We start from the raw sequence: 110,649 nt of genomic DNA on the forward strand, positions 1-110,649 counted from the left end.
CCGCGCTCGGGAAGAGCTGATGAAGCCGCTGGGCTGGTTGCCGTGGACAACGCTCGCGGTGTCCGGGGCCGGAGCCGCGGTCGCGGCGTACCTGACCTACGAGCACTTCACCGCCGGTACGACGCTGGCCTGCCCGGAGACCGGCGTGGTCAACTGTGTCAAGGTCACCTCGAGTGCGTACTCCAGCTTTCTCGGTGTCCCGGTCGCCCTGCTCGGCCTCGGGTTCTTCGTCGCGATGGTCGTGCTGTCGCTGCCGCCGGCCTGGCGCACGGCGTCCCCGTGGCCAGGCCGGCTCCGGCTCGCCGCGGTGGCGGTCGGCGTCCTGTTCGTCTGCTACCTGATCTGGGCCGAGCTGTTCCGGATCGACGCCATCTGCTTGTGGTGCACCGTCGTGCACGCCCTGACCCTGGTGCTGTTCGGGCTCGTCGCCATCCGCCAGGCCCTCACCGGATCCACGGTGCCGAGCTACGAAGGCTGAAGCTCGCGGGTCGTCGGCAAGCCCTCCTCGTCGAGGCGTACGACGACGTGCTCGTTCCAGCGGTCGTCGGTGTGTGGATGGTCGGAGCGCCAGTGGCATCCGCGGCTGTCCTGGCGAGTGGTCGCGGCCACGACAACCGACCGGGCGACTGTCGCGAGCGGTCCGGTGCCGGCGGTGGCGAGTTCGTCGGCGGCGGCGTGCAGGCCGGCGGCGTCGCGGCGGAGGCCGGCGTACCGGCTCAGGATCGTGCGGATCCGTTCCGGTTCGCGGTCCTCGCCCAGCATGACCTCGTGCGAGCGCCCGTGGCCGGCCGGCGGGAGCTCGACGGTCAGGGCGGTGGCGACGCGGCGGCCGAAGACCAGTCCCTCCAGCAGGCTGTTCGAGGCGAGCCGGTTGGCGCCGTGCACGCCGGTCGCGGCGACCTCACCGACGGCGTACAGGCCGGGTGCGTCGGTGGCGCCGTTGCGGTCGGTCCGGACACCGCCGCACAGGAAGTGCTCGGCCGGCGCGACCGGGATCGGCTCGGAGACCAGGTCGACGCCGATGCGGGCACAGGAAGCCAGCACGGTCGGGAACCGCCGCCGAAGCAGGTCGGGCGCGACGCGCGTGGCGTCCAGCCAGACGTGCTCGGAGCCGTCCCGGCGCATCGTCGCCTCGATCGCCCGCGCAACCACGTCCCGCGGCGCCAGATCGGCGCGCGGGTGCAGTCCGTCCATGATCCTGCGGCCCTGGGCGTCGCGCAGTACGGCGCCTTCGCCGCGGACGGCCTCGGTGACCAGGGGCAGCTGACCACTCGTCTCGCCGGTGTGCAGCGCCGTCGGGTGGAACTGGACGAACTCCATGTCCACCAGCGACGCACCGGCGCGCAACGCCAGCGCGATGCCGTCACCGCGTACCGGTGACGGATTGGTGCTGGCCAGGTAGGCGTTGCCGATGCCGCCGGTCGCCAGGACGACGGCGCGTGCCTCGATCCGGGCGAGCCGGCCGCCTGTTTCGGCGAGTACGCCGACGACGCGTCCGGAGTCCGACCGGAGCAGGCCGACGGTCCGCCCGGTCATCGACTCGACGCCGGTTCGCCGTACGGCGGCCAGGAGCGCGCGATGCACCTCCGCACCGGTCGCGTCGCCGCCGGCGTGCACGATCCGGGGCCGGCTGTGGCCGCCCTCCAGCGTTCTCGACAGCGACCCGTCGGCGTTGCGGTCGAAGCGTGCTCCGTGCGCGATGAGCTCGGCGACCCGCTGCGGTCCTTCCTCGACCAGCACCCGGACGGTGCGGGGATCGCAGAATCCCGCGCCGGCGATGTCGGTGTCACGCCCGTGGTCGAGCGGATCGTCCTCGCCGTACGCCACCGAGACGCCGCCCTGCGCCCACGGCGTACTGCCGTCGCCCGCGCTGAGCACGAGGACGCTGCGCGTCGCGGCCAGACCGAGCGCCGTCGACAGGCCCGCCACGCCGGAGCCGATCACGACCACGTCGACGGTGCGCGTCATCGAGCACCCGCAGGCTTGCCGATGGCAACCATTCGCTCGACCGAACGCCGGGCCCGCTCGACCACCTCGGGCGGCAGCTGGATCTCGTCGCGGCCTTCGCGCAGGCACCGCACCAGCAGCTCCGGGGTGATCATCTTCATGAAGCGGCACGAGGCCTTGGGGTTCACCGGGACGAAGTTCGTCTGCTGGTTGACCTTGCGCAGCTGGTGCAGCATGCCGATCTCGGTCGCGATCAGGGCCGTCTTCGCGGTCAGGTCGCGCGCCGTGTCCAGCATGCCGGCGGTGGACAGGATGTGGGTCCGCTCGGCCGGCAGGTCACCCACGCCGGCCAGCCAGATCGCGGACGACGCGCAGCCGCACTCGGGGTGGACCAGGACCTCGGCCTCGGGATCGGCCGCCACCTGGGCGCGCAGGTCGGCCGCGCTGATCCCGGCGTGCACGTGGCACTCGCCCATCCACACCTCGATGTTGTCCCGGCCGGTCTGCCGCCGTACGTGCGCACCGAGGAACTGGTCGGGGAGGAACAGGATCGGCTGGTCCGCCGGGATGGAGTTCACCACCTCCACCGCGTTGGACGACGTGCAGCACACGTCGGCCTCGGCCTTCACCGCCGCGGTGGTGTTGACGTAGGCAACGACCGCGGCGCCGGGGTGCTCGGCCTTCCAGGCCCGGAGCTGGTCGGCGCTGATGGTGTCGGCCAGCGAGCACCCGGCCTGGGCGGTGGGGATGAGCACGGTCTTGTCCGGGCTGAGCAGCTTGGCGGTCTCGGCCATGAAGTGCACGCCGCAGAACACGATGGTGGAGGCGTCGGTCTCGGCAGCGATCCGCGACAGCGCGAGGGAGTCGCCGACGTGGTCCGCGACGTCCTGGATCGCCGGCTCCTGGTAGTTGTGGGCGAGAATCACCGCGTCACGCTCCGCGGCGAGGTGGCGGACCTCGTCCTGCCAAGTCATCTGACCGATGGTCACAACGGTTCCTTCTTCCTCAGTTGACGCCGTGGTCGCGGGCGACCAGCAGGCTGATGTCGAGTGCCGTGGGGGAGTGGGTCAGCGCGCCGACCGAGACGGCGTCCACACCGGTGGCGGCGACGGCCGCGACGGTGTCGAGCGTGACGGTGCCGGAGGCCTCGAGCCGCGCGGCGGACCCGGAGGTGTTGCGCCGCTCGACGATGCGGGCCATCTCCTCGGCCGGCATGTTGTCGAGCAGGATCCACTCGACCTGGCAGTCGAGCGCCTCCTGGGCTTCCGCCGCGGTGGTGACCTCGACCTCGATCGCCGGCGTCCGGCCTTCGGCGGCCATGCCGTCGCGAACCCGGCGTACGGCGGGGCGGACGCCGCCGGCCGCGGCGAGATGGTTCTCCTTGAGCAGGACCATCGCGGCCAGGTCGAGCCGGTGGTTCGTACCGCCGCCGCAGGCGACGGCGTACTTGTCCATGGCCCGGAGACCGGGTGCGGTCTTGCGGGTGTCGAGGAGCCGGACCGGGTGCGCCCCGATCGCGGCGACGAAGGCTGCCGTGAGGGTCGCGATGCCGGACATCCGCTGGACGAAGTTCAGCGCCACTCGTTCACCGGTGATGATCGAGCGGGCCGGGCCGCTGATCGACGCGAGCCGTTGTCCGGGCAGCACCGGATCGCCGTCGGTCACGGCCGGCCGCACGGTGACGGTGGGGTCGATCACGGCGAACACGCCCTGCAGGAGCGGCAGACCGGCCACCCGGCCCGCCTGCTTGGCGACCACCGTCGCCTCGACCTCGAGCTCGGCCGGGACGCTCCAGCGCGTCGTGACGTCGTCCACCGCCTGGTCCTCGGCCAAGGCGGCCGTCACCGCGGCCCGGACCGTCTCCGTCGTTGGCTGCACAGCGTGCTCCGATCGTCGAGGTGTTTTCGCCTCAGAGGCGATAACTAGCTGCACGCTACCATCGGCGACGTGCCCGCAGCCAAGAAAGGTGATCCGGTCAACATCGCCAGCTACCCGCACGAGGTGCTGTCGGTGGTCCTGTCGGTCCGGGACGGCCGGTTGTGCGTCCTGCTGTGGAAGCGCGCCCTGAACCCGTACGCCGGCCGCTGGGCGCTGCCCGGCGGCGGGGTCGAGCCCACCCAGCGGCTGCGGGACGCGATCACCGCGCACCTGGCGACCAAGGTCGACATCCGCGACGTCGCCCACCTCGAACAGCTGGCCACCCACAGCGCGATCGACCGCGATCCACGGGCCCGCGTCCTGGCGACGGCCTACCTCGGCCTGGTCCCGTCCGACGTGCAGCCGGTGCTTCCGTCCGACACGGTCTGGCACCCGGTCGACGACCTGCCGCAGACCGCGTTCGACCACCACTACTTCATCGAGGCCGCGGTCGGCCGGCTGCGCGCCAAGCTGTCCTACACCAACATCGGCTTCGCGCTGGCACCCGTGGAGTTCACGATCGCCGAACTGCGCGACCTGTTCGGCGCCGCCCTGGGCTACGAGCTCGGCGCCACCAACCTGACCCGCGTCCTCACCCGGCGCCACGTCATCGACCCGACCGAACGTCGAGCCTCGCCGGGGCAGAGCGGCGGCCGGCCGGCGACCGTCTACCGGTTCGTCGCGCGCGAGCTGACCGTCACCGATCCGTTCGCGGTACTCCGTCCGCCGCGCTGACGGGGCCCGTGGTCCCGGTTGCGCGGCGGACGGCGGTCAGGATGCCGGGGACGCTTTCCGGGTGGGCCATCCGCAGGGTGGCCAGGGCACTGGGGTGGAACCAGCCGAGTTCGTCGTGTTCCTCGGGAGCGGCGTTGGACGGGTCGCCGGTCCACTGGGTGACGAGGAAGGCGTGCATCTCGAGGTCGGGGTTGTCGACCGTCATCGGGAAGGGCACGGGGTGGTGGATCTGGACGCCGATCTCCTCGAGGCACTCGCGGGCGACGGCCTCGCCGGGGGACTCGCCCGGGTCCACGTGGCCGCCGACGAAGCTCCAGCGGTCGGCGTACGCGTGACGTTGGGGGTGGCGGTGGGCAAGCAGGATGAGGCCGTCGCGCACGAGGACGGCGGTCGCGATCTGGATCCGGGGAACCTCATTGGCAGCCACGGACGAACGGTAGCGATTGGCACCGACAGGATGGAGCGCTGGACCGCGGTGGTCAGGGCGTCAGGCGGAAGACTCGGGCGGAGGGTTCGGGGGTGGTGGTCGTGATGGTGAGGGAGTCGCCGGAGCTGGTGAAGGTCCAGGCGCCGGGGTCGGTGGGGAAGTGGGCGGTGATGCTGGAGTGGGCGATCGGCAGCGTCACCGTCGACGGCCCGGGGGAGCGGTGCCAGACGGTCAGGTAGGTGGTCGTCGGCCCGGTGAGGGCGAGGGCGATCCACTCGGCGTCCCAGGTGGGGAGGCCGAGGGGCCAGCTGGGGACGAGGGTGTCCAGGTCGGCGAGCAGGGTGCGGTGGGCGGCGAGCGCGGAGCGGATCAGGTCGAGCTCGGTGGGGGTCATCCGGTTCAGGTGGCCGGAGAGGTAGAGCCGGCCGGGGATGCCGTTGACGAGGGCGAGGACGAACTCCTCGGGGGTGCTGCCGCTGATCGGGTAGGCCCAGTGGCCGGCCTGTTCGGGGAGTACGGCGGCCGGCGCGGCCGCGGTGATCGGTGCGTAGAGCAACGGGTTTTCCTGGTCCGACGTCGACTGCAGGTGCAGCCGGGACAGCATCGCGTAGTCCATCCGCATCGCGCCGGAGGCGCAGTTCTCGATCAGCAGCGCGGGGTGGCGAGCCTGTACGCCGTCCAGCCAGTCGAGCAGCGCGCGGTTGTGCTCCAGCAGGCCGTGACCGAGCGAGGTGCCGCCCTTGTCGGTGCCCGGGCCGGTGGTCGTGTTGTTGTCGAACTTGAAGAAGCCGACACCGAAGTCGCTGATCAGCCGGTCGACCGTGTCGTCCAGGTGCCGCCGGGCGGCGGGGCTGCGCAGGTCGAGCAGGTAGCGGCCGGACTGCGTGACCCGCCTGCCGTGCCGGGTCAGGAACGCATCGTCGGGCAGCTCGCGCGCGATCGGCGAGCGGGTGCCGATCACCTCGGGTTCGAGCCAGAGGCCGGGGGTCATTCCGTGCGAGTGGATCCGTTCGATCACCTCGCCGAGGCCTTTCGGGAAGCGGGTCGTCGACGGCTGCCAGGCGCCGACGGTGTTCCACCAGTCGCCCTCGGCGTACCAGCCGGCGTCGATGCAGAAGTAGTCCGCGCCGACACCGGCGACCGCGTCGATCAGTGGCAGCAGCTTCTCGGTGGTCGGATCACCCAGCAGGGTGTTCATGTAGTCGTTGTAGATCACCGGCATCGGGTCGTCGATCGGGCGACGGCGACGGACGGCGCGGCGTTGCCGGGTCAGCGCCGCGAACGTGCTGTCCCGGTCCTGCCCGGCGACCAGCGACACGGGCACGCTGACGAAGGAGGTGTCAGCGGTGAGCGTGACGCTCCACTGGTGTTCCTGATCCGTCGGCCCGCTGAGCAGCAGGTAGCCACCCGCACGGCTCTCGCCGATCTCGTAGTGCCACGGCCCGTTGTGCTCGATCTGCCAGCCGAGCGCGGAGGACGCGGCCCGATCCACCAGTACGCCGACCGGCAGCCGCTCGCCGCTGGACCACGAGTCGACGCTGGTCACCGCATGCCGACTCCGAGCAACATGACGATGCCCTTCACTGGCGATGCCGGCCAGCGCGCCCACGCGGAGCCGATCAACCGACCAACGGCTCTCCGCCATCCAGCTCGTCGCCGCGGAGTACAGCTCGACGTCGACCGACTCCAGACCGATCACCAGCGACGACACGAAGGTGAGCTCGAGGTCCCGGCTGCACGAAACCTCCGACCACGCCTGGACGCCGGCACCCGCCGCGAACACGCTCACGACCCGCAGACCGGACTCGCCGTCCTCCTGCACGATCCGCAACGTCGTACCGGTGTCCTCGTGGCCGACGTACCGCAGCCGTCGGCCGAGCACCGTGTCGACGTGCCGTGCGGTGCTCAGCTCGTTGCCGTACCCAACGGCCGAGACCTCGACCAGCGCCTGGTGCGGTTCGGAGGCGCCGGCCGCCACCCGCACCGGGCCGTCGTCGAGGGTGAACGTCAAGGTCAGCTCGGGCGTGGTCCAGTGCAGGGTCGTCATGTCACTCCGTGATCGGTGGTCCGAGGAGGCTGTCCTCGACGGTGAACAGGTGGGTGGCCATCCGCGCGCGGGCGCGGTCCGGGTCGCGGGTGGTGAGCGCGGACAGGATCGACAGGTGCTCGCGGTGCGCGGTGTCGTCCGCGCCGGGCTGCGTGATCGACCGCCGCAGCCGGTCGCGCATCGTGCGCCCCCCGAGGGCGTCGATCAGGGCGGCCAGAACGGGGTTTCCACCGGCCTGCGCGATGATCCGGTGGAAGGCGATGTCGTTCTCGATCACCGTCTCGTGGTTCGGCTCGGCCCGGGTCAGCTCGGTCGCGTTGTGCTCCAGCAGCTCGGCCGCCGCCGCCAGCTCGTCGGCGCCGATCAGCCGGGCCGCCGACGCGGCCGCCTCGGTCTCCAGGATCCGCCGTACGGCGTGCAGGTGGTGGGTCCCGCTGCCGTCCTGCAGGTCGACGACGAACCCCATCGGGGCCAGCAGCATCGACGGGTCGAGGGTGGTGACGTAGGTCCCGTCGCCCTGCCGGGTCTCCAGCACGCCCATCATCGACAGCGCCCGGACCCCTTCCCGCAAAGGGTTCCGGGACACCCCGAGCGCGGCCGCGAGGTCCTTCTCGACCGGGAGCCGGTCGCCGGGCCGCAGTCGGCCGTCGATGATCATCTGCCGGACGCCCTGCACCACCACCTCGCTCTGCGAGACGCCGGAGGTGCGCGGCTGCTCACCGACCTTGGCCGGCGTCATGGGCGTGGATCCTGGTCCGCGAGGGACGACCAGTAGCCGCCGTCCGGGAACCGATAGGTCTCGAGTGACTGCCTGTGCATCTCGGCACTGTAACCGGGGGCGCTGGGCAGCACGTACGCACCGCTGCGCACCACGCAGGGGTCGACGAAGTGCTCGTGCAGGTGGTCGACGTACTCGGTGACCCGGCCCTCGAGGCTGCCGGACACGGCCACGAAGTCGAAGACCGCGAGGTGCTGCACGAGCTCGCACAGCCCGACCCCGCCGGCGTGCGGACAGACCGGTACGCCGAACGACGCCGCGAGCAGGTAGACCGCGAGGACCTCGTTGACACTGCCGAGCCGGGCGGCGTCGAGCTGGCAGTAGTCGACGGCGCCGGCCTGGAACATCTGCTTGAACAGCACCCGGTTCATCCCGTGCTCGCCGGTGGCGACGCCGATCGGCGCGACCGCCTTCCGGATCGCGGCGTGGCCGAGCACGTCGTCGGGGCTGGTCGGTTCCTCGATCCACAGCGGCTCGAACCGGGCCAGTGCCGTGACCCACTCGATCGCCTCCGGGACGTCCCACACCTGGTTCGCGTCGATCATCAGGTGCGCGTCCGGGCCGAGCACCTCCCGGGCGATTCCGCAGCGCCGTACGTCGTCGGCGAGGTCGGCGCCCACCTTGAGCTTGACGTGTTTGTAGCCGCTGGCAACGGCTTCCTCGCAGAGCCGGCGCAGCTTGGCGTCGGAGTAGCCGAGCCACCCGGCCGACGTGGTGTAGCACGGGTAGCCCGACGCCTCGATCTGCCGGATGCGCTCCTTGCGTCCCGGCTCGGCGGCAGCCAGCAGTTCGACAGCCTGCTCCGCTGTCAGCACGTCGCTCAGGTAGCGCAGATCGGCGGCCGCGACCAGCTCCTCGGGAGACATCTCGGCCAGCAGTCGCCACAGCGGTACGCCGGCCCGCCGCGCGGCCAGGTCCCAGACCGCGTTCATCACCGCGGCCAGCGCGAGGTGGACGACCCCCTTGTCCGGACCGAGCCAGCGCAACTGGGTGTCCGACTGCAGCTCCCGGTAGATCGCGCCCAGGTCCGAGCACAGCACGTCGACGTCCCGGCCGACCAGCGGCTCGCCGCGCTGCGCCGCCGCCGTGGCGCACAGGTCGTTGCCGCGCCCGATCGTGAAGGTGAAGCCATACCCGGTCAGCGCCGGGTCGTCGGTGTGCAGGACGACGTACGCCGCCGAGTAGTCGCCGTCCTTGTTCATCGCGTCCGAACCGTCCTGGGTCTGCGACGTCGGGAAGCGCACGTCGATCACCTCCACCGAACTGATGCGTGGCATGGGGTCCCCTCACGATTGCGGATAGATAGCATCTTTATCCCACCTGGATGTCGACCAAGTATGGACCAGGAGCGGTGACGGCGCTACGATCCCCGGAATTCATGGGATTAATGTCCAACTTCTCGGAAGGCCTCCGCTATGGGCAACCTGAAGAGTCCCGATCCCTCCGGCTGGCGACGGATGCTGTACGACCGGCCCGCCGGCGCCTGGTTGGAGGCGTTGCCGCTCGGCAACGGGCGGATCGGCGCGATGTGCTTCGGCGGGGTCGGCAGCGACCGGATCGGGCTGAACGACGAGACCCTCTGGTCGGGCGGCCCGGAAACCGCGCGCCTGCTGTCGAGCCCGCTCGGTGCCACCGGTGCCGACGCCGTCCAGGCTGTGCGCGATGCGCTGACCGAAGGCGACGTACGACGGGCGCACACGCTGGCCGGCGGATTCCACTCCGGCTACTGCCAGGCCTACTTGCCGCTCGGCGACCTCCTGCTCAGCACGCGGATCGACGGCCGGACGCCCGGCGCCGAGGAAGTCGAGAACTACCGGCGCGAGCTGGACCTGGACGGCGCGATCGCGACGACGCAGTACGAGTTCGGGGGAGTGCAGGTCCGTCAGGAGGTGTTCGTCAGTGCGCCGGACGGCGTACTGGTTCAGCGGCTGACCGCGTCGGAGCCGGTGCTGGACGTGGTCTGCCGGCTCACCTCGCAACTGCGGTCGACCCCGCACGCCGTGAGCGACGGGCTCGGCCTGTTCGTCCAGGCCCCCGCCGACGTCGCGCCGCCGCATCGCGACGTACCGGAACCCGTCCGGTACTCCGACGGCGCCGACCGCGGTATGGAGGGCGCGATCGCGTTCCGGGTCCGGACCGACGGCGAGGTCCGCGCGAGCGAGACCGAGCTCGCGGTCGAGCGGGCGACCGAGGTCGTGGTGGTGCTGTCGACCGCGACCGGGTACGACGGTCCGTTCGCCACGCCGTCGAGGACGGGACACGAGTGCTGGTCCGCCGCGGACGAGAAGGTCCGCGCGGCGTTGGACCGTGAGTACGGCGACCTGCTCGCCGACCATCAACGAGACCATCGCGCGCTGTTCCGCCGGACATCGCTCGAACTGGCCGGTCGGTCGGACCTGCCGACCGATCTGCGGATCGAGCAGGCGGCCGATGACGACGACCCCGCGCTGGCTGCGCTGGCCTTCAACTACGGGCGCTACCTGATGATCGCGAGCTCCCGGCCGGGTGGCCTTCCGACCAACCTGCAGGGCATCTGGAACGAGGTGCTCCGGCCGCCCTGGAGCTCGAACTTCACGGTGAACATCAACACCGAGATGAACTACTGGCCCGCCGAGACCACCAACCTGTCGGAGTGCCACGAACCGTTGCTCCGGTACGTCGGTGACCTGGCGCAGGCCGGCCGCGAGACCGCCCGTGAACGCTACGGGTGCGGCGGCTGGACCGCGCATCACAACGCCGACGCGTGGTGCTGGAGCTTCCCCGTCGAGGGCGATCCCCGCTGGTCGAACTGGCCGATGGCGGGCGCATGGCTGGCCCGCCACCTGTGGGACCACTACGAGTACACCGGCGACCTGCAGTTCCTCGGCGACGTCTGGCGGGTGCTGCGTGGCGCGGCCGAGTTCTGCCTGGACTGGCTGGTCGAGCTGCCGGACGACAGTCTCGGTACGGCGCCGTCGACGTCGCCCGAGAACGACTACCTCGCGGCCGACGGGCAGCCGGCTTCGGTCACCGTGTCGTCGACGATGGACCTCACGCTGATCGCCGACCTGTTCCTGCTGGTCGAGCAGGCCGCGGAGCTGCTGGATGTCGTCGACCCGCTGGTCGTGGAGTTGTCGACCGCCCGCAAGCGGTTGCCGGAACCACCGATCGGCGGCCGCGGACAGCTGCAGGAGTGGGCGACGGACTTCGCCGAGGAGGACCCGCACCACCGCCACATGTCGCACCTGATCGGTCTGCATCCCGGCGACGCGATCACACCGGACGGTACGCCGGAGCTCGCCGCCGCGGCGGCGCGGTCGCTCGACCTGCGCGGCGACGAGGCGACCGGGTGGTCGCTGGCGTGGAAGATCTGCCTGCGGGCCCGGCTGCGCGACGGGGTGGCGGCGTACCGGCTCGTGCGGACCTATCTCCGGCCGGCCGACGACAGCGCGACCGGGCGGCCGGGCAGCGGCGCCGGCGTGTACCCGAACCTGTTCTGCGCGCACCCGCCGTTCCAGATCGACGGGAACTTCGGAACCACCGCGGGCATCGCCGAGATGCTGCTGCAGAGCCACACCGGGGAGATCGAGCTGCTGCCCGCGCTGCCGGCCGAGTGGCCGAGCGGACGGGTGACCGGGCTCAGAGCCCGCGGAGCCGTGACAATCGACATCGCCTGGACGCCGCACGGCGTCGAGGCCGTGCTCACCGCGGACCGGGACCAGGAGCGCGTCGTCCGGTACGGCGGCGAGCGGCTCCGGGTGCGCCTCGGCGCCGGGACCGGCGTACGGGTGAGTGCTGCGGACGGGGAGGCCTGATGGCGACGCTGGCCACCGTCCGGCCACCGGCCGGCGAGCTCCCGAACCCGCCCAAGCGGCGCCGGCGTCGCGAACGCCCGGGGCTGAAGGGCTTCCGGCGGAGCCTCGGCCGGCACTGGACCCTGTACCTGCTGATGGTCGTGCCGATCCTCTGGTTCGTCGTCTTCAAGTACATCCCGATGTCGAACTCCGTGCTGGCGTTCAAGAACTACAACGTGATCAAGGGCATCTGGGCCAGCCCGTGGGTCGGCTGGCAGAACTTCGACACGTTCTTCCACAACCCGGTGTTCTGGACCCTGGTGAAGAACACCTTCGTGCTGTCGGTCTACACCGTCGCGGCCAGCTTCCCGCTGGCGATCGTGCTGGCCCTGGCGCTGAACGAGCTGCGGACAGGGCTGTTCAAGAAGACCGTCCAGCTGGTCACCTACGCGCCGTACTTCATCTCCACCGTCGTGGTCGTCTCGATGACGATTCTGGTGCTGTCGCCGCGGATCGGGCTGGTGAACGAGGGACTGGGCTTCTTCGGCGTCCCGGCGATCGACTTCCTCGGCAACCCCGACTACTTCCGGCACATCTACGTCTGGTCCGACGTCTGGCAGACCACCGGGTACTCCGCGGTGATCTACCTGGCGGCGCTGGCCGGGATCGACCCGGCGCTGCACGAGGCGGCCCGGGTCGACGGAGCGGGCCGGCTGCGCCGGATCCTGCACGTGGACCTGCCCGGCATCATGCCGACCGCGGTGATCATCCTGGTGCTTGCCGTCGGCAACATCATGGCGATCGGGTTCGAGAAGGCGTTCCTGTTCCAGAACCCGCTGAACCTGAGCCAGTCCGAGATCATCGCCACCTACGTGTACAAGACCGGTCTGCTGAACGCGGACTTCAGCCTGGCCACCGCGGTCGGGTTGTTCAACTCGGTGATCAACCTGGTCCTGCTGCTGATCGTGAACGCGGTCGCCAAGCGGATCACCGGGAACGGACTGTGGTCATGAGCACCGCGACGCGCACCGAGCGCCGGGCCGCCCGGGCCCGCCGGATCCGGGAGCCGCGCAGCGACCGGCTCTTCATGTTCTGCGTGTACCTGCTGCTGATCGTGTTCCTCGCGATCGTGCTGCTGCCGCTGCTCTACATCGTGGCCAGCTCGTTCAGCAGCCCGCAGGCGGTGTCCGCGGGCCGGGTGCACTTCTGGCCGGTGGACTTCTCCCTGCGCGGCTACCACGCGGTGTTCCAGAACCCGCAGGTCGTCCAGGGTTACGTGAACTCGCTGTTCTACACGGTGGTCGGCACGATCGTCAGTGTCACGCTGACCATCGCGATCGCCTACCCGATGTCGCGGCGCACGCTGGTCGGCCGCAACGTCGTGATGAGCCTGGTCCTGTTCACGATGCTGTTCACCGGCGGTCTGGTTCCGACGTACCTGGTGGTGCAGTCGGCCGGCCTGCTCGACACCCGGTGGGCGCTGATCGTCCCGCAGGCGATCGGCGTCTGGCAGGTGATCGTCGCGCGCACCTACTTCCGGACCGCGATCCCGGAGGAGCTGGTGGAGGCCGCGCAGCTGGACGGCTGCGGTGACCTGCGCTTCCTGTGGTCGGTGGTGATCCCGCTGGCCAAGCCGATGATCGCGGTGGTCGCGCTGATGTACGCGATCCTGCAGTGGAACTCGTACTTCGACGCGCTGATCTACCTCAAGAACCCGGACCTGTACCCGCTGCAGCTGGTGCTGCGCAACATCCTGATCCTGAACACCTCCGGCGGCGGCGCGGTGGACGCGTCGCTGGCCCTGCAACGCCAGGAACTGGCCGACCTGCTCAAGTACTCGCTGATCGTGGTGGCGAGCGTGCCGGTGCTGCTGATCTACCCGTTCGTGGCCCGCTACTTCACCAAGGGAATCCTGATCGGCGCCGTGAAGGGCTGATCCTCGGCAACACCTCGACCCTGTGAGGACCTTATGTTCGCACCGTTCACGAAGAAGCGGCAGACCGCTGTGGCCGGCCTGAGTCTGCTGGCGCTGGCCCTGGCGGCCTGCTCCGGTGGCAGCGGGACCGACGACGCGCAGGGCAAGCCGCTGCCCACGATCACCGGCAACCCGCCGGTCACCCTGGACGTCTTCGCTCCGCAGAGTGCCGACGTGAACCTGGCCACCAACGACTTCACCGCGCTGCTCAAGTCGAAGTTCGGCATCAGCATCAAGTGGCAGACGACCACGTTCGACGGCGGTCCGGCGCGCGAGAAGCGGCAGATCTCGCTGGCCAGCGGCGACTACCCGGACCTGTACATGCTGATCCCGTGGGTCGACCAGTTCACCCAGGCCGACCTGCTGAAGCTGTCCAACCAGGGTGTGGTCGTCCCGCTGAACCAGCTGATCGACCAGTACGCGCCGAACATCAAGAAGGCGCTGGAGCAGTCGCCGGGCTACAAGGAGATGGCCACCGCGCCGGACGGCAAGATCTACGGGATGCCGCAGTGGGTGGACTGCTTCCACTGCTCCTACCAGGACAAGCTGTGGATGAACTCGGCCTGGTTGAAGAAGCTCGGGCTGGAACAGCCGAAGACGACCGAGGACATGCGCAAGGTCCTGGAGGCGTTCAAGACGCAGGACCCGAACGGCAACGGCAAGGCCGACGAGATCCCGCTCAGCGCCGACGTCAAGGACGTGCTGATCCCGTACTTCATGAACGCCTTCATCTACGACCCGCAGGGGACCAGCGGCAACAACAACTCGACCCTGGTGCTGAACGGCGGCAAGGTCGACCTGCAGGCCGACAAGGACGGCTGGCGGGAGGGGCTGCGGTACCTGAACGGGCTCTACAAGGACGGCCTGATCGACCGCGGCGCCTTCACCCAGAACCCGGACGCGCTGCAGACGCAGGGCGACCACGCCGGCACGGTGATCCTCGGTTCCGCGACCGTGCTGCACCCGGGCATCTTCGTCACCACCGGCTCGCCCGACGGCCGCGACAAGCAGTACGACGCCGTCCCGCCGCTGACCGGCCCGAGCGGCGCGAACTTCACCGGCTACAACTTCCCGAGCGTGCCCGGCGCCACCTTCGTGCTGACCAGCAAGGCGACGCCGGAGGAGCAGATCCAGGCGATCAAGATGCTCGACTTCATCTTCACCGACGAGGGCCAGATCAACGGGCAGTTCGGTTCCGAGGGCAAGGCCTGGGTGAAGGCCAAGGCCGGCGACGTCGCGCTCGACAAGACCCTGAAGCCGACCTTCCGGCAGATCCCGCTCAAGGTCGGCTCCAAGCCGCTGAACTCGGGCTGGGGCGCGATCGCGCAGTACAACAACACCGAGGTCTTCCGGAACTCCGAGGTGATCGGCACCGACCTGTACTCCCAGGCCGGCTACGAGCGGCGCCTGTTCGAGGCCACCAAGCTGTACGCCGGCAAGGAGGACAAGGCCCAGATCTACCCGTTCTGGAAGGTGTGGATCGACCCGTCGCTGGCCGGTGAGGTGGCGACGCTGCAGACCAACATCGAGAACTACGTGCAGCAGAACGCGCTGCAGTTCATCACCGGTTCGAAGAACATCGACAGCGACTGGGACAGCTACGTGAAGGGTCTGCAGGGTCTGGGGCTGAAGCGCTACCTGGAGATCCAGCAGACCGCGTTCGACAAGGTCCCGGCCAAGTAGTTCCACCCACCCGCAGAAGGAGCAGTCCGTGCCGTTCGATGCCAGCTTCGAGTCCCTGTCCGGTTTCGAGTGTCCCGACTGGTTCCGGGACGCGAAGTTCGGCATCTGGTCGCACTGGGGCGCGCAGTCCGTGCCCCGGTACGGCGACTGGTACGCGCGCAACATGTACCGCGAAGGCAGTGACCAGTACCGCTACCACCTGCGGACCTACGGGCACCCGTCGGAGTTCGGCTACAAGGACCTCGTGAAGTTGTGGCGCGCGGAGCGGTTCGACCCGGCGGAGCTGATGGACCGGTTCGTCGCGGCGGGTGCCCGGTACTTCGTGGCGCAGGCGGTGCACCACGACCATTTCTTCAACTACGACTCGGCCGTGAACCGCTGGAACTCGGCGCGGGTGGGTCCCGGCAAGGACATCGTCGCGCTCTGGAAGGCGGCCGCGGACGAGCGCGGGCTGCCGTTCGGACTCACCGAGCACCTCGGCGCCACGCTCGGGTGGACCGCGGTCAACAAGGGTGCCGACCGGCTGGGTGCTTACGCCGCGGTGCCGTACGACGGCAACGATCCGGCGTACAAGGATCTGTACCTGGACAACAGCCGGCACCTGGTGCCGGACGTCGACGTACCGGACCCCTGGTACGTCGCGGATCCGGAGTGGCACCGCTACTGGTTGGCCGCGGTGACCGAGATGATCGACAAGTTTCAGCCGGACCTGCTCTACACCGACGGGCCGCTGCCCTTCGGCGAGGCCGACTACCGGCCGGGTCTGCAGGCCGTCGCGCACCTGTACAGCACCAGTGCGCGGGTGCACGGCGCCAACCGTGCCGTCTACCAGCAGAAGGACCGCCGGCCCGAGGTGAGCGCGGTCGGCGTGATGGACATCGAGCGCAGCCAGACGCAGGCGATCCACCCGGCGCCGTGGCAAACCGACACGTCGGTGGGGGACTGGTTCTACAACGTCCGTGACACGTACAAGACCGCCGGTCACGTGGTCGAGATGCTCGTCGACATCGTGGCCAAGAACGGCAACCTGCTGCTGAACGTCCCGCAACGGCCGGACGGCACGATCGACAGCGAGTGCACCCAGCTCCTCGAGGACGTCGGCGCCTGGATGCGGGTCTGCGGCGAGGGGATCTACGGGACGCGCCCGTTCCGCGTCTCCGGCGAGGGACCGTCGAGCGTCGTCGTCCGCGGCTTCACCGAGGACCGGGTGAGCTGGACCAGCGCCGACTTCCGCTTCACCCGCCGCGGCGACACCCTGTACGCCTTTCAGCTGGCGTGGCCGTCCGACGGGCGCGCGGTGATCCGCAGCCTGGTCGGCCACGAGACCGTCACCGGCGTACGGCTGCTCGGGCACGGTCCGGTGCGGTTCGAGCAGTCGTACGGCGTACTGACGGTGCTGCTGCCGGAGACCGCTCCGCTGGACGTCGCGAACTGCTTGGCGATCGACCTCGGGGGCGCGGAGTGAGGAAAGGCCCGGCCGGGTTCCTGACACAGGGAGGTAGATTTTCGATGTCCCACCGATCGACCTGAGAGGCACCCGATGACCATCCAGACACCGCCCGACCCGAGCGCGGCCGAGAAGGCCGAGCAGTTGCCGTCGGCGATCAAGAGGTTTCTGCGGGAGGCCGATCCGCAGCACAAGGCGAACGCGCACGACCTGCTGGCGGCTTTCGCGGCCGACGCGGTGGTGGTCGACGACGACGGTGAGACCTACACCGGGCACGACGAGATCCACCGGTGGCGGTCGGCGGAGTCCAGCGAGTACACGTACACGGTCGAGATCACCCATGTCGAGGAGCTCGGCGACAACCGGTACGTCGTCACGCAGCACCTCGACGGCGACTTCCCCGGTGGGGAGGTCGATGTGATCTACCGGTTCACGCTGGCCGGGGACGGGCTGATCCAGCACCTCGAGATCGCACCCTGACCGACCGCCGTGCGCGCGCCGGCCGGTGCCGGCGCGCGCGGCGAGCTACGGCCGGACCTGAACGACGGTCTTGCCCTTGGAGCGCTCGGTGGAGTTGAAGGCGGCGATCGCCTCGGTGAGTGTGGTCGTCGTACCGACGTTCGGCCGCAGGCTGCCGTCGCCGACCCGGCGGGCGATCTCCTCCAGCTCGGAGCGGCTGGCCTCGACGACGAAGTCGACCGCGCGACCGCCGGCCGGGGTGGCCTCGATCGAGCCGACGACCGAGACGAGCGTCCCGCCGGGCTTGATCATCGCGACCGAGCGCTTCTGGATGTCGCCGCCGATCACGTCGAACACCAGGTCGACCTGACCGGCGTCCTCCAGTACGTCGTGCGCGAGGTCGACGAACTCGTGCGCGCCGTACTCGATCGCCTTCTCGCGGTCGGCGGCCCGGCCGGTGCCGATGACGTGGGCGCCGGCGGCCCGGGCGAGCTGGGTCACCATCGTGCCGACCGCGCCCGCCGCGCCGTGCGCGAGGACGCGCTGGCCCGGCTCGAGCCGGCCGTGCTGGAACAGGCCCTGCCACGCGGTCAGGGCCGAGATCGGCAGGCTCGCGCCGACCGTGAAGTCGATCTCGTCCGGCAGCGGCGCCAGGTTGCGGGCCTCGATCGCGACGTACTCGGCGAGTGTGCCGTCGCGGTGCCAGTCGGCGAGGCCGAAGACGCGCTGCCCGACCGACAGCCCGGTCGTCCCGTAGCCGAGGGCCGTGACCACGCCGGCCAGTTCGTGGCCGGGGACGGACGGCGTACGGTCCCGGCCGGTGCGGTCGACCCAGGTCGAGGGCCACTCCAGCTCGGTCGAGATCCAGCCCGAGGCGTGGATCTCGACGACCACGTCGTTGATCGCCGGTGCCGGGTCGGGGTGCTCGGCCAGCCGCAGCCCGGCCAGGCCCGCGGACTCGTTGTCCGCCAGGATCGCTTTCATCGGGAACCTCCTTGTCGATTGCTCACACGAACGTGAACAGCTGCTCGGTGTCGAAGCGCGAGATCGGGTTGCTGTACTGCTTGGCCGGGTCGGGGTAGCCGAGGGCCATCAGCACGGTGGTGGCGTGCCCGGTCTCCCGGATCTTGAACGCCTTGTCCACCGACGCCGGGTCGAAGCCCTCGAGCGGCATCGCCTCGACGCCGAGCTCGGCCGCGGCCATCATCGTCATCCCGACCGCCATGTAGGTCTGCTTCTCCATCCAGTGGTTCATGTCCTTGTAGTGATAGTTGCGCAGATCGAGGAAGTCACGGGTCATCGACTCCCACCGATCCTGCTTGGCCGGGTCGGGGAAGCGGCCGTCGGCCCGTTCCTTGCTGAACACCGCGTCGATGTGGCTCTCCGGCAGGTCGGCCCGGGTGGTGAGGATGATGCTGTGCGAGGAGTTCAGGATCTTCTCGGCGTTGTCCTGGAAGCGCTCGCCGAGGTTGTCCGCGAGCTGCTGCTTACCCTCCGGGGTGCCGATCACATAGAAGTGGTTCGGCTGGACGTTGGTCGAGGTGGGCGTCGAGCGCAGGAACTTCAGCAGCTGCTCGAGGGTCTCCTCGGGGATCGTCCGGGTGGGGTCGAAGTACCGGGTCAGGTGCTTGCTCATCAGTCGGTCGAGATCCATGGTGGTCGCTTTCTACTGGCTGGAGGAGTTCTTGCTGCGGGCAATCAGTTCTGCGATCCGGCCGAAGTCGAGGCCGGTCGCCGCCGAGGCGAGGTCGCCCTTGACCAGGTCCTGCGTGGCCTGGTCGAGCGCGCCCATCGCGTGCACGTAGAGCCACGGGCCGAGGCTGATCCGCTTGACCCCGGCCCTCTGCAGCTCGGCGACGGTCAGCACCTGGTCGGCGGGGGAGACGAGGAGGTTCACCGGGGTCGGCGCGACCGCGGTGACGATCGCCTCGACGGCGGCGAGGTCGGGCGGGTACGGCGCGTAGAGCACGTCCGCGCCGGCCTCGGCGAACGCGGTCAGGCGCCGGATGGTGTCGTCGAGGTCGGGTCGCCCCTGGATGAAGTTGTCGGTCCGCCCGGTGACGACGATGCGTTTCCCGGCGGCCTCGACCGCACGGCGTACGCGCTCGACGGCGTCGTCGAAGTCGCGGATCGGGCGGTCCGGGTCGCCGGAGGTGTCCTCGATCCCGATCCCCGCGAGGCCCGCGTCGACGGCGGCCTCGACCGTCGCCGCGACGTCGTCGGGCGTCGCGCCGTACCCGTCCTCGAAGTCGCCGTTGACGGGCAGTCCGGTGACGCGGGTGAGCAGCCGGGCGTGGTCGAGGTGCTCCTCGCGGGTGACCTGGTGGCGGCCGTCGGGCCGGCCGAGGATCGCGGCGAGCGCCGCCGACGACGTCGCGATCGCCTCGAAGCCGGCGTCGGCGAGCATCAGCGCCGACAGGCCGTCCCAGGCGTTCGGCATCACGAACCCGCCGTCGCGGGTGTGCAGCTCCATGAACTGCTCGTACAGGCTTCGCATCGGTTCTACCTTCGGTCGAGGGGACGGGAGGTTAGTGCCGTGGGTGCGCCGGTTCTTACCGCGGTAAGGTCCGCGCCCTCCCGGCCACCAACTGGTGTCAGAAACGACCGAAGGAGTGGATCGGCATGGATGCGCTGGAACTGCGCGAGCTCGCGGCCGCCTGCACGGACGACCTGCCCGGCGCCGAGCTGGAGCACCGCTCGGACCCGGACTGGGACCTCTACAAGGTCGGCGGCAAGATCTTCCTGATGATGACCGACCTGCCCGGCCGGCCCGTTGTGGTGGTGAAGGCCGAGCCGGAGCACGCGGAGGCCCTGCGGGCGCAGTACGCCGACATCACGCCCGGCTACCACATGGACAAGAAGCACTGGATCACGCTGGAAGGCGGTGGCACGATCGGCGAGAAGCTGGTGCGCGAGCTCGTGACGGAGTCCTACCACCTCGTGGTGGCCGGGCTGCCGAAGCGACTGGTCCCCGTTCCCGAGGGCTGAGTGGACCCAGCGTTCCGGACCGGACCGGACTAGCCTCGCAGCGTGTCGTTGCCACAAGCATCCAAAGCGCTGTCCTTGAAGGCTGTCGTCCGGCGGGAGTGGGTGTGGTCGGCCGCGACGGTGCTCGCGCGCGTCGCGCTGGCCGCCGGGTTCCTCGCGGTCGCCGATCGGTTCGGCTGGTGGGGTCCGATCGGCACCGGGGCGGTCGGCTGGGGCGACTTCGCCGCGTACACCGCTTACGCGCACACGCTCTCGCCGTACGTGCCGGACGGGCTGCACGGCGCGGCGGCGGCCGCGCTGCTGCTGGTCATCGCGCCCGTCGACACGTTCGCCGTCAGCGTCGACAAGGTGGTCGCCAGTGGTCGTTCGTCCGGCCGGTTCCGTATCGTCGTTGGGCATGAGCGAGCAGTCGGTCCGGACGGCGGGGCTGGACCTGCACGTCGGGCAGATCGGGCCGAACGTGCGGGCTGGGCTGATGGACGCCTTTCGGGAGGCGATCCGGTCGGGACGGCTGGCGCCGGGGACGCGGCTGCCGTCGAGCCGGGTGCTGGCCGATGACCTCGGGCTGGGCCGCAACACCGTCGTACGGGCCTACTCGGAGCTGATCAACGAGGGGTGGCTGACCGGGCGGCACGGGTCCGGCACGGAGGTGGCGCAGCGGTCGGCGGAGCAACCCGCCGTACGGCGAGCGCCGCGACCGCCGGCCGCCCAGCAACCCCTCGTACACGACCTGCGGCCGGGCTGGCCGAACCTGTCGTCGTTCCCGCGAGACGAGTGGGTGCGGGCGGTGAAGCGGACGGTGACCACGGCACCGTTCGAAGCCTTCGGGTACGCCGATCCCCATGGCCGCGGCGAGCTGCGGGACGCGATCGCGCGGTACCTGGCGCGGGCGCGCGGGCTGCGGGCGCAGGCGGACAACGTGGTGGTGTGCAGCGGGGCCGCGGAGGGACTGCGGCTGGTGGCCGCGGTGCTGGCGGATGCGGGTGTGCGGACGGTGGCGGTCGAGGAGTTCGGGCTGCAGACGCAGCGGGAGACGTTGGAGAAAGCCGGGCTCGACACCGTCCCGCTCCCGGTGGACGCCGACGGCGCGCAGCTCTCCGCGCTGGACGACGAGCCGACCCCGGGCGCGGTTCTGCTGACGCCGTCGCACCAGTTCCCGCTGGGCGTGGCGCTGCAGTCCGACCGGCGGGCCGCGGTCGTGGACTGGGCGCGGCGGCGGGGCGCGCTGATCATCGAGGACGACTACGACGGCGAGTTCCGCTACGACCGGTCGCCGGTGGGCGCGTTGCAGGGGCTCGATCACGACCGGGTGATCTACCTGGGGACGGCGAGCAAATCGCTGGCGCCGGGGCTGCGCCTCGGCTGGCTCGTCGTACCGGATCAGCTGGTCGAGCCGATCGTCGCGCAGAAGGGCTGGGCGGAGGAGACCGCTGGGTTCGTCAACCAGCTGGCGATGACCGACTTCGTCGAGTCCGGGGCGTACGACCGGCATGTGCGCGCGATGCGTTCGGAGTACCGGCGCCGGCTCCGGCAGTTGGTGGACGTGATCGGCCGGCACGCGCCGACCGCGCAGGTGACCGGGCTGGCCGCGGGGCTGCACGTCGTCGTCGAGCAACCCGGGCGGACCGGCGCTGAGCTCGTGCGCCGCGCCATCCGCGAGCAACTGATGGTCGAGCCGCTCGACTTCTTCCGGCACCCGGGGTCGACTTCGGGACGTGACGGCGTGGCCGTCGGATTCGCGGCGCCGTCCCCGAGCGCCTGGTCGGCCGCTCTCGACGCGCTGGTCCGGGTCCTTCGCTGAGCGTGAGTGGTCCCCGTTCACAGGTCCCAAGTGGACCCAGGTCCGGGGCCACTCAGGGGTTAGCGTCGAGCCACCCGACTGGATGGAGAGAGGTGCCTGATGAAGGCGATCGTGGTGGCGGATCAGGCCGAAGGAACGGCCGGGATGAAGCTGGCCGAACGGCCGGTGCCGGAGGCGGCGGGCAACGACGTACTGGTCGAGGTGCACGCGTCGGGGTTCACGCCGGGGGAGCTGGACTGGGGCTCGACCTGGACCGACCGCCTCGGTCGTGACCGGACGCCGTCGATCCCCGGCCACGAACTGGCTGGCGTGGTCAGTGCGCTCGGCTACGGCACCAGGGGCCTGTCGGTCGGCCAGCGCGTGTTCGGCCTCGCCGACTGGACCCGTGACGGCACCCTCGCGGAGTACGTCGCCGTGGAGGCCCGAAACCTCGCGCCGCTCCCGGGCGACATCGACTTCACCGTCGGTGCCGCGCTGCCGATCTCAGGCCTGACCGCCTGGCAGGGTCTCTTCGTCCACGGCCGCCTTCAGGTCGGCCAGAGCGTGCTGGTCCACGGCGCTGCCGGCGGAGTCGGCTCGATGGTCACCCAGCTCGCCCGCGAGGCCGGCGCCCACGTCATCGGCACCGGCCGCGCCGCCGACCGCAAGCCCGCCCTCGACCTCGGCGCCCACGAGTTCGTCGACCTCGAGAACGACGCGCTGGAAGAGATCGGTGAGGTCGACCTGGTCTTCGACATCTTCGGCGGCGAGACCCAGAAACGCTCCGCGGCCCTGGTCCGCGCCGGCGGAACCCTGGTCACCATCGCCGGCCCGGCCGAGTCCCGCCCGGCCGACGGCCTGGCCATCGACTTCGTCGTCGAGGCCGACCGCCCCCAGCTGACCGAGCTCGCCCAGCGAGTCCGGGAGGGCCGCCTGCGCACGCTGATCGGCACCGTAGCGACCCTCGACGACGCGGTCGCGGCGTTCAACCCGACCGAGCGGGTGAAGGGCAAGACGATCATCAGCGTGCGCTCGTAGGGGCGGCCCGCCCGGACCCGGCGGACCGGGTCAGCGGCTGCCCGCGACACCGCTCAGCTCGGTGCGGAACTGCTCCAGCAGTTCGCCGTACTGCGTGATGTCGCCGGCCAGCGCGTGCAGTGCGATCACCACCTCCTCGACGCCGGCATCGGCCAGTGCGGCGATGTCGGCGCGGATCTGCTCGGGCGTGCCCTGGTACGGCGCCCGCTCGGCGGTCTCGCCGCGGTCCATTTCGGTGCCGGGGGCAACGAGAATGATGCAGCGCAGCGCCTCCGGGTCGCGGCCGTGCTGCTCGGCCTGCTTGCGCAACGACCGCATCGTCTCGGCGACCTGGGCGGGCGGCACCATCACCGGCAGCCAGCCGTCCGCGCGCCGCGCGACCCGGTCCAGCGCCCGGCGTCCCCAGCCGCCGAGGAAGACCGGGATCGGCTCGGCCGGCTTCGGGCCGGTCTCGGCGGGCCAGACCCGGTAGCGCTCGTTCTCGAACGAGACCGGGTCCGGGCCCCAGACCGCGGCGGCCACGTCGAGGAACTCGTCGAGCGCGGCACCGCGCTCCTTGAACGGCCGCGGAGCGGTGGCGGCGAACTCGTCGACCGACCAGCCGGTGCCGAGACCGGCGACGACCTGACGGCCGCTGACGGCGGCGATCGCCGCCAGCGAGTTGGCCAGCCGGTACGGCATGTGCAGCGGCGGCACGATCACCGAGCTGCCGATGGCGACCCGGTTGGTGACCGCCGCCGCGACCGACATCGTCACCAGCGGGTCGAGGACCTTGCGGTAGTCGTCGGGCCAGGTGCCGTCGCCGTACTCGGTGAGGCTGTGGATGCCGGTCTGGTCCTGCGGGAAGAGCAGCCGCTCCCAGGCCCAGACGCTGTCGTAGCCGAGGTCCTCGGCTTCGCGCGCGGCGCGGGCCACGTCGGTGGCCGGGTCGAACTTCCAGTTCTGCGGAAGCGTGACACCGATTCTCATGCTGAAGCTCCTAGGGTGATTCGAAGTGGGGGTCAGGCGGTGAGGGTGGCCAGGTCGACGACGAAGCGGTAGCGGACCTGGGCCTTCTCGAGCCGCTCGAACACCTCGTTGATGTCCCGCATCGCGACGGTCTCGATCTGGGCCGCGATCCCGTGCTCGGCGCTGAAGTCGAGCATCTGCTGGGTCTCGGGCATCCCGGCCGCGGCCGAGGAGGCGTACGAGCGGCGGGCCGGGATCAGGGCCCAGTTGTCGAAGGTGAGGTCGTCCTCGGGGGCGCCGACGTTGACCAGCGCGCCGTCGATCCTGAGCAGCCGCAGGTACGGGTCGAGCCGGATCGGGTCGGAGATCGTGCAGACGATGAGGTCGAAGGCGCCGGCCAGGTCCTCGAAGGTCTTCGGGTCCTCGGTCGCGAAGTAGTGGTCGGCGCCGAACCGCAGGCCGTCGTCCTGCTTGCTCAGGGTTCGGGAGAGCACAGTCACCTCGGCTCCGAGCGCGTGCGCGTACTGGACGGCGAGGTGGCCCAGGCCGCCCATGCCGAGGACGGCGACCTTCTTCCCGGGGCCGGCGTTCCAGTGCTTGAGCGGCGAGAACGTGGTGGCTCCGGCACACAGCAGCGGAGCGGCCGCGTCCAGCGGCAGGCTGTCGGGAATCCGTACGACGTACCGCTCGTCGACGACGATCTCGCGGGAGAAGCCGCCCTGGTTGGGACTGCCGTCGCGGCCGCGGGAGTTGTACGTCGGGACGACGCCGTTGAGGCAGTACACCTCCAGGCCCGCCGTACAGGCCTCGCACTCGCGGCAGGAGTCGACGTACGTGCCGACGCCGACCCGGTCGCCGACGGCGAACCGGGTGACGCCCGGGCCGGTCTCGACGACGACGCCGGTGATCTCGTGGCCGGGGACCATCGGGTAGAGGCCCGGTCCCCAGCCGTCGTGGGTCTGCACGATGTCGGTGTGGCAGACACCGGCGTACCGGATCTCGATCCGGACGTCGGCGCCGGCCGGGGTCCGGCGGGTGATCGTGGTGGGTTCGAGGCGGGCGCCGGAGCGTGCTGCGGCGTACGCGGGGATTTTGTTCATGGAGAAGACAGGTCCTTGTCGTCCGTGCGGTTCTGCTTCTCCGAGGTTGAACTATCAACGTTGAACTGTCAACCTGGATCGTAGAGGTCGGCTCCGGGCGTGCTGAAGCGCCCGGACGTGCTCGCCGCCGGGTGGATGATCAGCTGGGACGCCGCGGTCAGGCGGCCGTCGTTGGGTTAGGGCTCGTTCAGGCCGCGCTCGGCGAGCCGGCCCATGATCGCCTCGGAGATCTCCAGCAGCGCCTGCTGCTGCTTCTTGGTCAGCGGGTCGAAGACCAGGTCGCGGACCCGGTCGACGTGGGCGGGCGCGGCCGCGGCGATCGCCTGCCGGCCGGCCTCGGTCATCCGGACGATCGGTGCCCGCGGGTCGTCGGGACACTCCGATCGTTGCACCAGGCCACGTTCCTCCAGCGCCTTCACGCGGTGGGCGAGCCGGCTCTTCTCCCACTGCAGCTCGAAGCGGAGGTCACGGGCCCGGAGCTCCCCGCCCTCGGCGTCGGAGAGGACGGCGAGCACCTCGAAGTCGGGCAGCGGCAGGTCGGAGTCCAGCTGCATCGTCACCCGCAGGGCGGTCGCGAACTGGGTCCGCATCCGCTGGAACCGCCGCCAGACGTGCAGTTCCGTGTCGTCGAGCCACTCCGGTTCCGCGTCGGTACGCCGTACTCCGCCCGAACCCGCCGCCGGCGTCCTACGGCCCATGTCGTTCCCCTCGCTGTCCTCGACCTTGCCGAAAGGCTACTTCGCCGGCCGCCGGGCCGTCGTACGGGACTCAGTGCTCCGCGGTGCGGAGTTTGCGGAGGATGGTGGTCAGGTCGGCGCGTTCGTCGTCGGTCAGGATGCTGAAGTAGGCCTCGGCTTCGGCGTCGCGGGAGGCTCGGATGGCCTCGCCGATGCGGGTGCCCTCGGGGGTGGGGGCGACCAGGGTCGCGCGGCGGTCCTGAGGGTCCGGGTGGCGGTCGGCGAGGCCTCGGGTCTGGAGGGCGTCGACGACCTCGGTGGTGGAGCGGGCGGCGATCCGGAGGCGGTCGGAGAGCTCGCTGAGGCGGAGCGGGCCTTCGCGCAGCAGGACGCTGAGGGCGCGGGCCTGGGACGGGGCGATGTCCCAGGGGGCCAGGGTCTTCTTGCGCAGGTGGCGGAGCTGATGCGCGACTCCCCAGAAGGTCTCGGGGAGGGTCTCCTCGTCGTCATCGGCCATGGGAATAGCCTACCAACCGATCGTGTTGTAACCTCATAGTGAGGTAACCTCAGCATCCCCGACAGAACGGTGTCTTCCTTTGGATCACGAAAATCTGCAGCGCGGCCGCCGTGGCGGCCCCAAGTCGGCCACAGCCGCCGAGAAGGCCCAGGCCCGTGAGGTCTCGCTGGCCCGGATCGGACGGCTCTTCACCGCCCACAAACTCTCCCTCGCCGTCGTCACGGCGATCATCGTCGCCTCGTCCGTGGTGGCGATGGCGTCACCGTTCCTGCTCCGCGCGGTCATCGACACCGCGCTGCCGCAGCAGGACCTGAAGCTCCTGGTCTGGCTGGTCGTCGGCATGGTCGCCGTCGCCGCGGTGACCTCGGCACTCGGCGTCGTACAGACCTGGATCAGTACGACGGTCGGCCAGCAGGTCATGCACCGGCTGCGCACCGACGTCTTCGCGCACCTGCAGCGCCAGTCGATCGCGTTCTTCACCCGGACCCGCACCGGCGAGGTCCAGTCGCGGATCACCAACGACATCGGCGGAATGGAACCGGTCGTCACGTCGACCGCGACCTCCATCGCCTCCAACCTGACCACCGCGATCGCGACCGCCGTGGCGATGCTCGCGCTGTCCTGGCAGCTCTCGTTGATCTCGCTGGTCGTGATGCCGCCGGCGATCTACCTGACCCGCAAGGTCGCGCGGATGCGTCGTACGATCACCGCCCAGCGGCAGCACGAGCTGGCCGATCTCAACGTCACCGTCGAGGAAGGCCTGTCGATCAGCGGCATCCAGCTCAGCAAGAACCTGGGCACCGCCGCGACCCTGGTCGAGCGCTTCACCGCCTCGTCGGCCCGCCTGATCGACCTGGAGCTCCGCTCGGAGCTGGCCGGCCGGTGGCGGATGGCCTCGATGAGCGTCATCTTCGCCGCCATCCCGGCGATCATCTACCTGAGCGCCGGCCTGCCGATCACCGCCGGAACGCTGTCGATCGGGACGCTGATCGCCTTCACGACCCTGCAGGCCGGGCTGTTCCGGCCGCTGATGGGGCTGCTCAACGTCGGCATCTCGCTGACCAGCTCGCTGGCCCTGTTCGCGCGCATCTTCGAGTACCTCGACCTCCCGGTCGACGTCGACGACCCGGCCGACCCGGTCGCGATCGACCCGGCCCGGATCGCCGGCCACGTCCGGTTCGAGGACGTCACCTTCGCCTACCCCGGCAGCGAGACCGCAGCGGTCGCCGGCATCACCCTCGACGTCCCGGCCGGTACGACGCTGGCGCTGGTCGGTGAGACCGGTTCCGGCAAGAGCACCCTCGCCGCCCTGGTCTCGCGGCTCTACGACCCGACCAGCGGACGCGTCACGATCGACGGCATCGACCTGCGCGACCTGCGACTGGCCGATCTGGCCGGTGTGGTCGGCGTCGTCAGCCAGGAGACCTACCTGCTGCACACCACCGTGCGGGAGAACCTCCGCTACGCCAAGCCCGACGCCACCGACGCGGAGATCGAGGACGCGGCCCGCGCCGCCCAGGTCCACGACCTGATCGTCGGGCTCCCGGACGGTTACGACACCATGGTCGGCTCCCGCGGACACCGCTTCTCCGGCGGCGAGAAGCAGCGGATCGCGATCGCCCGCACCCTCCTGCGCAACCCGCGCGTCCTGGTCCTCGACGAGGCCACCAGCGCGCTCGACACCGAGACCGAACGCGCGGTCCAGCAGGCCTTCGACCGGCTCGCCGAGGGCCGGACCACGATCACCATCGCCCACCGGCTGTCGACGGTCCGCGACGCCGACCAGCTCGTCGTGATCGACCACTGCCGGGTGATCGAGTCCGGCACGCACGAGACGCTGGTCGAGAGCAACGGCCGGTACGCCCGGCTGGCGACCTGAGCACCCAGCGGAAGCCGGCGTCGCAGGCTTGCGTTGGAGCGCACTCGAACCCCTAGCGTCGAAGCCATGACGAAGACCTGGATCATCACCGGCGCCAGCTCGGGCCTCGGCCTCGCCCTGGCCGAGGCCGCGCTCGCGGCCGGCGAGTGCGTCGTCGGTACGGCGCGACGAGCCGGTCGCTTCGCGGCGCTCACTGCGGCGTACGGCGATCGGATGCTCGCGGTCGAGCACGACGTACGCGACACCGCTGGTGCAGAAACCGTTGTCGAGCGTGCGGTGGGCGAGTTCGGGCGGGTCGACGTGCTCGTCAACAACGCCGGCGCCGGACAGGTCGGCGCCGCCGAGGAGATCACGGACGCGGCGCTGCGCGACATGCTCGACCAGCACCTCTTCGGGCCCGCCGCGTACGTACGCGCGGTGCTGCCTCACCTGCGCGAGCAGGGATCCGGCGCGATCGTGTAGATGAGCAGCCAGGGCGGGCGGATGTCGTTCCCGGCCGTCGGCAGCTACTCGGCCGGCAAGTTCGCGCTGGAAGGCTGGTCCGAGGCACTCGCGGGGGAGGTCGCGCCGTTCGGGATCCGCGTGCTGATCGTCGAGCCGAGCCGCTTCCGCACCGAGTTCAACGCGTCGGACGTGCTCATCACCGCTGAGCCTCGGGCCGGGTACGACGGCGTGATCAGCGCCGTACGGGCGAACATGGCCGAGGCCGACGGCGTCCAGGAAGGCGACCCGGCGCGAGCCGCGGCAGCGATCCGCAGCACGCTCGATCACCCCGACGCCCCGCTGCGCCTGCCCCTCGGTGCCGAGGCGGTTCGGAATCTCACCCGCACGTACCGCCGCGCGCTCGACGACGTCGAGGCCTGGGCGGAGGTCAGCGAGTCGGCGGACTTCCCGGGGATCGCGCCCGCCGTACGAGCGTTCTGAGCGACGTAGCATGACGACCATGGCCACCGACGCGCTGATCGAACGCTTCCTGGCAGCCGGCGACGAGCCGACCGCCTCCGCGATCGACGCGCTGCTCGAGGTGCTCGACGACACCACGATCGACGACGCGGTCAGCCCGCACACCGTCGCCGAGGCCGCGCAGCTGGTCGGGCTCTCGGCCCACACCTTGCGGTACTACGAGCAGCAGGGGCTCGTGCGGCCGGCGCGGAACGCCTCGGGGTATCGCGCGTACTCCGCGTCCGACCTGCGCCGGCTCGTGTTCCTCACCCGCATGCGGCTGTCGGGGATGACGATGCGCGACCTCAAGCGGTACGTCGTACTGGTCGATCAAGGCGACAGCACGGTGCCCGAGCGGCGGGCGATCATGCTCGAACAGCGTGAGCGCATCGAGCGCCAGGTCCGGGCGTACCAGCTCGCGCTCGCGACGACGGAGTACAAGCTGCGCGTGTACGGCGGTCACCCGGAGGGTTGACCTGGAGCGCGCTCCAGGAATCAGGGTGGGGTGATGAACACACCAATGATGGCCCTCGGGGCGATGTACTTCGGTACGACGGTGGACGAGCGGACCGCGTTCGCGATCCTCGACCGGTACGCCGAGCTCGGTGGGGCCCTGATCGACACTTCCGACAACTACAGCTTCTGGACGTCCGAGACGGGATTCGGTGGTCAGAGCGAGGCCGTGCTGGGGCGGTGGCTGGCGGCCAACCCAGGCGTGCCGGTGCGTCTCAGTACGAAGGTGGGCGCGCAGCCGACGCGCGTCAGGGGATTCCCCGAGCATCTCGAAGGGCTGCGCGAGGACGTCGTGCGTGGGGCGATGGCGGGGAGCCTGGAGCGGCTGGGGGTGGACGGCGTGGATCTGTACTGGGCGCACGTCGAGGATCCGTCGGTGCCGGTGGAGGAGCTGGTCGCGACGTTCGGTGGGCTGGTTCGGGAAGGGCTGGCTGCTCGGTGGGGGGTGTCGAACCATCCGTCGTGGTTGGTCGAGCGGATCCGGGCTGCTGCCGAGCGTGCCGGTCTTCCTCAGCCGGTCGGTTATCAGGAGCGCTACTCCTACCTGCAGCCCGCAGGCGGGATGGACGTCGAGGGGCAGCCGATCGCGCTCGGGATGTTGTCACCGGACGGGCTCGACTTCCTGCGGCGCAACCCGTCGTTCGAGGGGTGGGTCTACACGGCGACGCTGCGGGGACGGTACGACCGCGACGATCGGCCGCTGGAAATCGAGTACCAGCATCCCGGCACCGAGCGGCGGCTGGCTGCGCTGCGTCGGGTCGCGGATGCGCGGGGGCTTCGGGCGGGGCAGGTGGTGCTCGCTTGGCTGACGTCCGGGCGTCCGGCGCTGACGCCGATCGTCGGAGTGAGCAGTGTGGAGCAGCTCGAGGAGGCGGTGGAGGGAGTGTCGACCGTGCTCACCGCGGACGAGTTGGCGGTGCTGGACGGCGCTTAGGCCGCGGCGCTGGAGCGGGTCACGACGACGCGTCGTCGATTCGCCGAAGCTCCCCGCGGTACCACTCCGCCTTCTCCTCGACCCGCTCGAGCGTCGCCCCGAGCTCCGCGATCCGCGCCCGGATCGACGCCGCGTGCTCTTCCAGCAGCTCGACCCGCTCCGGCATCGTCGCCTCGTCGCGGCTCAGTTCGCCGTACCGGCGCAGTTGCTCGATCGACATCCCGGTGTCCCGCAGGCAGCGCAGGAAGCCGAGCATCCACAGATCGCCGTCGCTGTACACGCGGCGGCCGCCCGCGTTGCGCTCGATGCGCGGCAGGATGCCTTCACGCTCGTAGTAGCGCAGCGTGTCGATGCTGAACCCGGATTCCGCGGCTGCTTCGGCCGGCGAGTAGGTGGCCATCGTCCGAACCTAACAAACCCGTGGGGTCCCGTTCGAGCGCTCGGCGTCTAGCCCGGCGCTCCCAGGAGCGCGGGAAGGGCTGCGAACGAGGCGATCGTCGGGCCCGCCCAGCCCGGGTCGCTGTCGGCGTGCTCCGTCGTCCGGATGACGTGCATGCCGAGGGCGGTGGCTGCTGCCAGTTCGTTGTCGTTGCCGTCGCCGACGTACACGCACTCGGTCGGTTCGACGCCGAGCCCTTCGCAGGCGGCCAGGTAGATCGCCGGCTCAGGTTTCGCCGATCCGACCTCGGCGGAGAACGCGGTCACCTCGAAGTGCTGCGACAGGGCGCTCTGCGACCACTGCGTCTGCGTCTCGGAGGTGATGTTGCTGACCAGCCCGGTTCGCCAGCCCGCCGAGCGCAGCGTGGCGAGCGCGTCCAGCGTGGACGCCGGGGCGGCCCCGACGAGTTCCTGGGCGAGCGTACGCCGCATGTCCGTTGCCCGACGCAACTGATCGTCGCTCGGCCGCCCTCCGCAGCGCCGCGCGAGCTCGCGCAAGGTCGACGACAGGTCGCCGTACGCCCCGGTGAACCGCTCGTAGACCGTCGCGTCGAACGCGGCCGCGAAGTCCTCGGGCTCGACGCCGAGCACCTCGGCCATCTCGCTGTGCACCGCCGCACGCTCGCGATGCCCACCGGGGATCAAGGTGCTGAACAGATCAACCATCAAGGCACGTCGCATGCCCGAAACCTATCGTGCCGGTGTCTGCGCCTGGGCTGCGTCGGCCAGCAGATCCAGGTGGCCCAGGTGACAGGCGGTTTCTTCGAGCAGGTGGACCATGACCCAGCGCAGCGTCACCGGGCCTTTGCCGAACGACGGGCGCGGCGCGAGGGTATCGAGGCTCGGGAGGCGGGCGGCGACCGCGCGGCTTCGGTTGCAGGCGACCTCGTACAGGGCGGCGAGCTCGGCGACGGTGTTGTCGGCGGCCGAGGTGAAGGCCCAGTTGTCGGTGGGGGCCGACGCCCACGGTTCCGGGAGGACGCCGCCGCCGATGCGGGCGATGAACCAGTGGTCTTCCATGTGGGCCAGGTGTTTCACCACGCTGCCGGGGTACAGGTCCGTGGTCGGGATGCTCCGGGTCCGGGCTTGCTCGTCGGTGAGGGCGGTGATCCGGGTGAGGACGCGGTGGCGGTACTGGTCGAGGAACTGGGTGAGGGTGGTTCTCTCGTCGGCGTCCAGGTCTGGGTAGTGCTGCTCGGACATGGGGTCAGCCTAGGGAAGTTCGCGGCGCTCGGCTGAACGCAGCGTGCCGGGCGCCCGGGAGCGGGCGCCCGGCAACGACTACGGCGTGACCGGGATGTTGGTCAGGCCGGTCACCGCGTTGCGGACGGTGTTGGAGGCGTGCACGACGTTCGGGTTCGCCGAGCACTTGGACTGGGAGCTGACGTTGATCGCGTACTTGCCGACGCCGCCCAGGTCCGAGGTGTTGCTGCGCCACACGTTGCCGCACCCGTTCGGGAAGCTCGGCGTGGTCGACGGGTTGTGGGTCTCGTACCCGTTGGCGAAGGTGCCGGGGGAGGAGAAGGTCCCGGTGTTGTTCTCGATCACGTAGTCGAAGCCCTTGACGTCGACCCACGAGTCGGCCGAGTTCTCACCCGACACGCCGCGGCCGTTGAAGGTGTTCCCGCGGATCACCCCGCCGGTCGTGCCCTCCTTCACGTCGATCGCCTCGGCGGCGATGTTCGGCCCGAGCTGGTTGTCGAGCACCTGCACCCGGTCGGACTTGTCGACGCCGCCGGTGTTGCCGTGGCAGCTCCAGTTCGACCCGGCCGAGCCGATGTAGACACCTTCGCCGTACCCCTTCTGCACCAGGCCCGCGTCGGTGATCGTCGAGTTCCGGATCACGCCGTCGGCCGACGAGCGGCGGAAGTGGACGGCCTCCTCGTCGGTGTGGTGGACCGTGACGTCGTCGATGGTCACGTGGTGGGAGTTGTCCAGCACGATCCCCTTCTTCGACTCCTGCACGGTGAACCCGCTGAGCTTCCAGTACGGCGCACCGAACAGCCACAGCCCGTACCCCGAGTCCCACCCGGCGGTCGGCGCCGGGCAGGACGGCGCGTCACCCGACGGCCCGTCGTTGATCAGTACGGCGGACGCCGGCCCGGTCAGCGTGATCGGTGCCGAAGCGGTCCCGGCCCGCTGTGTGAGGAACGCGCCGCGGTACTGCCCGGCGGCGAGCCGGATCGTCTGCCCCGGCTGCGCATTCGCGAGCGCGGCCTGCAGTTGCGCGGCCGTCGAGACGTCAACAGCCGAGCCGCCACCGCCGCCACCTGCCGTACCGTAGACCTCGAACTCGAACAGCGAGTACCCGTACGCCGTACCGCGCGCCGTCGCGTTGATCCGCACGTACCGGGCCGACCCGGTCACCGGGATCTCGTCGATCCCGCCGTCCCCGGTCGTCGTGGAGGCGACGGTCGACCAGCTCGACCCGTTCGCCGAGACCTGAACTTGGTACGCCTTGCCGAACGCGGCCTCCCAGTTCAGCTTGACCCGCGTCAGGTTCGCCGACGCGCCGAGGTCGACCTGCAACCACTCTGCGTCGCGGCCCTCCTGCGACGCCCACCGCGTCGAGGTGTCGCCGTCGACGGCGAGGCCGGACTCGAAGCCGGAGCCCTCGGTCGACGACGCGGTGGTCGGCTTGCCTCGGGAGAGCAGCGTCTCGGATGAGGAGCCGCCCGGTGTGGTCACGCTGACCGCGGCCGACGGCCCGGATTGGTTGCCTGCGGCATCACGAGCTTGAACGGTGTAGCTGTACCCGGTCGACGGTGACAACCCGCTGTCGGTGTAGCTGGTTCCCGAGGGGCTGCCGACGACAACACCGTTCCGGAGTACGTCGTACCCGGTGACGCCGACGTTGTCCGTCGCAGCGTTCCAGGCCAGGGACACACTGGACGAAGTCGTGCCGGTACTGCGCAGCCCGCCCGGAACGCTCGGCGCCGCAGAGTCGCCGCTGCCGCCGACGCTCCGCAGGAACAACGACCCGGAGGCATCCGTGCGGCTGGCGTTCACGCCCTGGTTCGGCCCGGTGTAGTCGACCGTCTCGCGGCTCGCCCAGTCCGGGATCGTCGTACCGCCGACCGCCAAGTGCTGGAACTTCGAAGCATCCGCCGAGCTGCTCCCGAACTGGTAGATCCGCTGCCGGTCCGGGTAGTAGGGCTGGTACGCGCCACCAGCAGTGGTCTGCTTGCTGAGCGCGTTGTTGTAGACCACGTTCTGCGGCCCGCTCGACCCGGACCACTTCAGCGCCTTCGGCCCGGCGGCCCACCAGATCGGCCACCAGGTCGAGTCGTCCGGTACGTCGCCGCCTTCGTCGCCGCAGTTGCTGTCACAGTTCTTCGACGAGTGCTCGAACGGGACCCGGACGGTGTTGTTCTCGAACAGGTTGCGGCGTTCCCAGCCACCGTGCACGTTCAGGTCGGAGTCGAAGTCGTTGCCGATGGCCACGTTGTTCGAGGCCGACCACTGGAAGGTGAAGTGCCGCAGGTTGCGGGTCGTGTTGTACGCGTACAGCGAGTCCCAGACGCGGGAGCCGCGCAGGTACCCGTTGCCGCCCTTGCCCTTGTTCCAGGAGCCGTCCAGGTGCGACTCCTGGACCTGGATGTTCTTCGCGCTCTCGGTGACGATCGGGTGCGACCCGGTCATCTCGGTACCCACCCGGCGCACCCAGCTGTTCACCGCCCACTTCAGCACGATCCCGTGCATCTGGTACTCCGGCGCCATGTTGCCGTAGTTGTGCACGGCATCGGCTGCGTCCAGGTTGTAGGTGCCGCCGGCAAGCTTCGGCATCCCGGTCAGGTCCTGGGTGATGGTCAGGTCCTCGATCCCGACGCCGAGCACCGGCTTCAGCGGTGTCACCCGGCTCGGGTAGACGGTGCCGCCGATCGCCGTCGACCCGTCCGACGTCGAGTTCACCGGCAGGTCGTACTCCAGCGGCTTGTCGATCGTCACGTTGCGCCCGGCGGTGTCGACCGCGGTGATCTGGAAGATCTGCTGCCGCATGTGCAGGTTCTGGTACTTCGAGGTGTCGGTGGCGGTCTGCTGCTGGTAGAACTTCACCGAGTTCGCCGCGCCGACCCACAGGTAGTTGCCCGCCTTGAACAGCGCCATGTTCGCCGACGTGGCGAGCTTGATCTGCGTCGTACCGATCGCGGACGCCTCGCGCAGCGGGATACCGCTGGCCCAGTGCTGGTTGATGCTCCCTTCGAAGATGTCCTTGCGGTTCGCGGGAGCCGAGGCGTAGTCCGACGCGTACTTCGGCGAGACCTCGCGGGTCTGCACCCGGAGCAGCCCGCGGCCCGGCCAGGTCCAGCCGCCCTTCCCGGCGCCGTGGGTCATGCCGTCCTCGTCCCAGTCGCTGCCGTCGGGCGTCAGCTTGTCGTACCGGGTGTTGGTGTCGGGGCGGAACACCAGCACGGTCCGGCCCTCGCCGGCGCCCTTGATCAGCAGGTAGCTGGCGTCGAGACCGAGCTGCCGGGAGACCGCGATCCGTCCCTCCGGCAAGGTGATCTGGGAGAGCTTGGTGTAGCTCGCCGACGGCGTGCACTGCGTCCGGATCGCGTCGATCGCCGCCTGGATTCCGGCGGTCGCGTCGCTGCCGTCAGCCCGTACGCCGTACTGGGAAGCCAGCTCGGCGGCGGTGATCTGGCAGTTGGCGTCGGGGTTGATGTCGGACGCGCCGGGGAGTGCCGCGCCGCCGCGGTACCCGGCTTTGCTCCAGTCGGGGAGACCGGCGATCGGGGCGCGCCGGTTGGCGCTGGTCAGGTCGGGGATGGTTGCCGCGGGCTCCGCGGCGGCCGGCTCGGGAGTGGTTGTCGTGGTCAGGGCACCGATGGTCAGTACGGCGAGCGCGGCCGCCGTGATCCGATGTCGGGTCCGGGACGGGACGGAAGACATGCAGGGAACCTCCTGGTAGGGGCGGGGAGGACATGCAGACCCGCGGCGCCTCCGGCAGGGCGGAGGCGCCGCGTGCCGATCTAGGGCACCCAGTGGTTGTGGGTGACGGTGATCATCACCTGGAGCTGGATGCTCGCCGAGTAGTAGCTGTCGGTGCCGATCGGTGTCGTCAGCATCTTGTTCCACAGGGCGTCGAGCCAGGCCTGGCTGTCGGCGTCCGTCATCGCGGTGACCGCGAACGGCGCGAAGAAGGCCGGCTCGCTGCCGCTGTCGATCTGGGTGCCGTTGAGCTTGTAGCCGATCGCGATCTGGTTCGGGTTGCCGCCGGTCTTGGACTTGATCCAGGTGTTCAGCTTGCGGGCCGCGGTCAGCGACTTGGTGTCGCCGCCGGTGACCGCGTCGGCGCCGACGCGCCACGGCGTACGGCAGGCGTTCCACCAGAACTGGCCGTCGTTCGGGTCCTCCAGGACCTGGCCCGGGGCGGGTTTCGGCGAGGAGTTGGTGTTGACGACGAAGTCGGGCAGCAGCCCGGTGCCGGAGGCGAAACCGTTCTGCAGATTGGTGATCAAGGTCTGGTGGGCGTTGCGGATGGTGTCCCAGGCGCTGTCGCCGGTGGCGGCCCTGAAGGCGCGGAAGTGGTCGACCATCCAGTCCGACGTCCGGGAGATGTAGTAGTACTGGTCGCCGTTGCTGGTCCAGTCGCCGAGCTTGAGCAGGTTGGTCGACGGGTTGATCTCGGAGGCCTTGATCGCGTTGATGTGCTTGATCGCGAGCTGCTTGTAGTTGTAGGTGCCGGCGCTTCCCCACTGGCGGTCGGCCAGCAGCAGCCCGTACGCGACGTCCATGTCGCCGTCGGTCGCGGCGTCACCACCGTTGACGCTGCGGCAGCCGGTGTCCTGCTCGGCGGCGAGCAGATCGGGGTTGCCCGAGGACGGGTGGTCGAGCTTCCACTTGACCAGGCCGTCGAAGATCTTCTTCGCGTCCGGGTCGGCGCCGGCCATCGTCGCGGCGATCACCATGCCGTAGCCCTGGGCCTCGGCGACGTACGGGTGGTCGGCGTCGGGGGAGATGACCTGGTACCAGCCGTTGCCGCAGTTCTGGCGGACGAAGGCGGCCTTCCAGCGCTGGTAGTAGTCGACCACCTTGGCGTCGTTGGCCGCCTGCGTGCCCGACGGCTTGAGCATGCCGGCGGCGTACGGGATGGTGTGGCTGCCGAACGGCACCGCGCCCTCACCGCCACCCGGCGGCGGGCCGCCGTCACCGCCGTACACCTGGAACTCGAACAGCGAGTACCCGTACGCCGTACCGCGCGCCGTGCCGTTGACCCGGACGTACCGCGCGGTGCCGGACACAGTCAGGTCGTCGGTGGCGCCGTTGCCGCTGGTGGTGGTGAACGCGTCGGTCCAGCTGGTGCCGTTGGTCGAGATCTTCACCTGGTACGACTTCGCGTACGCCGCCTCCCAGGTCAGCTTGACCCGCGAGATCGGCTGGGCGCTGCCGAGGTCGACCTGGATCCACTCCGGGTCGTGCCCCTCGACCGAGGCCCACCGGCTCGACGCGTTCCCGTCGACCGCCTTGGCCGCCTCGAAACCGGATCCCTCGATCGAGGAAGCGGTGGCCGGTCTGCCCTGCGACAACAGGGTTTCCGCGGCCTGCGCCGTACTCGGTACCAGCACCGAGGCCAGTACCGCGGCCGCGATCCCGATCATGCTCATCGCTCTGACTCTTCTCACTGCCGACTCTCCGTCCGTCGTCCGGGCTAGCTCACAGGGGCCGGTCGGCAACCGCTTTCCCGAAGCCTGGACCAATACCGTCCGGGCAGGCGAACAGAAGGTGGGGGCGGAAGCGGCCGGAACAGGGGGTGGGCGGTCCCACCTGGTCCTGGCAAACGTTCAACTATTAGGAAACTTTCCTAACGGTTGTCACCGAGAGTAGAGGGACGGCCCGGACCCGGCAAGACCTCAGCGAGATTTCGGTCGCCCCCGAAGCCGGTTGACGTGATACTGACGCGGGTGACGATGCACGATGATCAGGTCGAGGTGACCGCCGAGGTGGTGGCCGGGTTGGTGCGGGAGCAGTTCCCGGAGTGGAGCGGTGAACCGGTTAGGTTGTTGCCGTCCAGTGGGACGGTGAATGCGATCTTCCGGATCGGGGACGGGCTGTCGGCTCGGTTTCCGTTGCGGTTGAAGGATGCGGGCGCGGTGCTGGCGGTGCTGGAGCGGGAAGCGGAGGCCAGTGCGGAGCTGGCTGGGGTTTCGCGGTTTCCGGTGCCGGAGCCGGTGGCGTTGGGGAAGCCTGGGGTGGGGTACCCGATGCCCTGGGCGGTGCAGACGTGGTTGCCGGGGGCAATTGCTTCTGAGGTCGACGTGAGTGGGTCGGTCGGCTTCGCCGAGGATCTGGCCGGGTTCGTCGGGGATCTGCGGGCAGCTGACACGCGGGGGCGGGTGTTCAGCGGGGACAACCGGGGTGGGGAGATCGCCGATCACGACGAGTGGGTGGCGAAGTGCCTGGCGGAGAGTGAAGGGCTGCTCGACGTACGGCGCTTGCGTGCGCTGTGGAGCGGGTTTCGGGAGTTGCCGCGGACCAGCGCTGATGTGATGAGTCACGGGGATCTGATCCCGGGCAACGTGCTGGTTGCCGATGGCCGGCTCAGTGGGGTGCTCGACACGGGTGGGTTCGGGCCGGCTGATCCTGCGCTGGATCTGGTGGGGGCGTGGCACCTCCTGGACGCGGGGCCGCGGGACGTGCTGCGGCGGGTGCTGGGGTCTGACGACCTGGAGTGGGAGCGCGGCAGGGCCTGGGCGTTCGAGCAGGCGATCGGGCTGGTCTGGTACTACCTGGAGAGCAACCCGACGATGAGCAGCATGGGGCGGCGGACGATCGAGCGGCTGCTGGAGTGAGCGCGGTCAGCTGACCCGGTGGTCGGGGGCGAACGCGGCGGCCAGTTCGAGCGTGGGCTCGTCGAGCGCGGACGAAGCTGCCGAGGGCGCGAAGACCGTCCGGAAACGCTCCTCGACCGCGGCCGCTGTCAGGTCCGGCCGCTCGGTGCTGACCGAGCCGACCGTCGCCGGGTCGAGCGGCAGTTCGAGATGCGCGTACACCTGGGTCAGCAGCGAGCGCACCCGCTCGTCGTCGCCGATCAGCGTGAGCGAGCTGAAAAGCCAAGCCCGCTGGACGACGCGCTGCGCGGTCCCGACCAGCTTCACCGCTCCGCGGGCGTTGATGCTCTGCGCCCCCGGGCAGTACTCGCCGGGGATCTCGCCCACCCGCGCGTCGACGCCGAGATCGCGCAGTGCGTCGGCGTACTGGGTCCCGAAGTCGGCGAAACGTCGCTGGTGGTCCTCGGTCGCCCGTACGTCGTGCCGCACGTGATCGACCACGACCGCCTCGGACGTGTAGGCCACCGGCCGTCCGCCGACAGCGCGGACGAGCGGCTCGAAACCGGCCTCCCGCCCAGCCCGTACGGCGGCCGCGAACCCGGCGTGCCGAGTGTCGCGACGCCCGAACACCAGCACCGGCGAGGCCGGCCGGTAGATCCGGATCGCGTCGACGACGTCGCCGCTCGACGCACGCCGTACGAGCGCGTTGGCCACGGCCAGCTCCATCGCCGCGTCGTCGACCGGCCCTGAGAACACCTGCATGAGCACATCGTGCCGCACGCTCAGCTGAGGGCGGACCGCAGCCGCCGGGTCGCCCGCCACTGCAGTTGCTTGATCGCGCCTTCGCTGCGGTTCATCGCCTGCGCGGTCTCGGCGATCGACAGTCCGGTGAAGTACCGCAGCGCGATGCACTCGCGGTGGTCCTCGGGCAGCTGCGCCACGGCTTCGCGAAGCTGCTCGGCGTCGAGTGTCGCCAAGGTCGTCTGCTCGGGCCCGGCGGCGAGGTCGGCGCCGGTGGCGATCTCGTCGGTGACCTCGGCGAGCCGGTGCCAGCCGGAGCGGTGGTGGTCGTGGATGAGGTTGCGGGCGATGGTCATGAGCCAGGCGATGAAGTTGCCGCCGGGTGCGGTGTAGGAGTCGAGCCGCCGCAGCGCCCGGACGAACGTCTCGCTGGTGAGGTCCTCGGCGACCGGGATCGCGGTGACCTTGGAGCGGATGTAGCGGTAGACCGCGGGGGAGTAGACGTCGTACAGCTCGCCGAACGCCTCGGCGTCACCGGCTTGCGCACGCCGGATCGCGGCCTCGGTCTCGTCAGGGCATGCCGCGGCAGCCGTGCGTGCGGGCACGGGGTTCATGAGATCCGTTCGGGGTCGGCCGGTTGCGAGCCCAACGGTCTGTAGGCACGAGGTTACGGAAGGCTACTGCGTCGGCCCCGGCTCACCCGCCACCGCAGGGGGTGTGTTGCCCCGCGATGTCAGCGGCGGCGGGCGAGGTGCGCGGTGACCTCGGCGTTCACCTCGACGGTTTCCGGCAGGACGTCGAGCGTCCGGCGGAACACCTCGGCGCGCGCGTCGGCCGTGAGCATCACGTACGCCGAGACCGTCGACAGGTGCCCGATGAAGTCCTCCGCGCTCATCGTCAGGCGCCGGTCGACCACGACCTGCCGGACGTCGGTGAACCATTCGGACTGTTCGAGCTCCGTCCCCGGCCACTGCATCGGGCGGTCGGCCGGGGTGCCGTCAGGGGAGGGAACGCCGTCCTCGTCGAGATGCGGCAGACGGGCGGCGCGGGCCGCCTCCTGCAGAGCGGGATCGGCGAGCTGGATCGGTACGCCGAACGATGTGAAGACCCCGCCCGGCCGAACGAGCGCGGACATCCGCTCCCAGCGCCCGTCGGGGTTCGTCCAGTGCAGCGCGGCCGCCGAGTAGACCAGGTCGTACGACGTGTCGAGCGGCAGCTCCTCGAAGGCGGCCCGCACCGGCGTGACGGTCGACGGCAGGTGCTTGCGCAGCTCCGCGAGCATCGCCGCGTCGGGCTCGGTCGCCGTCACCGCGATGCCGGCCTGGGCGAAGATCCGGGTCGCTTTCCCTGTCCCTGCGCCGATTTCGAGCGCGGTGCGCAGCGGCTGACCGGCGTACGACGTGACGAGTTCGAGGAGCTCGGCGGGGTAACCGGGGCGGAACTTCTCGTACGTCTCGGCCACGGTCCCGAAGCTCAGTGCGCGATCAACCATGCGCGCCATCCTGACAGCCCGGCACCCCCGCACGCCTGCCATTTTCGGCAGCCCGGGACCGCAAAGTCATCGAGCTCTTCCCATGTCCATCGGCATGTGGCATGTGATATGTGTAATTTTACATATCGTATACCGCAGGCTGTGGAGCCCCGTTCCGGCCTGGGTGAGGAGCTTTCATGCGCATCCGTTCCAAGGCTCTGGGAGCCGCCGCGGCGGCTGGGGCGCTCGTCGTCGCGGGCTGTTCGACGCCGGGGGCGAGTACGGGGTCCGCCGCCGCGGGGGACAGCGGCGCCGGCGGGACGCTGGTGATGTCGACCCCGACCGCGCCCGACTCCCTGGACGCGACGATCGCGAACACCTTCGCGGCCCGGCTGGTCTTCTCCAGCATGTGCGAGGGACTGTTCACGGTCGACTCGAACCTCAAGGTCGTCCCGCAGCTCGCGGCCGAGACTCCCAAGATCTCCGCCGACGGCCTGACGATGGACATCAAGCTCAAGCAGGGCGTGAAGTTCTCCGACGGTACGCCGTTCGACGCGGCCGCCGTCGTGACCACGCTCGAGCGCAACCTGACCAAGAAGGGCTCGGCGCGCGTCCAGGAGCTCTCGGCGGTCGCCTCGGTCAAGGCGGTCGACCCGACCTCGGTGCAGCTCAAGCTGAAGCGTCCTTCGGCGCCGCTCGCCGCCCAGCTGTCCGACCGTGCGGGGCTGATCATGTCGCCGACCGCGCTGCAGAAGGAGGGCGACGACTTCGGCAAGAACCCTTCCTGCGTGGGGCCTTTCAAGTTCAAGTCGATGGTCGCGGGCAACGAGATCGCGCTGGTCAAGGACCCGAACTACTACGACGCCGACAAGGTCAAGCTGGCCGGCGTGACGTACAAGTTCATCACCGACTCGTCGGTGGCGACCGCGAACCTGCAGTCCGGTGACATCAACGCTGCCGAGCACATCGTGCCCAGCGACGCGGAGAAGCTGAAGAGTGCGGGCCTGGAGGCGCTGACCTCGAAGACGATCGCCTACCAGGGCATCTCGATCAACGTCTCGCCCTCGATCGGTACGCCGCTGTCGAAGTCGGCGGACCTGCGCAAGGCGTTCGAGATGAGCATCGACCGTGAGGCGCTGAACAAGTCGGTCTGGGGCGGCTCGAAGGTCACCGACTGCAACCCGCTGCCGGTGCAGAGCGAGTTCTACACCAAGGTCGAGTGCACACCGTTCGACGTCGAGGGCGCGAAGAAGCTGGTCGCGGCCTCGGGTGTCCCGACGCCGGTCCCGGTCGAGCTGATGGCGTCGTCGAGCGCGGTGGCGTTGCGCGAGGCCCAGGTCGTGCAGTCGATGGCCGGCGCGGTCGGGTTCAAGGTCAACATCAAGCAGCTCGACCTGGTCTCGGCGCTGCAGATCGCCCGGGCGGGCAAGGCGGACGCGTTCATCGTCGGCTGGTCGGGCCGGGTCGACCCGGACGGCAACACCAACGACCTGCTGACCACCGGCGGCTCGAACAACTTCTCGGAGCTGGCCGACCCCCAGGTCGACTCGCTGATCCAGAAGGCGGGCAGCACCAACGACAACGCCCAGCGCAAGACCCTGTACGCCGAGGCGCTGAAGAAGGTCGCGGACATCCGCTCGAACATCTACCTGTACCACGACACCTGGTTCCTGGGGACCGCGAAGAACGTCACCGGGATCGACTACCGCACCAACGGCATCCCGTACCTCAAGACCGCGAGCGTTGGCTGACGGCATGGGAAGCTTCCTGCTCCGCCGCACCGGCGCGACGGTTGTCACGCTGGTGCTCGGCAGCATCGCGGTCTTCCTCGGCGTCCGGGCGCTCCCCGGTGATCCGGCCACGGTGATGGCCGGGGAGAGCTCGACACCGGAGATGATCGCCCAGATCAACCAGCAGTACGGTTTCGACAAGTCCCTGCCGGTGCAGTACCTGACCTGGCTCGGACAGCTTGCCCAGGGCAACTTCGGGACCTCGACCCAGTACCGCGTGCCGGTCGCCTCGCTGGTCGCCGAGCGGCTGCCGGTGACGATCGAGCTGGCGGTCCTGGCGATGCTGGTCGGCCTGCTGATCGGGATCAGCGCGGGCGTCGTGTCGGCCGTGAAGCCGGGCTCGATCCGGGACTACGTCGCCAACGGCTTCGGGTTGTTCGGGCTCTCGGTGCCGCACTTCTGGCTCGGCCTGCTGGCGATCCTGATCTTCGCGGTCACCCTGCATTGGCTGCCCGCGTCCGGCTTCGTGGGGTTCGCCGAGGACCCGGCCGAGAACCTGCGCCGGATGGTGATGCCGGTGCTCGTGCTCGGGACCGGCCTGTCCGCGGTGATCATGCGCCAGACCCGCTCGGCACTGCTCGGCCAGCTGTCGGCCGACTACGTCCGTACGGCGCGCTCGAAGGGCGTGCCGCACCGGACCGAGGTGACGCACGCACTGCGCAACTCGCTGACCACGCTGACCACGATCGTCGGTCTCCAGCTCGCGGGCCTGATCAGTGGCGCGGTGATCACCGAGCAGATCTTCGTGATCCCGGGCTTCGGCAACCTGGTCGTCAACGCGGTCACGAACCGCGACTACCCCGCGGTCCAGAGCGCCGTCCTGATCACCGTCGTCGGGTACGTCGTGGTGAACCTGCTCGTCGACGTCGCCTACGCCTACCTGAACCCCCGGCTCCGCGTGACGGGAGAGACCGAATGAGCATCAAGGACCGGATCAGCGTCGGTGTCGCGCCCCCTGTGGTTGCGGCCGAGCCGGCACCGCGCGCGTTGCGCGGCCGCCGCCTGGTCCGCCGGTTCCTGGCCAAGAAGATGGCCGTCTGCGGGCTGGCGCTCGTCGTACTGTTCGTGCTGCTGGCGCTGGTCGGACCGCTGCTGGCGCAGGACTACTCGCAGCAGAACCTGAACGAGACGTTCGCGGGTCCGTCGGCGGCGCACTGGCTCGGCACCGACGACCTCGGCCGCGACGTCGTGGCGCGGCTCGCGAGCGGCGCCCAGGTCTCCTTGCTGGCCGGCGTCTTCGCGACCGCGCTCTCGATGCTGGTCGGCATCCCGCTCGGCCTGGTCGCGGGCTACTACCGCGGCTGGACCGACTCGGTGCTGATGCGCCTCAACGACACGGTGATGGCGTTCCCGTTCCTGATCTTCGCGGTCGGGATGGCGGCCATCCTCGGGCCGTCGCTGCGCAACGTGATCATCGCGCTGGCGGTCTCGCACGTGCCGTCGGTGGTCCGGATCGTGCGCGGCGAGACGATGGTTCTGCGCAGGCAGGAGTTCGTCGACGCGGCCGTCGCCGACGGCGCGACCGACGTCGCGATCATGGGCCGCTACATCCTGCCCAACCTGGTGAACGTGCTGATCGTGAACGCCACCGTGGCGATCCCGGGCGCGATCATCGGCGAGGCGGCGCTGAGCTTCCTGGGCCTCGGCGTCCAGGCGCCGACGCCGTCGTTCGGCACGATGCTCACCGGCGCGCAGCAGTTCCTCACCCAGGACCCGCTGCTGGCCGTCGTACCGGGGATCGCGATCGCTCTCGCGACGCTCGGCTTCAACCTGCTCGGCGACGGTCTGCGTGACGTCCTGGACCCGAGGGGCAAACGATGAGTCTGCTCGAAGTCGCCGGCCTGCGGGTCGAGTTCGACACCGAAGGCGGCACCGTGATCGCGGTCAAGGACGTCTCGTTCGACCTCGAGCCCGGCGAGATCGTCGCGCTGGTCGGCGAGTCCGGCTGCGGCAAGTCGGTCACCGCGATGGCCGTTCCGCGACTGCTCGAGCCCGGGACCCGGATCGGCGGCAAGATCAGCCTGGACGGCGTCGACCTCGCGACGCTGTCCGAGCGCGAGATGCAGAAGGTGCGCGGCAAGGAGATCTCGGTCGTCTTCCAGGAGCCGATGACCTCGCTGAACCCGGCGTACACGGTGGGCCGGCAGGTCGCCGAGGTGATCAAGGTGCACGAGAACCTGCCCGCGCGCGAGGTCCGCGAACGGGTGGTCGAGCTGCTGGAGCTCGTCGGCATCCCGGACGCGCGGAACCGGACGAAGGCCTACCCGCACGAGCTGTCCGGCGGCATGCGGCAGCGGGTGATGATCGCGATCGCCGTGGCCTGCAACCCGAAGGTGCTGATCGCCGACGAGCCGACGACCGCGCTCGACGTGACCATCCAGGCCGCGATCCTGGACGTCATCCGCCGCCTGCGTGACACGCTCGGCACGGCCGTCGTTCTGATCACGCACGACCTCGGGGTCGTGGCCGAGGTCGCCGACCGGGTTCTGGTGATGTACTCCGGCCGGCGGGTCGAGCAGGCGCCGACCGCGAGCCTGTTCGCGGAGCCGCAGCACCCGTACACGCACGGGCTGCTCGGCGCGCTGCCCGGGCGCGCGGTCGAGCGGGACGGGCGGCGCCGGCTGACTGAGATCCCGGGGCTGGTGCCACCGCCGACCTCGGACCCGGACGAGTGCCAGTTCGCGGCGCGTTGCTCGCGAGCGACCGCCGAGTGCGGTACGGCGCGGCCGAGCTTCGCTGACGTGCTGCCGCTGCACGCGGTCGCCTGCTACCACCCGGGACAACGCCGTACCGAAGGGAAGGTCGCCGATGAGTGACGCACCGGTCCTCGAGGTCGAGAACCTCGTCAAGCACTACCGGGGCAAGGGCCAGATCGGCCGGCGTGGTCAGCTCGTCCGTGCGGTCGAGGACGTCAGCCTCACAGTTCGGCCGGGTGAGGTGCTCGGTCTGGTGGGGGAGTCCGGAAGTGGTAAGTCGACGGTCGGGAAGGCGATCGCGCGGCTGATCAAGCCGACCTCGGGCACGATCAAGCTGCTCGGCGAGGACATCTCCGAGCTGAGCCGCGGCCAGATGCGGCCGCGCCGCCGCGACATCCACATGGTCTTCCAGGACCCGTACTCGTCGCTCAACCCGCGGATGACGATCGGCGACATCGTCGCCGAGCCGCTGCGCCAGCACGGAGTCGCCCGCGGCGCCGAGCGGCGGCGCATGGTGGGGGAGATGCTGGAGAAGGCGGGGCTGCGCGAGGAGATGCGCAGCCGCTACCCGCACGAGTTGTCCGGCGGCCAGCGCCAACGCGTCGCGCTCGCGCGAGCGCTGGTGCTCAACCCGAAGTTCGTCGTCGCCGACGAACCGGTGTCGGCGCTCGACGTGTCGGTGCAGGCCTCGATCCTCAACCTGCTGCTGGATCTGCAGAAGGATCTGGGGTTCTCATGCCTGTTCATCACCCACGACCTCTCGGTGGTCGAGTTCATCAGCGACCGGATCGCGGTGATGTACCTCGGCCGGATCGTCGAGACCGCGAGCCGCGAGGAGTTGTTCCGCAACCCGCAGCACCCGTACACGCAAGCCTTGCTCGCCGCCGCACCCGCGGCCGACCCGGCGAACGTCAGGACCCGGGACCGCATCGTGCTCGGCGGTGACCTGCCGAGTCAGTCGGTGGTCGTCCCGGGCTGCTCGTTCCACCAGCGGTGCCCGGTCGCTGTCGACCGCTGCCGGGTCGACGTACCGGCGCTGGCCGGGGTGACGTCGCCAACGCATGAAGTGGCGTGCCACCTGGTCACCCCCGACGGCGGACCGGATCTCACGACCGCAGCCCGACACTCAGCCTGATCGAGAAAGGAACAACGCATGGTGCAGACGCGTCCCGAACTGGTGGGCAACGTCGGGATGGTGGCCAGTACGCACTGGCTCGCGACGGCCACCGGGATGAGCGTGCTCGAACGAGGTGGCAACGCGGCCGACGCGGCCGTCGCCTCGGGGTTCGTCCTCCAGGTGGTGGAGCCGCACCTCAACGGCCCCGGCGGCGATGTCCCGATCCTCGTGCACGGCGGCGGTGACGCCGACGTGTCGGTCGTGTGCGGCCAGGGCGTCGCGCCGGCCGGGATCAGTACGGACGCGCTCGCCGGTCTCGGGCTCGACCTGATGCCGGGGACCGGGCTGCTCCCGGTCGTCGTACCGGGGTCGTTCGGTGCCTGGATGGAGCTGCTGCGGCGCTGGGGAACGTGGTCGGTCGAGGACGTCCTCGAGCCGGCGATCCACTACGCCGAGCACGGGCACCCGGTCCTGCCGGGAGTCTCGGCCGCGATCGAGACGGTCAAGGAGATGTTCGAGGAGCACTGGCCGACGTCGGCGCAGACCTGGCTGCCCGACGGCACGGTCGCGGCAGCGGGGAGCATCTTCCACCGGCCCGAGCTGGCGGCGACGTACCGGCGGATCGTCGACGAGTCGAAGGCCGCTGGATCGTCGCGCGAGGTGCAGATCCAGGGTGCGCTGGACTCCTGGTACCGGGGATTCGTTGCCGAGGCCATCGATGCGTACTGCTCGACGGCGGAGGTGATGGACACCTCCGGCCGGGCGAACGGCGGCTACCTGCGGGCCGACGACCTGGCCGGTTGGGAAGCGACGGTCGAGGAGCCCACGACGTACGACTACGGCTCCTACACGGTCTGCAAGACAGGGCCGTGGGGCCAGGGACCGGTGTTCCTGCAGCAGCTGGCGCTGCTGAAGGGGTTCGACCTGGAGTCGATGAAACCCGGGTCGGCCGACTGGGTGCACACGATCGTCGAGTCGTCGAAGCTCGCGTTCGCCGACCGCGAGGCCTGGTACGGCGACCCGCGGTTCACCGACGTACCGCTGACCGAGCTGCTCTCCGACTCCTACAACGACGCGCGGCGCGCGCTGATCGGCGACACCGCTTCGCTCGAGCTCGTTCCTGGCAGTCCGGGCGGGCGCGTCCCGGTGATGCCGCGCTACCCGGACGCTCCCGAGGGCTTCGTCGCGGGCGCGGGCGAGCCGACCGTCGCATCGACCGGTGAGACCAGGGGCGACACCTGTCATCTGGATGTCGCCGACCAGAACGGGATGATGATCTCCGCGACACCGAGCGGCGGCTGGTTCCAGGCCTCGCCGACGATCCCGGGGCTGGGCTTCTGCCTGAGCACGCGCGGGCAGATGTTCTGGGCGCAGGACGGCCTGCCCAACTCGCTGCGTCCCGGCGCCCGGCCGCGGACCACGCTGTCGCCGTCGTTCGCGTTGCGCGACGGGAAGCCCTGGCTCGCCTTCGGTACGCCGGGCGGCGACTTCCAGGACCAGTGGCCGCTGCACTTCTTCCTCAACGTGGTGCACGGCGGGATGAATCTCCAGCAGGCGCTGGACTTCCCCGACTTCCACTCGATCCACATGCCGAACTCGTTCTACCCGCGCGACACGCACCCCGGTCACCTGCTGATCGAGGACCGGTACGACGGCGCGGTGCTCGACGAGCTGCGCCGGCGCGGTCACCTGATCGAGGTGCAGGACGGGTGGGGCATCGGCCGGACGAGCGCGGTGGCGCGCGAGGACGGCTGGCTGCGCGGTGCCGCGAACGCGCGCGGCGCTCAGGCCTACGCTGCGGGACGCTGACGTGGGACAGACCAGAAGGGTGAGGGGTCATGATCGGAGCGCAGTACACGATTCCGGGGATGCGGGTCACCGAGCACGTGGTCAGCGTCCCGCTCGACTGGAGTGGAACGCTGCCGGGCAGCATCGCGGTGTTCGCCCGCGAGCTGGTCGATCCGGTGCGTGCGGGGGAGGACCTGCCGCTGCTCGTCTACCTGCAAGGCGGTCCGGGCGGCAAGAGCCCGCGGCCGGTCACGCGTGACGGGTGGGTCGCCGAGGCGCTGCGCACGCACCGCGTGATCCTGCTGGACCAGCGCGGGACCGGACGGTCGAGCAGGATCCAGGGCTCGACGATGGACGGGTTGCCGGACGACGCGGCGCGGGCGGCGTACCTGGCGTGCTTCCGGGCCGACTCGATCGTGCGCGACGCCGAGCAGCTGCGGAAGGAGTCGTTCGGCGGGCGGCGGTGGAGCACGCTGGGCCAGAGCTTCGGCGGGTTCCTCACGCTGACCTACCTGTCGCAGGCGCCTGAGGCGCTCGCTGCTTGTTACGTGACGGGCGGGCTCGCGTCGGTGCATCCGGACGCTGCGGAGGTCTACCGGCGGACGTATCCGCGGACGGCGGCGAAGAACCGGGAGTTCTACGCGCGCTACCCGCACCACGTGGACACCATGGCGCGGATCGCCGACAAGCTCACCGCCGACGACGTACGGCTGCCGGACGGCGATCGGCTGACCGTACGGCGGTTCCAGACGCTCGGCATCGACTACGGGATGAAGCCCGGGTTCGAGCGGATGCACTACCTGGTCGACGAGGCGTTCGCCGGTGACGAGCTGTCGGACACGTTCCTCGCGCAGGTGTGGGCGCGGTCGTCGTACGCCGACGACCCGCTGTTCGCGGCGTTGCAGGAGTCCATCTACGGGCACGGTCCGAACGGCCCGGCCGCGTGGGCCGCGGAGGCCGAGCGCTCGCTTCATCCTGAGTTCGCGGAGGATGCGCGGCCGCTGCTGCTGACCGGCGAGATGATGTTTCCCTGGATGTTCGAGGAGATCCGCGCGCTGGTGCCGTTCCGGGGCGCGGTGGAGCTGCTGGCCCGGCGTACGGAGTGGTCGCCGCTGTACGACCTCGACCGGCTCGCGGCCAACGAGGTGCCGGTCGCGGCGGCGGTCTACTTCGACGACATGTACGTCGACTCGGGGCTGCAGCTGGAGACCGCGGCGGCGGTGGGGAACCTGCACGCGTGGGTGACCAACGAGTTCGAGCACGACGGGATCGGCTCGGGCAAGGTGTTCCCGTACCTGGTGGAACGGCTCGCCGAGCGGGGCGGACCGTTGGGCGACCGGCCGGAGGCCGGATGACCTCGCGGGGCGGCGCGGCGAGGATACTGGGCGCATGATGCAGTCCCAGCCCCGATCCACGCTCGCGCCGCTCGGCCGCAGCCTCAACCTGCGCGAGACGGTCGTCGAGAAGCTGCGCACCGCGATCATCACCGGCGAGCTGAAGGAGGGCACCGTGGTGTCCGCGCCGGCCCTCGGTGCGCAGCTGGGCGTCAGCGCCACCCCGGTCCGCGAGGCGATGATGGACCTGGCCCGGGAGGGCCTGGTCGAGACGATGAAGAACAAGGGCTTCCGGGTCACCACGGTGACCGACCAGGAGCTGATGAACCTGACCGAGGTCCGGCTGCTGATCGAGCCGCCGACGGTCGCGCGGGTCGCCGGGCACGTCCCGGCGGCCGCGATCGCCGAGCTGCGAACCATTGCCGACCGCAACGTTCTGGCGGCCGAGCAGGAGGACCTGCAGACCTACCTGGTGACCGATCGCGACCTGCACGCGCTGATCCTCGAGCACGCCGGGAACCCGTTCCTGGAGGAGCTCGCGACGTCGCTGCGGCGGCGGACGCGGATGTACGGACTGTTGACCTTGGCCGACGCGGGTGTCCTCAGCGAGTCGGCCCGCGAGCACCACGAGCTGATCGACCACATCGAGTCCGGTGACGGTGCCGCGGCCGAAGCCGTTGCCCGGCGCCACATCGGGCACTCGATCGACATCTGGAAGACGGGCCAGACCAACGGCTGAAGCTGTTGCGGGAAATCGGGTTTTATGGCTCCGGTGAGGGGCCTTTACGGTCTTTTCCATGTTCACGGAGAAGAAGTTCCCGACCGCTGAAGAGCTGCTGGCCGCGCTGGGTGCGGGTGAGGTGAGCTCGGTCGAGCTGACCGACGAGGCGATCGCCCGGATCGAGCAGGACGACGCTTCGGTCAACGCGATCTGTGTGCCGGACTTCGAGCGGGCGCGGGCCGACGCGCTGCGCGCCGACGAGGCGCGGGCCCGTGGGTCGGTCGAGCCGCTGCTCGGGATTCCGGTGACGGTGAAGGAGTCGTACGACGTCGCCGGGCTGCCGACGACATGGGGCCGGGCGGAGTACGCCGACTACGTGCCTGCTGAGGACGCCGTACAGGTTGCGCGGTTGAAGGCGGCGGGCGCGGTGGTGCTCGGGAAGACCAACGTGCCGGTCGGGCTGCAGGACATCCAGAGTTTCAACGCGCTCTACGGGACGACGAACAACCCGTGGGACCGCAGCCGTACGTCGGGCGGCTCGTCCGGCGGCTCGGCGGCGGCGCTGGCCTGCGGGTTCGGCGCGCTGTCGATCGGGTCGGACCTCGCCGGGTCGCTGCGGACGCCGGCGCACTTCTGCGGGATCTACGCGCACAAGCCGACGCTCGGGCTCGCGGCGACCCGCGGGATGGTCGCGCCGCCGTCCCCGGCGCTGCCGGTCGATCTCGACCTCGCGGTCGTCGGGCCGATGGCGCGGAGTGCGCGCGATCTCTCGTTGCTGCTCGATGTGATGGCCGGGCCGGATCCGTTGACCGGCGGCGTCGCGTACGACGTACGGCTGCCGGCCGCGCGCCACGAGCGGCTGTCCGACTACCGCGTCCTGGTGATCGAGGACCACCCGCTGATCCCGACCGGGACCGCCGTACGGGCGGGCGTTCAGCGGATCGCCGACGCGTTGGCCGCCGGTGGCGCTCGCGTCGATCACCACCACAGCCCGCTGCTCCCCGACCTGACCGAGGCGGCGCAGCTCTACATGACGCTGCTGTTCTCGGGCTCGGCCGCGGCCTTCCCTGTCGAGGCGTACGACGACCTGCGCACCCGCGCGGCCGCGCTCAGCCCCGACGACCAGACGCTCGACGCGACACGGTTGCGCGGCATGGTTCTCACCCATCGCGACTGGCTGGCGGTCACCGCGCGCCGTGAGCACCACCGGCATCTGTGGCGTCAGCTGTTCGCGGAGTACGACGTCGTGGTCAGCCCGATCACGCCGACCCCCGCCTTCCCGCACGACCACGACCCGAACATCCTCGGCCGGCGCCTCACCATCGATGGCGCCGAGTACCCGTACTTCGACCAGCTCGTGTGGGCCGGCCTCGCCACCATGCCGGGGCTTCCGGCAACCGCCGTACCAACAGGTCTTTCGCCGGAGGGCTTGCCGGTGGGTGTCCAACTCGTCGGTCCGATGTTCGAGGACCGTACGCCGCTCCGCCTCGCCGAGCTGCTCGCTGACTAGCCGAGCGCTTCCTGCAGGAGTTGGTTGCCGGCCTTGTCGTAGTACGTGAGCGTCAGGGCGGTGGTGTCGAAGGTCCACTTCTCGACACCGCACGCGGCCAGCGCCTTGGACATCTCGAAGTAGTCGGAGATCTGCAGGGCCTCCGCGACGCGGCCGGGGTCGGCGGTGGGCGCGACCTCGTAGGTCTCGTGCGCCGGTGGCGTGCTGACGGTGTGCCCGTCCACGCCGTGGTGGTCGGTGTGGCCGTCGGTGAGGTACGAGTCGGAGGTCCGGACGCCGATCGCGTTCAGCGCCCGCAGGTACGCCGGGAGCGAGTCGGCCTTGCCGAGCGAGTCGTGGATCTCGTCGATCTGGGCGAGCGTGAACATCAGTCGATCACCGACTTCGACAGCGCCTGGTGCTTGCGGGGGAGCATCAGGGCCGGGACGAGGGTGAGGGCGACGAGCGCCCAGGCGACCCAGTAGGTGTGGGAGAACGACGTGGCGGCGTCGACCAGGCCGCGGGCGATCGCCGCCGGGTCGAGGTGCAGCGGCGCGACGTTCTCCGGGCGGGTGTTGGACAGGATCGCGGCCTGGGTCTCCCGCAGGCCCTCGCCGGCCCCGGGGATCTGCTGGGTGCCGGGGATGATCGGGGAGTCGTTGAGCCGGTTGGTCAGGATCACCGACATCGTCGCGACGCCGCACGACGACGCGATCTGCTGGGTGATGTTGAGCAGGGTCGAGCCGCGCGCGACCTGGGAGCCGGACAGGGTGCGCAGTGCGGTGGTGAACAGCGGCATCATCGTGCCGCCCATCCCGAAACCCATCACGACCAGCATCGCGATGATCAACGGGTACGGCGTGGTCGCGGTGATCTGGGTCAGGCCGAACATCCCGACCACGATCAGCCCGATCCCGACCGGCACGATCCGGCCGACCGGGATCTTGTCGACCAGCCGCCCGGCGATCGGCATCGTCACCATCGCGCCGAGACCCTGCGGCGCGACCAGCAGCCCGGCGTGCAGCGTGGACTCGCCGCGGATCTGCTGGAAGTACGTCGGGACCAGCAGCAGCCCGCCGAAGAACGCGGCCGCGAACAGGAACATCGTGATGATCGAGACCGTCAGGTTGCGGTCGTGGAACAGCCGCAGGTCGAGCAGCGGGTGCTGGGGCCGGAACGAGTGCCAGACGAACGCGCCCATCAGCAGGACGCCGGCCAGCACCGACACCCACACCCGTGGCGCCCCGAAGTCGCCGCCTTCGGCGGGCAGGGAGGAGACGCCGAACAGGAACAGCGCGAGCCCGGGCGACATCAGCGCCAGGCCGAGCACGTCCAGCGACTCCGACCGGTGCGGCTGGTCCTTCGGCAGCGCGAACCAGGCGTAGATCAGCGCGGCGACGCCGAGCGGCAGGTTGATCAGGAAGATCCAGTGCCAGCTCGCGACCTGGATCAGCCAGCCGCCGAGGATCGGGCCCAGGATCGGCCCGAGCAGCATCGGGACGCCGAGGATCGCCATCAGCCGGCCCATCCGGCGCGGCCCGGCGGCCTGGGTCATGATCGTCATCCCGAGCGGCATCAGCATGCCGCCGCCGAGCCCCTGCAGGACCCGGAACCCGATCAGCATGTCGATGCTGGTCGCGGTCGCGCAGAGCGCGGAGCCGGCGGTGAAGAGCAGGACCGCGGTCATGTAGAGCCGCTTGGTGCCGAACCGGTCGGCGGCCCACCCGGTCAGCGGGATCACGGTCGCCAGCGCGAGCGTGTACGCCGTCACCGTCCAGGCGACGTGCGAGTACGCGATCGGCCCGTCCGCCGTCCCGAACTCGTCCTGGAACGTCGGCAGCGCGACGTTGACCACCGTGATGTCGAGGATCGACATGATGGCGCCGAGCACCACCACCCCCGCGATCTTCAGGACGGCTGCGTCGATCTCGTCCGGGTACTCGGTCTGCGGTGCCGGCTGGCTCATCGTGGTTCCCCCTGAGCTGGAGCTGATCCGCCACCGACCATACGCGCGAACCAGGGCCTCGACGAGCACATTCCGCGCCAGCCCGCGGGGTACGTAAGATCCGCAGTCGGACGACCACCAACAGTCAACAGCAGACAGGGGGAAGCCATGACCGAGCCGGGAGAGGCGCTCGAGCGTTTCCTGGCCACCGACCCGCGCGACGCCGGCTGCGCAGCGACGTCGGCCGTCCTGCACCTGTACGCCGAACTGCCCGCGGCGGACGCCGCCGAGCGCTACCCCGGCGTCGCGGCCCACCTGGCCGGCTGCGCAGCGTGCGCGGAGAACGCGGAGGGCCTGCTGGCCGCGCTGCGGAACGACCCGGCCTGAGCCGTCAGGTCGCCGTACGGCGCCGGCCTGAGCCGGCACGTCGCCGTACGGCGCGACCTGCGCTGAAGCGTCAGAGCGCGGCGGCAACCAGCGTGCGCAGCGCGGGCAGCACGTCGGTCTCGAACCACGGGTTCTTCGCCTGCCAGCGGAAGTTCAGCGGCGACGGGTGCACCAGCGGAATCCGCTCCGGCGCGTACTCGCCGTGGGCGCGCACGGTCTCGGTCAGGTTCTTCTTCGCCGTCGCCCCCAGGTAGTACTTCTGCGCGTAGCTCCCGATCAGGATCGTGAGCCGCAGCTCCGGCATCAGCGCCAGCAGCCGCGGGTGCCACAGCGGAGCGAAGTCGGGCCGCGGCGGCAGATCGCCGTGGGCGGCCTTACCGGGGTAGTAGAAGTCCATCGGCAGCAGCGCGATCGTGTCCGGGTCGTAGAACTGCGCGTCGGTGACCCCCATCCACTGCCGCAGCTTCACGCCGCTGGCGTCGTTCCACGGGATCCGGCTCTCCTGCGCGAGCCGGCCCGGCGCCTGCCCGATCACCACGATCCGCGACCGCGGGGACGCGGTGTAGATCGGTTCGTACCCGCGCTCGACCGCCCACGCGTTCGACGGGTGGTTGGTGATCTCCGCACGCAGCACGCGGCCTCCGAAGGACAGGGACGGACCAGGACTCACTCGATGACGACGCGGGTCGTGTCGAACGCGACGTACCCGGTGAAATCGTGCCCGACCGTCTCGATCGCCGATCGCCTGGGTTGGGGATAGCACCAGGCGGCGTCGCGGTGCTCGCGGTGCGGGGTCTCGACGCTGTAGTAGTGCGCTCGGCCCTTCCACGGGCAGACGTACGGCGTGGGGCTCTCCTGCAGCGTGCCGATGGTCAGGGAGTCCGGCGGGAAGTAGAAGTTCCCCTCGATGGTGATCAGGTGTTGCGGGTCCGCGTCGGCGAGGAGAACGCCGTCGATCGTCGCGCGCACGGTGGTCCTTTCGGTAGCTGTCTTCGCAGGGGTCTGTGTCGCCGCCGGGGGCCGGTCTTACCGGCCCGGGCGGCGGAGGCGGCGGAAATCGAGGTCCCGCCCCGATAAGCTCTTTGTGTGCCCGAGACAACGAACGATCTCGACCGCCGGCTGACCGCCCGGGGGGCGGCGACGCGTGCCCGGATCGTGGCCTCGGCCGACGAGCTGATGGCGCTGCGGGGTGCGACCGCGACCACGCTCGACGACGTGACCGCGGCCAGCGGCACCAGCAAGTCGCAGTTCTACCGGCACTTCCCCGACAAGAGCGCGCTGCTCCAGGCGGTGATCGCGCTGCGCGGGAACCGGATCATCGAGCGCGAGGAGCAGGTGCTGGGCCGGATCGACTCGTTCAGCGGGCTCGATCGCTGGTGCCGGGCGATCCTGCAGCGGGTGACCGCGCGGCGCGGAGCGATGGGGTGCGAGCTGGGGTCGCTGTCGACCGAGCTGTCGGACCAGGACGAGGCGGCGCGGATCGATCTGGACGCGCACCTGACGACGTGGATCTCGCTGCTCGCCGGGGTGCTCAAGCGGATGCAGGCCAACGGGACGCTCGCCGAGGACGCTGATCCAGGGACGCTGGCCACGGGGATGATGGCCGCGATCCAGGGTGGCTACGTGCTCGCGCAGGCGGCTCGCGATCCCGGCCCGATGCAGGTGGCGCTCGAGCTGGCGATGGACTCGGTCAGAGCCCACGCGAAGTAGTCTCGCCGGCTCGCGCCACCCCGCCCGTCGCCGTCGGTCGCCGCTCGCTGAACGATCCGATGCGGTCGAGGGCCATGTCCAGTGCGTCCGCCATCGGGCGTGAGTTGCGGGCGTTCTGCGCGAGCACGTACCCGCCCTGCAACGCCGCCAGCAGCCCCGTCCCGAGCTTGAGCGGATCGACCTCCGCCGCGAGGATCCCGAGATCGCGCAGCCGCACCAACGTGTCGACCAGCAGCTGCTGCCAGTCCCCGAACGCCTGCGCCAGCGCCGTACGGGACCGCTCGTCCTTGTCCGACAGCTCGGTCGACATCGCCCCGAGCGCACACCCGTACGACCCGTCCTGCCGGGTGTTCGACTCGATCAGCGCATCCCGCCACCGCCGCAGCCCGGCGAGCGTTCGCACCTCTGCCAGGCGCCCTTCCTCCCGGGCGAGCACCGCGCGCGACTGCACGTCGATCACCGCATGGATCAACGCCGTCTTGTCCGGGAAGTGCTGGTCCAGCTGCGCCCCGCTCGCGCCGCTCGCGGTCCGTACGGCGTCCAGCGTCGTCGAGCCGACGCCGTTGACGTAGAACAGCGTCGCGGCGGCGTCGACGATCCGCGTCCGGGTGTCCACAGCGCCGGCGATCAGGCCGGCCGCCGTACGGCGAACAGCTCGCCGTACTCGGGGTTCTTCTCGACGAACCGGCTCACGACCGCGCAGAAGTTCGACACGGTGATGGGCCGCTTGCGCAGGTCGTCGAGCGCGTGCCGGACCAGCACCCAGGACAGGCCTTGCCCGCGGTAGGCCGGGTCGATGACCGTGTGGGTGATCGACAGACTCTCGCCGATCGCGTGGTAGACGAGGATCCCGGCGCGCTGTCCGTCGACGAGCAGCTCGTAGTACTCGGCGTCGGCGTGGTGGACGACGCTGACGCCGTGAACGCCTTCGGACGCGGGCGCGTTCCGGAAGGTCAGGAGGTCGGCGAGCGGAGCTTCCCAGCCGTCCCCGAAGGCTTCCGCCGGGAGGCCGGCCTGCCAGGTCAGGCCCGCTCCGGCGGCGTTCTGGAAATGCAGCGTTGCCTGCCAGATCCCCTCGGTGTCGTGCAGTCCGGCCGCCGTCTGCAGCCGCACGCGCACGGTCCGGGGGAGCGAGTTGAGCATCAGCGGCTGCGTTCGCAGCGGCAGCACGATCCGGCCGTCGTCCGCCCGTACGCCGCCGAGATCGACAGCCGTGCTCCAGCTCGCCAGTACGACGTGCGGCTCGGCGCCGCCGAACGGCGCGGCGGTCACGCTGAAGTCGACCGGCTGGTCGACCGCGAGCGTCTGCTCCGCGGAACCGGTCGCCGTCAGCTCGCCGCCGGCCAGGTGGAAGCCCGTCCCGTCGGGCCGGGGATCCTGCTCGGCCATTGCTGCCCTCTTTCGTCTCACACTGTCCGTAATGGACTATATCGTCCATCCAAAGCGATACTGTAGCGCAGAGGATCAGGGGCGGATTCTGGACTGGATCGGCCTCTTCGAGGAACAGGACGGTAGCGATGGCAGTGCTCACCGGCAGCGACCGGTTGGAGATCCGGGAGTGGACCGAGGCCGACGCGGAGGACGCGCTGGCGATCTTCGGCGCGATCGAGGTGGCGCGCTGGCTGGCGCCGGCGTTGGGCCAGGTGCCGAACAAGGCGACGATGCGGCTGGTGCTACGGGCGTGGATCGAGGAGGGCAAGCGCCTGGTGACGCCGGCCGGGCGGTGGGCGGTGGTGGATCGGGCGAGCGGTGAGGTCGTCGGCGGGCTGGTGCTGAGCCTGCTGCCGCCGTACGAGGAGGACTTCGAGATCGGCTGGCATCTCAAGCCGTCGGCGTGGGGGCACGGCTACGCGACCGAGGCGAGCCGGGCGTTGATGCGGTGGGCGTTCGAGAACGGGTCGATCGACGAGATCTTCGCGGTGGCGCGGCCGCAGAACCTGCGCGCGTGCGCGACCGCGCGGCGGCTGGGGATGGAGTGGGTCGGGGAGACCGACAAGTACTACGGGCTGACGATGCAGGTGTACCGGATCCGTGGGGCGGAGCTGGATGCGTGAGCGACTACCTGCGGGACGTCTTCGACGCCTTCCGGTGCTGGGTGGACAGCCTCGATCAGGGGAGCGCGGGGGCGGTCGCCGCTGAGTTGGTGGTGCAGGACCCGGGGCACGAGCGGCCGGGGTTGGGGCTGCGGTTGCGGGAGCTCGTTGGCGAGGAGCTGGCGTACGTCGTACGGGCGGATGCTTCGGCCCGGGTCGGGGGTGCGCCGGTGGCGCGGGACGGCCGGCCGGATGCGGGGGAGGAGCTGAGGCATGCGGCGGCGCGGCTGGATCAGCTGACGAGTGTGAGCGCGTTCGCGTCGGGTGGGATCGACCGCGGTTGGCCGGCGGACGCGGCGGCGGCGCTGCAGGAGGCCTCGCGGGTGAGTGCATCGCTGGCTCGTGTTGTTGCCTACGCGACCGAGCCGGTGCTCGCGAACCTGGAGGGCGGGGTGGTTGTCGGTCCCGAAGGGCAGAGAGGGGCGGCCGAGTCCGCCGCAGCTCTGCTCGGCGAGGCGGCCGTCCTGCTCGACGAGTTGTCCCGGCAGGTCGCGAAGCTCACCATCGCGTCCGGCGCCGGCCAGGCGGACGGGCCGACGCTGGACACCGAAATCGTCCTGCAGTGGCGGATGCCGGGGATGGCGAACGAGAGCAGGTTCCACGTCCGCGTCTTCCGGCCCTCCGGCCGGCCGCCCGTTGTGGTGATCGGCGAGCTGAGCGACAACCGCTCACAGTCGATCACCAACTCGGTCGGCGAGGTCGCGGCCGTGGTGGCCGAGTACGTGCTCGGGGGAGCGGCCTGCGACGCGTACGAGTGGGTGCAGATCGAAGGGCAGATCCAGCGCGTCCGCTTCGACGTACCGTACGGGCGGCCGCGGTGGTTGCCGCAGACCCACAGTGAGCTCGAGCAGCTCGCCGGGGGACCGGTGCGCGACTGGCACGCGAGCGGCTACACGGTCGCGGCCATGGCGGAGCGCGGGATCACCGTCCTGCGCCCGCACCAGCACAAGGTGGCCGAGCGCCGCCGGTCCTAGCTTCGCCGGGCGGCTTCGGCGGTGGCCCGGTCCGGGTAACCGGGGTGCCGCGGGTCGACCAGGTCGGCGTACTCGGTCGTGCGGGTGAGGAAGTCGGCGACGAACGGGCAGATGGCCGTGATCGTGCCCTCCCGCGTGCGGACCTCGTCGAGAACCCGGCGCACCATCGCGCCCGCGACGCCCTGGTGCTGGTGGCCCGGGTCGACCTCGGTGTGCTGGAGGGCGTACCGGTTCGGGTGCAGGTGCGTGTAGTAGAGCCAGCCGACCAGCGCGCCGTCGCGGTGCAGCTCGAAGCGGCCTTGGTCGAGGTTGTCGATCAGGTTCTCGGTGGTCATCGGATCTCCCCTTCGGGATTGCGTGCGGCGAGCACGGTGAACAGTGTGGCAAGCAACGCCAGTACGCCGTACCCGACGGCCAGCTGCGGCAGCGAGAACGTCCGGGAGAGCTGGCCGGAGATCAGGCTCGGGAACGCGGCGGCGCTGTAGCAGATCAGGTAGATCACGCTGAAGATCGGCGCCCGCTCGGCGGCGGTGCTGCCGGCCAGCAGGCCGCGGGTGGCGGCGCTGATCGCGATGCCCTGGCTCGCGCCCGCGACGATCGTGGCGGCGAAGAACAGCGCGAGCGTGCCGGTGGCGATCGCGGTCACGACGCCGGTCATCCCGATCAGGAACGCGGTCATGCCGAGGCGCTGCGCGGTCGCGGGGGAGAAGCGGCCGCCGAGCGGAGCGCCGAGCGCGCTCGGGCCCATGTAGGCGGCGAGGACCAGGCCGAGGACGAGCGAGCTGCTGGTGTGCAGCTGGTCCTCGACCAGGGCGGGGACGAACGCTTGGTAGAACGCGCCGGTCGCCCAGGTCGACAGGAACACGGCCGCCGCGACGGGCAGCAACCGCCTGATCCGGGCCGGTGCGCGAACGCTGGGCCGCAGCGATCGCCAGGCGCCGGGCGTTGCTGGGACGGTCTCCGGGCTGAGCACGATCAGTACGGCGCACAGCAGCAGAAGCGCGACGGCGATCAGGTAGATCAGGTGCCGCGGCCAGGGCGCGAACTCGACCAGCGCGCCGGACGTGATCGCACCGAGTGCGAGGCCGAGCATCGGCGTCTGGCTCGACGCGACCGAGGCAAGCCAGGCCGGTCGGCTCGGCGCGGCGTCGACGACGTACGCCGTGACGTTGCTGCTGGCCAGGCCCGCGCCGAGGCCCATCAGGAAGCGACCGGCCAGCAGCGTGGCGACGTCGTGCACGTTCAGCAGCAGCAGGCAGCCGAGCACGAGCATCGTCAAGCTGGCGAGCGCGGTCGGCCGGCGGCCGAGGTGGTTGGACAGCCGGCCCGTCATCAGCAGTGCCGCCAGCGTCGGCAGGTCGTACACGACGACCGTCAGCGAGATGTCGGCGTTCGTGAACCCTTCCTCGGCGCGGTAGGTGTTGAACAACGGCACCGGCGCCGCCGACGCCACGAACGCCGCCGTCAGCGACGCCGCCGCCGAGACGAACGCCAGCCGCAGCGGCCCGGCCATCAGTTTTTGCATGCACGCTCCCCAGTCCGGAACTCCCGGTGATGAGCGTCGAGCTGGCGGACGTTCTTACCTGTGCTCCCCTCCGACGCAGCGCGGAGTCAGCGTTGACATCCGGAGCGTGACCGTTCATCGTTGCTGGTCGTGACTGGCCCGGAGGTTACCCAGGAAGAGCGGATCCGGGTCGGGTGCGGGCCGTTGACGCTGCTCGGGATCGCCGGGCTCGTCGTCGCGCTGGTGGTGGGGTGGCCCTGGTGGGTCAAGGTGATCGCGGTCGTGGTGGCGCTGCTGGGGGTGAAGGTCGGACGCCAGTCGGTGCGCGACGTGGTGGTCCGGCCGGGGGTGGCTTCCTCGGTCGGCGGGGACGGGGCGGACCGGGCGCGGCGGTTGTTCGAGGTGGCGCGGGTGCTGCAGGCTCAGGTTGTTGCTTCGGGCAAGGAGCGGCCGGGGAACCGGGCGGCGGTGGTCGAGGCGGTGGAGGCCGGGCGCGAGGCGCTGCGGCTCACTCCAGCGGGGGATCCGGAGCGGTTGGATCGGCTGCACACGCATCAGCTGAACCTGATGCTGCACAAGGTGCAGGGGATCGTGCCGGTTGTGGACGACGAAGCCGTGCAGGTCGGGCGGGAGGCGGTTGCACTCAGTCAGGCGGGGGATCCGCGGCGGCCGGACGAGTTGTCGAACCTGGGGATCTTTCTGTTCGGGCGGGCCGGGCGCGACGTCGGTGCGGTGGAGGAGTGCGTGCAGCTCTTTCGCGACGCGGTGGTTGCCGCGAAGCAGGCTCGGCGGGAGACCGGGGCCTACCAGGCGCGGTTGATTCTCGGGCTGGGGGCGCTGGCGGAGGTTCGGGGGGATGTCGCACCGCTGGACGAGGCGGTGGGAATCACCAGGACGGACACGTTCCTGCGCGGGTCGCGCCGGCAGCGGGGGTACTCGCTGGCGGCGTTGTCGTTGGTGCTCTTCCAGTCGGCCGTACGGCGCAACGACGGCTTCGTGGAGGCGGTGGGGGTGACCCGCGAGGCGCTGGCGATCGTCCCACGGCGGGATCGAGCGGCGCGGGTGGACCTGGTCCGGAACCTGTCGGCCGGATTGACGATGCTGGACGGCGGACGCGGGCCGCTGAACGAGGCGGTCAAGGTGAGTCGGCGGGAGTTCTTCGCGCAGCTGAGGAGCAAGCGGCACCGGCATGCTTGCCTGAATGCTTGGGGCAAAGCGCTGTACGTGCGGCACGTCCGGCTGGGATCGGCGCGGGATCTGCGGAAGGCGCGGCGGCGGATCTGGATCGCGCTGCTGATCAAGCCGGTGGATCGTCAGGACCGGGTCGAGGACTTCTCGGTGATGGCGGCCATCCAGCGCACACGCTACGAGGAGACCGGGAGCGAGACCGACCTGGTGCTGGCCCATCAGAGTGCGGTGCGGGCGGCCGGGCTGGCTCGGGGGAGTGGCGGGTTTCGTGCTCACGCGGTGATGGCGGCTGAGCTCGCGGTGCTGGCCGGGCGGGCCGAGCAGGCTGTGGAGCTCGTCGAGCAGGCGGTGAAGGAGCTGGGGACTTCGCGCCGGGCCGGGTGGATGGATCGTCATCATCAGTACGCCGGGTTGGGCGGACTCGCCGCAACCGCGGCCGTTGCGGCGGTCGCTGCTGGGCGGCCGGAGCGAGCAGTGGAGCTGCTGGAGCAGACGCGGGGTCTGCTGCTGGCGGACAGCTTCGACATCCGCGGGGAGAGCGACGAGTTGGTTGCCGCGGCGCCGGACCTGGTCGCCGAGTTCGACCGGCTGCGCGCGGAGATCGATGCGGTCGACCACGCGGAGGGCTCCGCGGGGGCTCGTGGGTTCGAGGTGTCGCTGGTGGCCGGCGGCTACGAGGAGTTGGCGCGGCGTCGGGCTGCGCTCGCCGGGCAGTGGCAGGAGCTGCTGACCACGATCCGCGCGCGGGCGGGGCTGGAGGGGTTTCTTGCCCCGCCCGCGTTCGCCGAGCTGAACCGGGAGGCCGCAACCGGCGCGATCGTGTACGTCGTACCGTCGGCTCTCGGCGGCAAAGCGCTGATCGTGCGCGACGACGTCACGGTGGTCGACCTGCCGGCGTTCACCGAGCAGGCGGCGACTGCGATGGCGGGGCAGCTGGACGCCGCAGCACAGGGTGGAGCGCAGGACGAGATCAGCGCGATCCTCGGGCGGCTCTGGGACGAGGTCGCCGAACCGGTGCTGCGTCAGCTCGGACCAACCGACGACTGGCCGCGGTTGTGGTGGTGCCCGGTGGGCGCGGCGACTCGGATTCCGTTGCACAGCGCCGGTCGGCACATCGGTGGCGACTCGGTGATGGATCGCGTGATCTCGTCGTACACGCCTACGATCCGCGCGCTCCGGCACGCCCGGCGTACCGCGGACCCGCAGCGGACGAAGGTCGTGGTCGTCGCCGTGCCGGACGCGCCGGACAGCAAGCACCTCGGCGCCGTCCTGGACGAGGCGGCGGAGATCGTCCGCCTCGTCCCCGAGGCCGAGGTCGTCCCGGGAGCCACCTACGACGCCGTACGGGCGGCCCTTCCGGCGCACTCGATCGCTCACTTCGCCTGCCACGGCGTCGCCGATCTCCGCGAACCCGCCAGGAGCAGGCTGCTGCTGCGGGACCGCCCGCTCACCCTGCCCGCGATCGCGGCGCTCCGGCTCGATCACGGCGAGTTCGCCTACCTGTCCGCCTGCAGCACCACCGGTACGCCGGCCAACCACGCCGACGAAGCAGCCCACCTCGCGGCGGCCTTCCAGCTGGCCGGCTACCGCGCGGTGATCGGCACGCTGTGGCCGATCGCCGACCAGGCGGCGACCAGCATGGCCGGCGAGTTCTACCGCAACCTCATCCGCGACGGCGCGGTTCCGGCACTGGACGACGGCGTGGCGACAGCGTTGCACCACGCCGTCCGCGGCGAGCGGGATCGCCATCCCGGGCAGCCCACCCGCTGGGCTGCTCACCTCCATCTCGGCCGGTAGACCCTCACCGGCGCGAGCGCTGGGCGATCTTCAGCAGCGCGAGGATCGTCAGGAAGCCCATCCCGTAGATCATCGTGATCACCGACGTCTCGTAGATGTCGGCCGTCCGCCAGGTCTGGCCGAGTTGGTCGGTGACGGTCTTGTGCTCGGCGACGAGGTAGACGTTGACGAAGCGCCACGCCAGTACGCCGTACCCGAGGACCGCGGCGACCAGGTACCCCTTGCTCGGCGAAGGGGCCGACAGCGTCTGCGGGCTGCGGCGGCGCAGGTAGAGCGCGAAGACCTGGAAGAACAGGTACACGCACAGCGACCAGCCGAGGAAGTTCACCAGGGGAACGCCGAAGTAGCCGCCGCTGTGGTGCCAGATCCAGTTCTCGTTGATCGTGGACTGGGTGGGGTCGATGGCCAGGTCCCAGAGGACCATCGCGAACGAGGCGACGACCGGGGTACCGATCGTGGTGAGCCAGCTGGAACCACGGCGTACGTCGCCGAGCAGGATGGTGCCGATCGTCCAGGCCAGGTAGCCGGTCGCGGCGTAGACCGGGCCGATGATGATCGGGACCAGGAACAGTTTCGGGCCGAGGCCGTCGGTGTAGTGGTACCAGCCGAACGGGAAGCCGGTCTTGATGCTCAGGTTCTCGAGCAGGTTGCTGATCACGATCGACACCACGAAGAAGGTGACGATGCCGCGCCACCCGTACCGGGGGATCGCGTGCACCGCGACGAACACCAGCTGGATCACGGTGGACAGCGCGTAGTAGACGGTGGCCGGCATCAGCTCGGCCAGCCCGACGACGAGCAGGAACGCGGTGGTGGCGACCCACAGCAGCTTGGTCGCTGCGGGACCTTGGACAGCGGTCATGACAACCCTCGCTCTTGGCAGATGGTTCGGACACAGAAAGGACTGCCGAGCGGGCGCCGTTCGTGACGCAGTGTGAGATCCTTCGCAGCTGTCACGAACCGGCACGGCTGCGTGGTCTAGGTACGACAGGACAGCGACCAGACCGCGAGAGGCAGCATGAGCGAGGTAGACGTCAGGTTCGACCAGGTCCGGCCACGCCTGTTCGGTATCGCCTACCGGATGCTGGGCAGCGTCGCGGACGCCGAGGACGTCGTGCAGGACGCCTGGCTGCGGTTCAACCGGACCGATCCGGACAGCATCCGCAACGCGCCGGGCTTCCTGGCCAAGACCACGATCCGGCTGGCGATCACCGCCGCGACCTCGGCGCGGGCCCGGCGTGAGGTGTACGTCGGTCCGTGGCTGCCCGAACCACTCAGTACGGCGGCCGACCCGCTGCTCGGCGCCGAGCGCTCCGAGGCGGTCGACCTCGCCGTCCTGATGCTGCTCGAGCGGCTCGGACCGCGCGAGCGGGCGGCGTACATCCTGCGGGAGGCGTTCGACTACCCGTTCCGCCTGATCGCGGAGGTGCTGGAGACGTCGGAGCCGAACGCCCGGCAGCTGAACAAGCGCGCCCGGGCGCATCTGGAGAAGCAGCGGCATCTGCCGGTCGACGCGGCCGAGCACCGCCGGCTGCTCGACGCGTTCCTGGCCGCGGCCCGTACCGGTGATCTCGCGCAGCTGGAGAAGATGCTGGCCGCGAGCGCCGTCTCGTACTCCGACGGTGGCGGGATCGTCACGGCGGCCCGGGTGCCGATCCACGGCCGCACCGACGTCGCCCGGTTCATCGCGGGGATCGTCGAGAAGTTCAGCCCCGGGACGACCGACGCGGTGGTCGAGGTCAACGGCCGGCCCGCGCTGCTGATCACGCAGGACGGCGTACCGGTGCTGCTGGCGGCCATCGACGCGACCGCGATCGGCATCGAGCGGCTGATGCTGGTGTCGAACCCGGAGAAGCTGACCGGCGTCGCCGAGCTGGTGTGAGTCGGCGCACAGCAGTCACGAACGGTCGTCCCCGCGCAGTCTTCAGTGGACAACCAATCGACAGGAGACTGCTGTGATCAGGATCGCGATCATCATCGCCAGCACCCGCCCGGGCCGCGTCGGCGAACAGGTCGGCCAGTGGGTGCACCAGCTCGCGAGCAAGCGCGGCGACGCGGCGTACGAGCTGATCGACCTGCGCGAGCAAGCGCTGCCGCAGCTCGACGAACCGTTGCCTGCGGCATCGGGTCAGTACACGCGGCCGCACACCCGGGCCTGGGCCGAGCTGATCGCCGGGTACGACGGCTTCGTGATCGTCACGCCCGAGTACAACCACTCGCTGCCCGCGTCGCTGAAGAACGCGCTCGACTTCCTGTACGCCGAGTGGCACAACAAGGCGCTCGGCATCGTCTCGTACGGCCTGGACGGCGGCACCCGCGCCGCGGAGACGCTGCGGCTGGTCGCCGGCGCGCTGAAGCTCGCCGACGTGCGCAACCACCTGGCGCTGTCGACGCTGACCGACTTCCAGGACTACGCCGACTTCCAGCCGGCCGAGCACCGCGCGGACCAGCTCACCGGCGTACTCGACGAGGTCGCCGAGTGGAGCCGCGCACTGGCCGTACTGCGCTCGGCCTGACGACAGAGCTCTGACTACCCGGCGGCGCGGGCGTGGCCGAAGTACATCAGCTCCCAGATCGCCTCGTCGCTGAACGACTCGACGAGCTCGGTGCCCGACCAGCGCTCGACGGTGATGTCACCGGTGAAGCGCAGGTAGGCGCCGTCGAAGCCGACCAGCTTGGCGGCGAGTTTGCGCCAGCCCTCCATCTGCTCGACGAAGGTGTTCGCGACCAGGTCGCGCCGGCGGGTGCAGGTGACGACGTACCGGTCGTCGCCGTCGTCGTAGCTGTACCGCGTGACGTTCGCGACCGGCTTGCCGGTCGTGGCGTCGGTGTACACGTCGGAGGCCTCGAAGGTGACGAACTCGGCGTCGTCGGCGATGATCTCGCCGTCGCGGGCCAGCATGAAGATCGGGACCGGGTCGAAGCCGTACTTCTTGTGCGCGGTGATGTACGACGCGATCACGGAGTACGGCCCGGCCTGCCCGCGCGCCCAGTACCAGTCGTTGATGATCGACGTCATCCCGATGTTGCCCCAGTTGTGGTCGTGGTAGCCGACGCCGCTGGTCTCGGTGCGGACGCCGTCCACCTCGTACGTGCACTGGACAGCGCCCTGCGGGACCGCCGGCAACCAGGACAGCTCCTCGTTGCGCTCCGGGCCGAACACGATGTAGCCGGTGTGCGGCCGCCACGGCCGGATCTGTGCGTCCAGCGTGACCTGGACCCTGACGTCGTCGATCTCCGCGTCGATCTCGTAGTGGGTCAGGTCACCGGTGAAGCGGTTCCCGGCGATCCGTACGTCGGCGTGCTCGGTCGCGGCCGAGTAGGACTCGGCGGCGAAGGTCCGGATGAAGCTGCGGCTGCGGCCGTCGGGCAGGTCGAGGTTCAGCCGGATCATCGGCGTCAGCGGCTTGTTCGGCGCCGACAGGTCCTTGGTCATGAAGATGACGACCAGCTTCGCGCCGTCGTCGAGGTGGGCGTCGAAGTACCACCACTCGTACGTCCCGCTCCGGCCGTCGGTGCGGGCGCCGTCCTCCCAGGCGGCGATCTTGTCCCGGCTGATCCCGATCCGCCGGTAGTCCAGGTCGCTGTCCGCGATGCTCGCGGTGTGGGTCGTCGTCACGGTCTGCCTCTCCGATCGCGGCGCGCTCAGCCGCGCCGTCAACAGGCAAGACCGGGTGCTGGGGCGGTTTGTGAGGTCCGGTTCCAGAGCGTCAGCTTGCCCGGGTTCAGCGTCATCCGGACGCCGGTGACCAGGCCGGCCGCGACGTCCAGCGTGACCACGCCGACGACGCGATCCCCGGTCCGGAAGGCGAGACCGAGCCCGTCCGGCAGCTGCTGCAGCCGGACCGCCGCGTCGGAGTACTTGCGCAGGGCACCGAAAAGGAGCCGCGCCACCTTGTCCGTCCCGACGACCGGGTGCCGGGCCGCGGTGACGACGCCGCCACCGTCGGAGCGCAGCACCACGCGGCGGTCGAGCACGCTGACCAGGCCGGCCAGGTCACCGGCCTGCGCTGCCGCCGCGAAGGCTCGGACCACCTCGTCGTGCTCGGCGCGCGACGCGTGTCTGGTCCGGTCGCGTTGCACCCGGCGGCGAGCCGAGGTCGCGAGCTGGCGGCACGCGGCCGGTGAGCGTCCGACGATCTCGGCGATCTCGTCGAAGGGGACCGCGAAGACGTCGTGCAGCACGAACGCGACGCGTTCGGCCGGGGTCATCGACTCGAGCACGACGAGCAACGCCGTACTGACCGATTCGTCGAGGGTCACCTGTTCGAGCGGCGTGTCGGACGACAGCGTCGGCGCGGAGAACGAGTACGCCGGGACCGGCTCCGGAAGCCACGGACCGACGTACTGCTCCCGCCGGTGCCGCGCGGAGGCCAGCACGTTGAGACAGATCCGGCTCGCCGCGCGGGTCAACCAGGCCTGGGGATTCTCGATCGCGTCCCGCTCGTCCTGGCTCAGCCGGTACCAGCGGATGTAAGTCTCCTGGACCGCGTCCTCGGCCTCGCTGACGGTCCCGAGCATCCGGAACGCCAGCGAGACCAGGTGCCGTCGCTCGTCGAGCACCTCGGCGTCCTGCGTGGGTGTCATCGCGTCCTCCTTCCCCCTTCAGACTGCGCGGGGAACGGATCCGTGACACCGGTGTGCCGGGCCTCACACAGCGGCGGCCAGGGTGGCCAGCTTGGCCGGATTCATCAGCATGCAGACCCGGTCGATGCCGTCCGCGGAGGCGTCGACCCAGCAGGCGGCGATCGGTTCGCCGCCCTTCGACACCAGTACGACGTACTGGCCGTTCGCCTCGACGAGCCGCACGTCCGCGCCCTGGCCGTAGATCGCGACCGTCCGGGCGATGTACGTCGCCACGCGCTCGCGCCCGGTGACCGGCTTCTGCGCCGCCGTCACCACGCCGCCACCGTCGGAGTACGCGATCGCCTTCTCTGCGAGCATCGTCTGCAGCTGCTCGACATCCCCGCGCTGAGCCGCGGCCAGGAACGCCCGGAGCAGCCGGTCGCGCTCATCCGGCGCGACGCGGACGCCGCGCTCACGTGCGATGTGCCCACGGGCGCGACGGCCTAGCTGGCGGGCGTACTCCTCGGTGATGTCGAGGAACTCCGCGATCTGCCGGTACGGGTAGTCGAACGCTTCCTTCAGGACGTACACCGCGCGCTGCGGCGGTGTGAGGCGCTCGAGCAGCAGGAGCAGAGCTAGCTCCAGCGCCTCACCGCGTTCGATCGTCTGCTCGGTGTCCTCCCCGCTGGGGACGGGCTCGGGCAGCCACGGGCCGACGTACAGCTCACGGCGCGCACGCGCGGAGGTCGCCGCGGTCAGCGCGAGCCGGCTCGCGGTGGTGACGAGGAACGCCTCGGGGTTGTTGACCACCGTACGATCGGTGCGCTGCCAGCGGATCCAGGTGTCCTGGACGACGTCCTCGGCGTCGGCGACGCTGCCGAGCAGCCGGTAGGCGATGCCGAACAGGCGGGCCCGGGCGGCCTCGAACACCGTCACCGCATCGGTGAGCTCCGCGCCGGTCACTTCGACTCCTCGGACGTTGTTGCCTTCCGCCCTCATCGTGGCGCCGGACGCCGGGGATGTCCAACACCGAAGCAGCCCGTCAGCCAGAACGCCGGCCATCGGTCAGGGACTGCCAGTTGCGGAGCTTGTCCGGGTTCAGGACGATCCAGACGGTGGTCACCTCGGCCGCGGCGAGGTTCGCTGCCGTGCCCGCGGCCGGCGTCAGGTTCAGGCTGACGACTCCGACGGCCTGACCCGCCCGCCGCAGTACCAGACCGGCCCGGTCGTTGACGCGCTCGACGTTGCAGAGCTGCCCGGCCAGGAGGGTGGCGATGTGCTCGGCGGCCTCGCGGGCACCGCGGATCGGGCGGATCGCGGCGCGAAGCCGGCCGCCGCCGTCGATCACCATCTCCGCGTCATCGGCGAGCAGGGCTGCGAGCTGCGTCGCGTCACCGCGCTCGCACGCGGCGGCGAAACAGTGCACGAGCGCAGTGTGCTGATCGAGCACGAGCCGCCTCGGCTGGTCGGGCCGAGCCGGCGGCATGGCGTTGTCCGGGGCTGTCGGCTGCTGTTGTGCGACGGTCGGGAGCAGCTCGCGGCAGATCTCCGCGGTGACTCTGGTCAGCCAGTCCCGCGGTGCGGGGATCGCGGCGCGCGCGTCGTCGTCGACGGCGTACCAGCGCCGGTACGTCTCCCGGATCACCTTCTCGGCCATCACCGGTGAGTCGAGGATCCGCACCCCCACGTCGAGCAGGTGCCGTCGCTCGTCCAGCATCTCCGCGAGGGTCGCGGCCGCCCCACCGGTGATCGCGTGCGTCACGACCGCTCCACGCCGTACGCCGTACCTTCGGTCCGCATCGTCGTCCCCACTTCTCTCGCGCTGTCGCCCCCTAAGACCGGGCAGCGTTCGCGATCGTGAGGTCGTCTTGTCGGTGGTCCTCGTTAGCCTGACCGGGTGAGCGACTTCATCGGCTGGCCTTCGGCGGCGTTCGACGTCCTGCTCCAGCTCGAAGGCGAGCCGTCGGCCGACACCCGCCGCGCGTGCCGGCGCGACCGGGAGGCGCTGGTCCGCGAGCCGATGATCGCGCTGCTGAACGTGGTGGCCGACGCCGATCCGGCGTACGAGGACTTCTCGGTCTGGGGCTACGGCGAGGTCATCCTCCAGGCCTGGCAACGCCAGCACGCCATCGTCCGAATGGCCCGCAACGTCGAGCTCACCGTCCGCTTCGACCTGGACGGCCTGACCGTCGCCCTCTGCTGGTGGTACGCCCCATCACCCCAGATCGACCGCTACCGCACCGCCGTAGCAGCCGACGGCCCCGGCCGCCGCCTCGTCACCATCCTGCGCTCCCTGGAACGCGACGGCTTCACCATCACCGGCGACCAACTCAAACGCCCCCTCCGGGGATCCCCACCCGACCACCCCCGAGCGAGCCTGCCGCGCCACAAATCCCTCATCGCGAGCCGCCCACTGGGTTGCGAGCCGTGGCTCCATACCCCCGAGGCCGCCGACCACGTCCTCACCGCCTTCACCCAGCTCCGTCCGCTCACCCACTGGCTCCAGAAGAACGTCGCCCCGCAGTGAGTTTCGCGCGGGCTCCGATGGGCACCGCTGGACGAGAGCCCGACCGGAGGAGGCCTCGTGGTTCCGTTGAGTGGTGTGGTGCTGGACGCGCCTGATCCGCGGGCGCTGGCGGAGTTCTACCGGCGCTTGCTCGGCTGGGAGATCGTGCAGAGCGGCGACGAGTGGGTGTCGCTGCGCGGCCCGGAGGGCAGCAGCAAACTCTCGTTCCAGCGCGAGCCCAACCACACCGCTCCCGCGTGGCCGAGCGAGCCGGGCCAGCAGCAGATGCAGCTCCACCTCGATTTCCAGGTCGAGGATCTGCAAGCCGCCGAGCAGCAGGCGGTCGAAGCCGGCGCGACGACCATGAGCTGGCAACCGCAACGCGACGGAGTCCGCGTGATGGCGGATCCGGCCGGGCACGTGTTCTGCCTGTTCCTGCCGGGGTTCTAGAACCCCGCCGGCAGCGCGCGGCGTACTAGTCGGACGAGGGCTCGCGACTGGGGCTCCCACATGCGCCACTCGGTGGCGGTCATGGCGTACGAGAGGGCGTTGGGCTCGGCCCACTGGGTGAGCTCGGGGACGCCGAGTTCTGCGGCGGACCAGTCGTAGAGCTGTCGGAGCCGGGGGACGATCAGGCCGTAGTCGAGCAGGCGGCCGAGGGTGAGTTCCTGGCGGATGTAGAAGTGCGGGTCCTCGGCAAGTGGATAGTCGTCGGGTAGAACACGGGCCAGCTGCAGGAAGATCCCCGCCATCCCCAGCCGGGGATCACCCAGCAGCGGACCAATCGGAGCCAGCCAGCTCAACGCGATCCGCGGCGCGGCCGCCAGTGCGTGCGTGTAGAGCACCCGGCACAGCACCACGTTCATGAAGAACCGCTCGGCGAGCGTCTCCTCGGCCGCCAGTTCCCGGTACGTCGCGTACGCCGTCACCACACTCGCGTTGTGCGCCCGCCACCAGGCCCGCGACGTCGGGTACTGCGCGAACGACTGCCAAAACCCGACCGCCCGCGAGGACGGCGTACCCGGCAGGTCACCCGTCAACGCCACCGCCTCGCACCCGTCCCGCAGGATCTGCTCGTTCACCGCCCGCCACCACGGACTCCCGCCCGGGAGCAGCACGCCCCGCGCCAGCTCCCACCGCATCGCCGCCGTAGCAGCCCGCCGGAACGGCAGATGCCGCGGCGCCCTCCCGTACGGCCCGCAGTAGCAGCGCTGCATCAGCGCCAACCGCCCCAACGGATCATCACGAACAGCAGCAACCTGCTGATCGGCCCACTCGGCGGCGCTCATCCGCCCAGGATGTCAGGCGGGGGCGTGGGTGTCGCCGAGTTCGATCGTGGTGACGCCGTCGAGAGCCTCGACGCGGTCGATCAGGTCGGCTCTGGTGCCCTGGCCGTGGACGTGCAGGGTGGCGTGCACGGTGTGCCGGGTCTCGTCGTGGCGCATGTCGAAGTTGTCGATGGTCCAGCCTTCGGTGGTCAGGGCCGCGAGGACTCCGCGCAGTACGCCGTGGCCGTCGGGGTAGCGGATCGTGACGGTCGCCGAGAAGTAGCGGCGGCGGAGGACGAGGCGGGGGACGTGGGGGAGGACCAGGACGACGAAGAAGTGGCAGGCGGTGGCCGCGACGGCGATCAGGATCAGGTTCGCGCCCGCCGCGACACCGATGGCCGCGGACAGCCAGAGCGATGCCGCGGTGGTGAGCCCGCGGACGGTGTCGCGGCGGACGAAGATGAGACCGGCGCCGAGGAAGCCGACGCCGGACGCCACCTGGGCCGCGATCCGCGACGGGTCGAGAGAGCTGCCGGCCGCCCCGACGAGCGTGCCGGAGGCGGTGAAGACCGCAGCGCCCAGCGCAACGAGCGAGTGGGTGCGGATCCCACTGTTGCTCGACCGGAACTGGCGCTCGGTGCCGACCGCGGCACCCAGTACCACGGCCAGCGCGAGCCCGGCCAGGAGACCGAGTTGCTGGGCCCACTGCATCGGCATCACGGCAGGCGGTGCGAGCTGAGGAGGGTCCAGGTCATGGTCTCCCACCAAGGCCCGTCCCAGCCGGTCCGCGTCTCGAAGCGGTAGAGCGAGACGACGTCGAACACGTAGTCGCCGGGGGCACCGATGTCGAGGTCGGTGAGGAACCGCAGCACCTCCGCGAACAGGTCGGGCCGCCGGGTCAGGTCGTGCCCGGCCAGCGACATGTGCCCGTAGAACTCGTCCTCCTCCTTCACCCCACCCCGGTACGCCGGGCCGAGCGGCGTCCGCAGCGGGTCGAGATGCTTCCGGGCCGCACGGAACAGCTCGAGCAGCGCCGGGTTCGGTTCGCCGGAGGCCAGCGAGCCGACGTCGTGGCAGATCCCGCCGTGGTACGGCGCAAGCCCGCGGTTGTGCACCGGCACCGCACCGAAACCCTCGACAGCTGCCGCGGCGGCGGCGACCATGTCGTTGTCGGAGGCATCGGTCGCGACGTGCCCGAGGATCGTGACGTGCGGCGGAAAGGCGCCGGCGGCAACGAGCCCGAACTGTGCGCGGAGCAGAGCATGAGTTTGCGCCTGGATGCTCGCGAGCTTCGCCGGCGGGCGGAGGAAGAGGCCGTAGCGGTAGCGGGGTGAGGTCATGGAGTCGTCCTTCTACTTCTGGATGCGCTTGGCGTAGTCGGCGAGGATCGATGCAGCCGCCTCCTGGGAGGCCTGGGCAGTCTGCGCAGGAGTCTGGTCGGCGGCGAGCAGCTTGTTGACGTTGGAGATCACGGCGCCGCGGACCGCGGTGTACGGGCCCATCCGGCAGCCGGCCGTCACGGTGTTGGCGGGAGTCTCCGCCAGTTGCTTGTACATCGCGGCGAACGCGGGCTGCGCAAGCAGAGCCTTGCCCTCAGGCAACTCCGCACTACCGGTGTTGACCGACAGGAACCCGGTCGCCTGCGCCCAGCGCGCCTGCACGGACGCGGACTGCAGGTACTTCAGCACCTCGTACGACGCCTGCTGCTCGTCCTTGCTGTGCCCGACGGCGTCGATCCACAACGACGCCCCGCCGACGACAACTCCCGCGTCGGCCGTGTCGGACACCTTCGGGAACGCGGCGACGGTGAGCGGGAACGAGCTGTCCTTCTTGATCGTGCCGAACGCGCCGGTGGAGGCCATCATCATCGCGACCTTCCCGCTCGCGAACGCGTTGTTCAGCGCACTGCTGCCGGCGCCCGCGTTGAACGCCGCGCCCGACGTGTACAGGTCCTGCAGCTGCCCGAGCAGGGCGAGCTGCTTCGGGTCGCTGAGGCTGACCGCGGTCGCCCGGTCGCTGGAGCGGCCGTTGCGCGGCGTACAGAACTCGACCCCGGCGGTGGCGCTGAGCTCCTCGATCATCCAGGAGTCGGTCAACGTCATCGCCAACCCGTGGGCGCCGGTCCTGGCCTTGATCTGCTTCGCCCACGCCGCCAGACCGCTCCAGGTGGTCGGGACCCGGCTGGGATCGAGACCGGCCTTGGTGATCAGCGCGTTGTTGACGTACACGATCGGCTGGGAGGCGTTGAACGGCATCGACAGCAAGTTGCCGTCGGCATCGCTGTAGTAGCTCTTGACCGGCGTCGGGATCGTTGCCGCGTCGAAGGATTTGTCGGCGCCGGTGAACGTCGAGACCGGCACGGTCTGCTGGGAGTCGATCATGAACTGGGTACTGACGTCGTTCATCATCATGATCGACGGCGTCTTCCCGGACTGTACGGCCGCGGTGTACTTCGTCTGCGCGTCGGCGTACGAGCCCTGGAAGGACGCGGTCACCGCGATCTTGCCCTGGTGGCCGGCGTTGAACTGGTCGACGAGCTGGGCGAGCGTCTCGGCGGCGGCACCGGACGCGGAGTGCCACAGGCTTACCTGCACCGCGCCGGACGCGTCTCGCGCGGCGGTGTCCGGCGTCGTACTGCTCGAGCAGGCGGCCAGGGCCGCGACGCCGCTGAGCGCGGCGGCACGGATGAGGAGCTGACGGGGTCGCATGAGGGTCTCCTTGGAGCTACTTGATCGCACCGGCGGTGAGGCCGGTGGCGAGGAACCGCTGTCCGAGCAGGACGAGCAGCAGGACAGGAAGCGTCACCAGCGCGTCGCCGGCCAGGACGACACCGAGGTTGCTGGCCTCGGCGTCGTTGAGCTGGGCGATGCCGAGCTGGACGGTGCGGGTGGTGGGGGAGTCGGTGACCAGCAGCGGCCAGAAGTAGCCGTTCCAGGCGTTGATGGCGCTGATCAGGATCACGCTGGTCGCCACCGGTTTGGTCAGCGGCAGCAGGATCGCGCCGATGAAGCGCAGGTGGCCGACGCCGTCGAGCTTGGCGGCCTCGTGGATCTCCCGCGGGAAGCTCAGGAACGCCTGTCGGAGCAGGAAGATCTCGAACGCCGACGCCAGGAACGGCAGGAAGATCGCGGTCAGTGTGTCCTGCAGGCCCAAGGATGAGATGGTCAGGTAGTTGGCGACGATGATCGATTCCGCCGGGATCATCAGCGTGCTGAGGATGACCAGGAACAGCGCCCTGGCCGCGCGGAGGTTGCAGAAAACCAGCGCGTACGCCGACAGCACGCTGATCACGAACTGCCCGGTCGTCTGGGCCAGCGTCACCAGCACGCTGTTGACGAACTGCCGGCCCAGCGGGACCAGCGTGGTGGCGTCGCGGAAGTTGTCCAGGGTGGGGTGCGCCGGGAACAGGCCCCGGACGCCTTGGACCAGCTCGGACGTCGGGACGAACGCGCCGACGAAGACGTAGTACAGCGGGAAGACCATCACGACGGACGCGACGGTCAGCCACAGGTAGGTCGCCGTACGACCGGCTGCGCGCATCAGTAGTTCACCCGCTTCTCGAGGACGCCGAACTGGAGGCCGGAGATCGCGAGCACGATGACGAACAGCACCAGTCCCATCGCCGACGCGGCGGCCAGGTCGGCACCGCCGGAGCCGAAGGCCGCGGTGTAGATGTTGTAGACGAGCGTCGTGGTCGAGCTCGACGGCCCGCCCTTGGTCAGGATCTGGATCTGGCCGAACGTGCGCAGCGCGGCGACCGTGCCGGTGACGAGCAGGAAGAACAGCGTCGGTGTGACCAGCGGCAGCGTGATCGACCGGAAGATCCGCCACGACGAGGCGCCGTCGATCCGGGCCGCCTCCAGCACCTGCTCGTCGACGTTGGCGAACGCGGTGGTCAGCAGTAGCACGGTGAAGCCCAGCTCACCCCACACCGTGGCGACGATGACGCTGGGCAGCGCCCACGTCGTACTGGTCAGCCACTCGACGGGGGAGCCGCCGAGGGCGACGACGATCGCGTTGACGATGCTGACGCCCGGGTTGAGCATCGCGGCGAAGGCGACCGAACCGGTCGCCACCGACGCCGCCATCGGCGAGGTGAGCAGGGCACGGAACACGGGCTGCCCGCGCAGCTTCGTCGCCAGCGGTGCGGCGATCGCGATGCCGCAGACCAGCCGCAGTACGACGACGCCGAGCGTGAACAGTGCGGTGACCCGCATCGTCTGGCCGAACGCGGGGTCGCCGGCCAGGGCGCTGAAGTTGTCGAAGCCGACCAGCCCGGTCGAGCGCCCGAACAGGTCGGTGCCGCTGAGGCTCAGCACGACCGTCTTCACCAGCGGGTAGAAGACGAACACCGCGAACAGGACCAGGGCCGGCACGATCGCGGCCGACCCGACGAGCTGGTCCCGGCGGCGCGCGAGGTGCAGTGTGCGGGTCATTTCACTCCTTGGGAACGTACCCAATTGGGAACGTACCCAGTATGGACCGCGCGTCCCACCTGTCAAGTGAACAGTGGGGTATCGTTCCCAGCGTGAGCGCAGAGACCGGAGACGACACCGCCGGAATGGGAACGATGCCAGCCGGTGAAGGCAAGCCGCGGCCGACCATCCTCGACGTGGCGGCCGAGGCCGGGCTGTCCCGCTCGGTGGTGTCGCGGGCGCTGACCGGGACCGGGTCGGTGAGCGAGGCGGCGCGGAGTCAGGCGCTGGCGGCCGCCGAGCGGCTCGGCTACCGGCCCAACACCGCGGCGCGCACGCTGGTGACCGGGCGGAGCAAGACGATCGGCGCGCTGATCCGCAAGGTGACCGACCCGGGGTACTCGCACCTGATCGTCGGCCTGCAGGAGCGGGCGACCCATCATGCGTACCGGGTGCTGACGGTGACCGGCAACCTCGACGTCGACTCCGAGCGGGCCGGGCTCGACACCCTGCTGTCGCTGCAGGTCGACGGCTTGGTGATCGGCAGCGGGAAGCTGCCCCCGGAGACGATCAGCAAGGTCGCGAACCGGGTGCCCACGGCGACCTGCTGGCGGCAGGTGCCGGGGGTCGACTCCGTGCAGGTCGACGAGCAGCGCTCCGCCGACGCCCTGTTCGAGCACCTCGCCACGCTGAACCACCAGCACGTCGCCGTCCTTGCCGTACGCAACCACTTCAGCGCCGAGGCCCGCCTGGCCGCAATCGCGCAGGCGGCCGAGCGGCACGACCTGAAGCTGCTGCACGTCGACGCCGGCTACGACCTCGACGAGTGCACCAAGGCGACCGCGCTCCTGCTCCAGACGAACCCCGAGGTCACGGCGGTGATCGCGCTGTCCGGCTGGGGCGGGGTCGGCGCGCTGACCGCGCTGGAAGCGGCCGGCCTCCAGGCACCGCGGGACATGTCGGTCGCCTGCTTCAACGCGGTCCTCTTCGACGACATCCCGCAGCTCGACCTGACCGCGATGGCCCAGTCCCACGAGGAGGCCGCCGCCCTGGCCGTGGACCTGATCATGGACCGCCTGGCCGACCGCGGCCGCCCGGCCCAGCACCGCACGATCCAGTCCACCCTGCACCGCGGCAAGACCACCGGCCCGGCCCGGACCCGCGCACTCCCCGCGAGCAGGAGCAAGTCCGCGAGCTAGGGCAAGTGCGGCGGATCGTCCATGTCTGGGTGCGATTGGCGCATTCTCGACGCCGCTGGGCGTCCGTACTCTCGGACTGCCGGTGGGCCCACCGGTCGACAGGCACATTGGCCAACGACCAAGGGAAAACCATGCAGATCTCCCAGAGACTCAGGCGTCTCGCGAAGCCGGCGGTGGTGCTGGTCGCGGCGCTTGCGGTCGGTCTACCGTTGCTTCCTGCGACCCCGGCGAACGCACTCGTCACGCACACCCTGACCTCGCCCGACGGGCTGACCAACATCACCGTGACCGATCAGCCGGGTGGTGGGCTGACCTACAGCGTCGTGACCGGGTCGACGACGATCTTCGGGGACTCGCCGCTCGGGATCTCGACCAGCGGTGTCGACTTCACCTCCGGTCTCACGTACGCCGGGGAGGCGCGCTCGGTCGTCACCGAGACCTACTCGCTGCCCGCCGGGACCAAGCCCAGCTACCTGAACGACGGCCGCCAGCTGACGCTGACCTACACCAAGAGCGGCGCGACGATGCAGCTCGTCGTCCGCGCGGACAACGACGGGATCGCCTTCCGCTACGTGCTTCCGGGCAGTGGCAACATGTCGATCACCGGTGAGTCGACCGGCTTCCGGTTGCCGGTGACAACCGGAGGCTGGGCCGCGCCCTGGAACGCCAACTACGAGCAGGACTACATCTACCGCAACGCCGCGCAGCTCAACTCCGGCGTCGACCTGACCATGCCCGCGCTCGCCTCGATCAACAACAATGCGTACTTCACGCTGATCAGCGAAGCCAACGTCTACAACTCCAACGCCAGCTACGCCCCGGGCATGCTCGAGGGCGACGGGCTCGGCACCGGCCTGCTCAAGCTCTCCCGTACGCCGGACCAGGGCTTCCCGATGGCCAGCACCTACCCGTTCCAGACACCGTGGCGGGTGGCGATCATCGCCCCGAACCTCGACGTGCTCTACAACTCCGACCTCGTCCAGCACCTCAACCCACCGGCCGCGAGTACGCCGTCCTGGGTGAAGCCGGGCCGCGCGGCCTGGTCCTGGTACACCGACGAGGACAGCGCGTCCGACCTCAGCAAGCAGAAGCAGATGGTCGACTTCGCCGCGGAGATGGGCTTCGAGTACGTGACCGTCGACTGCTGCTACACCCCGGCGGTCGACCTGCCCGCCATCTCGGCGTACGCCGCCCAGAAGGGCGTGAAGGTGTTCGCCTGGGTCACCGCCGACGCCGGGCAGACGCCGGCGCAGGCGAACCAGCTCGTCGTCGACCACAAGGCGTACGGCGTCGCCGGGCTGAAGGTCGACTTCTTCCTGAACGACTCGCAGGCCGTGCAGCGCTGGTACCAGTCGATCGGCGACGCGGCCGGCGCGAACCAGATGATGCTCGACCTGCACGGCAGCACCAAACCGGGCGGCGAGAACCGGACCTGGCCGTGGGTGCTGACGTCCGAGGCCGTCGCCGGGACCGAGCACTACAAGTACCCGCCGCCGACGACCGCCGCCGCGGACGTGACCTACCCGTTCACCCGTGGCCCGATCGGCCCGATGGACTACACGCCGGCGATGATCTCGCAGAACGCGTCGGTGCTCACGCAGGGCCACACGCTCGCGCAGGCGATCGTCTACAACACCGGCATGATCAACTACGCCGACTCGGCCGCGGCGTACGGGCAGTGGCCGGGCCGCCACCTGATGCGGGTGATCCCGACCAAGTGGGACGAGACGAAGGTCGTCGAGGGTTTCCCGGGTGACCACATCACGCTGGCCAGGCGCTCCGGCGCGGACTGGTTCGTCGCCGGGATGACGTCCCCGGCCCGTACGGCGTCGGTGCCGCTGTCGTTCCTCGGGGCGGGGACCTACACGGCGACGATCTTCTCCGACAACGCGTCCGGCCGGGTCCAGGTCAGCACGCAGTCGGTGACGAGCGCGACGACGCTGTCGCTGCCGATGATCGCGTCCGGGGGAGTGTCGGTGCACATCTCGCAGACGCCGCTCGCGCAGATCGGCAGTGCCGACACCCGGTACGAGGCGGAGTCGGGGTCCAACACCCGCGCGGGTGCGGCGTCGGTCGACGCCTGCAAGGGCTGCTCGACGGGCTCGAAGGTCGGCAACGTCGGGTCCGGCGGTTCGGTCCAGTTCAACGGCGTCACCGCCTCGACCGCGGGCACGCACCGGATGACGTTCACCTACACCTCGGCCGACCCGCGCTCGGTGCGGATCACCGTCAACGGCACGGTGCTGACCACGGCGAACCTGCCGGACTCGGGCGGCTGGGAGTTCGTCAACAAGTGGTCGGTCGACGTCCCGCTGGTCGCGGGGTCGAACACGATCAAGTTCGACAACCCGAGCGCGTTCGCGCCGGACATCGACGCGCTGACGATCGAACGGGCGACCGAGGCGGAGGCGGCCGGGAACACCCTGGCCGGCGGCGCCGCGACGGCCGCGTGCGCCGGTTGCTCGGGTGGCACGTTCGTGAAGTCGCTGAGCGGCAGCGGCACGCTCGACGTCAACCTGGTGACGGCGTCGTCGGCGGGCAACCACACCGTCCGGCTGGACTACGCCAGCGCAACCGCCCAGACCGTGCAGGTCCAGGTGAACGGCGGTACGGCGACCACCGTGACGCTGCCCGCGACCGGGTCGGCGACAGCCGTGGCAACCAAGACGCTCGGCCTGGCCCTGACCACGGGGTCGAACGTGATCCGGGTGAAGTCGGCCTCGTCGGCGGCGGTCGGGATCGACCGGGTCAGCGTCGTCCGCTGATCCTCCAGCCCGGGGCCACGATTCCCGCTCCGGCGGGGATCGTGGCCCTTCGCAACATCATCGAATCGTCCATGCTCGGGCACCGAAGAACCATGGTCGGCCGCCCGCGCCGTCACTAGGGTTGCCACCGTGACCATCTCCACCGCCTGGACCTCGACGCTCGCCCACGACGCACTCGGAGCGTCGTTAGCCGTCGGCGAATCCTCCATGCACCTGACCATCACGCGCCGCGGGCGGGCGCTGGCCGAGGTGGCCCTGGGGATCGGGATCGACGGTGCGGATCTGGGCGCCGGCTCGAGTGTCGTCCGGTCGGCGGAGTTCGCGGTGCGTGAGGAGTGGTTCGCCCACTCCGGCAAGGCACGCGGCGCGCACACGGTCGACCACCGTGAGTTGCGGGTCGACCTCCGGCACGCGGCGACCGGCCGCGACTGGACGCTCCGGGTCCGGATCGGCCGCGACGGCGTTGCCGTCCGGTACGCCGTACCGGATCTGCAGGGCACCGCGACCCTCACCTCAGACAGCACGAAGCTCGACCTGAGCCTCTTCGAAAGAGCCTGGGTCCTCGACTACCAGACCTGGTACGAGACCCCGCGCGTCGGCGTGGACCTGGCCGACCTCGCACCGGGCGCCTACGGCTTCCCGTTCCTGGCCCAGGCGGCGGACGACTACCTGCTCGTCACCGAGTCCGGTATCGACGGCCGGTTCGCCGGAGCCCACGCAGCCGTCACCGGTACGACGCTCGGCTTCGCGATCGCCGACCCGGCGGTCGAGATCGCCCGCGGCGACGTGACGCCCTGGCGGGTCTTCACCGTCGGCTCGCTCGCCGACGTGGTCGAGTCGCTGTTCGTCGACGAGCTGGCTCCCGCCGTCCGCCCGGAGCTCGCCGACGCCGAGTGGATCCGGCCCGGCCGCGCCGCCTGGTCGTGGTGGTCGGACTTCTACTCCGGCGCCCAGCTCGAGCAGCAGAAGCGGTTCGTGGACGCCGCGGCCGAGCTGTCCTGGGAGCACCTGCTGATCGACTGCGGCTGGGAGGAGACCTGGGTCCCCGAGATCGTCGCGTACGCGAGCCGGCGCGGGATCCAGGTGCACCTGTGGACGGTCTGGCACGACCTCGACGGGCCGGAGAAGCTCGGCAAGCTGGCGCTGTGGCGGTCCTGGGGCGTCGCCGGGATCAAGGTCGACTTCATGGAGTCGGAGTCCCGGGACCGCTACCGCTGGTACGACTCGGTGCTGCAGGAGACCGCGCGGCTCGGCCTGATGGTGAACTTCCACGGCTCGGTGATCCCGCGCGGCTGGGCCCGGACCTGGCCGCAGGTGATCGGGTACGAGGCGATCCGCGGCTCGGAGTACTACGTGTTCTACAACGACACCCCGCTGACCGCCGAGCACAACGTGATCCAGCCGTTCACCCGCAACGTCGTCGGCGCGATGGACTACACCCCGGTCGCGTTCTCGGCCCCGGACCGGGTCACCAGCGACGGGCACGAGCTCGCGCTGGGCGTGGTGTTCGAGAGCGGGATCACGCACTTCGCCGACGACGTCGCGGCGTACGCCAAGCGGCCGCTCGCGGCCCGGTTCCTGGCCGAGCTCGCGCCGGTGTGGGACGAGACGGTGCTGTTGTCCGGTACGCCGGACAGCGAGGCAGTGGTTGCTCGACGCAACGGCGATCGGTGGTTCGTCGGGTGCGTCGCCGCGGGGGAGAAGCGGACCGTGACGGTCGACCTGGGCCGGCTGGGGCTGACGGACCCGGTCGCGTGGATCGTCGAGGACGGGTTCGGCGAGAACGCACTGGCCGAGCGGACCGTGCACGGCCCGTTCGACGTGGAGCTGGCACCCAACGGTGGCTTCGTGGCGATCGTTGCCGACGGCGCAGATCTGTTTCGGTCGGCCCCGCGCCCCACGACCGACGCGCCGATCGTCGACCCTGCTCTGGTGGTGCTCGACGAGAACAAGAGCGCGGTGATCACCGCCGGCGCCGACGTCCGAGTGGCCCCCGGCTGGAGCGCCGAGCCGCTCGGCGACGGCCAGTGGCGGATCCAGGCGCCGCAGGACCAGACCCCCGGTTCCCAGGGCGTCATCACCGTCGAAACCACCTCGATGCCACCCGTCGTCGCCCACGCGCGCGCCGTCGTACCGCTCACCGAAGGCATCCACCAGGTCTCGGCGCTCCCGATGCTCTCGTTCACGAACGAGAGCGGCCCGGTCGAGCGCGACCAGAGCAACGGCGGCGGCAACCCCAACGACGGATCGCCGATGACGATCGCCGGAGCGCATTTCGCGGACGGTCTGGGAGTCTCGACGCCGTCCACGCTCGACCTGTACCTCGGGGGCCACGACGGCCGGTTCACCGCGCGGGTCGGGATCGACGACGAAACACCGCAGACCCGTGCCCGGGCTGTGGTGAGCGGTGACGGCCGTGAACTCACCAGCGTCGTGCTGGAAGCAGGAAACACCGCGGTGGACATCGACCTCGATGTCCGCGGCGTACGGGTACTGACCCTGTCCACGGAAGAGGTCGCCGTCGGCGACGCTCCCGCCCACGTGGACTGGGCCTCGGCCCGCCTCTTGGTGACGAAAGGAAACAGATGAACAGGAAGTGGTTCGCAGCCCCCGCGCTCGTGCTCGTGGCGGCGCTGCTGGCAGGGTGTTCCGACGACGGCGGGGCGTCGGCCGAGGCGGGGAAGCCGGTGACGATCACGTACGGCATCTGGGCCGGGACGCAGACACCGGCCATGCAGGAGATCGCCGACGCCTTCACCAAGCAGAACCCGGACATCACGGTGAAGATCGAGACCCGGCCGTACCCGGAGTTCTGGTCGACGCTGCAGACCGGCGCCGCCGGTGGCACCGCGCCGGACGCGTTCTGGATGCTCGCCCAGCAGATCCGGCCGTACGCCGCCGGTGGGCAGCTGCTCGACATCTCGGACGCGGTCAAGGACCAGAACGTTGACCTCGGCAAGTACCCGAAGGCGGTCCTGGACCTGTACGACCAGGGTGACGGGAAGCTCTACGGGCTGCCCAAGGACGTCGACACGAACGCGGTCTGGGTGAACAAGGCGCTGTTCGCGAAGGCCGGCGTCCCGCTGCCGAAGGCCGGCTGGACCTGGGACGACTTCCGCGCCACCGCGAAGAAGCTGACCGACCCGGCCGCCGGGACCTGGGGCGTGGCCGCGCCGCTGGACTACCAGGGCGGGTACTACAACTCGATCTTCCAGGCCGGTGGCAAGGTGATCGCCGACGACGGCAAGTCGGCCGCGATCGACAGCCCCGAGGCGCAGGCCGGGATCAAGTTCTGGACCGATCTGCAGGCCGACAAGTCGTCGCCGACGCTGAAGCAGCTGTCCGACACCGAGGCCGAGACGATGTTCGAGCAGGGCAAGGTCGCGATGTACGTCTCCGGGGCCTACTGGGCGCTGAAGCTGTACGACAACAAGGCGTTCCGGCCCAACGTCGACGTCGTCCCGCTGCCGACCGGTGTCAAGCAGGCGACCGTGACCAGCGGGATCGAGAACGTCGGGTTCGCCGGGACCAAGCACCCGGAGGCGACGAAGAAGTTCCTGCTCTTCGCCAGCGGCCAGGAGGCGGCCAACATCCAGGCCAAGTCGGGTGCGGTGCTCCCGGCGTACGAGGGCACCGAGAAGGCGTGGATGAGCGCGATGCCCGAGTTCAAGAACCTGCAGGTGTTCATCGACGCCAAGGCGTACTCGGTACCGCTGCCGGTCCAGGGCAACGCGGCGGAGTGGCAGGGGCTGCAGGCGAAGTACCTGACCGACGCCTGGGACGGGAAGACCTCGGTCGCCGACGCCACCGCCCAGTACGCCGACGCCATCGACAAGGTCCTGGCCGAGAACGGATGAGGAAGCGCACCGACTGGGCGGCCTACGCCATGATCGCTCCGGCGTTCATCGGCCTGGCCGCCCTGTACCTCTGGCCGTTCCTGTCGACCTTCGTCAAGAGCTTCAGCAAGGTGCCGGTCTTCGGTCCGGCGAAGTTCAACGGCGTCGACAACTACCAGAACCTGCTCTCCGACGCCGACTTCTGGAGCGCGCTCGGCAACTCCGCGAAGTACACCGTGATCGTGCTGCTCGGCATCCCGCTGGCGATCGTCTTCGCGGCGCTGATCGAGCAGGTCTCCCGCGGCCGGGCGGTCTACCGGGTGCTGTTCTTCCTGCCGGTGGTCACGCTGCCGGTCGCGGTCGGCATGGTCTGGCGATTCATCCTGAACGGCGACTTCGGGCTGCTGAACTACCTGCTGTCGCTGGTCGGGATCCCCGGCCAGTACTGGGTGGCCGACGACCGGTTCGCCGTCTACGCGTTCGCGGTGGTCGGGATCTGGATGGGCCTCGGGGTGAACCTGATCATCCTCGGGGCCGGGCTGCAGAACATCCCGGTCGAGCTGTACGAGGCGTCCGCGCTCGACGGCGCCGGCCGGGTCCGGCAGTTCTTCGCGATCACGCTGCCGCTGCTCAGCCCGAGCGTCTTCTTCGTGACGATCCTGACCACGATCTCGGCGCTGCAGATGTTCGACCTGGTGTTCATCATGCTCGGCAGCGTGAACAACACCGCGCTGAGCGGTTCGAAGACGATCGTCTACCTGTTCTACGAGGCGGCGTTCGTGCAGTTCAAGCAGGGGTACGCCGCGGCGATCGCGATCGTGCTGCTGGTGATCATCATGATCGTCACCGCGGTGCAGTTCAGGTTTCAGAAGAAGTGGGTCGTTTATGACTGACACCGGTGTACGGCGCAAGGAGTGGCGCATCCACGTGATCCTGGTGATCGCGGTCGCGGTGATGGTGGTCCCGTTCGCGTGGGAGATCCTCACCTCGTTCAAGACCAGCAACGAGGTGGCGTCGCTGCCGCCGACGCTGTTCCCGGCCGACCCGTCGGACCGGGGCTACCGCGACTTCTTCGGGGTGACGCCGTTCTGGGCCCAGCTCAGCGTCTCGGTGATCTCGCTGGTCCTGCGCGTCGCCGGTCAGGTCTTCGTGGCCGCGCTGGCCGGCTACGCGTTCGCGCGGCTGCGGTTCCCCGGCCGCAACGTGCTGTTCGCGCTCTTCGTGCTGATGCTGATGGTGCCGAGCCAGCTGTTCCTGCTCGGCCAGTTCGACATCATGAAGGGGCTCGGGCTGCTCAACACCGTGCCCGCGCTGGCGATCCCGGGGATCTTCTCTGCGTTCGGGACCTTCCTGATGCGGCAGGCCTTCCTGACGATGCCGAAGGAGTACGAGGAGGCGGCGCGGCTCGACGGGGCCGGGACGTTCCGCACCTTCTGGAGCGTGATGCTGCCGATGGCGCGGTCGATGCTCGCGGCGCTCGCCGTACTGACGTCGCTGTACTCGTGGAACGACCTGCTCTGGCCGCTGATCGTCGCTCCGGCGGGTGACGCGCGGCCGCTGCCGGTCGGGCTGGCCAGCCTGCAGGGCCAGTTCGGGACCGACTACCCGGCGCTGATGGCGGGTGCGCTGGTCTGCACGATCCCGCTGGTCGCAGTGTTCATCGCGCTGCAGCGGCAGTTCTTCTCGGGGATCGCGAACAGCGGCCTGAAGGGCTGATCGGTCACGGGATGTTCCGGCGCCGGAACTGCGTCGGACTCATCCCGTGGAACCGGCTGAACTGCCGGGAGAAGTACAGCGGATCGGTGTAGCCCAGCTCGTCGGCGATGCTGGCGACGGTCGCCGGCGACCCGTCGAGCAGCTGCCGAGCGCGGGCCATCCGCAGGCTCTGGTGATGAGCCAGTACGCCGCCGCCGGTGACCTTGCGGAACAGCGAGCTCAGGTGCGAAGGCGAGACGCCGACGAGCTTGGCCAGCTCCGGGACGCGCACGGTGCTGTCGAGGCGGTCGGCGAGGTAGCTCATCGCGCGCTCCAGCGGGTCGCCGTCGGCCGGCATCACGCGGTCGACGTTGATCTGGGTGAGCAGCTTCCACGCCGCGCCCGCCGTACCGATCAAGCGTGGCGGCGACTGGTCGCGCTCGAGGCTCGACACGATCTCGTCGAGCAGCGCGACCGCGCGCTCCATCCGGCGGATCGGCACGATCGGCCGCTCCACGGTGACCTCCAGCGTCTCCACGAGCTCCGCGACGTCCGTGCCCGACAGGTGGCACCACCAGATCGACCACGGGTTCGCCTCGTCCGATCCGTAGGTGTGCGGCGCTCCGCGCGGAACGACCAACGCGGACTGCGAGCCGATCCGGTGCATGGTGTCGCCGACCTGTGCCCAGCCGGTGCCCGCCGTACAGACGATCACCACGGTCTCGTCGATCCCGCGCGGGCGCTGCATCCGGTGCCCGCGGGCCAACGGAAAGTATCCGGCGACCGTGACGACGAGCCGCCGCGTGACCGGCCGCCCCAACGCTTCGCCCACCAGCGGCCTGGGCACCACGACGATCCGCTGGTTCCGAAAGCCTTCGTGGATGGGCATGTGCCAATGATGCGTGCTCCGTCAACCGTTCTTCCGCAGCGCCGGCGGGTGTTTCCGGGTGAGTCGACGGCGCAGGGCCCGGCGTTCGTCCTCGTCGAGGCCGCCCCAGACGCCGGCGTCCTGGCCGGTGCTCAGGGCCCAGTCGAGACAGTCGGCGGTCACCTCGCAGCGGGCGCAGACCGCCTTGGCGGACTCGATCTGGATCTGGGCGGGGGCGGTCGAGCCGATCGGGAAGAACAGTGCGGGGTCCTCGCCGCGGCAGGCGGCCAGCTGTAGCCATCTCATACCGGTAGGACCGAATGACGACCCGGTTTTGTGACGGTCAGGTGCTCGACGATCGCCGGGGTGATGATCGCGGGCTGCTCGGCGTTCGCCAGATGCGCCGCGTTCGGTACGACGAGCAGGCGGCCGTCGCGGACCGAGTCGGCGATCGCGGCCAGGTGGGGAGGTGGGGTCGCGGGGTCGTCGGCGCCGGCGATCGCGAGGGTGGGCGTGGTGATCGTGGGGAGGTCGGGGCGGAGGTCCATCGTCGCGATGGCTTCGCAGCAGGCGGCGTAGCCCTCGGGTGGGGTTGAGCTCACCATGGCCTCGCTGCGGGCGCGCTCGGTGGGGAGGAGGGCGGGGGTGAACCAGCGGGAGACGACCGCGGTGGCGACGGCTGCTGTGCCTTCGGTGCGGACGGTCTTCGCGCGGTCGTACCAGCCGGAGGCCGGGCCGAGGTGGGCGCTGGTGCACAGGACGACCAGGCGGTCGACGCGGTCGGGCTCGCGGGCGGCGAGGCGGAGGCCGGTCATGCCGCCGAGGGAGAGACCGACGAAGTGGGCGCGGGCGACGTCGAGGTCGTCGAGCAGCGTGAGCACGTCGTCGACGAGGTCGTCGATCACGTACGGGCCGGGTGGGACCGGGGAGGCGCCGTGGCCGCGGGTGTCGTAGCGGACGACCCGGAAGTGCTGCTCGAGGCCGGCCAGGTTCGCGTCCCACATCGCTGTCGTCGAGCCCAGGGAGTTGGACAGGACGACGACCGGGGCGTCGGCGGGGCCGGTCACGACGCGATGCACCTGGGTCATGCCGTCCACGCTAGGCGGCTGCGGCGAGAGTTAGAAGTATCGGTTTCGCGTCGATCAAGACGTCACGGCTATCAATTCTGCGAGGATGGGCCGATGGAGCTGCGTCATCTGCGGTACTTCGTCGCGGTCGGCGAGCTGCGGCACTTCGGCCGGGCCGCGGCGCGGCTGCACATCGCCCAGCCGCCGCTGTCGCAGCAGATCCGCCAGCTCGAGGCGGAGCTCGGCGTCGAGCTGCTGCGGCGCACCACGCGCCGGGTCGACCTCACCGAGGCGGGCGCGGCGTTCCTGCAGCGGGCGCGGGAGATCCTGGGTGCCGTCGACGCGGCGACGATCGAGGCGCAGCGGATCGGGGCCGGGCTCGAAGGACGGTTGATGGTGGGCTGCGTCGGCTCGGCGACGTACAGCCTGCTGCCGAGCCTGGCGCGGACGCTGCGCGAGGAGCTGCCGGGGGTGGACTTCAGCTTCCGGGGCGAGATGCTCGCGCCCGATCAGGCGGCGGCGCTGCTGGCGGGGGAGATCGATCTCGGCGTACTGCGGCCGCCGGTCGACGAGCCCGGGCTGGAACTGCATGCGTTACGGCGGGAGAAGCTGATCGTCGCGCTGCCGGACGGGCACCGGCTGGCGGCCCGGAAGCGCTTGCGGGTGGTCGATCTGCGGGACGAGAACTTCATCGCCTACCCGGGGCAGCGGCGGTCGGTGATGAGCGGGCGGGTGCTCGCGCTGTGCCGGGAGGCGGGGTTCGAGCCGCGGGTGCGGCAGGAGGTGGGGGAGACGTCGACGCTGGTCACCTTCGTCGCCGCTGGGCTGGGGGTCGCGTTGGTGCCGGAGTCGGTGGCGTCGCTGACCGTCGCGGGGGCGACGTACCGGCCGCTGGCCGGCGGCGGTCAGGTCGAGCTGGCGGCGGCGACGCGCGTTGGTGACGACGCGCCTGTGCTGGCGAGAGCGCTGGCGATCCTCGCCGAGCTGACCAGCGACTAGCGTCTCGGCGAGCTCACCAGCTACTAGCTTCTCGGCGAGCTCGCCGGCGGCTAGAAGAACCCGTCGCGCTCACTCGGCGCGAGCGTTCGAGTAGTCCGCACCGCAGCCAGGTCGCGCCCGATTGCCTTCGCAGCATCGAGCATCAACGGCACCACCTCAGCGACCAACCGCTCCGGCGTCGTCCGCCCGAGCGTCGACGAGTACGCCAGCGCCGCCATCACCTCACCGCCCTGATCGACCACCGGCACCGCAGCCGACAGCAGCCCGTCCTCCAGCTCCGACTCAGCGACCGCATATCCCAACCGCCGTACGTCGTGCAGCGCGTCCCGGAACCGCACCGGATCGGTGATCGTCCGCTCGGCCCTCCGCGGCAGACCGGCCTCGATGACCGCCTCGACGACCGCGGGCGGAGCCCAAGCGGTCAGCACCCGTCCCATCGACGTGGCGTACGCCGGCACCCGGCTGCCCACGTCGACCGCGATGCTGAGGATCCGCCGCACCTGCACGCGGGCGACGTACACGACGTCGGTCCCGTCGAGCTGCGCCAGCGACGCGGACTCCTGGGTCGCCTCGGCCAGTCGCAGCAGGTGCGGCTGCGCGACCTCGACGATGCCGTGCGTCGCCGCGTAGTGCTGGCCGATCGTCAGCACCTTGGGCGTCAGCGACCAGCGCGGCCCGGCGCCGGCGACGTACCCGAGGCGCTGCAGCGTGAGCAGGATCCGGCGTACGGCGGGACGCGAGTAGCCGGTCCGGGTCGCGATCTCGGCCAGGGTCGGGTTCGGCAGGTCGGCGTCGAAGGCCAGCAGGACGGCGAAGCCGCGCTCGATGCTCTGGACGAAATCGCGGTCCTGGCCCGCCTCGGGTGACGGATTCATACGCCCGGCCTCTCAGTCCTGCCCAATTCGGTATTGATGCGGACGGCTCCACGCGTTGACGCGGCCGGTCGCCGTCGAGCACTGTCGATGACGAACGCAGAGCGTGCAACGAGTACGCACAGCGTACATCAGGAGGTGGGCGACATGGAGGCACGCAAGCTCCGGGACGCATTCGGCCAGTTCGCCACGGGCGTCACCGTGGTCACCTGCACCAACGAGGACGGCGAGCCGCACGGCGCCACCGTCAACGCCTTCACCGCCGTCTCCCTCGACCCGCCGCTGGCCCAGGTCACTCTCGGCCGCAGCTCCAAGGCCTGCCAGTTCCTGGCCGGCCGCGGCTTCGCGATCAACGTGCTCGCCGCCGACCAGCTCGACGTGGCCTGGCACTTCGCGGGCCGGCCCGCGGCCCGCCCGCCGGCCTGGGCCGCCGGCTGCACCGCCCCGGTGCTGGAAGGGACCGCGACGACGATCTCGTGCCGGCCCTGGCGTACGTACGACGGCGGCGACCACCTGATCGTGATCGGCGAGGTCGAGTCCGTGGAGATTCCCGGCCGCGACCCGCTGCTCTTCCACGGCGGCCAGTTCCGCCACCTCGGGCCGCTCCCGACCGCGCTCGCGTGGGACGGCTCCATCGACAACCCCGGGCACGGCTGGTTCGACGCCACCGCCCAGTTCACCGCCCTCTGCGACGTCACCCGGGTCTGAGAGACCCATCACCTCGTTCGAAGGGAAGCACCATGACCGTCACCCAGGACCGCAAGCTCAGCACCGTCGAGGAGGGGCCGAACGACGTCCGCCCGATGACCGGTGCGGAGTACATCGAGTCCATCCGCGACGACCGCGAGGTCTGGATCTACGGCGAGCGGGTCCGCGACGTCACCGAGCACCCGGCCTTCCGCAACCCGGTCCGGATGACCGCGCGGCTGTACGACTCGCTGCACGACGAGGCGGCCCGCGGTGTGATGACGGTGCCGACCGACACCGGCAACGGCGGCTTCACGCACCCGTTCTTCCGGGCGCCGCACAGCTCGGCCGACCTGGTCGCGGACCGGAACGCGATCGAGCACTGGGCCCGCCAGACCTGGGGCTGGATGGGCCGCAGCCCCGACTACAAGGCCAGCTTCCTCGGCACCCTCGGCGGCAACAGCGAGTTCTACCAGCCGTTCGAGGAGAACGCGAAGCGCTGGTACAAGGAGAGCCAGGAGCGGGTCCTGTACTGGAACCACGCGATCATCAACCCGCCGGTGGACCGCAACCTGCCGCCCGACGAGGCCGGCGAGGTGTTCATGCGGGTCGAGAAGGAGACCGACGCCGGGCTGGTCGTGTCCGGCGCGAAGGTGGTCGCGACCGGGTCGGCGATCACCAACTACAACTTCATCGCGCACTACGGGCTGCCGATCAAGAAGAAGGAGTACGCGATCGTCTGCACCGTGCCGATGGATGCCCCCGGCATCAAGCTGATCTGCCGGCCGTCGTACACCCTGCAGGCCGACGTGATGGGCAGCCCGTTCGACTACCCGCTGTCCAGCCGGATGGACGAGAACGACACCATCTTCGTCTTCGACAAGGTGCTCGTCCCGTGGGAGAACGTGTTCGCCTACGGCGACCCGGACAAGATCAACGGCTTCTTCCCGCAGTCCGGGTTCATCCCGCGGTTCACCTTCCACGGCTGCATCCGGCTGTCGGTCAAGCTCGACTTCATCGCCGGGTTGTTGCTCAAGGCCCTCGAAGCGACCGGGAGCAAGGACTTCCGCGGCGTCCAGACCCGGGTCGGTGAGGTGATCGGCTACCGCAACACGTTCCGCGCGCTGGCCGACGCGATGGCGCTCAACCCCGACCCGGGCCCGAACGGGACCGTGCTGCCGAAGCTCGACTACGGGCTGGTCTACCGCCAGCTGATGATCCAGGCCTACCCGCGGGTGAAGGAGATCATCATGCAGGACGTCGCGTCCGGCCTGATCTACCTGAACTCGAACGCGGTCGACTTCAAGACCCCCGAGATCCGGCCGTACCTGGACAAGTACGTGCGCGGTTCCAACGGGTACGACGCGGTCGACCGGGTCAAGGTGATGAAGGCGCTGTGGGACTCGGTCGGGTCGGAGTTCGGCGGCCGCCACGAGCTGTACGAGCGCAACTACTCCGGCAACCACGAGAACGTGAAGGCCGAGATCCTGTTCGCCGCCGAGGCCCAGGGCGAGACCGACGCGATGAAGGGGTTCGCCGAGACGATGCTGTCGGAGTACGACCTCGACGGCTGGACGGTCCCGGACCTGATCAACCCCACCGACGTGAACCGCATCCTCAACCGCTGAAGGAGTCCCCTGATGAGCACCGTGCAGGAATCACCGACCGCCGCCGGCTCCGGGGCCAGCGCGAGCGAGAACTTCCGGGCCGCGGCCGAGCGCCGTACGGCCGCCGGGACCAGCCCCGAGCGGGTCAGTGCGATCGTCACCGCCGTCCTCCGCGGCGTCCACGACGCGGTTCGCGAGCACCAGGTCACCTACCCCGAGTTCCAGGCCGCGAAGGCGTGGCTGATGGAGGTCGGCGAGACCGGCGAGTGGCCGCTGTTCATGGACGTCTTCGTCGAGCACGTCGTCGAGGACGTCGCCTCGACCACGCAGCACGGCACCAAGGGCAGCATCGAGGGCCCGTACTACCTGCCCGGCCAGGTCGCGCTCGGCTCGACCTGCGAGCTGCCGCGACGAGACGACGAGCGCGGCGACCCGCTGGTGCTCGACGGCCAGGTCCGCGCCCTCGACGGTACGCCGCTGGGCGGCGCGCTCGTCGACATCTGGCATGCCGATGCCGACGGCTACTACTCCGGCTTCGCGCCGCACCTGCCCGAGGGCAACCTGCGCGGCGTCGTCACCACCGACGCCGAGGGTCGGTTCGCGATCACCACCGTGCAGCCGGCGCCGTACCAGATCCCGACCGACGGGCCGACCGGCAAGCTGATCGCGGCCGCCGGCTGGCACCCGTGGCGGCCCGCGCACCTGCACGTGATCGTGCGGGCCGAGGGGTACCGGCCGATCACGACGCAGCTGTACTTCGCCGGTGGCGAGTGGCTCGACTCCGACGTCGCCGAGGCGACCAAGCCGGAGCTGATCATCGACCCCCAGGACGACGGCACCGGCACCCGGCGCTCGACGTACGACTTCGAGCTCGAACCCTTCTGATCCGGCCGGGGGACCGGTGACCCCGGCCCCCTCGGCAGGCCCGACCCGAAAGGCAGCACCGTGCCCGTCAGCCACGACGACCTGACCATCGAGCGGGTCGAGACGATCATCCTCGACGTCCCGCTGCGCCGGCCGCACAAGTTCGCCCGCGTCACCATGGACGCCCAGCCCGTGCTGCTCACGCTGATCCACACCCGCTCCGGCGTGGTCGGGGTCGGCGAGGGCGTCGTGCCCGGCGGGCCCTGGTGGGGCGGTGAGTCGGTCGAGTCCATGAAGGTCACCATCGACACGTACGTCGTACCGCTGCTGCTCGGCCGTCGCGTGGACGACATCGAGGGCATCTGGCGGGACATCTCCGATCGAGTGAACGCGAACCTGTACGCCAAGACCGCCGTCGAGGTCGCGCTGCACGACGCGTGGGCGCGGTGTCTCGGCGTACCGGTTCACACGTTGCTCGGTGGGCTCGCGCGAACCAGCATCGACGTCACGTGGGCGCTCGGCGCGGAGCCGGAGGAGGTTGTCGTCGAGGAGGCGCTGGCCAAGCTGCACGCGGGTGAGCACCGCTCGTTCAAGCTGAAGATGGGCGCGTTGCCGCCGGAGGAGGACACCCGGCGGATCTGCGCGATCACGGAGAAGCTGGCCGGGTCGGCCGGCGTACGGGTGGATCTCAACGCGCGTTGGGATCTGATGACGTCGCGGACGTACCTGCCGCGGCTGGTGGCGGCCGGGGTCGAGCTGGTCGAGCAGCCGGTGCCTGGTGAGCAGGTGGAGGCGCTCGCGGAGATCAACGCGCTGCTGCCGGTTCCGGTGATGGCTGACGAGAGTCTGCGGACGCCGGTCGATGCTGTTCGGCTCGTTCGGCTGCGGGCTGCTGATGTGTGGTCGATGAAGACGACGAAGATGGGTGGCCTGCGGCGATCGCGGGACATCGTGGCGATCGCCAAGGCCGCCGACATTCCCTGTCATGGCGGGACGTCGATCGAGACCGGGATCGGTACGGCGGCGTCGCTGCATCTGGCGTGTGCTGCGCCTGGGGTGACGTGGGGGAGTGAGCTGTTCGGGCCGCTGCTGTTCGCCGAGGAGATCCTGCAGACGCCGTTGCGGTACGTCGACGGGGAGCTGCAGCTGCCGGAGGGACCGGGACTCGGCGTCACGCTGAATCTCGACGCGGTGGCCGCGTTGCGGCGTACGGATCTGGTGCGGGGGGAGTGACTGTGCTCTTTCACGTACGGATGGATGTGGCGATTCCGCACAACCTGGATCCGGAGGTCCGGGCGGACCTGGTGGCACGCGAGAAGGCACGCGCGCTGGAGATCCAGGCCTCGGGTGCTTGGCCGGAGTTGTGGCGGATCGCGGGCGAGTACGCGAACTTCAGCATCTTCGACGTCAGCTCGAACGACGAGCTGCACGACTTGTTGACCAGCCTGCCGCTGTTCCCGTACATGAAGATCCGGGTGACGCCGCTGGCGACGCATCCGTCGAAGCTGGGTGCTGCTCGGGGTTGAGCAGGGCGGGGACTTCTCACGCGGGGTGCGGGCGAGCACACTGCAAGGGGGAGGGGATCTGATGAGCGTGATGGAACCGGGAGACGGGTTGGCTGATCTTGCGCGGGAGTCGGCCCAGCACGCCGAGCAAGCGGCGGCGGAGGCGCAGGCCGCGGCGGCATCCGCGGAAGAAGTGGCACGAGCGATCGAGCCCGTGGGGCCCGCGGGCGTCGGAGACACCGAGCCCAGCGGCGGCACGGTGGGCGAGCGCGTCGCTCCCGGGTCGGCGAGCGACTTCACCGGTCCTGGCGAGAACGAGCCCTCGGCCGGGACCGACTTCTCCGGTGGGGGATACGGCGGCGGCCCCCAGGGGCCGTGATCCCGGACAGTGCGGCCGCGCTGCTCGCGCTGCTGGGGCTGGTCGCGCCCGGACTCGTGTACCAGGCGCGGCGCGAGCGGCGGCGGCCGCCATCGGTGGAGAGTGCGTTCCGGGAGGCCAGCCGGGTCGCGCTGACCAGTCTGCTGTTCACGGTCGCGGCGACGACAGTGATGGTGGTGGTCGCGTCGGCGTGGCCGGCGCTGCCCGAGATCTCCACCTGGCTGCGCGATCCGGGGGCCTACCTGCCGGACAACTACGCGAAGGTCGGCCTGTTCCTGCTGCTGGAACTCGTCCTGGCCTGCTGCCTGGCGATCCTGTTCGAGGCCGGCACCGGGCGCGGGCTGCGCGGCAACATCCTCGCGGGCAGCCTCTGGTACGGCGTACTGCGGCGTGACGTACCGGCCGCGGCGACCAGGGTCTGGCTGTGGATCGTGACCAAGGACGGCACGGAGCTGAAGGGCGGGCTGCGCGGGTACACGCCGGGGGAGAGCGACGACGTCCAGGAGATCTCGATCGGGGGATCGCCGATCAGGCGGCTGCGCCCGAAGGCGAACCCGGCGACCGGCTGGGAGACCCTCGACGCGTGGGACTCGGTGGTCGTCTCGGCGGCCGAGATCAAGTACTTCCTGGTCGTCTACCTCGATGCCGAGGGCAACTTGTTGCGGGCGGAGCCGAAGGCGGCCTGGTGGAAGCGGGCCGGGACGAGCGTCCGTGACTACCTCGGCCGCAGACCGTCCAGGATCAGGGCGAGCAGGTAGGGAGCCCGGTCGACGGGACTGGTCGCCGCGCGCCACAGCGCGCCGGTGAGCTGGAGGAAGTCGCCCGGCTCGGCGTCCTCGCGGATGGTGCCGGTCTTCTTGCCGGCGTCGAGCAGCTCGGTGATCGCGGCGATGACCGGGCCGTAGGTCTGCTCGGTGATCGTCTGGTGAGCGCTCGGGCTGAGCGCGTCGCCGAGGCCGTGCTTGCGGCGCATCGCTTCGACGAGGACGAGCGTCCACTGCCGCAGCGCCTCCAGTGGCGTGAGGCCGGCGAGCAACTCCGGGACCGTGCCGACGATGCGTTCGACCTCGTCCTGGTAGACCGCCAGCGCCAGCGCCTCCCGGGTCGGGAAGTTGCGGTAGAGCGTGCCCGCGCCGACGCCGGCGCGCTGGGCGACCTGGTTCATCGACGGCGCGCCGTCCTCGGCGAAGGCCTCGCGGGCGGCCGCGAGGATGCGGGCCCGGTTCTCGCGGGCGTCGGAACGAACCATGAAAAGACCTCGTCTTGCTAAGTGGAGAGTTCTCCACTAACGTATCTGGAGAGTTCTCCACATAGCTTAGAGGAGCGTCATGCAGTACATCAAGCTCGGCACGACCGGTCTGGACGTGTCACCGATCGCCATCGGGGCGATGACGTACGGCGAACCCGACCGCGGGCACCCGGTCTGGTCGAAGGGCGAGCAGGAGGCCCGCCCGCTGATCCAGCACGCGCTGGACGCCGGGATCAACTTCTTCGACACCGCGAACCTGTACTCCAACGGGTCCAGCGAGGAGATCCTCGGCCGCGCGCTGCGCGACTTCGCCGACCGCGACGCGGTGGTGATCGCCACCAAGCTGCGGCACCCGATGCGGACCGGCCCGAACGGCCGCGGCCTGTCCCGCAAGGCGATCCTGACCGAGGTCGACCACTCGCTGCGCCGGCTCGGCACCGACTACATCGACCTGTACCAGATCCACCGCAACGACCACACCACTCCGTGGGAGGAGACGCTCGAGGCGCTGAACGACCTGGTCCGGGCCGGCAAGGTGCGCTACCTCGGCGCCTCGTCGATGCACGCCTGGGAGTTCGCGAAGGCGCTGCGTCTGCAGGCCGAGCACGGCTGGGCGCGGTTCGTCTCCATGCAGGACCACTACAACCTGCTGGCCCGCGAGGAGGAGCGCGAGATGATCCCGCTCTGCCTCGACGAGGGGGTCGGGACGATCATCTGGTCGCCGCTCGCGCGCGGCCGACTGGCTCGCGCCTGGGACGAGGCGCGGACCACGACCCGGTCCGAGAGCGACGGCGCGTACGCCGACACGCTCTACAGCCCGGAGCAGGAGGCCTCCAACCACGCGATCGTCGACGCGGTCGGAGAAGTTGCCCAGGGCCACGGTGTGAACCGGGCGCAGGTCGCGCTGGCCTGGTTGCGCCGGCAGCCCGTGGTCACGGCGCCGCTGGTCGGGGCCGGATCGGTTCAGCAGATCGACGACGCCGTGGCCTCGCTCGACGTCGAGCTCACCGACGACGACGTACGCCGCCTGGAGGCGCCGTACACGCCGCGGTTCGACTGGCAGGGCGTCTCCGACGAGGCCGAGCTGGAAGTGATCCGGCAGCGCGTGCCCGGGATGGCGCTGGCATGAGCGGGGCGAAGGTGCTGGTCACCGGCGGTTCGGGGTTCATCGGCAGCTGGTGCGTGCTCGCGCTGCTGCAGGCTGGGTACGACGTGCGCACCACCGTTCGGAGTCTCGAACGCGAGGCGGCGCTGCGCGAGCAGTTGCATGCGGCAACGGAGTTCGACGACGCGCGGCTGGGCGTCGTCCGGGCTGATCTGGAGAGCGACGACGGATGGCCGGCGGCGGTCGACGGGTGCGAGTACGTGCTGCACGTCGCGTCGCCGACGCTCCGGAACGGACCGGTCGACGAGGCGTCGATGGTCAGCGCCGCGCGGGACGGCGTGCTGCGGGTGCTGCGGGCGGCCCACGCGGCCGGGGTGAAGCGGGTCGTGCTGACCAGCGCGTTCGGTGCCGTCGGCTACGGGCATCCGCGGCGGGCGACGCCGTTCACCGAACAGGACTGGACGAACGTCGAGGCCGACATCGCGCCGTACCAGAAGTCGAAGACGCTCGCCGAGCGCGCGGCCTGGGAGTTCGTGCAGAACGAAGGCCGAGGCCTCGAACTGACGGCCGTGCACCCGGTCGGTGTGCTCGGGCCGGTGCTCGGTCCGGACGACCCGCCCTCGCTGCGGGTGATCCGGCAGATGCTCGACGGCGCGCTGCCCGCCTGCCCGCCGTTCGGCACCAGCTGGGTGGACGTCCGTGACGTCGCCGATCTGCACCTGCGCGTGATGACCGACCCGAACGCGGTCGGCGAACGCTGGCTCGCCTCGGCCGGTCCGAGTCTGCGCACCGTCGAGGTCGGCCGGATCCTGCGCGAGCAGCTCGGCGAGCGCGCCGCGAAGGCGCCGACCCGGGAGATTCCGTTGCCGCTGGCCCGTATTCTGAGCCACTTCAACCCGCAGTTACGCGCCGTACGCCCGCAGCTCGGTCAGGACTTCGACGCCACCAGCGCCAAGGCCGAACGCCTGCTGGGCTGGAGACCGCGCCCGATCGAGCGGACCATCGCGGAGACCGCCGAGAGTCTGCTGGCCCACGCTCACTGATCGTGGAGGGACTGCTGGTACTGCTCGGCGTACGTCGGGTGGTCCTTCAGCAGGTCGTCGCAGAAGGCGGCGACGTCGGGGCCGATCAGGTCGAGCACGCCGCGGCCGCTGGCGGCGCCCTCCTCGAAGAAGTCGGCGATGCCGTTCAGGAGGGTGCCGTCGGTGAGGTCGACCGGGCCGACCTTGAAGATGTAGCGCTGCATCTCCCGGTAGACGATCTGGTAGTCGGGCGGAAGTGCCTTGATCCGGGCGACGTGCGCGCGCCACTGCTTCTTGCCCTCGATGATGTCCTGGATGCCCACGTCAGTCTCCTAGCTTGGCGAGCTTCTTCGCGACGTTCTTGTTCAGCTGGTCGCGCCAGCGGTCGCGGTAGGTGCGGGCGCCGGCCCCGCCGGCCAGGGCGGCGCTGAAGCCGACGATGTCGTCGCCGACGACCTGGTAGATGGTCTGGCCCTCGGCGGCCGACTCCTCGAGCAGGCCGAGCGCGCTGTCGAAGATCGGCATCAGGTTGCGCCCGGTGAAGTCGGAGTAGCCGAACAGGTGTCCCTTGATCTCCTCCCAGGCGGCTCGGTACGCGTTCGGCAGCGCGGCCGCGCGGACCTCGTACGCCTTCCACTCCCGGGTCAGGTCGCTGCCGGTGATGGTCTCCCAGAACGTCGTCATCGCGTCCCCTCCCGCAGTTTCTCGATCCGTGCGGTCACGTAGTCCCACTTTCCCCAGAAGGTCGCGAGCTCGGCGCGGCCGGCCGCGTTGAGCGCGTAGAACTTGCGCGGCGGTCCCTGCGCGGACGGCCGTTTGGTCACCTGGACCAGCCGGTTGCGGTCCAGCCGGAGCAGGATCGTGTACACCGTGCCCTCGACGACGTCGGCGAAGCCGAGCTCGTTCAGCTGCCGGGTGATCGCGTAGCCGTAGGTCTCCTCGGTGCCGATGATCTCCAGCACGCAGCCCTCGAGGGTGCCCTTCAGCATCTCGGTCAGGTCGTCCATCGCGGTCCTCTCTGGTACTCGGTGGCACCGAGTACCAGTACACAGTAGCACCGAGTACCGGCTACCGGAACAGGTCCAGCGAACGGCCGATCAGAGTGGTGGCGAGGACGGTGAGGACGACGACGGTGATCGTGGTGAGGTTGCCGAGCAGCCAGCTCTCCAGCGACTTCAGCGTCGGCGCCGACCTCCGCGCTCCGGCAACAGCGACGGCGGCGAGTGGTCCGAGGATCGTCGACGACGCGACGACGACGAAGACAACGACCGCGCCGATCAACGACCCCGTGCCGAGCGCGGCCGAGCCCAGCGAGCTGCCCGCGCTCAGCACCAGCGGCACGTTCTTCAGGTTCGCGAGCGCCGCCCCCGCACCGGCGAGCACCAGAGCCGGCGCCGACAACGCCGGAATCCGATCGACGATCGCCGGCCGCGGCGGGGGAGCGTCGGGTGGCGGCCGCTTACGCCAGTACCGGACCGCGAGTACGGCGAACACGAGCCCGACCACCAGCTGCAGTACGTCGACGCCGTCCCGCGTCGCCTCCGCGTTGTCGTCCGCGACGCCGTCGGTCAGCCAGGCGACCAGCCCGGTCGCGAGCGTCAACGCGCCGAACCAGCCGGCGGTGAACGCGAGCCCCGCGCGGACCGGCCGGTCCGACATCAGCACCAGCACGATGCAGACCAGCGGCACCGGGCTCAGCGCGATCGCCATCGCCTGCGGGAAGACCGCTCCGGCGACCGGCCACACCTCAGGAGCCGTTCGGTGGCTGGGTCGGCGGGACCTGCAGCACCTCGAGGATGTTGATCCCCAGCATGTCCAGGTGGTTGAGGATGCCGGCCAGCGCCGCCTGGTCGTCCAGGTACCCGTGCAGCACGGTCTGCGCCGGCTCCCGGTCCACGCTGAGCGACGGGAACGCGGCGGTCAGGTCCCGCGACAGGGTGCCCTTCACCCGGATGACGTAGTGGCCCATGGGACGCCCCTTTCACGACCCCTCTCGCAACGACTGTGCGACTCGCGGCTCGGCGGGGCATCACCCTTCCTGGGCGACGCCTCCGGACGCCGTACCGGTCGCCCGGATCGGGGGAGGGTGAGCGGGCGCCGGAGCGACAGGCTGGGCAGATGGCCGAGACGTCGACACCGGCGCACCGGGCCAGGGTCCCGAAGCCAGTACTGCGGATCGGCCGGGTGCTGCTCGTCGTCGTGGTCGGCTGGCTGCTGCTGCGGCTGATCCGCGGCGTCGACTGGAGCGAGGTCGGCTACGCGCTCACGCACCTGAGCCTGTGGCAGGTCGGCGTGCTGCTGGTCGCGATGCTGTGCCGGCGCGCGGTCCTCGCCGCGCCGCTCGCGCTGCTGATCACCGGTCTGGGCTACGTCCGCGCGATGGTCAGCGACGTCGCCGCGGCGGCGGTCGCGACCATCGCGCCCTCACCCGGCGACGTGGTGATCCGGCTCGCGATGCTGCGGTCGTGGGGGATCGACACCACGGACGCCGCGTCCGGGCTGACGCTCGCGACGACGCTCTTCTACGTCGTACGGCTGGCCGCGCCGGCGTTCGGCTTCGTGATCTTCTGGGCGGCGCTGGAGCTCTACCCGCCGTTCGCCTGGTCGGGGCTGCTGTTCGGCGCGGGCGCGCTGGTGCTGCTCGTCGGGCTGCTGTACGCGCTGCGCGCGGAACGCACCGCGGCGACGATCGGGCGCCTGCTCGGGCGGGTGTTCCGCCGGGTGCGGCCGTCCAGCCAGGGGCCCGAGGTGTGGAAGGAGCGGCTGGTCTCGTTCCAGTCGCACAGCGCCGGGCGGATGAGTGAGCGCGGGTGGCTCGCCGTACTGAGTCAGGTGCTGCTGGTCGCTGTCGAGGCGGGTGTGCTCGTGCTGTGCCTGGCGTTCGTCGGGGTGCAGCTGGACGGGCGGACGGTGCTCGTCATGGTCTGCAGTTTCATGGTCGCGTACCCGCTGACCGGGCTGCCGCTGATGGGCGCCGGCGTGCTCGACGCGACGTACGCCGCGTTCGTGGCGGACCACACCGCGCTGGACGCGACAGATCTCGTCGCGGGATTGCTGGTCTGGCGGGTCGCCGTACAGGTCGTGCCGGTGGTGGTCGGCCTGCTGACAGTGATGTGGTGGCGGCGGTCGACGGCCTAGGCGGTGTCGAGGATCCGGGCCTTCTCGGCCTCGAACTCGGCGTCGCTGAGGATGCCGTCGTCGCGCAGGCTGCCGAGCTCGCGGAGCTGCGCGAGGACGCCGGAGCGGTCCTTCGCGACGGTCGGCGGCGGGGCGACGGTCGAGGCGGCCCACTTGCCCTGCTGGCGGGCGGCGACGCGGTTGTGCACGCGGGCCGCCGTACCGGCGATGACGGCGGTCCGGGCCGCGCTCCTGAACAGGCTCACGGTTTCTCCCAGCCGTCACCGAGCGCCGCCTCGATGTCCGCGGCCGGGATCCGGCCGGCGGCGACCAGGCGCGCGCCTTCCTCGCGCAGGGCGGTCTCCATCGCGACGACCCACTCGTTCTCGTAGATCACGACGATCGCCGAGCGGCCGGCGGAGACGAAGTCGCCGGCCTCCTGCAGGTCGTCGGCGCCGAGCAGGCCGGACGAGCAGCCGACGAACGGGGTCAGCTCGGGCATCGCGTCCGGGTCCGGTACGGCGAGCGCCAGGGTGCCGTCGGCGGCCTTGTGCACGATCTCGAGGTCGAGGACGCGGATGTGGTCGGCCTCGGCGAGGCGGAGCAGCGCGGCCAGCCCGCGGGGGCCGGGGCCGGACGCGGGGACCTCGACGACCAGCAGGTCGATCGGGCCGAGCACAGGCTCCTGGTCCGGCATCGGGCCTCCCAACGGAATCCGCAGAACACCCAGATCCTCCGGTGCCGCCGGGATCGGGCGGATCACCCGAATCGGGTGACCTGGCCGGTGCCGATCAGGCCGGAGCCGGATGGTGTGGGGAGTGCGCGGGCGTGCACATCCTGTGGGCATGACGGCTTGGAAGAGAGCACTGGCAACGGTCGCGTGCATCCTGCCGGCCGCACTGTTGCCGACCGCACCCGCCCAGGCCGCAGATCCTCCGGCCGATGCCGCCGCACAGCAACTGGCCGAACGCTACGCGCCGGTGGTCAAGCTCCAAGGCGATTCCTCGCGCTGCGCGGACGGCGAGCAGTTTCAGCCCACCGACGTCGAGGCCGTGCTCGGCGATCAGCAGGTCGCGCTCCGTGGACCGTGGAGACCACCCGACCTGGTCAAACCGCAACCCGAAGCCGCCGACCTCGGCCACGGCTTCCCCGGCCATTTCCTCGACTTCCCCGGCGACCCGCTCCGCCCCGGATGCTCGTACGCCGAGTGGTCGGCCCGCATCAACGCCGCGCACCCGTCGACCGTCTACGCCCACGTCGTCGCCGACCCGGGCTTCCCCGGTCAGCTCTCCCTGGAGTACTGGTTCTTCTACGTGTTCAACGACTACAACAACACCCACGAAGGCGACTGGGAGTCGATCCGGCTGGTCTTCGACGCGGCCACTCCCCAGGCCGCGCTCAGCACCGAACCGACCGCGGTCGGCTACAGCCAGCACGGCGGCGCCGAACGCGCCCGCTGGGGTGACGCCAAGCTCGAGCTCGTCGACTCGACCCATCCGGTCGTCTACCCCGCGGCCGGTTCGCACGCGAACAAGTACGGCCGCCGCCTCTACCTCGGCCGCGGCTCGGAAGGCCTCGGCTGCGACGACACGACGAACCCGGCCACCGAGCTGCGCCCCCGCGTCGCGTACGTCCCGATGGACCGCGCCGACTACCTGCGTCAGTACCCGTGGCTGGCGTTCGAAGGACGATGGGGCGAACGGCAACGATCCTTCTTCGACGGACCCACCGGCCCGAACATGAAGACCTCGTGGACCGCGCCGATCCAGGACGCCGAGACGAGCTGGCGCGACGACAGCAGCACAGTCCCCGCCGGCACGCTGCTCGGCCCGAACAGCACCAACGCGTTCTGCGCCGCCGTCGCGACCGGCTCGAACCTGCTGCGCGAGACCCTCGACCGCACCTGGCTGCTCGGCCTGATCCTCGCCGCGGTCGTCGTACTGATCTGGTACGCCGCCAGCCGCACCCGCTGGAGCGACGCGGACCCCCTTCCGGCCCGCCGGCACCGGGCATGGGGTCAGACGGTGGTCGCGGCGTTGCAGCTGTTCCGGCGACGACCACGCCTGTTCGCGGGCTTCGCCGCGGCGTTCGTCGTACTGAGTCTGCTGACGCTCGTCCTTGCCGAGCTGCAGGTCGCGCGGCGTGACGCGCCGACCGACCTCGGCGCCCCGACCGAGAACGCGACCGGCTTCTGGGCGTCGTTGACCGCGCTCGTCATCACGCTGCTCACGGTCGCGACGTACGTCGTCCTGCTGGCCGCCGTGACGGCGACCCTCGACCAGCTCGACCGCGGCCGCCCGATGACGGTGTCGCGCGCTCTGCAGGTGGTGGCCGCGCACTGGCGACCGCTGACCCACGCGGCTGTGCAGTACTTCGTCGTCATCACCGTCCTGACGGTCTTCGTCGCGACGATCCCGCTGGCGATCTACTACGCGGCCAGCCGGGCGTTCGCGATCCCGATCGTGGTCGCCGAGCGATGCACCGGCCGTACGGCGCTCAGACGCAGCCGCCTGCTCGTGAAGGGCCGCTGGTGGCGCACCGCTGGTCCGCTCGCGATCGTCGTCGGGCTCGCGCTGGCGGCCGGGCCGATCGCCGGAATCGTCCTGCTGCTGGGCACCGACCTGGCACCGGGGCTGATCAATCTCGCGTCGTCGGTGCTGTTCGCGCTGGCGATGCCGGTCGCCGCGGCCGCGGTCGTCTACCTGTCCTTCGACCGCGCCGAACCGCGGCCGGATTCACCCGGATCAGGGGAGCTGCCGGGCGATCGCCGAACCTATTCTCGGGATGGCGACGGGAGCGTGCGCGCAGGCTCCTGACCGGACCGGAGGAGGCCGAGATGGTCCAGCCCGAACCGCCGGCGGCACGCCGCTCCTGGAACCCGCTGGTGCCGATCGCGGCCGCCGCCGCAGTCGTCGGCGCGCTGATCACCGCCCTCGTCTTCGTCGCCGTACGGGACGACAGCGGCAGCGCGTCGACTCCGGCGGCGGCCGACGCGGACACCGCGATGTGTGCCGCCGTACCGGTCGCCGACCAGGTGCTCCCGTCGATCGTCACGATCTCGGCCCGTCGTGGCGCCCAGGCCGGGACCGGGTCGGGGCAGATCATTACCGAGGGCGGCTACGTTCTCACCAACGACCACGTCATCTCCGTCGCCGCTGGCGCGGGTGGTGCGGTGAGTGTGCAGTACAGCGACGGCCGCAGCTCCGACGCCGTGATCGTCGGGCGCGACCCGAGCACCGACCTCGCCGTACTGAAGGCAGCCGACGCCGCGAAGGACTACCCGTTGATCGGTTTCGGCTCGTCGGCCGCGCTGAAGATCGGCCAGCCGGTGGTCGCGCTCGGCGCGCCGCTCGGACTGGCCAGCACGGTCACGTCCGGCATCGTCAGTGCGCTGGACCGGTACGTGCCGGTGCCGGGCGACGGCGTCACCCACCACCTGATCGGCGCCATCCAGACCGACGCGGCGATCAACCCGGGCAACAGCGGCGGCGCGCTCGTCGACTGCGCCGGCAAGCTGGTCGGGGTGAACGCGGCGATCGCGACCGTACCGAACGAGGCCGGGGTCGGCGGGGGCGGCAGCGTCGGCCTGGGCTTCGCGATCCCGGTCGATCTCGCGAAGCCGATCGCGGACTCGCTGATCAAGACCGGTCAGCCGGGACACCCGACGACCGGGCTGCAGGTGCAGGAGATCCCGCCCGCGGTCGCGAAGGCGTCGGGGGCTCCGACCGGGTTGTTCGTGCTCGCTGTCGACGCCGGGGGACCGGCCGCGAAGGCAGGGCTGAAGGCGGGCGACATCATCACGCGGATCGACGGTGAGCCGGCCACCAGCAGCGAGCAGGTCGTCGTCGCGACGCTGACCCGGCAGGTCGGGGACACGATCGAGCTGACCTTCGTACGGGGAGGTGCGCCGGCCAACGCCATGCTGACGCTCGGCGCTCCTTAAGCCGGCGCTCGCTAAGCCGGCGCGACCGGCTGCGACGCGAGCAGATCCAGCCCGAGGTGCCGTGACAGGTATCGCGCGGTCAGGATCCCCCGCACGCTGTTCCCCGCCTCGTCGAGCCGTGGCCCGTACGTCGCCAGCGCGCCCTTGCCCGGCGAGACCGTCACGATCCCACCGCCGATCCCGCTCTTCCCCGGGATCCCGACATCGAGCAGCCAGTCACCCGACGTCTCGTACAGACCCGCGATCGTCATCACCGCCAGCGTCACCCGGGCGATCTCCGGGTCGACCACCCGCTCCTGCGTGATCGGGCAGACGCCGCCGTCGGCCAGCGTCGCGCCCATCATCGCCAGGTCGGTCGCGGTGACGCTCAGGCAGCTCTGCCGGGTGTAGAGCTCGACGGCCGCGTCGGTGTCCCCGGCCAGACCGTCGACGCTCTTCAGCAGCGCGGCCAGCGCACGGTTGCGGTGGTTGGTGGCCAGGGCCGAGGCGAGCACCTCGGCGTCCAGCGCGAGCGGCCGCCCGGCGAAGCGGTTCAGACCGTCGAGCAGCAACCGCCACCGATCGTCCAGGCTCTCGCCCGGCGTCAGGCTGGTCGTGGCGATCGCGCCGGGGTTCACCATCGGGTTGGTCCGCCCGCCGTTCGACCGCTCGACGGCCTGGACCGAGTTGAACGACAGCCCGGTCGCGTTCACGCCGACCAGCGCGCGGACGGCGTCCACGCCCACCGCCTGGCAGGCCAGCGCGAACACGAACGGCTTGGCGACGCTCATGATCGTGAACGCCCGCCGCGAGTCGCCCACCTCGTACAGCCGGCCGTCGATCGCCGCGACGCAGATCCCGAAGCTGTCCGGGTCGGCGCGGGTCAGCGCCGGGTAGACCGCCGACAGCTCGCCGGCGTCCGTCGTACGGAAGAGCCGGTACGCCGTCTCGACCAGGTCGCCGACGGTCGCCCCGCCGGGCAGGCCGCCGGTCGAGACGAACCGGTCCGGTGGCATCAGAACGGCCAGACCAGCGGGACGATGACGATTGCCGTCAGCAACCACCAGGCGAGCACCACCAGCCCGAGCTTCCAGTAGTCGCCGAACCGGTAGCCGGCCGGGCTCATGATCATCATGTTCGCCGGGGTAGAGATCGGGGTCAGCAGCGAGGCCGCGCCCGCGACCGCGACCAGCATCAGCACCGGCTGCACCGACGTCCCGGTGCCCTGCGCCGCAGCCACCGCGATCGGCGCGACGATCAGCACGGTCGCGGTGTTGCTGACCATCTGGCCGAGCGCGGCGGTGAGCACGAACAGAGCCAGCAGCAGCAGGTACGGGCGGCCCGGCCCGACCGCGTCCACGATCAGGTCGGCGATCCGGTCGGCGCCGCCGCTGGACTGGATCGCGCCCGACAACGGGATCAGCGCACCGATCAGGACGACGATCTGCCAGGAGATCGCCCGGTAGGCCTGGCCTGGCGTGACGACCTTCGTCAGCACCATCGCGGTCGCGGCGAGGACTCCGGCCATCGCGGGCGGGACGGCGCCGGTCGCGAGCAGCACGACCATCGCCACGAGCACGGTGACGGCCACCGACGCCTTCGGGCCCCAGGGGACCGCTTGGCGGCGGACCAGCTCGGGGGCGTCGACGAGCAGGACGTCGCGGTCCCGGGTCAGCTCGTCGAGCTCGGGCCAGGGGCCGTAGACGAGCAGCGCGTCGCCCTCGGCCAGCTGGGTGGACCGGCGGCCGCGGTCCTTGCCCATCCGCTGCACGGCGATCACCACCAGGTCGTGCGCCCGGTGCATCCCGGGGAAGACCGTCTCGCCGACCATCGACGACCGGGGCGGGATCACCACCTCCACCACCCCGGCGTCGCGGGTGATCAGCCCGTCCATCGGCACGGAGGTTGCTGCGAGCAACGACTCGGTGGTCAGTCCGGCGACCTGGTCGGCCGGACCGGTGACCACCAGCACGTCGCCGACGTCGATCGCCGCGTCCGCGCGCGGGCGGCCCTGGCCGTCCTGGATCCCGACGATCACCACGTCCGGGTACGACGTGAGGTCGACGTCGTGCGGCACCCGGCCGAGCAGCGGTGAGACGTCGCGGACCTGCAGCCGGTGCAGGCGCTCGGGCAGCGTGTAGTGGGCGTGCAGCGTGGTCGCATGCACGGCGAGGTCGGCCGCGGGGTTGGCCGGCCGGGCCGCCGGGAGCAGCTTCGGGCCGAGCAGCACCGAGATCGCGATCGTGCCGACCACCAGCGGGACGCCGACCACGGCGAACGAGAAGAACGGGAACGGACCGGCGCCCGCGTCGTTCGCGGCGTCGGACACGATGATGTTGACCGGCGTACCGGTGAGCATCAGCAGCGACCCGGCGCTGCCCGCGAAGGTGAGCGGCATCAGCATCCGCGACGGCGGCTGACCGATCCGGACGGCGAGCATCACCACCAGCGGCAGCAGCGCCGCCACCGCGCCGTTCAGCGTGATCAGCGCCGAGAGCACGGCCGACAGTGCGGTCACGGCGACCAGGAGCCGGCCGCGCGTCGTACCGGCGTGTTTGACGATCTGCTGACCGGCCCAGACCGTCACGCCGGTCGAGTCGACACCCTCGCTGACCACGAACAGCGTGGCGATGAAGATGACGACCGGGTCCCCGAACCCGGCCAGCACGGCGGTGAAGTCGAGCACGCCGGTGATCCAGAGCGCGAGCGCGGTGAGCACCGCGACCACCTCGACCGGCAGCCGGTTCGCGACGAACGCCACGACGGTGAGCCCGAGGATGATCAGGCTCACCGTGCCGTCATCCATGGCGCGGGCCTAGCCGAGGTGCACCGGGGAGGACGGCCCCCACGGGATCCCGGTCAGGTACCAGACCACGTAGAACAGCGCCCAGGCGACCAGGACCACCAGCGTGTACGGCAGCATCATCGAGACCACCGTGCCGAGTCCGGCCTTCTTGCGGTACTTCTGGCAGACCAGCACGATGAACGGCAGGTAGACCATCAGCGGGGTGATCACGTTCACCGGCCCGTCCCCGACCCGGTACGCCGCGACGACGGTCTGCGGCGCGATCCCGAGCCGGTAGAACAGCGGCACGAAGATCGGCGCCAGGATCGCCCACTTCGGGATCACGCCGGGCATGATGAGGTCGATCACGACGACCAGCACGATGAACCCGATCAGCAGCGGCAGCGCGCCGATGTCGGCCCGCTCCAGCAGGTCGGCCAGACCGGTCGCGGCCAGCGTCGAGATGTTGGTGTAGTTGAAGTAGGCGATGAACTGGGCGATCAGCAGCATCAGGAAGATCAGGCCGCCGAGCCCGTTGAAGGTCTTCACGATCGCGTTGATCACGTTGGTGCTGCCGGTCAGCGACTTCGCGCCGCGCCCGTAGCCGAGGCCCGCGGCCAGGAACAGCATCGAGATGATGAACAGCAGGCTGCTCATGAACGGGGACGACCCGAAGATCTCGCCGGTCTCGGGGTTGCGCAGCGGCGCGTCCGGGATGAACGTCAGCGCCGACACGATCGCCACCGCGACCAGCAGGTAGTAGACCGAGAACCGCAGCCCGCGGGACTCCAGCGCCATCTCCTCCTCGGTCGGCACGTGGTCGGCGGGCGCGTCCGCCGGTGCCTCGGCCGGGTCGTAGCGGCCGAGTCGCGGTTCGAGCACCCGCTCGGTGACGATCGTCATCACGATCGCGCAGAAGATCGTCGAGGCGATGCTGAAGAAGAAGTTGTGGGTGACGTTGAGGTGCACGTCGGGCGCGACCAGCGCGACCGTCTCGTTGGTGACCTCGGTGATGATGCCGTCCGCCGGGGTGATCAGCACGTTCACGAAGAAGGCCGCGCTGACCCCGGCGTACGCGGCCGCGATCCCGGCCAGCGGGTGCCGGCCGAGCGAGACGAACGCGGCGGCGCCGAGCGGGATCAGGACCAGGTAGCCGGCGTCCGAGGCGACGCTGGAGATGCCGCCGAGCAGCACGATGATGAACGTGATCGCGCCCTTCGGCGCCACCTTCACCATCTTGCGGATCAGCGCCGCGATCAGGCCGGCCTCCTCGGCGACGCCGACACCGATCATCGCGACCAGGATCACCGCGACCACGCCGAAGTCGTTGAAGTTCTGCACGGCGGTGGTGAACATGAACCGGATGCCGTCGCCGTCGAGCAGGCTCTCGGCGGTGATCGTCTCCTCGCGCACCTCGAAGTCCGGGACCGGCGGGGCCGGGGGAGCGTCGTTGCCCGCGACGCTGGTGCCCTGCGGGTACTCCGGCGCGACCTGGACGGTTGCGGGCTCGGCCACCTCGGTGGTCACGCTGGTGCCGGCCCAGGACAGGATCTGCGACGTCACGATGACGATCACGATCAGGCCCAGGAAGATCAGCGCCGGGTGCGGGACCTTGTTGCCGACCCGCTCGATCCCGTCCAGGACGCGCTGCATCCCGCCGGCCTTGACCGGCTTGTCACCGACCGTCTTGGCGCTCATGACGGCGTCGCGAACGATCGCGCGAACTCGATCAGCAACCGGGTGCCGAAACCGGTCGCGCCCTTGTTCCGCCAGCTCCGGGCCTCGGGCAGCTGCGCGGTCCCCGCGATGTCGAGGTGCGCCCAGGGCTTGCCGTCGACGAACTCCTCGAGGAACAGCGCGGCGGTGATCGAGCCCGCGTTCACGCCGCCCATGTTGGTCAGGTCGGCGATCGGGGAGTCGAGCTGCTTGCGGTACGGGCGGTGCAGCGGGAGCTCCCAGACCGGTTCGTCGACGATCTCACCGGCTGTCTTCAGCTGGGTGACCACCGCCGGGTCGTTGCCCATCACGCCGGCGATCTCGACCCCGAAGGTGCGCAGGCAAGCGCCGGTGAGGGTGGCGATGTCGACGATCGCGTCGACCGGTTCCTCGGTCGCCAGGGCCAGGCCGTCGGCCATCACCAGGCGGCCCTCGGCGTCGGTGTTGAGCACCTCGACCGTCGTACCGTTGCGCATCCGCAGCACGTCGCCGAGCATCATCGCCGAACCGGACGGCATGTTGTCGGTGCACATCAGGTAGCCCGTGACGGCCGCCGTACAGCCGAGGTCGCGCAGCGCGGTCATCGAGGCCAGCACGGTCGCCGCGCCGGTCATGTCGTTCTTCATCTGGGCGTGCGACTCGTCGCTCGGCTTGAGGCTGATACCGCCGGAGTCGTACATGATCCCCTTGCCGATCAGCGCGATCCGGCCGGTCGGCTGCTCGGGCGTGTAGCGCAGCCGGACCATCCGCGGCGGCTGCACGCTGCCGCGGTTGACGCCGAGCAGGCCGCCGCAGCCCATCGCGATCAGCTGGTCCTTGTCGTAGACCTCGACCTCGAGGCCGGCCGCCGTACCGACCTCGACGGCGATCTCGGCCATCCGTACGGCGGACAGCGTGGTGGCGGGACAGTTGGCCAGGTCGCGACCGAGGCTGCACGCGGCCGCGACGACCCGGCCGCGCTCGACACCCTGGCGAGCCTGCTCGGAGTCCTCGTCGAAGGCCACCACGAGCAGGGACTCCAGCGTCGGCTTGTCGGCGTCCTTGCCGAGGAAGTACCGCCAGCGGGCCAGCAGGACGCCTTCGGTGACGGCCTGCGCGAAGTCGGCGACCGAGACGCCGCGCAGCTGCGGCGGCACCTCGATCGCGAGCCGCCGGTGCCAGGGCACGGCCCGGGCG

Annotated in this window: 111 protein-coding genes and 2 pseudogenes (2 of these 113 cut by a window edge); 56 read left to right on the top strand and 57 right to left on the bottom strand. The window is 70.3% G+C overall.

The window, feature by feature from the left end; translation table 11 throughout:
• Positions 1-20: the 3' portion of a DUF929 family protein gene (locus AB0M01_RS14255; RefSeq protein WP_363669220.1), read on the top strand. It extends 874 nt beyond the left edge of the window; only the last 20 of its 894 coding nucleotides appear in the window; its start codon lies off the left edge, out of view; the stop codon is at positions 18-20.
• On the top strand, positions 20-478 hold the full coding sequence (locus AB0M01_RS14260) for a vitamin K epoxide reductase family protein (protein WP_363669222.1): 459 nt from the start codon (positions 20-22) through the stop codon (positions 476-478). The genes AB0M01_RS14255 and AB0M01_RS14260 overlap by 1 nt, the downstream gene beginning before the upstream one ends.
• Here AB0M01_RS14260 and nadB read toward each other — a convergent pair.
• From nadB to nadC, 3 genes are read right to left on the bottom strand one after another with little or no spacing between them, the layout of a single operon-like run.
• Positions 466-1,968: an L-aspartate oxidase gene (nadB, locus tag AB0M01_RS14265; RefSeq protein WP_363669224.1), complete on the bottom strand. Its 1,503-nt coding sequence runs from the start codon at positions 1,966-1,968 to the stop codon at positions 466-468. The two genes, AB0M01_RS14260 and nadB, sit on opposite strands and share 13 nt — an antisense overlap.
• Complete coding sequence (nadA, locus tag AB0M01_RS14270; RefSeq protein ID WP_363669226.1) at positions 1,965-2,921, bottom strand: quinolinate synthase NadA; 957 nt, start codon at positions 2,919-2,921, stop codon at positions 1,965-1,967. The genes nadB and nadA overlap by 4 nt, the downstream gene beginning before the upstream one ends.
• A gap of 31 nt (positions 2,922-2,952) precedes the next feature.
• On the bottom strand, positions 2,953-3,825 hold the full coding sequence (gene nadC / locus AB0M01_RS14275; protein WP_363669228.1) for a carboxylating nicotinate-nucleotide diphosphorylase: 873 nt from the start codon (positions 3,823-3,825) through the stop codon (positions 2,953-2,955).
• Positions 3,826-3,894: 69 nt separating this feature from the next.
• Between nadC and AB0M01_RS14280 the strand changes: the two genes are divergently transcribed.
• Entirely contained in the window at positions 3,895-4,599 is a 705-nt protein-coding gene (locus AB0M01_RS14280; protein ID WP_363669230.1) for an NUDIX domain-containing protein, read from the top strand.
• On the opposite strand, the gene AB0M01_RS14285 is transcribed toward AB0M01_RS14280, so the two are convergent.
• From AB0M01_RS14285 to AB0M01_RS14300, 4 genes are read right to left on the bottom strand one after another with little or no spacing between them, the layout of a single operon-like run.
• Complete coding sequence (locus AB0M01_RS14285) at positions 4,562-5,026, bottom strand: NUDIX domain-containing protein (RefSeq protein WP_363669232.1); 465 nt, start codon at positions 5,024-5,026, stop codon at positions 4,562-4,564. The genes AB0M01_RS14280 and AB0M01_RS14285 overlap by 38 nt on opposite strands.
• 52 nt (positions 5,027-5,078) lie before the next feature.
• Entirely contained in the window at positions 5,079-7,073 is a 1,995-nt protein-coding gene (locus AB0M01_RS14290) for a glycoside hydrolase family 36 protein (RefSeq protein WP_363669234.1), read from the bottom strand.
• A 1-nt stretch (position 7,074) separates the two neighbouring features.
• The gene (locus AB0M01_RS14295) at positions 7,075-7,812 is read right to left on the bottom strand and encodes a FadR/GntR family transcriptional regulator (RefSeq protein ID WP_363669236.1); all 738 of its coding nucleotides are present in this window, start codon (positions 7,810-7,812) and stop codon (positions 7,075-7,077) included.
• Positions 7,809-9,128: an L-fuconate dehydratase gene (locus AB0M01_RS14300; protein WP_363669238.1), complete on the bottom strand. Its 1,320-nt coding sequence runs from the start codon at positions 9,126-9,128 to the stop codon at positions 7,809-7,811. Before AB0M01_RS14300 ends, AB0M01_RS14295 begins: the two co-directional genes overlap by 4 nt.
• 138 nt (positions 9,129-9,266) lie before the next feature.
• Here AB0M01_RS14300 and AB0M01_RS14305 point away from each other — a divergent pair, with 138 nt between their 5' ends.
• The 7 genes and pseudogenes from AB0M01_RS14305 (at position 9,267) to AB0M01_RS14335 (ending at position 17,209) form a co-directional block, all read left to right on the top strand.
• Positions 9,267-11,645 carry a glycoside hydrolase family 95 protein gene (locus tag AB0M01_RS14305; RefSeq protein WP_363669240.1) on the top strand — a complete coding sequence of 793 codons (2,379 nt, stop codon included), beginning with the start codon at positions 9,267-9,269 and terminating at the stop codon, positions 11,643-11,645.
• The gene (locus AB0M01_RS14310) at positions 11,645-12,637 is read left to right on the top strand and encodes an ABC transporter permease subunit (protein ID WP_363669242.1); all 993 of its coding nucleotides are present in this window, start codon (positions 11,645-11,647) and stop codon (positions 12,635-12,637) included. The genes AB0M01_RS14305 and AB0M01_RS14310 overlap by 1 nt, the downstream gene beginning before the upstream one ends.
• On the top strand, positions 12,634-13,560 hold the full coding sequence (locus tag AB0M01_RS14315) for a carbohydrate ABC transporter permease (protein WP_363669244.1): 927 nt from the start codon (positions 12,634-12,636) through the stop codon (positions 13,558-13,560). Before AB0M01_RS14310 ends, AB0M01_RS14315 begins: the two co-directional genes overlap by 4 nt.
• 33 nt (positions 13,561-13,593) lie before the next feature.
• Entirely contained in the window at positions 13,594-15,282 is a 1,689-nt protein-coding gene (locus AB0M01_RS14320; protein WP_363669246.1) for an ABC transporter substrate-binding protein, read from the top strand.
• A 25-nt stretch (positions 15,283-15,307) separates the two neighbouring features.
• Positions 15,308-16,396, top strand: a pseudogene (locus AB0M01_RS14325) (alpha-L-fucosidase); the annotation flags it as partial.
• Positions 16,391-16,747: an alpha-L-fucosidase C-terminal domain-containing protein gene (locus AB0M01_RS14330; RefSeq protein WP_363669472.1), complete on the top strand. Its 357-nt coding sequence runs from the start codon at positions 16,391-16,393 to the stop codon at positions 16,745-16,747. The pseudogene AB0M01_RS14325 and the gene AB0M01_RS14330, both read left to right, overlap by 6 nt.
• A gap of 75 nt (positions 16,748-16,822) precedes the next feature.
• Positions 16,823-17,209: a DUF4440 domain-containing protein gene (locus AB0M01_RS14335; RefSeq protein WP_363669248.1), complete on the top strand. Its 387-nt coding sequence runs from the start codon at positions 16,823-16,825 to the stop codon at positions 17,207-17,209.
• A gap of 45 nt (positions 17,210-17,254) precedes the next feature.
• Here the strand turns inward: AB0M01_RS14335 and AB0M01_RS14340 are convergent, their stop codons facing one another.
• The 3 genes from AB0M01_RS14340 to AB0M01_RS14350 are packed head-to-tail and all read right to left on the bottom strand — an operon-like array spanning position 17,255 to position 19,685.
• Positions 17,255-18,172: an NADP-dependent oxidoreductase gene (locus AB0M01_RS14340; protein ID WP_363669250.1), complete on the bottom strand. Its 918-nt coding sequence runs from the start codon at positions 18,170-18,172 to the stop codon at positions 17,255-17,257.
• Positions 18,173-18,194: 22 nt separating this feature from the next.
• Positions 18,195-18,842, bottom strand: coding sequence for a nitroreductase family protein (locus AB0M01_RS14345; RefSeq protein WP_363669252.1), 648 nt, complete (start codon positions 18,840-18,842; stop codon positions 18,195-18,197).
• A gap of 12 nt (positions 18,843-18,854) precedes the next feature.
• Complete coding sequence (locus tag AB0M01_RS14350; protein ID WP_363669254.1) at positions 18,855-19,685, bottom strand: isocitrate lyase/phosphoenolpyruvate mutase family protein; 831 nt, start codon at positions 19,683-19,685, stop codon at positions 18,855-18,857.
• 125 nt (positions 19,686-19,810) lie between these two features.
• Between AB0M01_RS14350 and AB0M01_RS14355 the strand changes: the two genes are divergently transcribed.
• The 4 genes from AB0M01_RS14355 to AB0M01_RS14370 all read left to right on the top strand — a co-directional run bounded on the left by AB0M01_RS14355 (position 19,811) and on the right by AB0M01_RS14370 (position 22,994).
• Positions 19,811-20,176, top strand: a complete 366-nt coding sequence (locus AB0M01_RS14355) for an MmcQ/YjbR family DNA-binding protein (RefSeq protein WP_363669256.1) — start codon at positions 19,811-19,813, stop codon at positions 20,174-20,176.
• A gap of 42 nt (positions 20,177-20,218) precedes the next feature.
• Complete coding sequence (locus tag AB0M01_RS14360; protein WP_363669258.1) at positions 20,219-20,734, top strand: hypothetical protein; 516 nt, start codon at positions 20,219-20,221, stop codon at positions 20,732-20,734.
• Positions 20,625-21,977, top strand: a complete 1,353-nt coding sequence (locus tag AB0M01_RS14365) for a PLP-dependent aminotransferase family protein (RefSeq protein WP_363669474.1) — start codon at positions 20,625-20,627, stop codon at positions 21,975-21,977. Before AB0M01_RS14360 ends, AB0M01_RS14365 begins: the two co-directional genes overlap by 110 nt.
• A gap of 99 nt (positions 21,978-22,076) precedes the next feature.
• Positions 22,077-22,994 carry an NADP-dependent oxidoreductase gene (locus AB0M01_RS14370; protein ID WP_363669260.1) on the top strand — a complete coding sequence of 306 codons (918 nt, stop codon included), beginning with the start codon at positions 22,077-22,079 and terminating at the stop codon, positions 22,992-22,994.
• Positions 22,995-23,024: 30 nt separating this feature from the next.
• Here the strand turns inward: AB0M01_RS14370 and AB0M01_RS14375 are convergent, their stop codons facing one another.
• From AB0M01_RS14375 to AB0M01_RS14390, 4 genes are all read right to left on the bottom strand, one after another.
• Positions 23,025-23,963 carry a TIGR03619 family F420-dependent LLM class oxidoreductase gene (locus AB0M01_RS14375; protein WP_363669262.1) on the bottom strand — a complete coding sequence of 313 codons (939 nt, stop codon included), beginning with the start codon at positions 23,961-23,963 and terminating at the stop codon, positions 23,025-23,027.
• Between the two features lie 32 nt (positions 23,964-23,995).
• The gene (locus AB0M01_RS14380) at positions 23,996-25,042 is read right to left on the bottom strand and encodes an NAD(P)-dependent alcohol dehydrogenase (RefSeq protein ID WP_363669264.1); all 1,047 of its coding nucleotides are present in this window, start codon (positions 25,040-25,042) and stop codon (positions 23,996-23,998) included.
• A 176-nt stretch (positions 25,043-25,218) separates the two neighbouring features.
• Positions 25,219-25,740 carry a MarR family winged helix-turn-helix transcriptional regulator gene (locus AB0M01_RS14385; protein WP_363669266.1) on the bottom strand — a complete coding sequence of 174 codons (522 nt, stop codon included), beginning with the start codon at positions 25,738-25,740 and terminating at the stop codon, positions 25,219-25,221.
• 70 nt (positions 25,741-25,810) lie between these two features.
• Positions 25,811-26,236 carry a MarR family transcriptional regulator gene (locus tag AB0M01_RS14390; RefSeq protein ID WP_363669268.1) on the bottom strand — a complete coding sequence of 142 codons (426 nt, stop codon included), beginning with the start codon at positions 26,234-26,236 and terminating at the stop codon, positions 25,811-25,813.
• Positions 26,237-26,315: 79 nt separating this feature from the next.
• On the opposite strand from AB0M01_RS14390, the gene AB0M01_RS14395 reads away from it, so the two are divergent.
• The 4 genes and pseudogenes from AB0M01_RS14395 (at position 26,316) to AB0M01_RS14410 (ending at position 30,504) form a co-directional block, all read left to right on the top strand.
• A complete protein-coding gene (locus AB0M01_RS14395) occupies positions 26,316-28,115 on the top strand; it encodes an ABC transporter ATP-binding protein (RefSeq protein ID WP_363669270.1) in 1,800 nt (599 codons plus the stop codon).
• 66 nt (positions 28,116-28,181) lie between these two features.
• A pseudogene (locus AB0M01_RS14400) lies at positions 28,182-29,039 on the top strand (SDR family NAD(P)-dependent oxidoreductase).
• 19 nt (positions 29,040-29,058) lie between these two features.
• Entirely contained in the window at positions 29,059-29,532 is a 474-nt protein-coding gene (locus AB0M01_RS14405; RefSeq protein ID WP_363669272.1) for a MerR family transcriptional regulator, read from the top strand.
• Positions 29,533-29,565: 33 nt separating this feature from the next.
• A complete protein-coding gene (locus AB0M01_RS14410) occupies positions 29,566-30,504 on the top strand; it encodes an aldo/keto reductase (protein WP_363669274.1) in 939 nt (312 codons plus the stop codon).
• A gap of 19 nt (positions 30,505-30,523) precedes the next feature.
• Here the strand turns inward: AB0M01_RS14410 and AB0M01_RS14415 are convergent, their stop codons facing one another.
• The 5 genes from AB0M01_RS14415 to AB0M01_RS14435 form a co-directional block, all read right to left on the bottom strand.
• A complete protein-coding gene (locus AB0M01_RS14415) occupies positions 30,524-30,904 on the bottom strand; it encodes a MerR family transcriptional regulator (RefSeq protein WP_363669276.1) in 381 nt (126 codons plus the stop codon).
• Positions 30,905-30,951: 47 nt separating this feature from the next.
• On the bottom strand, positions 30,952-31,623 hold the full coding sequence (locus AB0M01_RS14420; RefSeq protein WP_363669278.1) for an HAD family hydrolase: 672 nt from the start codon (positions 31,621-31,623) through the stop codon (positions 30,952-30,954).
• Positions 31,624-31,632: 9 nt separating this feature from the next.
• Positions 31,633-32,145, bottom strand: a complete 513-nt coding sequence (locus AB0M01_RS14425; protein ID WP_363669280.1) for a DUF664 domain-containing protein — start codon at positions 32,143-32,145, stop codon at positions 31,633-31,635.
• Positions 32,146-32,223: 78 nt separating this feature from the next.
• Complete coding sequence (locus AB0M01_RS14430; protein WP_363669282.1) at positions 32,224-35,835, bottom strand: discoidin domain-containing protein; 3,612 nt, start codon at positions 35,833-35,835, stop codon at positions 32,224-32,226.
• Positions 35,836-35,915: 80 nt separating this feature from the next.
• The gene (locus tag AB0M01_RS14435) at positions 35,916-37,550 is read right to left on the bottom strand and encodes a glycosyl hydrolase family 8 (protein ID WP_363669284.1); all 1,635 of its coding nucleotides are present in this window, start codon (positions 37,548-37,550) and stop codon (positions 35,916-35,918) included.
• A gap of 303 nt (positions 37,551-37,853) precedes the next feature.
• Here AB0M01_RS14435 and AB0M01_RS14440 point away from each other — a divergent pair, with 303 nt between their 5' ends.
• The gene (locus AB0M01_RS14440; protein ID WP_363669476.1) at positions 37,854-38,735 is read left to right on the top strand and encodes an aminoglycoside phosphotransferase family protein; all 882 of its coding nucleotides are present in this window, start codon (positions 37,854-37,856) and stop codon (positions 38,733-38,735) included.
• A gap of 6 nt (positions 38,736-38,741) precedes the next feature.
• Here the strand turns inward: AB0M01_RS14440 and AB0M01_RS14445 are convergent, their stop codons facing one another.
• The 3 genes from AB0M01_RS14445 to AB0M01_RS14455 all read right to left on the bottom strand — a co-directional run bounded on the left by AB0M01_RS14445 (position 38,742) and on the right by AB0M01_RS14455 (position 40,947).
• Complete coding sequence (locus AB0M01_RS14445; RefSeq protein ID WP_363669286.1) at positions 38,742-39,476, bottom strand: lipoate--protein ligase; 735 nt, start codon at positions 39,474-39,476, stop codon at positions 38,742-38,744.
• 20 nt (positions 39,477-39,496) lie between these two features.
• Positions 39,497-40,060, bottom strand: a complete 564-nt coding sequence (locus tag AB0M01_RS14450) for a sigma-70 family RNA polymerase sigma factor (protein ID WP_363669288.1) — start codon at positions 40,058-40,060, stop codon at positions 39,497-39,499.
• A gap of 128 nt (positions 40,061-40,188) precedes the next feature.
• Positions 40,189-40,947, bottom strand: a complete 759-nt coding sequence (locus AB0M01_RS14455) for a class I SAM-dependent methyltransferase (protein WP_363669290.1) — start codon at positions 40,945-40,947, stop codon at positions 40,189-40,191.
• Positions 40,948-41,123: 176 nt separating this feature from the next.
• Between AB0M01_RS14455 and AB0M01_RS14460 the strand changes: the two genes are divergently transcribed.
• The 9 genes from AB0M01_RS14460 to AB0M01_RS14500 are packed head-to-tail and all read left to right on the top strand — an operon-like array spanning position 41,124 to position 51,882.
• Positions 41,124-42,677: an ABC transporter substrate-binding protein gene (locus AB0M01_RS14460; RefSeq protein ID WP_363669292.1), complete on the top strand. Its 1,554-nt coding sequence runs from the start codon at positions 41,124-41,126 to the stop codon at positions 42,675-42,677.
• Between the two features lie 4 nt (positions 42,678-42,681).
• Positions 42,682-43,635 (top strand): ABC transporter permease, encoded by a 954-nt coding sequence (locus AB0M01_RS14465; RefSeq protein WP_363669294.1) that lies wholly within the window; start codon positions 42,682-42,684, stop codon positions 43,633-43,635.
• Positions 43,632-44,537, top strand: coding sequence for an ABC transporter permease (locus AB0M01_RS14470; protein WP_363669296.1), 906 nt, complete (start codon positions 43,632-43,634; stop codon positions 44,535-44,537). The genes AB0M01_RS14465 and AB0M01_RS14470 overlap by 4 nt, the downstream gene beginning before the upstream one ends.
• On the top strand, positions 44,534-45,532 hold the full coding sequence (locus AB0M01_RS14475; protein WP_363669298.1) for an ABC transporter ATP-binding protein: 999 nt from the start codon (positions 44,534-44,536) through the stop codon (positions 45,530-45,532). Before AB0M01_RS14470 ends, AB0M01_RS14475 begins: the two co-directional genes overlap by 4 nt.
• Positions 45,525-46,547, top strand: a complete 1,023-nt coding sequence (locus AB0M01_RS14480) for an oligopeptide/dipeptide ABC transporter ATP-binding protein (RefSeq protein WP_363669300.1) — start codon at positions 45,525-45,527, stop codon at positions 46,545-46,547. Before AB0M01_RS14475 ends, AB0M01_RS14480 begins: the two co-directional genes overlap by 8 nt.
• Before the next feature lie 18 nt (positions 46,548-46,565).
• Positions 46,566-48,338 (top strand): gamma-glutamyltransferase family protein, encoded by a 1,773-nt coding sequence (locus AB0M01_RS14485; protein WP_363669302.1) that lies wholly within the window; start codon positions 46,566-46,568, stop codon positions 48,336-48,338.
• Between the two features lie 29 nt (positions 48,339-48,367).
• Positions 48,368-49,672: an alpha/beta fold hydrolase gene (locus AB0M01_RS14490; RefSeq protein WP_363669304.1), complete on the top strand. Its 1,305-nt coding sequence runs from the start codon at positions 48,368-48,370 to the stop codon at positions 49,670-49,672.
• A 34-nt stretch (positions 49,673-49,706) separates the two neighbouring features.
• Positions 49,707-50,390, top strand: coding sequence for a GntR family transcriptional regulator (locus tag AB0M01_RS14495; RefSeq protein WP_363669306.1), 684 nt, complete (start codon positions 49,707-49,709; stop codon positions 50,388-50,390).
• Positions 50,391-50,448: 58 nt separating this feature from the next.
• Complete coding sequence (locus AB0M01_RS14500) at positions 50,449-51,882, top strand: amidase (protein ID WP_363669308.1); 1,434 nt, start codon at positions 50,449-50,451, stop codon at positions 51,880-51,882.
• Here the strand turns inward: AB0M01_RS14500 and AB0M01_RS14505 are convergent.
• Both AB0M01_RS14505 and AB0M01_RS14510 read right to left on the bottom strand, forming a co-directional pair.
• Positions 51,879-52,250, bottom strand: a complete 372-nt coding sequence (locus AB0M01_RS14505; RefSeq protein WP_363669310.1) for a DUF1398 family protein — start codon at positions 52,248-52,250, stop codon at positions 51,879-51,881. The two genes, AB0M01_RS14500 and AB0M01_RS14505, sit on opposite strands and share 4 nt — an antisense overlap.
• Positions 52,250-53,827 carry a DHA2 family efflux MFS transporter permease subunit gene (locus AB0M01_RS14510; protein ID WP_363669312.1) on the bottom strand — a complete coding sequence of 526 codons (1,578 nt, stop codon included), beginning with the start codon at positions 53,825-53,827 and terminating at the stop codon, positions 52,250-52,252. The genes AB0M01_RS14505 and AB0M01_RS14510 overlap by 1 nt, the downstream gene beginning before the upstream one ends.
• A gap of 147 nt (positions 53,828-53,974) precedes the next feature.
• Here AB0M01_RS14510 and AB0M01_RS14515 point away from each other — a divergent pair, with 147 nt between their 5' ends.
• Positions 53,975-54,193 (top strand): hypothetical protein, encoded by a 219-nt coding sequence (locus AB0M01_RS14515; RefSeq protein ID WP_363669314.1) that lies wholly within the window; start codon positions 53,975-53,977, stop codon positions 54,191-54,193.
• A gap of 70 nt (positions 54,194-54,263) precedes the next feature.
• On the opposite strand, the gene AB0M01_RS14520 is transcribed toward AB0M01_RS14515, so the two are convergent.
• On the bottom strand, positions 54,264-54,827 hold the full coding sequence (locus AB0M01_RS14520) for a uracil-DNA glycosylase family protein (protein ID WP_363669316.1): 564 nt from the start codon (positions 54,825-54,827) through the stop codon (positions 54,264-54,266).
• A gap of 32 nt (positions 54,828-54,859) precedes the next feature.
• Positions 54,860-55,162 carry a DUF427 domain-containing protein gene (locus AB0M01_RS14525; RefSeq protein ID WP_363669318.1) on the bottom strand — a complete coding sequence of 101 codons (303 nt, stop codon included), beginning with the start codon at positions 55,160-55,162 and terminating at the stop codon, positions 54,860-54,862.
• 117 nt (positions 55,163-55,279) lie between these two features.
• Between AB0M01_RS14525 and AB0M01_RS14530 the strand changes: the two genes are divergently transcribed.
• Entirely contained in the window at positions 55,280-55,903 is a 624-nt protein-coding gene (locus tag AB0M01_RS14530; protein ID WP_363669320.1) for a TetR/AcrR family transcriptional regulator, read from the top strand.
• Here the strand turns inward: AB0M01_RS14530 and AB0M01_RS14535 are convergent.
• Positions 55,884-56,519 carry a TetR family transcriptional regulator C-terminal domain-containing protein gene (locus AB0M01_RS14535; RefSeq protein WP_363669322.1) on the bottom strand — a complete coding sequence of 212 codons (636 nt, stop codon included), beginning with the start codon at positions 56,517-56,519 and terminating at the stop codon, positions 55,884-55,886. The genes AB0M01_RS14530 and AB0M01_RS14535 overlap by 20 nt on opposite strands.
• An 11-nt stretch (positions 56,520-56,530) precedes the next feature.
• Positions 56,531-57,292, bottom strand: coding sequence for a GNAT family N-acetyltransferase (locus tag AB0M01_RS14540; protein ID WP_363669324.1), 762 nt, complete (start codon positions 57,290-57,292; stop codon positions 56,531-56,533).
• 128 nt (positions 57,293-57,420) lie between these two features.
• Here AB0M01_RS14540 and AB0M01_RS14545 point away from each other — a divergent pair, with 128 nt between their 5' ends.
• Together AB0M01_RS14545 and AB0M01_RS14550 are read left to right on the top strand one after the other, a co-directional pair.
• A complete protein-coding gene (locus AB0M01_RS14545) occupies positions 57,421-57,957 on the top strand; it encodes a GNAT family N-acetyltransferase (protein WP_363669326.1) in 537 nt (178 codons plus the stop codon).
• Positions 57,954-58,970 (top strand): hypothetical protein, encoded by a 1,017-nt coding sequence (locus AB0M01_RS14550; RefSeq protein ID WP_363669328.1) that lies wholly within the window; start codon positions 57,954-57,956, stop codon positions 58,968-58,970. Before AB0M01_RS14545 ends, AB0M01_RS14550 begins: the two co-directional genes overlap by 4 nt.
• Here AB0M01_RS14550 and AB0M01_RS14555 read toward each other — a convergent pair.
• A complete protein-coding gene (locus AB0M01_RS14555; RefSeq protein ID WP_363669330.1) occupies positions 58,967-59,305 on the bottom strand; it encodes a GNAT family N-acetyltransferase in 339 nt (112 codons plus the stop codon). The two genes, AB0M01_RS14550 and AB0M01_RS14555, sit on opposite strands and share 4 nt — an antisense overlap.
• Positions 59,302-60,495 (bottom strand): MFS transporter, encoded by a 1,194-nt coding sequence (locus tag AB0M01_RS14560; protein ID WP_363669332.1) that lies wholly within the window; start codon positions 60,493-60,495, stop codon positions 59,302-59,304. The genes AB0M01_RS14555 and AB0M01_RS14560 overlap by 4 nt, the downstream gene beginning before the upstream one ends.
• Before the next feature lie 129 nt (positions 60,496-60,624).
• Between AB0M01_RS14560 and AB0M01_RS14565 the strand changes: the two genes are divergently transcribed.
• The gene (locus AB0M01_RS14565; RefSeq protein WP_363669334.1) at positions 60,625-63,459 is read left to right on the top strand and encodes a CHAT domain-containing protein; all 2,835 of its coding nucleotides are present in this window, start codon (positions 60,625-60,627) and stop codon (positions 63,457-63,459) included.
• Positions 63,460-63,463: 4 nt separating this feature from the next.
• On the opposite strand, the gene AB0M01_RS14570 is transcribed toward AB0M01_RS14565, so the two are convergent.
• Positions 63,464-64,321 (bottom strand): carotenoid biosynthesis protein, encoded by an 858-nt coding sequence (locus AB0M01_RS14570; protein ID WP_363669336.1) that lies wholly within the window; start codon positions 64,319-64,321, stop codon positions 63,464-63,466.
• 156 nt (positions 64,322-64,477) lie between these two features.
• Between AB0M01_RS14570 and AB0M01_RS14575 the strand changes: the two genes are divergently transcribed.
• Both AB0M01_RS14575 and AB0M01_RS14580 read left to right on the top strand, forming a co-directional pair.
• Positions 64,478-65,341 (top strand): RNA polymerase sigma-70 factor, encoded by an 864-nt coding sequence (locus tag AB0M01_RS14575; protein ID WP_363669338.1) that lies wholly within the window; start codon positions 64,478-64,480, stop codon positions 65,339-65,341.
• A gap of 73 nt (positions 65,342-65,414) precedes the next feature.
• Positions 65,415-65,975 carry an NAD(P)H-dependent oxidoreductase gene (locus AB0M01_RS14580; RefSeq protein ID WP_363669340.1) on the top strand — a complete coding sequence of 187 codons (561 nt, stop codon included), beginning with the start codon at positions 65,415-65,417 and terminating at the stop codon, positions 65,973-65,975.
• Positions 65,976-65,989: 14 nt separating this feature from the next.
• Here AB0M01_RS14580 and AB0M01_RS14585 read toward each other — a convergent pair whose 3' ends face one another.
• The 4 genes from AB0M01_RS14585 to AB0M01_RS14600 all read right to left on the bottom strand — a co-directional run bounded on the left by AB0M01_RS14585 (position 65,990) and on the right by AB0M01_RS14600 (position 69,787).
• A complete protein-coding gene (locus AB0M01_RS14585; RefSeq protein ID WP_363669342.1) occupies positions 65,990-67,078 on the bottom strand; it encodes a lipocalin-like domain-containing protein in 1,089 nt (362 codons plus the stop codon).
• 38 nt (positions 67,079-67,116) lie between these two features.
• Positions 67,117-68,046 (bottom strand): RNA polymerase sigma factor SigJ, encoded by a 930-nt coding sequence (gene sigJ, locus AB0M01_RS14590; protein WP_363669344.1) that lies wholly within the window; start codon positions 68,044-68,046, stop codon positions 67,117-67,119.
• Between the two features lie 63 nt (positions 68,047-68,109).
• Entirely contained in the window at positions 68,110-68,988 is an 879-nt protein-coding gene (gene sigJ, locus AB0M01_RS14595; protein WP_363669346.1) for an RNA polymerase sigma factor SigJ, read from the bottom strand.
• A gap of 79 nt (positions 68,989-69,067) precedes the next feature.
• Positions 69,068-69,787, bottom strand: a complete 720-nt coding sequence (locus AB0M01_RS14600; RefSeq protein ID WP_363669348.1) for a hypothetical protein — start codon at positions 69,785-69,787, stop codon at positions 69,068-69,070.
• Between the two features lie 135 nt (positions 69,788-69,922).
• On the opposite strand from AB0M01_RS14600, the gene AB0M01_RS14605 reads away from it, so the two are divergent.
• Positions 69,923-70,552: a DUF2461 family protein gene (locus tag AB0M01_RS14605; protein WP_363669350.1), complete on the top strand. Its 630-nt coding sequence runs from the start codon at positions 69,923-69,925 to the stop codon at positions 70,550-70,552.
• Positions 70,553-70,609: 57 nt separating this feature from the next.
• On the top strand, positions 70,610-70,981 hold the full coding sequence (locus AB0M01_RS14610; protein WP_363669352.1) for a VOC family protein: 372 nt from the start codon (positions 70,610-70,612) through the stop codon (positions 70,979-70,981).
• Here AB0M01_RS14610 and AB0M01_RS14615 read toward each other — a convergent pair.
• The 6 genes from AB0M01_RS14615 to AB0M01_RS14640 are packed head-to-tail and all read right to left on the bottom strand — an operon-like array spanning position 70,978 to position 76,235.
• On the bottom strand, positions 70,978-71,820 hold the full coding sequence (locus tag AB0M01_RS14615; protein WP_363669354.1) for a hypothetical protein: 843 nt from the start codon (positions 71,818-71,820) through the stop codon (positions 70,978-70,980). The genes AB0M01_RS14610 and AB0M01_RS14615 overlap by 4 nt on opposite strands.
• A 12-nt stretch (positions 71,821-71,832) precedes the next feature.
• On the bottom strand, positions 71,833-72,516 hold the full coding sequence (locus AB0M01_RS14620) for an MgtC/SapB family protein (RefSeq protein ID WP_363669356.1): 684 nt from the start codon (positions 72,514-72,516) through the stop codon (positions 71,833-71,835).
• Entirely contained in the window at positions 72,516-73,139 is a 624-nt protein-coding gene (locus AB0M01_RS14625; RefSeq protein ID WP_363669358.1) for a hypothetical protein, read from the bottom strand. Before AB0M01_RS14625 ends, AB0M01_RS14620 begins: the two co-directional genes overlap by 1 nt.
• 12 nt (positions 73,140-73,151) lie before the next feature.
• Complete coding sequence (locus AB0M01_RS14630) at positions 73,152-74,507, bottom strand: extracellular solute-binding protein (RefSeq protein ID WP_363669360.1); 1,356 nt, start codon at positions 74,505-74,507, stop codon at positions 73,152-73,154.
• A 16-nt stretch (positions 74,508-74,523) separates the two neighbouring features.
• A complete protein-coding gene (locus AB0M01_RS14635; RefSeq protein WP_363669362.1) occupies positions 74,524-75,339 on the bottom strand; it encodes a carbohydrate ABC transporter permease in 816 nt (271 codons plus the stop codon).
• Entirely contained in the window at positions 75,339-76,235 is an 897-nt protein-coding gene (locus tag AB0M01_RS14640) for a sugar ABC transporter permease (protein ID WP_363669364.1), read from the bottom strand. Before AB0M01_RS14640 ends, AB0M01_RS14635 begins: the two co-directional genes overlap by 1 nt.
• Before the next feature lie 92 nt (positions 76,236-76,327).
• Here AB0M01_RS14640 and AB0M01_RS14645 point away from each other — a divergent pair, with 92 nt between their 5' ends.
• The 6 genes from AB0M01_RS14645 (at position 76,328) to AB0M01_RS14670 (ending at position 85,730) form a co-directional block, all read left to right on the top strand.
• Positions 76,328-77,413 (top strand): LacI family DNA-binding transcriptional regulator, encoded by a 1,086-nt coding sequence (locus AB0M01_RS14645; protein WP_363669366.1) that lies wholly within the window; start codon positions 76,328-76,330, stop codon positions 77,411-77,413.
• A gap of 131 nt (positions 77,414-77,544) precedes the next feature.
• Positions 77,545-80,178, top strand: coding sequence for a glycoside hydrolase family 97 catalytic domain-containing protein (locus AB0M01_RS14650; protein ID WP_363669368.1), 2,634 nt, complete (start codon positions 77,545-77,547; stop codon positions 80,176-80,178).
• Positions 80,179-80,307: 129 nt separating this feature from the next.
• Complete coding sequence (locus tag AB0M01_RS14655) at positions 80,308-82,767, top strand: glycoside hydrolase family 97 catalytic domain-containing protein (protein WP_363669370.1); 2,460 nt, start codon at positions 80,308-80,310, stop codon at positions 82,765-82,767.
• Entirely contained in the window at positions 82,764-84,035 is a 1,272-nt protein-coding gene (locus AB0M01_RS14660) for a sugar ABC transporter substrate-binding protein (RefSeq protein ID WP_363669372.1), read from the top strand. The genes AB0M01_RS14655 and AB0M01_RS14660 overlap by 4 nt, the downstream gene beginning before the upstream one ends.
• Complete coding sequence (locus tag AB0M01_RS14665) at positions 84,032-84,907, top strand: sugar ABC transporter permease (protein ID WP_363669374.1); 876 nt, start codon at positions 84,032-84,034, stop codon at positions 84,905-84,907. The genes AB0M01_RS14660 and AB0M01_RS14665 overlap by 4 nt, the downstream gene beginning before the upstream one ends.
• Positions 84,900-85,730, top strand: coding sequence for a carbohydrate ABC transporter permease (locus tag AB0M01_RS14670; RefSeq protein ID WP_363669376.1), 831 nt, complete (start codon positions 84,900-84,902; stop codon positions 85,728-85,730). The genes AB0M01_RS14665 and AB0M01_RS14670 overlap by 8 nt, the downstream gene beginning before the upstream one ends.
• A 4-nt stretch (positions 85,731-85,734) precedes the next feature.
• Here AB0M01_RS14670 and AB0M01_RS14675 read toward each other — a convergent pair whose 3' ends face one another.
• The 3 genes from AB0M01_RS14675 to pcaD are packed head-to-tail and all read right to left on the bottom strand — an operon-like array spanning position 85,735 to position 87,665.
• A complete protein-coding gene (locus AB0M01_RS14675; protein ID WP_363669378.1) occupies positions 85,735-86,598 on the bottom strand; it encodes an AraC family transcriptional regulator in 864 nt (287 codons plus the stop codon).
• Between the two features lie 21 nt (positions 86,599-86,619).
• Positions 86,620-86,883: a WhiB family transcriptional regulator gene (locus AB0M01_RS14680; RefSeq protein ID WP_363669380.1), complete on the bottom strand. Its 264-nt coding sequence runs from the start codon at positions 86,881-86,883 to the stop codon at positions 86,620-86,622.
• Positions 86,880-87,665, bottom strand: coding sequence for a 3-oxoadipate enol-lactonase (pcaD, locus tag AB0M01_RS14685; protein ID WP_363669382.1), 786 nt, complete (start codon positions 87,663-87,665; stop codon positions 86,880-86,882). Before pcaD ends, AB0M01_RS14680 begins: the two co-directional genes overlap by 4 nt.
• 93 nt (positions 87,666-87,758) lie before the next feature.
• On the opposite strand from pcaD, the gene AB0M01_RS14690 reads away from it, so the two are divergent.
• Positions 87,759-88,643 carry a LysR substrate-binding domain-containing protein gene (locus tag AB0M01_RS14690; protein WP_363669384.1) on the top strand — a complete coding sequence of 295 codons (885 nt, stop codon included), beginning with the start codon at positions 87,759-87,761 and terminating at the stop codon, positions 88,641-88,643.
• 50 nt (positions 88,644-88,693) lie between these two features.
• Here AB0M01_RS14690 and AB0M01_RS14695 read toward each other — a convergent pair whose 3' ends face one another.
• Positions 88,694-89,518: an IclR family transcriptional regulator C-terminal domain-containing protein gene (locus AB0M01_RS14695; RefSeq protein ID WP_363669386.1), complete on the bottom strand. Its 825-nt coding sequence runs from the start codon at positions 89,516-89,518 to the stop codon at positions 88,694-88,696.
• Positions 89,519-89,662: 144 nt separating this feature from the next.
• On the opposite strand from AB0M01_RS14695, the gene AB0M01_RS14700 reads away from it, so the two are divergent.
• The 7 genes from AB0M01_RS14700 to AB0M01_RS14730 all read left to right on the top strand — a co-directional run bounded on the left by AB0M01_RS14700 (position 89,663) and on the right by AB0M01_RS14730 (position 95,315).
• Positions 89,663-90,223: a flavin reductase family protein gene (locus tag AB0M01_RS14700; RefSeq protein ID WP_363669388.1), complete on the top strand. Its 561-nt coding sequence runs from the start codon at positions 89,663-89,665 to the stop codon at positions 90,221-90,223.
• Positions 90,224-90,255: 32 nt separating this feature from the next.
• Entirely contained in the window at positions 90,256-91,830 is a 1,575-nt protein-coding gene (locus AB0M01_RS14705) for a 4-hydroxyphenylacetate 3-hydroxylase N-terminal domain-containing protein (protein WP_363669390.1), read from the top strand.
• A 12-nt stretch (positions 91,831-91,842) separates the two neighbouring features.
• Positions 91,843-92,694, top strand: coding sequence for a catechol 1,2-dioxygenase (gene catA, locus AB0M01_RS14710; protein ID WP_363669392.1), 852 nt, complete (start codon positions 91,843-91,845; stop codon positions 92,692-92,694).
• A 60-nt stretch (positions 92,695-92,754) separates the two neighbouring features.
• A complete protein-coding gene (locus AB0M01_RS14715; RefSeq protein ID WP_363669394.1) occupies positions 92,755-93,906 on the top strand; it encodes a muconate/chloromuconate family cycloisomerase in 1,152 nt (383 codons plus the stop codon).
• Positions 93,907-93,908: 2 nt separating this feature from the next.
• Entirely contained in the window at positions 93,909-94,199 is a 291-nt protein-coding gene (gene catC / locus AB0M01_RS14720; protein ID WP_363669396.1) for a muconolactone Delta-isomerase, read from the top strand.
• Positions 94,200-94,260: 61 nt separating this feature from the next.
• On the top strand, positions 94,261-94,557 hold the full coding sequence (locus AB0M01_RS14725) for a hypothetical protein (protein ID WP_363669398.1): 297 nt from the start codon (positions 94,261-94,263) through the stop codon (positions 94,555-94,557).
• Positions 94,554-95,315, top strand: a complete 762-nt coding sequence (locus AB0M01_RS14730; RefSeq protein ID WP_363669400.1) for a DUF6338 family protein — start codon at positions 94,554-94,556, stop codon at positions 95,313-95,315. Before AB0M01_RS14725 ends, AB0M01_RS14730 begins: the two co-directional genes overlap by 4 nt.
• On the opposite strand, the gene AB0M01_RS14735 is transcribed toward AB0M01_RS14730, so the two are convergent.
• Positions 95,273-95,806, bottom strand: coding sequence for a TetR/AcrR family transcriptional regulator (locus AB0M01_RS14735; RefSeq protein ID WP_363669402.1), 534 nt, complete (start codon positions 95,804-95,806; stop codon positions 95,273-95,275). The two genes, AB0M01_RS14730 and AB0M01_RS14735, sit on opposite strands and share 43 nt — an antisense overlap.
• A 79-nt stretch (positions 95,807-95,885) precedes the next feature.
• On the opposite strand from AB0M01_RS14735, the gene AB0M01_RS14740 reads away from it, so the two are divergent.
• Together AB0M01_RS14740 and AB0M01_RS14745 are read left to right on the top strand one after the other, a co-directional pair.
• Complete coding sequence (locus AB0M01_RS14740) at positions 95,886-96,935, top strand: aldo/keto reductase (RefSeq protein ID WP_363669404.1); 1,050 nt, start codon at positions 95,886-95,888, stop codon at positions 96,933-96,935.
• Positions 96,932-97,954 (top strand): aldehyde reductase, encoded by a 1,023-nt coding sequence (locus AB0M01_RS14745; RefSeq protein ID WP_363669406.1) that lies wholly within the window; start codon positions 96,932-96,934, stop codon positions 97,952-97,954. The genes AB0M01_RS14740 and AB0M01_RS14745 overlap by 4 nt, the downstream gene beginning before the upstream one ends.
• Here the strand turns inward: AB0M01_RS14745 and AB0M01_RS14750 are convergent.
• From AB0M01_RS14750 to AB0M01_RS14770, 5 genes are all read right to left on the bottom strand, one after another.
• A complete protein-coding gene (locus AB0M01_RS14750; protein WP_363669408.1) occupies positions 97,948-98,256 on the bottom strand; it encodes a DUF1048 domain-containing protein in 309 nt (102 codons plus the stop codon). The genes AB0M01_RS14745 and AB0M01_RS14750 overlap by 7 nt on opposite strands.
• 1 nt (position 98,257) lies before the next feature.
• Positions 98,258-98,617, bottom strand: a complete 360-nt coding sequence (locus AB0M01_RS14755; protein WP_363669410.1) for a DUF1048 domain-containing protein — start codon at positions 98,615-98,617, stop codon at positions 98,258-98,260.
• Positions 98,614-98,940, bottom strand: coding sequence for a PadR family transcriptional regulator (locus tag AB0M01_RS14760; protein ID WP_363669412.1), 327 nt, complete (start codon positions 98,938-98,940; stop codon positions 98,614-98,616). The genes AB0M01_RS14755 and AB0M01_RS14760 overlap by 4 nt, the downstream gene beginning before the upstream one ends.
• A 61-nt stretch (positions 98,941-99,001) precedes the next feature.
• Positions 99,002-99,679 carry a GAP family protein gene (locus tag AB0M01_RS14765; RefSeq protein WP_363669414.1) on the bottom strand — a complete coding sequence of 226 codons (678 nt, stop codon included), beginning with the start codon at positions 99,677-99,679 and terminating at the stop codon, positions 99,002-99,004.
• A 1-nt stretch (position 99,680) separates the two neighbouring features.
• The gene (locus AB0M01_RS14770; RefSeq protein ID WP_363669416.1) at positions 99,681-99,902 is read right to left on the bottom strand and encodes a hypothetical protein; all 222 of its coding nucleotides are present in this window, start codon (positions 99,900-99,902) and stop codon (positions 99,681-99,683) included.
• A 149-nt stretch (positions 99,903-100,051) separates the two neighbouring features.
• On the opposite strand from AB0M01_RS14770, the gene AB0M01_RS14775 reads away from it, so the two are divergent.
• The gene (locus AB0M01_RS14775) at positions 100,052-101,071 is read left to right on the top strand and encodes a lysylphosphatidylglycerol synthase domain-containing protein (RefSeq protein WP_363669418.1); all 1,020 of its coding nucleotides are present in this window, start codon (positions 100,052-100,054) and stop codon (positions 101,069-101,071) included.
• Here AB0M01_RS14775 and AB0M01_RS14780 read toward each other — a convergent pair.
• Together AB0M01_RS14780 and AB0M01_RS14785 are read right to left on the bottom strand one after the other, a co-directional pair.
• A complete protein-coding gene (locus tag AB0M01_RS14780; protein WP_363669420.1) occupies positions 101,068-101,316 on the bottom strand; it encodes an SHOCT domain-containing protein in 249 nt (82 codons plus the stop codon). The two genes, AB0M01_RS14775 and AB0M01_RS14780, sit on opposite strands and share 4 nt — an antisense overlap.
• A complete protein-coding gene (locus AB0M01_RS14785; protein ID WP_363669422.1) occupies positions 101,313-101,747 on the bottom strand; it encodes a DUF6325 family protein in 435 nt (144 codons plus the stop codon). Before AB0M01_RS14785 ends, AB0M01_RS14780 begins: the two co-directional genes overlap by 4 nt.
• A 148-nt stretch (positions 101,748-101,895) precedes the next feature.
• Between AB0M01_RS14785 and AB0M01_RS14790 the strand changes: the two genes are divergently transcribed.
• Positions 101,896-103,866 carry a hypothetical protein gene (locus AB0M01_RS14790; RefSeq protein WP_363669424.1) on the top strand — a complete coding sequence of 657 codons (1,971 nt, stop codon included), beginning with the start codon at positions 101,896-101,898 and terminating at the stop codon, positions 103,864-103,866.
• 20 nt (positions 103,867-103,886) lie between these two features.
• Entirely contained in the window at positions 103,887-104,993 is a 1,107-nt protein-coding gene (locus AB0M01_RS14795) for a trypsin-like peptidase domain-containing protein (RefSeq protein WP_363669426.1), read from the top strand.
• Positions 104,994-105,004: 11 nt separating this feature from the next.
• On the opposite strand, the gene glsA is transcribed toward AB0M01_RS14795, so the two are convergent.
• The 4 genes in view from glsA to AB0M01_RS14815 are tightly spaced (at most 9 nt apart) and all read right to left on the bottom strand, a layout consistent with a single transcriptional unit that may run on beyond the window.
• Entirely contained in the window at positions 105,005-105,988 is a 984-nt protein-coding gene (gene glsA / locus AB0M01_RS14800) for a glutaminase A (RefSeq protein WP_363669428.1), read from the bottom strand.
• Complete coding sequence (locus AB0M01_RS14805; RefSeq protein WP_363669430.1) at positions 105,988-107,778, bottom strand: SLC13 family permease; 1,791 nt, start codon at positions 107,776-107,778, stop codon at positions 105,988-105,990. Before AB0M01_RS14805 ends, glsA begins: the two co-directional genes overlap by 1 nt.
• Positions 107,779-107,787: 9 nt before the next feature.
• The gene (locus AB0M01_RS14810) at positions 107,788-109,455 is read right to left on the bottom strand and encodes an AbgT family transporter (RefSeq protein WP_363669432.1); all 1,668 of its coding nucleotides are present in this window, start codon (positions 109,453-109,455) and stop codon (positions 107,788-107,790) included.
• On the bottom strand, positions 109,452-110,649 hold the 3' portion of the coding sequence (locus tag AB0M01_RS14815; RefSeq protein WP_363669434.1) for a leucyl aminopeptidase. Its footprint extends 302 nt past the window's final position; 1,198 of the gene's 1,500 nt are visible here — the last part of the coding sequence; its start codon lies beyond the right edge, outside the window; the stop codon is at positions 109,452-109,454. The genes AB0M01_RS14810 and AB0M01_RS14815 overlap by 4 nt, the downstream gene beginning before the upstream one ends.

Origin of the sequence: Kribbella sp. NPDC051770 (assembly GCF_040681455.1) — a bacterium.
Classification (GTDB): domain Bacteria; phylum Actinomycetota; class Actinomycetes; order Propionibacteriales; family Kribbellaceae; genus Kribbella.

What these genes read in the sequence shown, in the direction of transcription:
- AB0M01_RS14810 (WP_363669432.1), bottom strand. Translation starts at nt 109,455, where the DNA reads ATGAGCGCCAAGACGGTCGGTGACAAGCCGGTCAAGGCCGGCGGGATG.
- AB0M01_RS14485 (WP_363669302.1), top strand. Translation starts at nt 46,566, where the DNA reads ATGGTGCAGACGCGTCCCGAACTGGTGGGCAACGTCGGGATGGTGGCC.
- AB0M01_RS14355 (WP_363669256.1), top strand. Translation starts at nt 19,811, where the DNA reads ATGGATGCGCTGGAACTGCGCGAGCTCGCGGCCGCCTGCACGGACGAC.
- AB0M01_RS14770 (WP_363669416.1), bottom strand. Translation starts at nt 99,902, where the DNA reads ATGGGCCACTACGTCATCCGGGTGAAGGGCACCCTGTCGCGGGACCTG.
- AB0M01_RS14755 (WP_363669410.1), bottom strand. Translation starts at nt 98,617, where the DNA reads ATGACGACGTTCTGGGAGACCATCACCGGCAGCGACCTGACCCGGGAG.
- AB0M01_RS14350 (WP_363669254.1), bottom strand. Translation starts at nt 19,685, where the DNA reads ATGCGAAGCCTGTACGAGCAGTTCATGGAGCTGCACACCCGCGACGGC.
- AB0M01_RS14375 (WP_363669262.1), bottom strand. Translation starts at nt 23,963, where the DNA reads ATGAGAATCGGTGTCACGCTTCCGCAGAACTGGAAGTTCGACCCGGCC.
- AB0M01_RS14675 (WP_363669378.1), bottom strand. Translation starts at nt 86,598, where the DNA reads ATGCCCATCCACGAAGGCTTTCGGAACCAGCGGATCGTCGTGGTGCCC.
- AB0M01_RS14490 (WP_363669304.1), top strand. Translation starts at nt 48,368, where the DNA reads ATGATCGGAGCGCAGTACACGATTCCGGGGATGCGGGTCACCGAGCAC.
- AB0M01_RS14805 (WP_363669430.1), bottom strand. Translation starts at nt 107,778, where the DNA reads ATGGATGACGGCACGGTGAGCCTGATCATCCTCGGGCTCACCGTCGTG.
- AB0M01_RS14415 (WP_363669276.1), bottom strand. Translation starts at nt 30,904, where the DNA reads ATGGCCACCTACTCGCCGGCCGAAGCAGCCGCGGAATCCGGGTTCAGC.
- AB0M01_RS14540 (WP_363669324.1), bottom strand. Translation starts at nt 57,292, where the DNA reads ATGGCCGAGCAGGATCCCCGGCCCGACGGGACGGGCTTCCACCTGGCC.
- AB0M01_RS14260 (WP_363669222.1), top strand. Translation starts at nt 20, where the DNA reads ATGAAGCCGCTGGGCTGGTTGCCGTGGACAACGCTCGCGGTGTCCGGG.
- AB0M01_RS14620 (WP_363669356.1), bottom strand. Translation starts at nt 72,516, where the DNA reads ATGCCGATGCAGTGGGCCCAGCAACTCGGTCTCCTGGCCGGGCTCGCG.
- AB0M01_RS14740 (WP_363669404.1), top strand. Translation starts at nt 95,886, where the DNA reads ATGCAGTACATCAAGCTCGGCACGACCGGTCTGGACGTGTCACCGATC.
- AB0M01_RS14495 (WP_363669306.1), top strand. Translation starts at nt 49,707, where the DNA reads ATGATGCAGTCCCAGCCCCGATCCACGCTCGCGCCGCTCGGCCGCAGC.
- AB0M01_RS14330 (WP_363669472.1), top strand. Translation starts at nt 16,391, where the DNA reads ATGCGGGTCTGCGGCGAGGGGATCTACGGGACGCGCCCGTTCCGCGTC.
- AB0M01_RS14455 (WP_363669290.1), bottom strand. Translation starts at nt 40,947, where the DNA reads ATGGTTGATCGCGCACTGAGCTTCGGGACCGTGGCCGAGACGTACGAG.
- AB0M01_RS14500 (WP_363669308.1), top strand. Translation starts at nt 50,449, where the DNA reads ATGTTCACGGAGAAGAAGTTCCCGACCGCTGAAGAGCTGCTGGCCGCG.
- AB0M01_RS14445 (WP_363669286.1), bottom strand. Translation starts at nt 39,476, where the DNA reads ATGCAGGTGTTCTCAGGGCCGGTCGACGACGCGGCGATGGAGCTGGCC.
- AB0M01_RS14725 (WP_363669398.1), top strand. Translation starts at nt 94,261, where the DNA reads ATGAGCGTGATGGAACCGGGAGACGGGTTGGCTGATCTTGCGCGGGAG.
- AB0M01_RS14390 (WP_363669268.1), bottom strand. Translation starts at nt 26,236, where the DNA reads ATGGCCGATGACGACGAGGAGACCCTCCCCGAGACCTTCTGGGGAGTC.
- AB0M01_RS14335 (WP_363669248.1), top strand. Translation starts at nt 16,823, where the DNA reads ATGACCATCCAGACACCGCCCGACCCGAGCGCGGCCGAGAAGGCCGAG.
- AB0M01_RS14795 (WP_363669426.1), top strand. Translation starts at nt 103,887, where the DNA reads ATGGTCCAGCCCGAACCGCCGGCGGCACGCCGCTCCTGGAACCCGCTG.
- pcaD (WP_363669382.1), bottom strand. Translation starts at nt 87,665, where the DNA reads ATGACCCAGGTGCATCGCGTCGTGACCGGCCCCGCCGACGCCCCGGTC.
- AB0M01_RS14295 (WP_363669236.1), bottom strand. Translation starts at nt 7,812, where the DNA reads ATGACGCCGGCCAAGGTCGGTGAGCAGCCGCGCACCTCCGGCGTCTCG.
- AB0M01_RS14320 (WP_363669246.1), top strand. Translation starts at nt 13,594, where the DNA reads ATGTTCGCACCGTTCACGAAGAAGCGGCAGACCGCTGTGGCCGGCCTG.
- AB0M01_RS14575 (WP_363669338.1), top strand. Translation starts at nt 64,478, where the DNA reads ATGAGCGAGGTAGACGTCAGGTTCGACCAGGTCCGGCCACGCCTGTTC.
- sigJ (WP_363669344.1), bottom strand. Translation starts at nt 68,046, where the DNA reads ATGACACCCACGCAGGACGCCGAGGTGCTCGACGAGCGACGGCACCTG.
- AB0M01_RS14650 (WP_363669368.1), top strand. Translation starts at nt 77,545, where the DNA reads ATGCAGATCTCCCAGAGACTCAGGCGTCTCGCGAAGCCGGCGGTGGTG.
- AB0M01_RS14475 (WP_363669298.1), top strand. Translation starts at nt 44,534, where the DNA reads ATGAGTCTGCTCGAAGTCGCCGGCCTGCGGGTCGAGTTCGACACCGAA.
- AB0M01_RS14570 (WP_363669336.1), bottom strand. Translation starts at nt 64,321, where the DNA reads ATGACCGCTGTCCAAGGTCCCGCAGCGACCAAGCTGCTGTGGGTCGCC.
- AB0M01_RS14420 (WP_363669278.1), bottom strand. Translation starts at nt 31,623, where the DNA reads ATGCGACGTGCCTTGATGGTTGATCTGTTCAGCACCTTGATCCCCGGT.
- AB0M01_RS14630 (WP_363669360.1), bottom strand. Translation starts at nt 74,507, where the DNA reads ATGCGACCCCGTCAGCTCCTCATCCGTGCCGCCGCGCTCAGCGGCGTC.
- AB0M01_RS14440 (WP_363669476.1), top strand. Translation starts at nt 37,854, where the DNA reads ATGCACGATGATCAGGTCGAGGTGACCGCCGAGGTGGTGGCCGGGTTG.
- AB0M01_RS14760 (WP_363669412.1), bottom strand. Translation starts at nt 98,940, where the DNA reads ATGGACGACCTGACCGAGATGCTGAAGGGCACCCTCGAGGGCTGCGTG.
- AB0M01_RS14505 (WP_363669310.1), bottom strand. Translation starts at nt 52,250, where the DNA reads ATGTTCACGCTCGCCCAGATCGACGAGATCCACGACTCGCTCGGCAAG.
- AB0M01_RS14305 (WP_363669240.1), top strand. Translation starts at nt 9,267, where the DNA reads ATGGGCAACCTGAAGAGTCCCGATCCCTCCGGCTGGCGACGGATGCTG.
- AB0M01_RS14300 (WP_363669238.1), bottom strand. Translation starts at nt 9,128, where the DNA reads ATGCCACGCATCAGTTCGGTGGAGGTGATCGACGTGCGCTTCCCGACG.
- AB0M01_RS14465 (WP_363669294.1), top strand. Translation starts at nt 42,682, where the DNA reads ATGGGAAGCTTCCTGCTCCGCCGCACCGGCGCGACGGTTGTCACGCTG.
- AB0M01_RS14545 (WP_363669326.1), top strand. Translation starts at nt 57,421, where the DNA reads ATGGCAGTGCTCACCGGCAGCGACCGGTTGGAGATCCGGGAGTGGACC.
- AB0M01_RS14640 (WP_363669364.1), bottom strand. Translation starts at nt 76,235, where the DNA reads ATGACCCGCACACTGCACCTCGCGCGCCGCCGGGACCAGCTCGTCGGG.
- AB0M01_RS14690 (WP_363669384.1), top strand. Translation starts at nt 87,759, where the DNA reads ATGGAGCTGCGTCATCTGCGGTACTTCGTCGCGGTCGGCGAGCTGCGG.
- AB0M01_RS14705 (WP_363669390.1), top strand. Translation starts at nt 90,256, where the DNA reads ATGACCGTCACCCAGGACCGCAAGCTCAGCACCGTCGAGGAGGGGCCG.
- AB0M01_RS14790 (WP_363669424.1), top strand. Translation starts at nt 101,896, where the DNA reads ATGACGGCTTGGAAGAGAGCACTGGCAACGGTCGCGTGCATCCTGCCG.
- AB0M01_RS14405 (WP_363669272.1), top strand. Translation starts at nt 29,059, where the DNA reads ATGGCCACCGACGCGCTGATCGAACGCTTCCTGGCAGCCGGCGACGAG.
- AB0M01_RS14625 (WP_363669358.1), bottom strand. Translation starts at nt 73,139, where the DNA reads ATGACCTCACCCCGCTACCGCTACGGCCTCTTCCTCCGCCCGCCGGCG.
- glsA (WP_363669428.1), bottom strand. Translation starts at nt 105,988, where the DNA reads ATGCCACCGGACCGGTTCGTCTCGACCGGCGGCCTGCCCGGCGGGGCG.
- AB0M01_RS14745 (WP_363669406.1), top strand. Translation starts at nt 96,932, where the DNA reads ATGAGCGGGGCGAAGGTGCTGGTCACCGGCGGTTCGGGGTTCATCGGC.
- AB0M01_RS14695 (WP_363669386.1), bottom strand. Translation starts at nt 89,518, where the DNA reads ATGAATCCGTCACCCGAGGCGGGCCAGGACCGCGATTTCGTCCAGAGC.
- AB0M01_RS14410 (WP_363669274.1), top strand. Translation starts at nt 29,566, where the DNA reads ATGAACACACCAATGATGGCCCTCGGGGCGATGTACTTCGGTACGACG.
- AB0M01_RS14560 (WP_363669332.1), bottom strand. Translation starts at nt 60,495, where the DNA reads ATGCAAAAACTGATGGCCGGGCCGCTGCGGCTGGCGTTCGTCTCGGCG.
- AB0M01_RS14670 (WP_363669376.1), top strand. Translation starts at nt 84,900, where the DNA reads ATGACTGACACCGGTGTACGGCGCAAGGAGTGGCGCATCCACGTGATC.
- catA (WP_363669392.1), top strand. Translation starts at nt 91,843, where the DNA reads ATGAGCACCGTGCAGGAATCACCGACCGCCGCCGGCTCCGGGGCCAGC.
- AB0M01_RS14460 (WP_363669292.1), top strand. Translation starts at nt 41,124, where the DNA reads ATGCGCATCCGTTCCAAGGCTCTGGGAGCCGCCGCGGCGGCTGGGGCG.
- AB0M01_RS14340 (WP_363669250.1), bottom strand. Translation starts at nt 18,172, where the DNA reads ATGAAAGCGATCCTGGCGGACAACGAGTCCGCGGGCCTGGCCGGGCTG.
- AB0M01_RS14775 (WP_363669418.1), top strand. Translation starts at nt 100,052, where the DNA reads ATGGCCGAGACGTCGACACCGGCGCACCGGGCCAGGGTCCCGAAGCCA.
- AB0M01_RS14665 (WP_363669374.1), top strand. Translation starts at nt 84,032, where the DNA reads ATGAGGAAGCGCACCGACTGGGCGGCCTACGCCATGATCGCTCCGGCG.
- AB0M01_RS14435 (WP_363669284.1), bottom strand. Translation starts at nt 37,550, where the DNA reads ATGAGCATGATCGGGATCGCGGCCGCGGTACTGGCCTCGGTGCTGGTA.
- AB0M01_RS14315 (WP_363669244.1), top strand. Translation starts at nt 12,634, where the DNA reads ATGAGCACCGCGACGCGCACCGAGCGCCGGGCCGCCCGGGCCCGCCGG.
- AB0M01_RS14425 (WP_363669280.1), bottom strand. Translation starts at nt 32,145, where the DNA reads ATGTCCGAGCAGCACTACCCAGACCTGGACGCCGACGAGAGAACCACC.
- AB0M01_RS14680 (WP_363669380.1), bottom strand. Translation starts at nt 86,883, where the DNA reads ATGAGATGGCTACAGCTGGCCGCCTGCCGCGGCGAGGACCCCGCACTG.
- AB0M01_RS14635 (WP_363669362.1), bottom strand. Translation starts at nt 75,339, where the DNA reads ATGCGCGCAGCCGGTCGTACGGCGACCTACCTGTGGCTGACCGTCGCG.
- AB0M01_RS14700 (WP_363669388.1), top strand. Translation starts at nt 89,663, where the DNA reads ATGGAGGCACGCAAGCTCCGGGACGCATTCGGCCAGTTCGCCACGGGC.
- AB0M01_RS14555 (WP_363669330.1), bottom strand. Translation starts at nt 59,305, where the DNA reads ATGACCACCGAGAACCTGATCGACAACCTCGACCAAGGCCGCTTCGAG.
- nadB (WP_363669224.1), bottom strand. Translation starts at nt 1,968, where the DNA reads ATGACGCGCACCGTCGACGTGGTCGTGATCGGCTCCGGCGTGGCGGGC.
- AB0M01_RS14735 (WP_363669402.1), bottom strand. Translation starts at nt 95,806, where the DNA reads ATGGTTCGTTCCGACGCCCGCGAGAACCGGGCCCGCATCCTCGCGGCC.
- AB0M01_RS14385 (WP_363669266.1), bottom strand. Translation starts at nt 25,740, where the DNA reads ATGGGCCGTAGGACGCCGGCGGCGGGTTCGGGCGGAGTACGGCGTACC.
- AB0M01_RS14430 (WP_363669282.1), bottom strand. Translation starts at nt 35,835, where the DNA reads ATGTCTTCCGTCCCGTCCCGGACCCGACATCGGATCACGGCGGCCGCG.
- AB0M01_RS14470 (WP_363669296.1), top strand. Translation starts at nt 43,632, where the DNA reads ATGAGCATCAAGGACCGGATCAGCGTCGGTGTCGCGCCCCCTGTGGTT.
- AB0M01_RS14615 (WP_363669354.1), bottom strand. Translation starts at nt 71,820, where the DNA reads ATGAGCGCCGCCGAGTGGGCCGATCAGCAGGTTGCTGCTGTTCGTGAT.
- AB0M01_RS14380 (WP_363669264.1), bottom strand. Translation starts at nt 25,042, where the DNA reads ATGAACAAAATCCCCGCGTACGCCGCAGCACGCTCCGGCGCCCGCCTC.
- AB0M01_RS14345 (WP_363669252.1), bottom strand. Translation starts at nt 18,842, where the DNA reads ATGGATCTCGACCGACTGATGAGCAAGCACCTGACCCGGTACTTCGAC.
- nadA (WP_363669226.1), bottom strand. Translation starts at nt 2,921, where the DNA reads ATGACTTGGCAGGACGAGGTCCGCCACCTCGCCGCGGAGCGTGACGCG.
- AB0M01_RS14660 (WP_363669372.1), top strand. Translation starts at nt 82,764, where the DNA reads ATGAACAGGAAGTGGTTCGCAGCCCCCGCGCTCGTGCTCGTGGCGGCG.
- AB0M01_RS14370 (WP_363669260.1), top strand. Translation starts at nt 22,077, where the DNA reads ATGAAGGCGATCGTGGTGGCGGATCAGGCCGAAGGAACGGCCGGGATG.
- AB0M01_RS14510 (WP_363669312.1), bottom strand. Translation starts at nt 53,827, where the DNA reads ATGAGCCAGCCGGCACCGCAGACCGAGTACCCGGACGAGATCGACGCA.
- AB0M01_RS14785 (WP_363669422.1), bottom strand. Translation starts at nt 101,747, where the DNA reads ATGCCGGACCAGGAGCCTGTGCTCGGCCCGATCGACCTGCTGGTCGTC.
- AB0M01_RS14310 (WP_363669242.1), top strand. Translation starts at nt 11,645, where the DNA reads ATGGCGACGCTGGCCACCGTCCGGCCACCGGCCGGCGAGCTCCCGAAC.
- AB0M01_RS14290 (WP_363669234.1), bottom strand. Translation starts at nt 7,073, where the DNA reads ATGACGACCCTGCACTGGACCACGCCCGAGCTGACCTTGACGTTCACC.
- AB0M01_RS14480 (WP_363669300.1), top strand. Translation starts at nt 45,525, where the DNA reads ATGAGTGACGCACCGGTCCTCGAGGTCGAGAACCTCGTCAAGCACTAC.
- AB0M01_RS14515 (WP_363669314.1), top strand. Translation starts at nt 53,975, where the DNA reads ATGACCGAGCCGGGAGAGGCGCTCGAGCGTTTCCTGGCCACCGACCCG.